Source organism: Alistipes senegalensis JC50 (genome assembly GCF_025145645.1).
In the GTDB taxonomy this organism is placed as follows: Bacteria; Bacteroidota; Bacteroidia; order Bacteroidales; family Rikenellaceae; genus Alistipes; species Alistipes senegalensis.
On the sequence record NZ_CP102252.1, the window covers coordinates 3,401,743 to 3,517,085 of the forward strand.

The following is a 115,343-nucleotide window of genomic DNA, read 5'->3' on the forward strand; positions in this document are numbered from 1 at the left end:
CGGCGATGTGGTTGGTGATGAACATGGCGATCACGGCGCGTTCGGGCATATAGAGGGTCGGGGTTTCGGCCGTGGTGCCCAGGGCGACGATGTAGTCCACGCCGCCTTCGATCACGTAGTCGATCATGCGGGCCAGCGCCTTGTAATCCACGCGGCTGTCTGCCGTGAAGGGGGTTATCATCGCGGCGCCCACGCCGGAAAGTTTGTGTCGTAGCATAGAGTTTCTGATTATCGTTGTTAGTTTCGTCTGTCGTTTTGTGTCGGAGTCCTTGACGCGGGCGTCAGAACAGTTCCTGCTGTGCGGCCTTTTCCGCCGGGCTTCCGCCTTCGATCATGGCGAAGAACTCCTCCTCGGAGATGATCTTCACGCCCAGTTTCTCGGCCTTTTTCAGCTTCGCGGGGCCCATGTTTTCGCCCGCGACGATGTAATCGACGTTGCCCGACACCGCCGCGAGGTTCTTGCCCCCGTGCATTTCGATCAGCTCCTTCATCTCGTCGCGGCTGCGCGAGAATTTCCCCGAGACCACGAATGTCTTGCCCGCCAGGCTCTCCGAAGCCAGTTCGCGTGCTTCGGCCTCGAATTGCAGCCCTGCGTCGCGCAGACGGCGGATGATCCGCAGGTTCTCGTCCTCGGCGAAATACTCGATGATGGCGTCGGCGATGCGTCCGCCCACCTCGTCGGCCTCCACCAGCTCCTCGCGCGTGGCCTTCATCACGGCGTCCAGCGACCGGAAGTGCTCGGCGAGGTATTTGGCCGTCGTTTCGCCCACGAAGCGGATGCCCAGTCCGAACAGCACGCGCTGGAACGGCACCTGCTTCGACCGTTCGATCGAACGGATGATGTTGTCGGCCGATTTCTCGCCCAGCCGGGGCAGGGGAGCCAGCTGTTCGGCGCGCAGGTCGTAGAGATCCGCCACGTCGCGCACCAGTCCGTTTTCGTAGAGCAGTTCCACGGTCTCCTCGCCCAGTCCCTCGATGTCGAGGGCTTTGCGGCGGATGAAGTGGATGATGCGGCCGATGATCTGGGGCCGGCATCCGCCCTGATTGGGGCAGTAGTGCTTGGCCTCGCCCTCGTAGCGCACCAGCGGCGTGCCGCATTCGGGGCACACGGTGATGTATTCGAACGGCCGGCTGTCGGCGGGACGCTGCGAGAGGTCTACGCCGATGATCTTCGGGATGATCTCGCCGCCCTTCTCGACGTAGACCATGTCGCCCGGGCGGATGTCCAGCTGGGCCATCTGTTCGGCGTTGTGCAGCGTGGCGCGCCGCACGGTGGTTCCGGCGAGCAGCACCGGTTCGAGGTTGGCCACGGGCGTCACGGCTCCCGTGCGCCCCACCTGGAACGACACGCTGTCGAGGCGCGTCAGGGCCTGTTCGGCCTTGAACTTATAAGCCACGGCCCATTTCGGGGCCTTGGCCGTGAATCCCAGCTGGCGCCGCACGGCGAAGTCGTTGACCTTGATCACCACGCCGTCCGTCGGGAAGGGGAGTTCGCGCCGCGCCGTGTCCCAATGTTCGATGAATGCGTCGATCTCAGCAGCGCTGCGGCAGATGCGCGCCGCATCCGAGACCTTGAAGCCCCATTCGCGGGCCTTTTCCAAACTCTCCCAGTGGGTCGTGAAAGGCAGTTCGTCGCCCGCCAGCTGGTAGAGCGTGCAGTCCAGTCCGCGCCGGGCCACCACGGCCGACGACTGCTGCTTGAGCGTTCCGGCGGCGGCGTTGCGGGGGTTGGCGAAGAGCTGTTCGCCGTTGGCCTCGCGCTCGGCGTTGAGGCGGTCGAACGAGGCGTAGGGCATCAGGATCTCGCCCCGGATTTCGAAATGGTCGGGCCATCCCTCGCCCCGCAGGCGCAGGGGCACCGTGCGCACCGTGCGCACGTTGGCCGTCACGTCGTCGCCCTGCACGCCGTCGCCGCGCGTCACGGCGCGCACGAGGCGTCCGTGCTCGTAGGTGAGCGAGATGGCCGTGCCGTCGAATTTCAGCTCGCAGACGTAGTCCGTGGGGCCGGTCTCGCGTTCGATGCGGGCGATGAATTCGTGCAGTTCGTCCAGCGAGTAGGTGTTGCCCAGCGACAGCATCGGGTAGCGGTGCCTGACGGTCTGGAACTCCGCCGTGAGGTCGCTGCCGACCCGCACCGACGGCGAATTGGGATCGGCGAATTCGGGATGCGCGCGTTCCAGCTCCTGAAGCTCGCGCATCATCGCGTCGAATTCGAAGTCCGAGATTTCGGGGGCGTTTTCGACGTAATACTTGAAGTTATGCAGTTCGAGCTGACGGCGCAGCTCCTCGATTCGTTCGCGTACCATAATATAAGAATGACGTGTGTAAAGTTACATATTTTGTCTTTAACAACGGGTAAAAACAGGGCAAAATCAAAAAAAATGCAAAAAAAAATTGCAGATGTGGCGCGATATTCAAATTTTGCTTATAATTGCAAAAAATTTCCAAGCACTTTTATGGCAAACCAGACTACTGCGAAAAAACATATCGTAACGAGTTTCCATAACCTGACTCCCGAAATTCAGGAGGCCGTCAAGGCGAAGTATCCTCTGGGCTTCACCGACGCCATGATCCGCGTTGACAAGCCCAACGGCGACTTCTTCTATGCCGTGCCCTACGACACGGACGAAATCGCCTACATGGTGAAGGTCGATGTGAAGGTTGACGACAACTCGCACGACGATGACGACAAGGACTATTACGACGACGAAATCAAGGGTGCCGACGACATCCAGGGCGGCGACGACGACGCATCGGATACGGACAGTTCCGACGACGACGTGAGCATCTGACGCTGCCTATGGTGCGTGCCCTCTCCGCCCTGTTCGTTCTGCTCTGCACGGCCTGCGGCCTTGCCGAGGACGACCGCGACGAGGACAACAAATACATCTATCTCGATTTTTACGACAAGGCGTTCGAGGCTTACTGCCTCGAAAAGTTCGACACGAACGGCGACGGACGCATTTCGCACTACGAGGCGCAGCGTGTCCGGCGCATGTCGTGCCCCGGGCGGGGCATCGCGTCGCTGACCGACATCCGGGAGTTCTTCAACCTTCGGGAACTCGACTGTTCGGGCAATGACCTTACGCGGCTGGACCTCACGGCCTGCACTTACCTCGAACGGCTCGACTGCCGGGACAATGCGCTCGTGTCGCTCGATCTCGACGGCGTGCGGGGGCTGGTGTGGATGGATTGCAGCGGCAACGATCTGCCGCGTCTCGACCTGCATTCGACGGCCTCGCTGCTGACGCTCGACTGTCGGGGGAACGCCCTCACGACGCTCGACGTGGCTTCGTGCGACGCCAACCTGAAGGCCGATGTGCGCAGCAATCCCGGTCTGACGACGGTCTACTGCCTCGTATCGCAGAACATCTCCTTCGACGGACCGACCGAACTCACCCGCCTGTAAGGCGGGTTTTGGGGCGTGGCCGGCCGTGTCCATCCGGCTCTGCGCCCGTCCCCTAAGAGGCGGGTTTTAGGGCACGAAAGAACTGTTTCCCGCTTCCCATTCGGTTCCGCGCCCGTCCGGATAGCCCTTTATCTTTCCTCTTTTCGACCCGTTTTCTTTATAATTTGTTGAAAAGTCCGCCGTGCGGTTTGGGCTTTTCGGATAATAATTTGTACCTTTGGGTGCAAAAAATGTCTTTTGCAAGTATAAATTAGATACCGGATACAATGAAAAAAGTTGACGTGATCCTCGGCCTGCAATGGGGTGACGAGGGCAAAGGGAAGGTCGTGGACGTGCTGACGCCCCGCTACGAGGTGGTGGCCCGGTTCCAGGGCGGTCCCAATGCCGGTCACACGTTGGAATTCAACGGCGAGAAGTACGTACTCCGCTCGATACCTTCGGGCATTTTCCAGGGCGGCAAGACCAACATCATCGGCAACGGGGTGGTGATCGACGCCATCCTTTTCCGTGAGGAGGCCGAGGCGCTGGCGGCCAGCGGCCACGACCTGACCCGCCAGCTCTGCATTTCGAAGAAAGCCCACCTGATCCTGCCGACGCACCGCATCCTCGACGCGGCCTACGAGGCGGCCAAGGGCAGCGCCAAGATCGGCACCACGGGCAAGGGCATCGGCCCGACCTATACGGACAAGGTGAGCCGCAACGGCATGCGTGTCGGCGATTTGCTGAGCCCCGATTTCGAGCGGATCTACGCCGCGGCCAAGGCGCGTCACGAGAAAATTCTGAAAAGCCTCGATTACCAATACGACATCACCGAACTGGAGAAGCAGTGGTTCGAGGCGGTGAAATACCTCCGCCGCTTCCACATCATCGACAGCGAATATTTCGTCAACGACTGCCTCGCGCAGGACAAGTCGATTCTGGCCGAAGGCGCCCAGGGAACGCTGCTGGACGTGGATTTCGGCTCCTATCCGTTCGTGACCTCCTCGAACACGGTCTGCGCGGGCGTCTGCACCGGACTGGGCGTCGCTCCGAACCGCATCGGCGAGGTGTACGGCATTTTCAAGGCTTACTGTACGCGCGTGGGCAGCGGGCCGTTCCCCACGGAGCTCTTCGACGAGACGGGCGAGCGGCTGTGCGACATCGGCCACGAGTTCGGAGCCGTCACGGGACGCCGCCGCCGCTGCGGATGGCTGGACATGGTGGCCCTGAAATATTCGATCATGATCAACGGCGTGACGCAGCTCATCATGATGAAGTCCGACGTGATGAACGACTTCGACACGATCAAGGTGGCCACGGCCTACGAGATCGGCGGGCGCACGACCTCGGAATTCCCCTACGAGATCGACGGGGAGCTCAAACCGGTCTACACCGAGTTCGAGGGGTGGAAATGCGACCTGCGCAAGTACGGCCGTTACGAGGAGTTCCCCGAGGCGTTCAAGCGTTACGTGGAGTTCATCGAGCGTCAGACGGGCGTCCCCGTGAAGATCATCTCGGTAGGTCCCGACCGCGGCGAAACCATTGTCCGTCCGGAGTAAGACGCCGGTTTTCGGGGCGGCAGCAGGTTGTTTCGCTGTCGTTCGGTTCCGCGGCTTTCGTCTGCATTCCGGTAGACAGCCCGTTTGCGATAACAGCGGTAACAGGAAAAGGATATCAATATATAACCACTTAACTTATATGCAACAACAAAACCTCAAAATTCTTGTTTTGGCCAAGCAGGTGCCCGACACCCGCAACGTGGGCAAGGACGCGATGACCCCCGAAGGGACGGTCAACCGCGCGGCGCTTCCGGCCATTTTCAATCCCGAGGACCTCAATGCGCTGGAAGCCGCCCTGCGGCTGAAAGACCGCGTCGAGGGTTCCACGGTCCATATTCTCACGATGGGGCCGCAGCGTGCCGCCGACATCATCCGCGACGCGATGTTCCGCGGCGCCGACGGCGGTTACCTGCTTTCGGGCCGCGAATTCGCCGGCTCGGATACGCTGGCCACCTCTTACGCCCTTTCGTGCGCCTTGAAGAAGATCGCTCCCGACGTGATCTTCGCAGGCCGTCAGGCCATCGACGGCGACACCGCGCAGGTGGGCCCGCAGGTCGCCGAGAAACTCGGCCTTCCGCAGGTGACCTACGCCGAGGAGATCGTCGAGGTCAAGGCGGGCGCGCTGGTCATCAAGCGCCGTCTGGAGCACGGCACCGAGGTCGTCGAGTGCCCGATTCCGGCCGTCGTGACGGTCAACGCTTCGGCCGCCGAGTGCCGCCCGCGCAACGCCAAGCGCGTGATGAAATACAAGGGCGCTTTGGCAGGTTCCGAGATCGCTGCGGCTCCCGAATCGCCCGCCGCACAGCGTGCCGCCGCGAAAGAGTATCTGCAAATCGTGGAGTGGGCCGCTGCCGATGTCGATCCCGATCCCGGACAACTCGGCCTCGCGGGTTCGCCCACGAAGGTCAAGAAGATCGAGAACGTGGTTTTCGCCGCCAAGGAGGCCAAAAAACTCACGGCCGCCGACGAGGATATCAATTCACTGATGGTTGAACTTATTGCGAGCCACACGCTCGGTTAATACGCTTCGGAGATGAACAATATATTCGTATATATCGAGATGGAGGGCGGCAAGGTCGCCGATGTGAGCCTCGAACTGTTGACCAAGGGCCGCGAGCTGGCCGACCGCCTCGGGGTGAAACTCGAAGCCGTCGTGCTGGGTCACGAACTGGCGGGTATCGCCGCCGAGCTGGCCAAATACGGCGCCGACACGGTGTGGACCGCCGATGACGAACTCTTCGCCCCGTTCCGCACGCTGCCCCATACGGCCGTGCTGTGCGGGCTGATCGAACAGGAGAAACCCCAGATCGCACTCTTCGGCGCTACGCCCGTGGGCCGCGACTTCGCACCCCGCGTATCGTCGGCGCTGCATAGCGGCCTGACGGCCGACTGCACGCAGCTGGAGATCGGCGACCACAAGGACCCCAAGACGGGCAAGGAGTACAAGGACCTTCTCTATCAGATCCGTCCCGCCTTCGGCGGCAACATCATCGCCACGATCGTCAACCCCGACCACCGTCCCCAGATGGCGACGGTCCGCGAGGGCGTGATGCGCAAGGAGCTCGCCGCCAAACCGGGCGCCGGCGAGGTGAAGCCGATCGACTGGAAGAAATTCGTCAAGGACACGGACCTCGTGGTGAAGATCGTCGATCGTCAGATCGAGGAGCGCAAGATCGACATCAAGGGTGCCGGCATCATCGTCGCCGGCGGCTACGGCATGGGTTCGAAGGAGAACTTCAAGCTGGTGCACGACCTGGCCGACGTGCTGGGCGGCGAAGTGGGCGCCAGCCGCGCCGCCGTCGATGCGGGCTTCACGGAGCATGCGCGCCAGGTGGGCCAGACGGGTGTCACGGTGCGTCCGAAACTCTACATCGCCTGCGGTATTTCGGGGCAGATTCAGCACACGGCCGGCATGGACCAGTCGTCGATGGTGATCTCGATCAACACCGATCCCGAGGCTCCGATCAACAAGATCGCCGACTACGCCATCACGGGCGATGTCAATGAGATTATCCCCAAGATGATCAAGTACTATAAACAAAATTCGAAGTAATGGCTAATTTCTTTTCAGATAACAAGGATTTGCAGTTCCACCTCCAGCATCCGCTGATGCGCAAGATCGTGGAGCTGAAAGAGCGCGGTTTCGCCGAGAAAGACCTCTACGACTATGCGCCGCAGGATTTCGAAGACGCTATGGACTCCTACCGCCGCGTGCTGGAGATCGCCGGCGAGGTCTGCGGCGAGGTGATCGCCCCCAACGCCGAGGGCGTGGACCACGAGGGCCCGCGCGTGGTCAACGACCATGTGGAGTATGCCTCGGGCACGGTCGAGAACATGAAGGCCGTCGTCGATGCGGGCCTGAGCGGCATGACGCTTCCCCGCAAGTACGACGGACTGAATTTCCCGCTGATCTGCTTCGTGATGGCCAACGAGATGGTCGCACGCGCCGACGCCAGCTTCGAGAACATCTGGGGATTGCAGGACTGCGCCGAGACGCTCAATGAGTTCGCCTCCGAAGAGATCAAGCAGAAGTATCTGCCGTGGGTTTCGGCAGGCGCGACGTGCGCCATGGACCTCACGGAGCCCGATGCCGGTTCGGACCTGGGCGCCGTGATGCTGAAAGCCACCTGGTCGGAGGAGAAGCAGACCTGGCTGCTGAACGGCGTGAAGCGCTTCATCACCAACGGCGACGGCGAGGTTTCGCTCGTGCTGGCGCGTACCGAAGAGGGTACGACCGACGCCCGCGGCCTTTCGATGCTGGTCTACGACAAGCGCGACGGCGGCGTGAAGGTGCGCCGCATCGAGAACAAACTCGGTATCAAGGGTTCGCCGACGTGCGAACTGGTCTTCACGAACGCCCCGGCGCAACTGGTCGGCGACCGGAAGATGGGTCTTATCAAGTACGTGATGTCGCTGATGAACGCCGCCCGTCTGGGCATCGGCGCTCAGTCGGTGGGTACGTGCGAGGCCGCTTACCGCGAGGCGCTGAAATACGCCCACGAGCGCGCCCAGTTCGGCAAGCCGATCATCCAGTTCGCCGCCGTGTCGGAGATGCTCTCGAATATGAAGGCCAAGGTGCAGGGCGCGCGTGCGCTGCTGTACGAAACCGCACGTTTCGTCGAGGTCTACAAGCAGTACGGTCATATCTCCCACGAGCGTTCGCTCGAAGCGGAGGAGCGTCAGGAGATGAAGTTCTACAACCGTCTGGCCGACGGCTTCACTCCGCTGGTGAAGCTCTTCTCGTCGGAGTATGCCAACCAGCTGGCCTACGACGCCATCCAGATCCACGGCGGTTCGGGCTTTATGAAGGACTATCCCTGCGAGCGCATCTACCGCGACGCCCGCATCATGAACATCTACGAGGGCACCTCGCAGTTGCAGGTCGTGGCGGCGATCAACGCCGTGACGAAGGGCACGTTCATGGAGCAGATCGAACGTTATGCCGCCGAGAGCTATTCGGAGGCGATGTGCCCCGTGGTCACGAAGCTCAAAGAGCTGACCGTGAAGTTCTCGGAGATGCTGGCCCGCGTCGAGGCCGGGGACAAGGAGGTCTGCGGATTCAAGGATTTCCATGCCCGCCGCCTGGTGGAGACCGCCGGACACATCATCATCACCTACCTGCTGGCCCGTCAGGCCGGTCAGGCGGAGGAGTACGTCGCTTCGGCGCGCATCTTCTGCAAGCTCGCCGAGGCGAAGATCTCGGAGGCTTATACCTACGTGATGAACTCCACGACGGAGGATATCGCGCTGTTCAAGGCCGTCGAGCAGGAGAACTGACGACTGCGGATGCGAATCCGTTTACCGGGAGGGCTTTTTTCGAAGGTCCTCCCGTTTTTTTGCAGCGCGGTTTTTGCTATATTTACGGCTGTAAACCCTTAAACCGGAAAATTATGATCAAGAAATTGCTGATGGCGGCCGTCGTTCTGGCGATGGCCGTGCCCGCCGCGGCTCAGGGATCGCGCCGCAGCGAGATTTCCGTCTCCTACGGTTTCGCGCCCGTGACGGACTGGATCGACGCATACAGCGACCTGCTGACGGGCGCCGATACGGACCCCTCGGGATGGGGCGCCGTCACCGTGGGGTACAGCTTCCGGGTGATCGGCAGCCTGCGCATCGGGGCACAGGTCGTCTATTCGTCGAACACGCAGGAGATCAAGGGCTCCGGTTCGGAGATCAAAAACCGTTACTGGACCGTGATGCCCAATGCGAAGTGGAACTGGCTCAATCTGAAGATCGTGTCGTTCTATACGCGGGTCGGTGCGGGCGCTTCGTTCGCCAAGGCCAAGGTCGGGGGACAGAGCGACAAATCCACGTTGTTCGCCTTCCAGGTGTCGCCCGTCGGCGTCGAGGTCGGGGGACGCATCGCGGCTTATGCCGAGGCGGGTATCGGCACCTCGGGCAGTCTGCTGGTCGGTGCGCGTTACCGCTTCTGATCGCCCCGAGGCATGAAAAAAGCCTGCATCCGACGGATGCAGGCTTTTTCGTTGCGGTCAGGTCTTTGCCTATGCCTGCACCGGTTCTTTTTCGGCCATCACGCAGCGCGTCGTGCCGAAGAGATTGAGATTGAGGTGCCCGGCGATGAACGCCAGCGCCTTCTGGGCCTTCACCGAGTTGCCGGCCTCGTCCAGCGGGGGAGCGAACGCCGCTACGCCCATCACGCCCGGCACGACGCCCATGATGCCGCCGCCGACGCCCGTTTTGGCGGGGAGCCCCGTCGTGAAGAGCCAGTCGCCCGTGTGCTCGTAGAACCCCACGGTCGCCATCATCGAGGCGATCTTGGGTGTGAGCTCGGGTTTGAACACCTCTTTTTTGGTCACGGGGTTCACGCCGCTGTTGGCGATCGTTGCGGCCATCGTGGCCAGCTGTTTGGCTGTCACGCCGATCGAACATTGCCGCGTGTAGATGTCCAGCGCCATGTCGGGATCGTCGTAGATGCGGTTGTAATTCTTCAACAGCCACGCGATCGACTTGTTGTTGAAATTGGTCGCCGTTTCCGACTTGTAGAGTTCGTCGATCACTTCGACCTCCGACCCTGCGAGGTCGGCGATGAACGAGGCGATGGCTTTCCACTTGCCGTTGCTGTCGCCCACGGGTTTGACCATCGAGCAGGCCGAGATGGCTCCGGCGTTGACCAGCGGCGTCGAGGGATGGTCGTTTTCCAGCAGGATGGCCATGATCGAGTTGAAGGGCAGCCCCGTTGCGTCGGCGCCGATCTTGTCGAGGACCTCCTGACCGCTGTACTGGTTCATGGCGAGGATCGCCGTCGGGACTTTCGACACCGATTCGATGCCGAATTTGTAGTCCACGTCGCCCACGGCCACCACGTCGCCGTCGGGCAGGCAGGCCGCGATGCCGAAGAGGTTCGACGGCACGTTGGCCAGATAGGGGATATAGTCGGCGTTCTTGCCGCCGGTTTCGTTCTTGCAGCGTTCGTAGGCCGTTCGAAGGGCCTCCTGAACTGCTTTTTTGTCGATTTTCTGAATCATGTCGTTCCTTATTTTGTCGATTGGTTATTGTTCGCCGCGGGCTGGTTCTGCGCCGGAGCCGCGGCTTTGGCCTGCACTTCCCAGTGGAAGGGGGCGAATTCGGCGGCGGCCTGCGGGTCTCTCCACGACGGCTTGCGCAGGGCGTAGATCACGAACGGGGCGCCTACGACGACCACGCATCCGATGACGAGCACCGAGAACCAGACGGTGTTGCTGCCCGTTGCGATCTGGCTGGGCGGCACGAAGCTCAGGACGAAGGCCAGCAATGCGCCGCAGAAGCCGAGACATCCGAGGAGCCACATCAGGCCGTTTTTCTTGCCCAGACGGAACGGACGGGGCGTGTCCTTCATCTTGTACCGCAGGACGATGGCTGCCGAGAACATCAGCATGTACATGATGAGGTAGAGTAGCACGGTGAGCTGCGAGAGAATCTGGTAGAACGACTGCACCGAGGGCATCACGACGAACAGCAGCGCCAGCAGCGTCACGACGCATCCCTGGATCAGCAGGATGTTTTTCTGCACGCCGTTTTTGTTGGTTTTCTGGAAGAACGGGGGCAGGTAGCCGGCCTTGCCCACGGCGAAGATACCCTTCGAGGGGCCTGCCACCCAGGTCAGCACGCCGGCCAGCACGCCGAACATCAGGGCGATGGCGATGATCGGTCCGGCCCACGAGATGTGGAGGTAGTGGAAATAGTTGTCGAATCCGACCAGCAGCGACTGCGTGAGGCTGATGTCCTTGGCTGGGATGATGAATCCCAGCGAGAAGGTGCCCAGCACGAAGATGCAGACCGTGACGAGCGAACCGATGATGATGGCCTTGGGGTAGTTGCGCGACGGATTCTTTACGTCCATGACGTGTATGCCCATCATCTCCATACCCGCATAGAAGAGGAAGATGCTGCTGGCCAGCACGAGGTTGTTGAATTTCGACAGGTCGGGGAAGAAGCCCTGCGACATGTCCATATGGTTATGCCCGCCGGTCGAGATGTAGATGATGCCGAGGACGATCAGCAGTCCTGCGGGAATGATCGTGCCGATCATACCGCCCCATTTGCTGATCTTTCCGACCCATCCGAGGCCCTTGAGCGCGATGAACGTGGCGAGCCAGTAGATGGCCAGCACCATGCAGAGCGTGAAGACCTTGTTCGAGGCCAGCACCGCGTCGTGCACGTCGTTCATGCCGATGAAGGCGATCGACACGGCTCCGAAGGTCAGCACCGTGGGGTACCAGATCGTCGATTCGATCCATTGGAGCCAGATGGCCAGGAATCCCGTGCGGGCTCCGTAAGCCTCGCCGACCCAGCGGAAGACGCCGCCCTGTTTGTCGGAGAACATCGCGGCCAGCTCTGCGGCGACCATGGCCGTCGGGATGAGGAACACGATTGCAGCGAACAGGTAGTAGAACGCCGACGAAAGTCCGTAGACCGCCTCGGCAGGCAGTCCGCGCAGACTCACTACGGCCGTCACGTTCATAATCGCAAGTGTCATGACACTCAGTTTGAACCCTGTGCTTGTGGTAGTTTTTTTTACATCCATAGTGAATAAATTTGGTTTTTTTGACGCTGCGGAGTGTTGCAACTACCGTGCAAAACCGCCGGACGGCGGGGTTCGGGGCTTTCGGTTGCACGATTGTCGCCCGAAATGCGTATATTTGCATGTAAAATCGTATTTCAGCCTATGCGACGCATTCTGATCTCTCTTCTGGCCCTCCTGTGCATGGCCTCGTGCGGCCGCCGCCGGAACGCTCCCGCGCAGGAGGCCGCGGCGGACTCCCGTCCGCGGGTCTTCCTGCCCGCCATCGCTCCGTCGAGCCTTTCGCCCGACGAGCGGCGCGACTACCTGCGCGTGCACTACTGGGACCGCTTCGACTTCACCGATACGCTCTTCACCGTCCGGGCCGACACGCTGCAAATGGTCGAGGCTTATGCCCGCTACATTGCGCTGATCTCCGACCGTCCGACCGACGGTTCGCCGATCGACTCGCTGATGCGCCGCGCCTCCTCCTCGCGCAAGATGCTCGACTACTTCTCGATGCTCGCCGAGCAGGTGCTCCACGACCCCAATTCGCCGCTGCGCAACGACGAGTTCTACATCCCCGTGTTGCAGGCGCAGCTGCGGAGCCCGTGGTACGACGAATACGAACGCATCGCCCCGCAGTACGATCTGGAGATGGCCATGCAGAACCGGCTGGGGCATCGGGCCAACGATTTCCGCTATACGCTCGCCTCGGGCGCCTCGGGAAACCTCTACGGGCTGCATGCCGAATACGTCCTGCTGTTCATCAACAACCCCGGCTGTCCGATGTGCCGCGAGATCCGCGAGGCGATCACCTCGTCGCCGATGCTCTCGGAGATGATCGAGCGCGGGCGGCTGAAAGTGCTGGCGATCTATCCCGACGAGGATCTCACGGAGTGGCGCGACTACCGCGACCACATCCCTGCGTCGTGGATCAACGCCTATGACAAGGGGTGTGTCATCCGCGAGAAGAGCCTCTACGACCTCCACGCCATTCCGGCGATGTATCTGCTCGACAGCCGCAAGCGCGTGCTGGTGAAGGACTCGACCGACGTGGCGCAGATCGAGGAGGTGATCGACCGCCTCGCCTGAGAGGCGTGTTTTAGAGGCGGAGGTGGGTTCATGCGCTCTTTATCCGGTTCTGCGCCGCGGCTATAAGCGCAGCCTATCCCGCCATCAGAAAAGACGATCGGAAATCCATACGGATTCCGGACGGATTTGCTATCTTTGCGTCACAAACAGAACACAATCACACACACTAAACATTCAGCGTATTATGGCAAAGAAATGGCGTTGTACCGTTTGCGGGTACATCCACGAAGGTCCCGAGGCACCCGATCAGTGCCCGATGTGCAAGGTAGGCAAGGAAAAATTCGTCGAACTGGTAGAGGCTGAGGGCGACCTCGATTTCGTGACGGTTCACAAGATCGGCGACGGCAAGGGTGCCAGCCCCGAACTGTGGGAGGGTCTCCAGAATCACTTCATGGGCGAGTGCACCGAGGTGGGCATGTACCTGGCGATGAGCCGTCAGGCCGACCGCGAGGGTTATCCCGAGATCGCCGAGGCTTACAAGCGTTACGCCTGGGAGGAGGCCGAGCACGCCTCGAAGTTCGCTGAGCTGATCGGCGAGGTCGTTTGGGACACCAAGACCAACCTCGAAAAACGCATGAACGCCGAGTGCGGCGCCTGCGAGGACAAGATGCGTCTGGCCCGTCTGGCCAAGGAGCAGAACCTCGATGCCGTGCACGACACCGTGCACGAGATGGCCAAGGACGAAGCCCGTCACGGCAAGGGTTTCGAGGGGCTCTACAAGCGTTACTTCGGCAAATAATTTCCCGATTGCGGAATATACCGGAACGGACCTCTTCGCGAGGTCCGTTCTTTTTCCGGTCCGGACCGGAAAAAGTCTGTGTTTTTTTATATCTTCGCTGCGGCTACACAACAAAACCGATTGAATCTATGAAGAAGATTTTTCTGCCGCTGCTGCTGGCGGCAGTCGTCGGGGGCGCTCCCTCCTGCTCCGACGATGATGGGGTCCCCGGCGATCCCGAAGGGACCGTTTCTCTCAATATGATGGATGAAAGCAACGGCAAAACCGTGTTGGACAATTCGGGCATCTATATCGACAAGGCTCAGAATTTCGTGACGGGCGGGAACCGCGTGCTCTTTGCGTTCGGCAAGGTCGGCGGTCTGGGGGCCGTTGCGCCCAAATCGCTGGAGACCTCGACGACGATAGCCGCCGTCGAGGCGGGACATGGTTACGTGGCCGTGCGTCCGGGGACGCTGAGGTCGTTCCCCTCCGGAAAGATGGCCATGCCCATCGGACGCCAGGATGTGAATTACCTGAAGATCTACGTGGTTTCGCCGCTTACGGCGGAGTCGAAGACCGTCGGTGCGGCGGTCCGATATGTCACGGCCATGCCCGGGACCTACAAGTTGCCCGAGTACGGGAGCACGGCGTTGCGGATCGACCATTCCAACTACGACTATCTCGATCAGGAGGTGGCGTTGTCGCTGCCGGGCGGGGATGTCGAGTGCGATCTCATCGACAACGGCTACGACATCCGCTGCGAGCAGCGCGGCGGGAAGCTCTATATCCGGCTCGGAGGCTGGTTCGCCCGCCGGTTCGAACTTTATCTACGCAGCCGGGAGAGCTATACGATGGTCTACGTCGATGTGGATGTGCCGTTGTAACGGGCCGTTCCGGACTTGAAAAACGCCGGTGCATTGCGTTGCACCGGCGTTTTTCATTTGCTGCGGAATTCTTCGCGCAGCCGGAGGAAGAGGGTAACCTTTTCGGTGAGCCATTCATAGCCTGTCTGCGCTGCGCGGGCCACCTCGTAAACGGTTTCCGCCTGCGAGCGGATGTGATCCACGGCATCCCGGATCGCCAGCAGGTAGATGACGAAGGCGAGGAGGGCGAAAAGTCCGCCCAGAATCAGCGCCGAAACGATGAACGAACCCGTCACGGACGAGAGCCATACGACCAGCGCCGTGAGCAGCAGCAGGACGGCGATGGCCGCCGTCATTGCGAAAAACAGAAGCGAGGCTATGAAACGGCCGCCGGAAGGTTTGTTTTCCATCTTCGGGCGGCGTTTATTTTCCGTCGCACTTGCAGCGCGCCTCTTCGATTTCCTGTTCGACCTTGCCGAGTTTCTCCTTCACGCGGTCGATCTCGTCGTCGATCGAATCCTTGATCTTCTGACGCAGTTCGGGGCCCGACTGGGGCGTGAACAGCATGGTGAGGGCCGATCCGATGATCATACCGCCCACGAGCGATACGATGGCGATTCCTGTGTTTTTCATAGTTGTGAGAGTTTTTGAATTCAGCAGGAAGTTTTGCAAAATTCGGGCCAAAGCCGTATCTTTGAGCATATGATCGCCGATCCCCTCATCTCCGTAGCTTTCAGCGGCCACCGCACCTACCGCGGCGATGCCGCCGGCGCTCTGCGCCGTACCCTGGAGGAGTTGTACGCGCGCGGTTTCCGGACCTTCCTGAGCGGTATGGCCGTGGGGTTCGACCTCGCGGCTGCCGAAGCGGTGCTGGAGCTGCGCGGCCGGAGACCCGATGTCCGGCTGGTCGCCGCGGTTCCCTTCCGGGGACAGGAGGCCCGCTTCCCGCAGGCCGACCGCGAACGCTTCGGGCGGGTGCTGGCCGCCGCCGATGCCGTCGAGGTGCTCTCTCCGGTCTATCACCGGGGGTGTTACGCCGTCCGCAACGATTTTCTGGTCGATCACGCCCGGGTCCTGGTGGCGTGGTACGACGGTTCGCCCGGCGGCACGCGTTACACCGTCCGCCGCGCCCTCGGCCGCGGGCTGGAGATTCTGGACCTCCATCCGGCGGCTCCCGCGCTGCCGGCTCCCGCACCGACGCTCTTCGGATGAAAAAAGGCGGACCCGACGGGTTCGGGTTTTGTAGGGAAAGAGAAGCGCAGGAAAGAGTAAATATCTTGTTTACAGGTGTTTAATTCTCTGTTCTGCATCTGTTCCGAGCAATAAAAAAGCAGAATCGGGCAGGTTTGACGGTGAGTTTTGTTACTTATCCGTTACCTGCCCGAAATGCTTTTGTTTGCATTAAGGCGTTTGTTTTCAGTTTGTTGCATCGGATTTCCGCATAACAAATAACTTGACTTAACGTTTAACCCATCCACAAAGTTCAAGTTATTATGCAACGCAGCACTTTCAAAGTCCGTTTCTATGTAAAAAGGCAGTCGGAAAAACACGGTCAGGTTCCCGTTATGGGCCGTATCACCATCAATGGCACGATGTCGCAGTTCAGCAGCAAACTCTCCGTTCGTTCCAGCCTTTGGGATGCCAAAGCCAACAAAGCCTCCGGCAGAAGTCTTGAAGCCCAGCGTCTCAATGAAAAGTTGGAGAACATCAAGACCAATATCGGCAAGCAGTACCAACGTCTCTGCGACCGTGATTCATACGTTACGGCCGAAAAGGTCCGCAACGCTTTCCTCGGTATGGGTGACGACTGCCGCCTGCTGTTGCAGACCTTCGACGAATATCTTGCAGATTTCCGCAAGCGCGTGGGCAAAGACCGCGCTTATTCCAGTTATGAGGACTACTGCAAACGCCGCCGCCGTCTGGCCTCCTTCCTCGAATACGAATATCATGTCAAGGATATTCCTTTCAAAGAATTGAAGCGGGACTTTATCGAAAAGTTCGTGGTCTACCTCTCCTCGGTACAAGGGATGCGTTCCGGGACGATCCATTCTACGCTCAAGAAATTGAAGCTGATGACCTACACGGCGTATAAGAACGGCTGGATTGCCGCCGATCCTTTCGCAGGTTTCTACGTGAGGCCGGAATACTCAGAACGCCGTTACCTTTCGGCTTCGGAGTTACAAGCCGTGATAGATGTCAGGCTCCCCAATTACCGAACGGGTATCAACCGGGATGCCTTCGTCTTCTGTGCTTTCACGGGCCTGAGCCATGCGGACGTGGTGAAACTCACCCACGCGGACATCCATACGGACGATAACGGGGAGCGCTGGATTATCGACAGGCGTCAGAAAACAGGTACGCAGTTCCGTGTCAAACTTCTTCCCGTTGCCGGAATGCTCTACGAGCGTTATAAGGATATGCACCTCTCGGGCGACCGGGTCTTCCCGCTCAAAGGTACCCATAAGACGCTGAACATGTCGCTGAGGCATGTTGCCAGACATGCCGGTCTGTCGTTCAACCCCACGATCCATATGGCGCGTCATACCTTCGCCACGACGGTCACGCTCTCGCAAGGCGTACCTCTGGAAACGGTCAGCAAGATGCTGGGGCACAAACGGATCACCACGACTCAAATCTATGCGCGCATCACTAACGACAAGATCGGCCGGGATATGGCGGCATTAAGCGAGAAACTCAGCAGCGTCTTCAAGGTCGCACGGTAATGGCCTCCTATCTTACAGCTAATTCGATTCCCGATCTTACTTCGTCAATAGCAGGGTAATTTTCGATGTAAGTTTTCCCGCCGGCAGGGAATTTATCGTCAGAGATGGAAATATGCAAGGCCATGCGAATCGCCCGAGGGGCGAGCCTTGCATATTTCCATCCCCGGCGTTTTGCTGGTCGCTACCGTCGGAAAAGGCGACATTCTGCGGCTCCTGACGATCCGGTTCTGATGTTCAGCCGCGATCGGCGGATTTCATCCCGTCCTGTGATCTGCCGTCGAAATTCCTCTGCTTTTTCAAAACGGCCGTCTTTTATTTTTCTTTTCATGGAGATAATTCAGCTCGTCGCTATAAATGTCCATGACAAAGCGCAGCATATTGTCGACCAAAGCCGTAAGCCTTGTGCTTTCATTCCCCAACAGGTGGAGGATTTCCGACACTTTGCGCTTGGTTTGCGCACTGACATAAATCGCCGAGCGGTTACGGCAATCTACCGGAGCGAAGAAGGTGCGTTCGAAATCCGGCAGTATGATCTTTTTCCGTCGGAATCCAGCAGGCTCCTTTACAGTAGTCGTTTGGGTGTCGACATTTGTTTTTTCAGCAGTTGGTGCCGATGTGTTTCCCTCGGGAGCGTCCGTATTTTCCTCTTCCGGCTCGGGAATCCTACGGACGACTTTCGAGTCCAAAGGAGCTTGTCCGGCGATCATCTGACGCATCAACTCCTCATCGACTTCGATACGGGGATGCTTCGGAAGGTTTGTTGCAGGTTTGTCAGTTTCTTTTAATGAATCCATGGTACAATGTTTTTGAGATTGAATATTCGTTATACGGTCATAAAGCTCGTGTGTTTGGTTTTATGTTTTAAACCATTCAAAATACCGTTTTCTGTTTAATACAGTTTATATCGGGATAATGAACGGAATAAGAAAACTTGCCTTTCATGCTGCAAGATACAACCGACAGAAATACCTCGATTCCGATGTCCGCTCACGACCGCTCCAGTCCGTTCGGCGGGCTTTTTTTTCGTACCGGACGGTTGTAATATTGCACCGGGAACAGCCCCAGTCCCGGAAGCCGTAGCGGAGGAGTTTTCAAACTTTCGATAGCAGTTCTCCGGCGCGGCTTTTTCCCATCGCCAGATGGGAGCGAGCTGTACCTTTGTATGCCGAAAAGTTTTTCGGCATACAAAGGTGCTCGCTCTGCGAGGCCGGGAGGCGTTCCCGAGTCACGCCACTTAAACTACCAGACTGATGACAACCACAAAAAAGAGGATCGGACGCCCGACAACGACAGATCCCAGAGTCCACAGGTATAATTTCAAACTCACCACGGAAGAGAATATCCGCTTTAAGCAGATGCTTTGTAAGGCAGGATCGGAGCATAACCGCAGCCGGTTTATCGTAAAACGCATCTTCAACGAGGAGTTCGTTGTCGTCAAACGTGACCCATCGAAGGTGCAATTCATCGCACGGCTCAACGACTTTTATTTCCAATTTCAAAAGCTCGGGAACAACTGTGCGCCCGTCAAGGCGATATAATAAATATAGCGATGGCAAGCTATTAGGTAAGTGTTCTTTGAAAATAACCTATCATCAACCGACTTATCTGAAAGGGAAACCGGACAGGGAGTGTAGCATGTCGGGGTAAACCATAAGTCAGTCAGTTATCGGACTGCGACTGAATGGGGTGATGAAAGACAGATATGAGGATAAAATCCGGATTGATTGAATGACAGCCTGAGCGGTACCTTCCGAAACTGTGACGTTAAGGTAACTATACTCGTCATATCGTGATACTCTCATTGTAGTAGTTGGACAGAGAGAGCAAGAACTTATCACGACGCAACTGTAATGAACAGTAAAGGGCGGACGTCATATCCGACAATCTGTCGCGCCATAGTTATTATATCGTAAACGGGGATTACCTAAACCGGAATGCCGTAAGGCTATTGGACGAAGGTCTATGAATATCCGGTATGGTAACGGAGCCGCCGTAGTAGTCCGCGCGGGGGAAAGCCTCGTACAAGGCGAAGGGCGGCAGCTAATATTCATTAATACGATTAACGGAAAATGCGAGAGGCATTATGAGAAGTCCCGCAAGAGTATTAAACAGTCTGACAAAGCATAGTCAAACCACGGAATACAGGTTTGAGAGGCTTTATCGTATTCTTTTCAATGAGGAAATGTATTATCTGGCTTATCAGCGAATATATGCCAAGCCGGGTAATATGACACAAGGTGCAGATGGAGAAACCATCGACCGTATAAGCCTTCCCCGCATTGAGAAACTGATTCTTTCGTTGAAAGACGAAAGCTACTCTCCCCAGCCATCGAGAAGAATGTACATCCCGAAGAAAAACGGGAAGACACGACCTCTCGGCGTACCCTCTTTCGACGACAAACTGGTGCAGGAGGTAGTACGAATGGTACTGGAAGCTATTTACGAAGGTCACTTTGAAGATACTTCGCACGGCTTCCGTCCGCATCGTAGCTGCCACACCGCATTGAATGCCGTACAGAAGACTTTTACGGGTAAGAAGTGGTTCATCGAAGGAGATATAAAAGGTTTCTTCGACAATGTCAATCATAATATTCTGATCGACATCTTAAAGGAACGTATCTCCGACGAACGATTCATACGACTTATCAGAAAATTTCTGAAAGCGGGTTACTTGGAACAATGGCAATTTCATGGAACGTACAGCGGAATGCCGCAAGGTGGAATTATCAGTCCGATATTGGCCAATATCTATTTGGACAAACTGGATAAGTACATGAAAGAATATGCTTCCAAATTCGACAAGGGAGATAGGGGAAGACAGCAACGGGAATACGAAGTTCTCACTTACCAAAAGAGGCTGGTTATGCGTGAACTCAAAACAGCGACAAATAATGTAGAAAGAAAAGTGCTCGTCAAACGGCTCAAAGAGATAGACAAAACCCGATCCGCGATGCCGTGCTTCGACCCTATGGACGGAAACTTCAAGAGGCTTAAATATGTGAGGTATGCCGACGACTTCCTCATTGGAATTATCGTAAGTAAAGAAGATGCCGTAAAGATCAAGGACGATATAAAGCGTTTCCTTGCAGACAGACTGGCATTGGAACTATCGGATGAGAAAACGCTCGTCACTCATACTGAAAAGCCTGCAAAATTCCTCGGATATGAGGTGACTGTCCGCAAGTCGAACCTGCAAAAACGGAATAAACGGGGAAGCCTGTCCCGTGTGTATGGAAACAAGGTCAGATTAAAGGTAACGACCGAAGTGATAAAGAAAAAATTGCTGGAACTCGGGGTGCTGAAATTCAGCTATCATAACGGGCACGAGCAATGGATTCCCAAGCACCGGTCGGAACTGATCAATAATGACGACCTTGAAATCCTTGACAGTTACAATGCCGAGATCAGAGGGTTTTACAACTATTACTCGATAGCTAACAACGCTTCTGAACTGAATACTTTTCACTACATCATGCAGTACAGTATGTACAAAACCTTTGCCGGGAAATACCGAACCACGGTAAGACGAATTTGCCAAAAATACAAACGCAACGGAGTCTTTACAGTCGGGTATACGGTAAAAAACGGCCAGGTAAAAGAACGTCGCTTATACAATGAAGGGTTCAAAAGAAAAAGACCTTCCTATGATCGGTCGATTGACAGATGCCCGAATCCAATGCCCGGCGTCAGCACCACAAGCCTTATAGACAGGCTGAAAGCTCAGAAATGCGAGTTATGCGGTGCTACGGACAATCTGGTTATGCACCATGTGCGTAAACTCGGAGAACTGAAAGGCAAGGAGAATTGGGAAAAACTGATGATTGCCAGACGTCGAAAGACTATGGCTGTATGCGGTAGCTGTCATCAAAAGATACATCATGGAACGTTTTAGACTGACAATATTAGTGGAGAGCCGGATACGCTGGAAGATGTACGTCCGGTTCGGAGGCGAGTATTGGGAAACCTATCTTGGAAATAAGACAAGGCGCCGGGTACTTAGCCTGCATAATCAGGTCGTAAAGGTCGTCAATTCGCACTTTTCCAACGTCGCAATCCCGCATCAGATCGCCGCATTGGAACAGCGCATGAGGGAATTGAAAGCCTTTAGTATCAAGATACTGAACCTTGCCAAACAAGCTAAGGAATGGTTGCGAATATAAGATCGCGCCCCTCGCCCAGTGGAGCGTTGTATTATAACAAGGAGAAAGTGGATAAGGACGAAGCCGAAGTGCTTTTCTGGCAGAAGATGCTCGAACCATACGATAAATGCGGACGCCTTGATATTGACGCCTGCATGGAGAGCTTCATGCCGTATCTCGAAGCCAACAGAAGGACGACCAGCACGGTTTTCCATGCTTCGCTGAATTCCTCGCCGGAAGACAAGTTGACCGACGAACAGCTCCGTGAGATCACACAAGAATACATGGAACGTATGGGTTACGGCAACCAGCCTTATATCGTCTTCAAGCATAAGGACATTGACCGGCAGCATCTCCACATCGTATCGTTGCGCGTCGATGAGAACGGACATAAGCTGTCGCATGATTTCGAAACAGAATAACGGAGAGCAACGGCAAAGAATCGGGACTGTGGCTTTTCCGCGGTTCCGTTTTTTGCGCAGCGGGACATTATAAGATCTTCGACATCAACCTGCGGCAGCATTTCTATTCGCCGGAGGTGGTCCACGACTCGCTCTGCCGCAGCAATATTCTGAAAACAAACGACGAGGAGTTGACCGTCGTAAGCCGGATGTTCGGCATACAGGCGCAGTGCCGCGACCTGCTCGAAAAATACGGACTCCGTACCGTGATACTCACCTGCGGCGCCGTCGGAAGCCATGTATTCACTCCGGACGGCATGTCGTACGTCGCCACGCCGCACGTCGAAGTGGCCGACGGTGTCGGCGCGGGGGATTCGTTCACGGCGCAGATCAGGAAGGAATATGCGGCGGTCAGTTGACCGCCGCTTGTTCTGATGAAACACCCGGAGACTTTCGTTTGCAATAACGTTCGCACTGCCCGGCGATGTCGTAGCCGAGCATCGCGCCGAGCATGAAATCCTCCTCGGCGGAGAGTTCGTTGAGCGGCTTGTGGATGAATGTCGCCACGGTCTCCAGACACATGCGGTTGCCGAAGTAAAGATTCACCTTGCTGTCGGTCACCGACTGAATCCGGTAAGCGATACCCAGCCTTTCCAGCCGCTCGGAGAGCAGAGAAGCGCAGGTGCGGCACATCGTGCAGAGCACCAGACTCCGTACACCTTTCTGGAACTCGTAAATCTGGTGCAGGAACAGCTTCATCGAATCGTAACGGCTGAACTCCTCGGCGCTCATCGTTACTCGTTTTTAATCTGTTCGCACCATGCGGCAACCCGCCGGTCGGTCTTGTCGGGCGCGCTTTCATCGACGGCAAGTCCCACGAACTTTCCGCCGCGGCAGACCAGCGAACCTGTTTCGTCATACCCTTCGGGCGCATAGGCTCCGACGAACGTGCAGCCGCTCTGCTGCAAGCCGTCGTAAATCAGCCCGACGGCATCGCAGAACGTATCGGGATAGGAACCGCTGTCGCCGCAGCCGAAAAGCGCCACCTTTTTACCGCTCAGATCCTGCGCCTTCAGCTGATCCAAAAAGCCGTACCAGTCGTCCTGCAATTCGCCTGCGCCCCACGTCGAAGAACCCAGCACGAGCAGGTCGTATTTCTGCACTTCGCCGGCCGGCGTATCGGCCACATTGTGTACATCGGCGTCCGCGACGCCCAATTGTTTGGCAATATCCGCAGCCACGGCCTCGGTCGTGCCCATCGTACTGCCGAAAAAGATACCAGTCATAATTTCGTCGTTTTTGGTTTACGGCAAAGAAACAGCATTCCCACCGGATCGTCAATACCGGATTTTAGGGGTTTTGGCGCGGCCGGATAGCATTATGATGGGATGCCGCACGAACGCAACTCATTATTAATTGGTGATGATTGCAATGCAATTTACCAAGATATGGCGATTGCCGCATATGCCGGGGCGCTATACTTTTGTCCCGTGAAAACAGAACTATGCGGCTACTCCTGAAATATTTGCTATTTATCCTGCTGCCTGCGTACACGTACGGGCAGTCCGGCCGGCCCGACGCCGGGATCACGTTCGAAGTTACCGATTCCCTGCACAATCCGCTGGCGTATGCTACGGTGGCGCTGACTCCTATGTCGGGGGGGGGAAAGGCCTACGCGACGACGACCGATGAGGAGGGCCGGGCACGTTTCACCCTGCCCGCGAATACCTACAATGCGGATATCTCATATATCGGATATGTCTCCCAACGGATGGAGGTACGGCCCGTCAGCGGCAGCGACATGCTGCGGACCGTCCGGCTCCGGACAAGCGACACGCAGATCCGCGAGGTCGTAATCACGGCGACCCAAGTGCGGGGACCGGTCTCGGGCGTGCATATCGGCCGGGACGCGATGAACCACATCCAGCCGTCGAGTTTCGGGGACCTGCTCGAACTGCTGCCCGGCGGACGGGCCTCCGACCCCTCGTTTTTCTCCTCGAACCACATTCATCTGCGCGAGATCGGCATCTCGAACAGCGATTACCAGACTACATCGCTCGGCGTTTCGTTCGTCATGGACGGAATTCCGATGTCGAACGACGCGGGCATGACATACAATTCGGGAACGACCGTCGGCAATAATATTTCATTGAACAGAGGCGTCGACATGCGCACGATGCCGACCGATGAAATAGCTTCGGTAGAGATTCAGCAGGGCATTCCGTCGGTCGAATACGGCGATCTGACCAGCGGACTGATCAAGATCAAGCGCAAGGAGGGAGGCCGCAACCTCGAAGCCCGCTTCAAAGCGGATCTGGGCAGCCAGCTGCTCTATGTCGGCAAAGGATTCGAATGGGGCGCTCCGGCCGACCTGCTGACGATGAACGTCGGCGCGACATGGCTCAACTCCCACGACGACCCGCGCAATACGCGCCAGAACTACCAGCGTGCGACCGGATCGTGGCGCATGAAGAAACGCTGGGAAAGCACCTCGGCCTACCGTTACACGTTGGGCGGATCGCTCGACTACACCGGCTCTTTCGACCGCCAAAAAAGCGACCGGGATATCGACGAAGGCCCGGCGGGCATCCCCCTCGAACGCTACAAATCGAGTTACAACAACGTCGTCGCGGCGGTGAATTTCACCGCCGAATCCAAGGGTGCGAATTTTTTCCGCAGCTTCGATTTTTCCGCTTCCGTCTCTTCCGAATTCGACCTGATCGACCGCTGGCGTTACCGAGCGAACAGCGGCAACGTCCCTATACGCACGGCAGTCGAAGAGGGCGTCTTCGATATGGAAGTGCTGCCGGTCCGCTATGAAGCGACCCTGCAGGTGGACAACAAACCGTTCTACGCCAACGCCAAGGCGGTAGCCCTGCTGGGAGCCGACACCCCGCTGAGCCGCAACACGATCCGCATCGGAGCCGAATGGAACATGTCGAAAAATTACGGCGGCGGTCTGCTTTACGACGTGACGCGCCCATTTACCGACCTGATGAGTTCCCATCCGCGGCGTTACGACGCCCTGCCGGCGCTGCACCGGCTCTCGGCGTTTCTGGAGGACAATACGACGATTACGGCCGGCGAGTGGCGGATCGAGATAATGGCCGGACTGCGTACGACGGCCATGGCCAATCTCGGAAGCCGTTACACCCTGCAGGGCAAATTCCATTTCGATCCGCGTGCCAACCTCTCGGTGACGCTTCCGGCGTTCGACATGGCAGGCGACCCGATGCGCATCACATTCGCGGGCGGCGCGGGATGGCACACCAAAACGCCTACGCTCGACCAGCTCTTCCCCGAACCGGACTACTCCTATTACACGCGGCTCAACTATTTCCCGGCGGACGACGAATCGAAACGCCGTGTCAATGTGGAAGTCTTCAAGCACGACCCCACCAATTACGACCTGAAGGCGGCGCGGAACTTCAAATGGGAGGTGCGCGGCAATGCGGAGTGGAACGGATACGGATTGTCGGTAACCTATTTCCGGGAGAATATGACCTCGGGATTCCGCACCTCGACCGACGTACTCACCCGGACCTACCGCGAATACGACACCGGACCGCTCAAGGATATGGAGTTCACCGGACCGCCGCAGCTCGAATGGCTTCCCTACAAGGACAAAACGGTATTCCAGACCGTCGGCGTCAAGACCAACGGAAGCCGCACATTCAAGCAGGGCATCGAATTCTCGCTCTCCACGCGGCGCATCCGGGCGCTGGCCACGAAACTCATCGTCTCGGGCGCCTATTTCAAAACCCGCTATGAGAACAGCGAACCCCAGTACGTCCTGACGACCGTACAGCTCGCAGAAGGGACGCCCTATCCTTACATCGGGCTTTACGATCAGGACGACAACACGTTTCACGAAGTATGCAACACCAATTTCCTGCTCGACACCCAGATTCCCAAACTGGGGCTGATTTTCTCCACGTCGTTCCAATGCCAGTGGTTTTCCGGCATGAAGGCCGAATGGTGCAATCCTGCGCCGACCAGCTACCTCGACCTGCAGTTACAGGAACATCCGTTTACGGCCGAGTCGGCAGCCGACGGTATTTTGCAGCATATGATCCACGACAACGTATCGAAAGAAGCCTATCTCTACCGTCTCACGCCTTTCAGTATGAACGTCAATCTCAAAATCTCGAAACGGCTTTACCGCGACCGGCTCAACATTGCGATTTTCGTAAACCGGCTGTTCACATACAGTCCTTCGTACAGAAACGAGACCAACGCACTGGTACGCCGCTATTCCAGCCCCTATTTCGGCATGGAACTCAACATCAAACTGTAATGCGATGATGATGAAATCTACCATACGGACTCTGTTTCTGCTCTCCGCACTGCTGTTTTCGGCCTGCGAAAAAGACGATTCGATTTTCACCGAACTGTCCATCCGGTTCGTGATGCCGGACAGCCGCCCCGTCGAAAAGCTGGAAATACGCACAGACATCTCCTACTTCGACAATATCAACTCCGGAGAGCGGGTGCCATTTCCCGCCGCCGAACAGAACAGCGCGACAATACGGCTCCGCAAAGGGGTTTACACGTTCATCGTCGAAGCCGACGCGACCTATTCGACCGGAGAAAAGAAGATTCTGCGCTGCACGGATTACAATCAGATTCCAGCAGCAATGACTTGGGTAGAGGACAGCGAATCGATCGTGTTGTTACTAAAATCGATCTGACGATGATGAAGGCCCTTTTCCTGTCGATACTGGCGCTGCTGCCCGCCGCCGCTTCCGCCCAGCGCGATACGCTCGGCGTATTGGAGCGTTCTTCCGTTTTCAGCGCGGAGGACGAACGGGCCGTAGCCGGATTTCATACGGAGTCGCCCGCTATGATGCTCTACCGCAGCGAACAGTCGCTTTCGCAGATCTCGCTCCGCATCGACCTGCGCCGTGAGCAGGAGGCGCTGCTGCAGCCGCTGGGCGACGGAGCCTTCGACGGGGGATTTTATGCCGAAAGCTACCGGCGGCTCAGCGAGCGGTCGGCAACGTGGGCAGACGCCCGGTACGTCCGCGGCAACCGCCGCAACGTCTGCTGGAACTCCACGGCCGACTACCTGCTGCTCTATCCCTGCATCACGGCGGATTCCGCCGGAGGAAACCTCTCGACCGAGGAATATGCTTTCGGCGGCGGCTATGTCCACCGGGTGGGACGCTTCGACCTTGCGATCCGGGGCGACTACCGCGCCGGACAGGAATACCGTCAGGTCGATCCGCGGCCCCACAACGTCGTGTCGGATTTCACGATCAAACTCGGCGTAGGCATGCAGTTCCCTCAGTACGTTTTGGGGCTGGACCTGCAGGGGCGGCTCTATAAACAGGATCAGGACATAGACTTTTTCTATCCGCCCGGCGCCAGCTCTTCCGAGCTGTATATGACCGGACTGGGCAGTTATTACACCCGCTATTCACTGAACAGCGAGAGTTTCAACATCGGCTATGACGGAAAGGGTTGTCTGCTGGCGGCACAGCTCATGCCGCGGCACGCGAAAGGCTGGTATGCCCGTGTCGCATTCGAAAGCCTTACGACGGAGCGGCTCAACAAATCCAACAACACGGTCCCCATAACCCGGCTCAAAACCCGTCAGGCGACCCTCTCCGCAGCCTACCGCAGCGGCCGCTGGAGCCTGCGCGCCGGAGGCGGCTATGAACTGCGCCGCAGTATCGAAATGATAGCCGACCGTACGGGACACAGCGTCATCGTCGATGAACAGGCGATGTATAAGAACCGTATCTGGCACGCCGACGCCGAAGCGACCGTCGAATGGCGGCGCGGCACGGTGAATTACATGCTCAGTCCCCGCGCGGAATGGCGGCAGTCCACGGCCACGTACGCCTATCCGGCACGGCGGATGCGGCTTGCGCAGTTCTGCGGAGCGGTACGCGGCAGCGCAGAATGGCTCCGTCCGCAGTGGCGCGTGAAAGCGACGGCAGGAATCGGCTGTTACGTCTCGCCCGACGAGGAGGTTTCGCTCAGCAACGTGCTGAACAACATTTCGGAATACCTGACTTACACGGCGGCGCGGCTGAGCGGCCGGGCCGTCGCCCCCGAGGTGTCCCTGCGGGCCGAACGCCGCCTGAGCCGGAATCTGGCCTGCTTCGCCGAGGCGGGGTGGACGCCCCGGTTTTACAGCGGAGGATTGTCCGAACACGTTCTGACGGCGACGTTCGGCATCCTGTTCTAAACGATCGAACCAATATTTGTCAAACCAATAATAAAAACCAATTATGAAAAAGCTTTTCTTAATTCTCACCACGGCCCTCTTCGCAGCGGGCTTCGCATCCTGCACCGACGATCCCGAAGAAACGGTCAATCCCGTCGTCGTATCCGAAATCTTGCGCGCGCTCGGCGGCAATGTGCTGGTAAACGTGCCCGAGGAAAATTTCGACGTGAATATTCCCGCCGATGCTGCGTCGTGGGTTCAGATCAATGAAGCCGAATCTTCGGGCAAAGCGCTGGTGCTGTCCGTCGATGAGAACGAAACGGGGACGGAACGTTCGACCGTCGTGAACGTGACGCGGAGCGGCAAGAGCACCGTTCTGGCGACCGTAACCATCAAACAGAGCGACATCACGCTGCAAGCCGGCGAATTCGTGATCGAGGAGATCTACTTCACAGGCACGGCGCTTCCCGAAACGGGAAAGCCTGACAGGTGGCTGGGCGACCAGTACATCAAGATCCGTAACAACTCCGACGAAGACCTCTATGCCGACGGCATGATGCTGATCCTTTCGAGCGGACTCAATTCGGGCATGAACAGCGAGATGATCGAAGGCAAGGACTTCCGCAAGGAGTGTTGTGCGGGCAATGCGTTCTACTGCATTCCCGGCAACGGACAGGATGTGCTGGTCAAAGCCGGCGAGTCGCTGATCGTCGTCAACAACGCCCAGAACCACACCATCGGCAACCCGAACTCGTGGGACGCCACGAAAGCCGATTTCGAGTGGTACGACGTTTCGTCGAACGAGAACTATCTGGATATCGACAACCCCGACGTGCCCAACCTCGACAAATGGTACGCTTCGACATTGACGGTCCAAGTGCTCCACAACCGCGGCTTCAACGCCGTGGCTATCGCCATGCCGCCCGTCGGCCTGACTGCAAAGCAGTTCCTCGCCGAATACCCGCTCGAAGACGCCCAGTATATCTTCCACTCCCCGAACGGCTCGGACTACACGATGCCGCTGCGCAACTGCTACCGCGTGCCTAACGAATGGGTGCTCGACGCCGTGAACACGGGCTGCCGCGACGAATACTACATCGCCCCGTGGGACGCTTCGCTCGACGCAGGTTACGCATGGTGCGGTACGGCCGACGGAGATGCCTACCGCTTCGGCAAGTCGGTGATCCGCAAGACCGGTTCCGACGGCAAACTCATCGACTCGAACAACTCGACCAACGACTTCGAGTCCAATACGAAGGCGTCGCTGATCAAGTAAGCCGGAAGAACGACCATTCTTTATGACCGATTCTGTCATCGAATGCCGCAACCTCACCCATTGTTACGGGGAGCGGCTGATATACAAAGACCTGAGTTTCGAGGTTCCGCGCGGGCGGATCCTCGGACTTTTGGGTAAAAACGGCACCGGAAAAACCACGACCATCAACATTCTGAGCGGCTATCTCCAACCGCGCGCCGGACAGTGTCTGATCTTCGGCGAGGATATCCGCACGATGCGGCCCGAAACCCGCGCCCGGATCGCCCTGCTGATCGAGGGACACGTGCAGTACGCCTTCATGACCATCGAGCAGATCGAACGGTTCTATGCGCGGTTTTATCCCCGCTGGAACCGCGACGCCTATTACGGACTGATGGAAATGCTGAAGGTGGCGCCCCGGCAGCGCATCTCGCGCATGTCGTGCGGACAGCGTTCGCAGGTGGCCTTAGGGCTGATTCTCGCCCAGAACGCCGATCTGCTCGTGCTTGACGACTTCTCGATGGGACTGGACCCCGGTTACCGCCGCCTGTTCGTAGAATACCTGCGCGACTATGCGCAGAGCGAGGAGAAGACCGTTTTCCTTACCTCGCACATCATTCAGGACATGGAAAAGCTCGTGGACGACTGTATCATCATGGATTACGGAAGCATTCTGGTACAGATGCCCGTCGGCGAACTGCTCGGCACGTTCCGGCGATACACCTTCACGCCGGGCGCCGACGTCACGATCCCCGCCGGCGACGGCCTCTACCACCCGAGCGTCGTGAACGGGCGCGCCGAACTCTATTCGTTCGACTCCCCTGCGACGGTACAGGGCGTGCTGGAGCGCGCGGGCATTGTCTGCAGCGACCTGCGCGGCGAAACGCTGAACCTCGAAGACGCTTTCATCGGACTGACCGGAAAATACTAAACCCGAATTATGATCAAAGCCATATTCTACAAAGAGTGGATCAAAATGCGCTGCTTCTATCCGCTGAGCGCATTGTTCCTCTTCGGAGCCACCGCCTATGCGCTGCTGCGCGTCCAACGGGTGATAACCTTCAAGGGTGCGGCGCACGTCTGGGAGGTGATGCTCGAAAAGGAAGTTGTCTTCATCGACATTCTCCAATACCTGCCGGCCCTGCTGGGCGTATTGCTCGCAGTGGTTCAGTTCGTCCCCGAAATGGCCCAGAAACGGCTGAAGCTGACGCTTCACCTGCCCTTTCCACAGTGGAAGATGATTCTGCTGATGTCAGGCATCGGGCTGGGAGCGCTGGCATTGCTGTTCATCGTGCAAACCGCCGTGCTGTGGGGGTACTTCCACGCCCTGCTGGCGCCCGAACTGGTCGCGCGGATTCTGCTGACGGCGCTGCCGTGGTATCTGGCCGGGCTGACGCTCTACCTGCTGACGGCATGGATCTGTCTCGAACCCACATGGAAACGGCGGCTGGCGAATCTGCTGATCGCCGTGGGCGTCTGCCGGATCTTCTTCCTCTCCGACACCCCGCAGGCCTACGACGGCATGCTGCCGTGGCTGGCGCTGCTGCTGGTATGTTCGCTGTTCTTCCCGCTGCTTTCGGTATACCGTTTCAAGCAGGGATGTCAGGATTAACCCGCAAAACGACAAATCTATGATAAAGAGTATCAAAACCGGAATAATCCTCCTTGCGGCGCTTCTGCTGGCATGGCTGCTGCCGTGGTGCTACGCGTTCGTGTTCGCATCGCCTTCGTGGTCGCCGTTCACGCTCTACAGCTGCGTGACGCACGGATTCGCATCGGTGGATTTCGACCGCGAAAACAACGTCGCCGGACGCGATCTGCAGGGCAACACCTACACCCAGCAGCAGTTCGACAGTATCCTGCCGACGTTCTATTACCGCCAACTCGCCGCCGAAGGGAGGTTTCCGTCCGAAATCGAGGGCGTGGCGGTCGAATCGCGCGACGTGGAGCGCACGAACTTCATGTTCCGCACGTCGCCCGGCGAAATCAACCGCCGCAGACCGACGGTCTATCAACTGCTGGAATCGATGCCCGACCGCATCGATTTAGAACCGGCGACGGACGTGTTCCGCATCACCGGCGAGGGAATCGAGTTCGTCGATATGGAGACCAACACCATCGACCAAAAGAAGAGCGCGGCATTCACCAAAGTCCTGCGGGACAAGGGATTTTCGTTCCCGGCCCGCGTCGTCTCCGGCAACCCCTCGACGCGCAAGCGGTACGACAACGGCTACCTGCTGGTGGACGACGCGCTGCGCGTCTACCACATGAAGCAGGTCCGCGGCCGCCCGTTCGTGCGCCGTACCGACGTTGCGGACTCGCTGCAAATCGGCCAGATTTTCGTCACGGAGTTCGCCGACCGCAAAAGTCTCGGTTTTCTGGTGGACAGCGAAAAGCGTTTCTATACGCTCGGTGCGGAGGATTACAAACTGCACGAGATTCCCGTCGGGAAATTCGGCCCCACACGGGAGAACATGATGATCATCGGCGACATGTTCTACTGGACGGTCACCATCCAAGGCGCCGAATCGAAACGCTATGTCGCCGTGAACGCCCGCGACTATTCACTGGCGGACGAATACCGCCCCGAAGAGAAACCGCAGGCATGGGCCGAGTACGCAAAATACCTGTTTCCCTTCGAACTGTCGTTCACCTCGCCGCTGGACGGCTACGTAAAGCCCCGGATTGCGGAGGTGTCGTTTCAGGCCCTCTGGCTGGGACTCGTGCTCGGCGCGTTCTATGCGCTCATCCGCCGCAGATCGCCCGGCGGACGGCTCTGGCAGACCGTCGGCGTCGTCTTGTTCGGACTCTTCCTCTTCGTCCCGCTGCTGGTATTCGGCACGGCAAAACGATGACAACAAACCCATACGCAAGAGAAGGGCGGACGTTTTCGACGTCCGCCCTTTTATCACACGCAGTTTCCCGGATCAGGTCAGGAAAATAAACAGCAGCGGAATCAGAATCCCCGCGATCAGCTCGACGCCTCCGCGGCCCCGCAATCCTTTCGGGCCGCGCATCATCACCAGCCCGGAAAGCACGATTACGATCAATCCCGCTAAAAAGACATCCGAAAAGACCGTCCACCAGCGCGACGGATTGTAATGCAGCCGGTTCAGACTGCTCAGCACGGGCCGCTTGCGGATCGACTCGTAGACGGCGTGTCCCGACGCCAGATCGACCGTCAGCGAACTGCCGCCCCGGATAAAGACTTTCAACCGGTCCGGTTCGGGAAAGTAATGTTTCAAGTAATTGCCCTCCTCGCCGACGCGCAGGAGCAGTTCCTCGGCCCGCGCACGGGTCCACTCCTGCTCGGCGCGCGGTATCTCCTGTGCGAAGACCAGCTCGGTCCGGCGCACCGAATAATCGGAATTGAAATCGCGTTTGTGGTTGAGCATGAAGCCCGAAACCGCATAAATCAGCAGTACGCCCGAAAAGAAAAAGGAGAGGTCGCGGTGAACGGGCCTGCTCCATTTCCTCACGGCGGACATAAACGACCGTGTCCCCATGACGTGCAAAACTTCTTATTTCAAAACTTCATAACTCCCGCCGTCCACATGGTAGAACGAAAGGTATTCCTTGCCTTCTTTGGCTTTGCGGTCGGCGATACAGGCACGGAAGTCGGCGATACGCTTTTCGGTGCTGCTGGCAACCGATTCGCCGCGGGCCTGATGTTCGGCGCTGCATCCGGCTTCGCCCTCGCCGTGCTGCCGGGCGATCTGGTCCTTGAGCCGCAGCTCCCACTCGGCAAGGTAAGCCTCGTCGATCCGGTCTTCGACCAGCGTGCCCGTCACCCGCACGACGTTGTTCACGCATTCGGGCTTGAAGCTGCCGATCTTCTCTCCGGCTTCAATGCGGATCACCTGCGTATCGTCGGTTCCCATTAGGAAAATCTTGCGGCCCCCGTGGCGGCAGATATGCGTGCAGACGCCCTCGACCGTCACCTTGCCGCCGGTCAACTTCTCAGCATCGGCGAGCAGGTTATCGACCTCCATGACGGAACTCTGCGTTTCTGAGGTTTGAGTCTCCGAAGCGTTCTTTTTATTCGGGTTCCCGCCGCACCCAGCAAGGAAAAATACGGCGGCTGCAAGCGCCGCACAATAAACGAAATGTCTCATAATCGGTTTGAATTTTTTCTTCGTTTTCCGCATTCGGCGCAACGGGCCGTCCCGCAGCGTCTCGGCAGATTTTAGTAATACAAAGAAACGACATTACGCCGGGAACGGCAATACCTAATTTTAGGGGTTTTCAGGAGCCGCAATACCTTTATAGATGGATAGCGGCCGCTCCGAGACCGGGGTTTCAACGCTCCGTGATCTTATAATCTTCGCCCAGCACCCGCTGCAATTCGGCCAGCTCCGGCTCCCGCCCAGTGAATTCGACCGTCGCGGCAGGAGGATCGAGAGTAACAACGGCACGGAGACCTTCGATGCCGTTCAGGGCCTTTTCGACATGCATCCGGCAGTGGTTGCACATCATTCCTTCGATACGATACTCTTTTTTCATGGCTGTTTGTTTTTTGGTTATAAATTCTGTATTTATTTTATGAACGGCTTTCGTGCCGAGCCGTTTTGTACTCAGCTGCAGGCTATTGGCCACAACGCTCACACTACTCAGGGCCATGGTGGCCCCGACGAGCATCGAATTGAGCAGAAACCTGGTCAGCGGATAGAGCACGCCAGCGGCGACAGGCACGCCGATCAGGTTGTAGATAAACGCCCAGAAAAGGTTCTGCCGAACGGTGCGCACGGTCGCGGCCGAAAGGCGGACCGCCGCGGCGATCTTCGTCAGGTCGGACGAAAGAATCGTGACCTTCTCCACGTCGATCGCAATGTCGCTCCCCTGCCCCATGGCAATGCCCAGATCGGCCTGCGCCAGCACCGCACTGTCGTTGATGCCATCCCCGACCATTGCGACACAGCGACCATGGCAGCGAATTCTTTTGTCATAAGAAAATTGCAAAAACTATCGGTACAAAAGTATGTTTTGTCGATTCATATGCTTCCCCTGACAGAAAAGGGGCAATTGAAAATCAGAATAAACCATCAGGCAATATATACTGAATGGGGCAGATTTCTTTGTGTTAACGGAAGAGTTTATTAAACAAGTGCAATACAATGAACAGAAGACATCGGGAAAATTAAAATTTTCTTCGTCTAAAAAAGTTCTTTAAACTAATTTCTTAAAATTGCACTCGCCGGTTGACCCTGCCTAATTTGCCCATCTCGAAAATTTTTCGTATCTTGCGATAGGTTATTTGAAATGCGGTATTTGAGCGCAAGAAGCTGAAAACAAACCGTTGCCTTCTCGTTACCTACTCTCCTATACAAAAATGCAACTACCATATAAATCAAGTCGTTACATTACTTTAATCCCGCACCCGCCGGGCCCGCCTTTGTCGATGGCGCGAATTTTCCTATTCGGTCGGTTCTGTCAGTTCGATCCCTTGGAGCAGCTCCTCGATGCGCCGGAGCGTGGAGGTTTTGCCGTATTCGCTCGCCGGATAGCTGATCCCGACGGTGATGAGCGACTGCCCCTGTTTCAGGTCGTAGTTCGTGAAGACGAATCCCGGATATTCCGTCCGGCGGCCTTCGCTGCGCAGCATGTCGATGCCGTTCGCCGTGAAGGGGCGCGAAGCCTTGATGATTCCGCCGTCGTAGTAGACCGAGTCGCGGTTCAGGCAGTAGTCCGAGAGATCGGCGACGTTCTCCACGTCCGCGTCGATCACGTTTTGCAGGGCGTCGATGTTGAACTCCCATTCGCCGTCGAGGACGTACATCGTGTAACGGGCGTAGGTCGAATCGGTTTCGGGCTCTGCCTCCTCTTCCACGGCGGTGTATCCGGCGGGAATCCGGATTCGCAGCCCGAGGTCCGGGCAGTCGTAGGTCTGTTCGTCGTCGAGCAGCGGCAGTTCGCCGCCTTCGTTCACCAGCTGCGTGGAGAGCACCGAGAGGTATCCGATGAGCAGGGCGGTGCAGACGGCCGCTGCGAGCATGCGCCAGAATGCGGCGTATTCACCCGCGCTGTATTTGATTTTCAGCCAGATGTATAATCCTGTGATCGCCTGCCAGGCACCCCAGAGGATAGCTCCCGTGGCGATGACGTAGCGGCCTCCGGCCTCGGTGAGGTAGTAGGAGATGAAGCTGAAAGCCAGTCCGCCGATGCACCACAGCAGACCGACGAGGATATTCTTTTTCGCTTCGGCGAGCGATGCCGCCGGCTGTCCGGCGGGTTCGGGAGTCGGGGATTCCGGCTCCGCAGGTGTTTCGGGCATCGGCTCGAACACCGGTTCCTGGGTTTGTTTCATGATGGGGTTTCGGGAAAGTGTGCGATGAGTAAAATCCCGGAAAGCGCTTGCGAAAGCTTTCCGGGATTTTATCGGATCGTTGCCGGATTATTTCCAGTTCAGAATCTTGTGGAAGTCGTACTCCTCGGGGTTCTTGACATAAGCCTTGGCGGCTTCGTAGTCTGCCGGGGTGATGGCGTTGATGATGTTCTCCACCACCGACGAGAACTTGTCCGACTTGATGTCCACCAGACGGGGCGGAATCTTGCCCGTCGTGGGGTCTTGCAGGTCCTTGAGGTAGAGCGGCGAGACGTTGCCCTCCGAATCCACGTAAACCATGCAGCCCGTCTTGCCCTCGGCGAAGAGTTTGTGCACGCCGATACCCAGCTCCGAGCAGTAGGTCAGGTCGTAGGCGATCGGGGTCTGGCAGCGGATTTCGTATCCCAGTTCCACCGGACGACTCTTGACCTTGAGGCCCAGCTCCTTGAGCTTCTTCTCGATCATCTCGTTGAAGATGTGCGCCTTCGACACCTTGCCCAGCTCGGGATGCCCGTGCTCGTCATAGGTGAAGTGGATGCCGCTCTTGCGGATCTCCTCGTCCGACAGCGCGTGGAACACGCCCTCGGAGATCACGGCGGCACCGTAGTCCATGCCCATGATCTTGCGCTTGATGATCGACGAAATCACCAGGTTGACGATCTTCTCGACGGTGATCTCCGTCTTGTCGAACATTTCGGGAATGACGATCATCGGGTAGTGGCACGCTTCGCCGATGCCGAATGCCAGGTGTCCTGCCGAGCGGCCCATGGCGGCCAGCACGAACCAGTTGCCGCTCGTGCGGGCGTCTACGTAGACGGCGCGGGCGATGACGGCGCCCTTGTCCTTGGCCGACTCGTAACCGAACGTCGGCGTTCCCTTCGGGAGCGGGAGGTCGTTGTCGATGGTCTTGGGGACGTGGATGTTGGCGATGGGGTATTTCTTGGCCTCGAGGAACTTGGCGATGCGGTTGGCCGTCGAGGCGGTATCGTCGCCGCCGACCGTGACGAGCAGCTTGATGTTGTTGTCGGTGAAGAATTTGAGGTTGAAGTTGTTCTCGAAATCCGAATCCTTGGGTTTGAACCGGCTCATTTGCAGGAACGAACCGCCCTGGTTGAAGATGCCGTCGGCCATCGGATAGTCGATGTCCACGGTGCGGGGCGAGGGGTTGAACAGGCCCGTGTAGCCTTCGTGCAGGCCGATCACGCGGTAACCTTTGCGCAGGAACGTTTTTGCGACGCTGCCTACCACGGTGTTCATGCCGGGGGCCGGTCCGCCGCCGGTCAGAATTGCGATTGCTTCTTTCATGGTGTGTTGGGTTTATTGTGTTTTGAACCTGTTATCGGTTTTTTTGACGCCCAAAAGTACGATTTATTTTTCAAACAGGCAAGCGCCTTTCGTCCGGTCCGCGAAAAAGGGGGCCTCCTTCTTGCAGGAAGCCCCCTTTCGATGCCGGTAATTATAGTTTACTCAACTACTTTTACGTTAATGGCCTGTTCGCCTTTGGCACCCGTGCCAATTTCGAACTCTACGACCTGACCTTCGTTGAGTGACTTGAAACCATCCTTAACGATTCCCGAGAAATGTACGAAAATCTCTTTGCCGTTCTCTGCCGTAATGAATCCGTAGCCTTTTTTGCCATCGAACCATTTTACCTTACCTGTCATAAAAAATAGAGAATTAAGTGTTATACGTCAGCAAAGTAAGATAAAAAACATTGGTTTACAAAACTTTTTGGCATGTTTTTTCGCCTTCGGCCGGAAAAATGCCTGCTTTGTGCGCTTGGATACTCCCGCCCGGCAAATGCAGGTAGATTTGCCTTTGCCCTCGCTTATTCGCACTTTGGCTTCGCCGAAGATACTCCGCCTCGGAAAAAATGCAAGCGAACTTGCTTTTTTCTCTCGGCTTATTCGTATCTTTAATATACCCGAGGATATTTATTTGGGCATTAACGATTTAGAAGAGAATCGTATAAAAAAGGCAATGGATAAGTAAGTTGTAAAACGGTTATTGCCGTTTGTTTTTCTTACTTTCAAACAACTCTTTTAATTCAGTGCAAATATGGTTATTCTTTTTGAATAATCAAAAAAATTGATATCCTAAAAATTCCTTATTTTTAATATGATCAAAGGATAAATTGGGAAATATAAAGAGATTAAATATAAGTACCTTCATTCTTGTCCGAATATGGTAGATAGTTCTGTTGTTCTTTAGGTAGATTCCTAATATTAAGGAATATACAGGAGTATATACTATCAAGGAATATGAGAAGTTTAATAATGGTAAACTTATAAAAAACATTGGCTCTGTCAGTATAAACAAAATGTTCCGTATTTAGTTTCCAGCTTTTATCTCAAAATGGTACAAGAAAGATCCGTTCTGCTTTTATTTCATTAACATAGTCTCAAAAATTTTCTCCATTGGTTATCAATCATTTGTCCTAATTTGGTTAGTTGTTGTTCTGGGAAAATCCAAAGAATAATTTATTTTCTTCCCGAACGACTCTTTTCACGTAATTCGGTCAGGCATCATTGCAACCGGCGCTCCATGAAGAAGCGGCGGGTGCGAAACAGCAGCAGCAGAGCGCCGGCGATCTGCGAGAAGGCCGTGACGCCGAAAGCCGTCGTGTAGCCCGCATACTCGATCAGCACGCCGCCCATGAAGATACCCAGCCCCATGCCGAGGTCCCACGACGTGAGGATCGTCGAGTTGGCCGTGCCCCGCTGGTCGTTGCGCGCCACGGAGATGAACATGTTCAGGAAGGCCGGATACATGCGGCCGTTGCCCAGTCCGATGAGCAGCGCCGAGAGGTAGTGGGCCCACTGGCCCTGCGACAGCACGAAGAGCGAGTAGCCCACGGAGCTGATGGCCGCGCCTTGCAGGGCGTTCTCCGACAGATGCCCCTCGCGCAGGGACTTCGCCCCGTAGAGCCGCGACACGAACAGACCGATGGAGAGCAGCGCGAAAAAGAGGCCCGTGCCGTTGGTGATCCCGAACACCTCCTTGCCGTAGATGGCCACATAGTTGCTCATCACGCCCCAGCAGAGGCCGAAGAGCAGGATATTGGCCGCCAGCAGCCACGCCCGCGTCAAAAAAAAGTGGTCCATGCTCAGGCGGGGCTTGCCCTCGACGGGACGCCGTGCGGGCAGGCGTACGGCGGTCGTGCAGATGAATCCGATGCCGGCCACGACCAATGAAATTCCGAAAAGCAGGCGGAAATCGCCGGCCAGCGAGTAGAGCCAGATGCCCGCCGAGGGGGCGATGGCCATAGCCAGATTGTTGCTCAGACCGTAGTAGCCGATTCCTTCGTTGCGGCGCGACGAGGGCAATGCATCGATCGCCACGGTGCTGTTGGCCACGGTGGTCGCTCCGAAAGGCAAGCCGTGGAAGGTGCGGACGACGGCGAAGAGCAGCAGCGTGGCCGCTCCCAGATAGCCGGCGAAGCAGATGAAGAAGAGGAAGAAACAATACATCAGCACCTTCTTGCGGTTGAACGTATCGACGATGAAGCCGCTGAACGGCCGGACGAGAAGGGCCGCAACCACGTAGCCCGACAGCACGATGCCGATGGTGTCCTTATCGGCCTGAAACCGCTCCGCCAGATAGATCGGCAGCAGCGGCGTGAGCAGGTAGAACGAGAAGAACAGCATGAAATTGCTGCACATCACTTTGCAATACTCCCTGTTCCACAGGCATTCTTCGTTTTTGTTTATTTTCATAATTAAAATTCCATCAAATAGCCGCAGGGCAACCCGTTCTCAATGATATTCTTTTCGGAAGATGTGAAGCATTATCGGCAATCAAGTCAGTATGACTGCGGTCCGATTGTTTCGACAGTCTGAAATGATAAAGAACGAATTACGGACATTGGCATTACAATATCAATTCATAATAAAAAATATCTATCAATCTGTTGAATTTCAATCCTATGTCCTTGAAATGAGCGACTTGATCGAATCCGAGTTTCTTCTGCAAGGCCTTACTCGCATCGTTTTCGCCTGTCACACATGTAATAATCACACGGTAATTTCTTTGTCTGCATTCTTCTATCATTCGGAGCATCAATTCCGTTCCGATGCCTTTCCCGACACATTGCGACGATAAATAAATAGACAATTCCACCACGCCCTTATACGCAGCACGTTCTTTCCATTGATGCACATAACAATAACCGATAACTTTGCCGTTCATTTCATAGGCTAAAAACGGATATAATGCGGATATGTCCGATATACGCTTTCCCATTGCATCCGCTTGCAACGGTTCTGTTTCAAATGTAATTGTAGTGTTTCGGATATAATTGTTATAGATATCCACTATATCCTGCGCATCTTGTATGCCGACATTCCTGATCATAAGTTCTCTTTGTTGGGTAGGTTTATTAAAGTATGATGCCTTTGGCCGGCATCGATAATGATTTGAATGAATTTCTTTGCAGCAGACTTTTGATATCCGTCTTTCAGCCATAATAAAGACGCGGTAAGCTCTTCCTGTACCTCTTTGATAGGAATAGCCACCAAGTCTGAAAACTGAATCGCTGCTTCACGTAATCCGATTGTGTTCCATTGGCCAGTGCGTACTAATTGCAACAAAAGATTGGAATCATTGATTTCTGATTTCGGCAAAAGCCTTACACCGTTCTTATTGGCTATTTTTTCAATGATTTTGCGTAAATATGTTCCGTTTTCCAATAATGCGAGGTCTTGTTTCCCTACCTCTGCCATCGTTATTTCTCGAAAAGCCGCAAAGGGCGACTTGGAATCCACGACCAGACATAAAGGGATACGGAACAAATCTGTCGCGGTAATCAAGGGAGATAATGATACGGTCTTATGTGTATAAGAGAATGCAAAATCGATATGGTGCTTGTGTACCATATCTGTCAATTCATATATCGAGGATGATTGGATGAGAGATAACCTCACATCAGGATATCTTTCCGAGAAACTGGCGGCACATTTCGCCAGCATAGGACAGAGACTGTAAATTACGCCGATGCGCAGTTCTCCCTTATATACCTCTTGAATATCCCGCAGCCTTTGTACCCCGGTTTTCACACTGCCTATGGCCTCCTCCGCATAAGGCAGAAACTCCTTCCCCGCTTCCGTGAGATAAACCTTTTTCCCGATTCGTTCAAACAAAGGAATACCCAGAAACTCTTCTGTTTGCCGTATGCTTTGCGACAACGTGCTTTGCGTGATGAACAGTTGTCGGGCAGCTTCAGAGAAATTCAATACGTTTGCAAGCCGTATGAAATATTTCAGGTGCGTAAGTTCCATTAGAAAAAACGATAATCGATATTAAAACTATTAATTGCGCAAATATATAAATAATACTCGGATCAACCTAACTTTGCATCCCGAAAAAATAAGGGTTACAAATTATGTCCAATAAAAGAAGTTTCAAAGAGTGGAAAAGACGATGTATATCATTCGTTTTTTCTTTGTTTATTCTTGGCATAGGAGTTTCTTTAGCGATTCGGGCCAATTTGGGCTCTTCGCCCATTACATGTCCGCCCTATGTCATAAGTATGGTCCCGTCATCGCCATTGACTGTCGGCGGATACATTTTCTGCATGCAGTTCTTTTTTGTTCTGCTTCAGTTCGCATTGCTGCGAAAAGACTTCAAGAAAATCCAGTTTCTCCAGCTTGGCGTATGTCTGTTATTCGGTTTATTTACAGACTTGGGCATGTGGCTGACAGAGCCGTTCCAATGGGGCGACACGCTATCGGGATATATAATGCGATGGATACAACTGGCTGTTTCCGGCTTGATTCTGGGCGTTGGCGTTATATGGGAAGTTCATAGCGATGTTCTGCTCATACCGGGCGAAGGACTCCCCGTTACGATAGCGAAAGTATTTCGCATCGATTTCGGAAAAGTCAAAATTATGTTTGATGTTTTTCTGGTGACGGTCGCTATAGCTTGTTGCTATCTGTTTTTCGGAAAATGGCGCTGGGATTTGGTCGGTGTCGGTACGCTGTTTTCAATGTTTTATGTCGGGATCGTCGTCCGATTCGTTACTCCGCACATGAAATGGTTGGATGATTGGCTGTCGTCCGACAGCCGGCAGCATCAAACGGCATCATCGATAAATCTTGATTCAAAATCCCCGTTAATCATTACCATATCGCGACAATTCGGAAGCGGCGGTCATGAAATCGGCGAAAAACTGGCAGCGGCACTTGGCATTTCTTTATATGACAGGAGCATCGTGGACAGGGCGGCAGATGAACTGGGATACAGTCCAAAATCTATTATTGAAAAAGAGCAAAAGACATCGGATATGGACCTTCTCGAAATGATTTTCGCTGAAGGAAGCGGTATTTTGCCCGAGATGAAATTGTCGGAGGACGACTCCATCTTTGTCACGGAAAGCCGGATAATCCGCAATCTGGCACAACGGGGAGCGTGCGTCGTCATCGGACGTTGTGCCGACTTTTTGTTCAAAGACAATCCGAATTGTTTCCGGGTGTTCATACGTTCCGATAAAGAATCTGCTTACAAGAGAGTCGTAGATCAGTATCATATTTCAGAGCAGCAAGCAGATGGGGAAATCAGTCGCATAAATCAGGAACGTGCGAACCATTATTGGCGTTATACACGAAAACGCTGGGGAGATACCGATAATTATGATTTGGTGTTGAACAGTTCCAAAGTCCATATAGACGATGCGGTCAATATAATTCGGTCGGCCATTCATTGCTGAATGAACAACTATTCTGTAAAAAACTATTTTGGGGTCAAATAGACATAAATCAATAAGATATAGAATATACACGACAGACTGATAATTTACAATATGAAAAGGAAGTACATTATAATATTGTCACCGAATATTTTATATATCCATGAACCAAACATGATTCATAATCATGTAATCAAGATTGTTTGGCAACCAGAAGGCGAATGTCTATCAAGATTATGGCAAGATAGATTTCTTTTTCACGAATAAAACATGCCGTTCGTATACCTGATTACTACGATAGGCATCTATCTAATTGGATTACAAACGGGAACTATTAGCTATTACCGACGTTATTTGGGAGATCGCTATTACGGGTTCACCTTCACAGTTACGACGACATTTTACATCGGGTAACGGTTACCTACTATCTGAAAAATGACTGTTTGTTGGGCCATATCAAGCTCTACTACGAATGAACGCCAACAACTTCTGCATCATCGCCAAATGCGAGAACAAATCACTCGACTCTTGGTGGGCCAAGTCACAGTTATCGCCATAAACTCAGATAATCAATGAAGCAATTTGTCGCCTCTCTTGAAAAAGAAGCCGAAAAACGTATAAAAAAGATTGAAAATTCGGACCTTAACATTCTGAAAAAATCGTTGGAGGCATCGCTCGTTTTGGGCGATGCCTTTCAGCGGTTGAGGGATTTTATTACAAACTACACATTCAAAAGCGATGCCGAAGAAATAGAGTTTTTTAAGGTCATCAAGCCTCGTTTGTATCATCGTTTGATTTATTATCGCAAAGTCTATAACATCGAAATGAACCGCCCGGTAGGAGTGGACTCCCAAAAGGCATATTTGATCGACGAAATCAAGGCAATCAACCGTTACAACAACAAACACTCCGATTTCACGTTTTACTATCGTTCCGGCATGACGCATTTGGATTCGTTGTATTATCTGCGCAATCGGAACGATACGGCACTTTACCTCGAATCATTCCACTACGAACGCGATCCGAAATTTTCTACTAATGCCGATTTCAAGGTGGCAAAATTACTGGCCAACGAATTGTTATCGACTTATCTGAAAGGTGAGTTGGAGGCTTTGGAATATGTAAAGACAGCTCCCATCAATCCACTTCCCTCGGTTCGGCTAACGTGGCAGGACAGCAAGACGGATTTGACAGAGCTGATCTATCTGCTCGATAGTAAACGCAGTTTCGGCAATGTTCCGCTCTCGCAGTTGGCGGCCTACATTGCCAATGTCTTCAATATCCAACTCGACACGAACCTTTCGCGCACGTTCTGCGATATGAAATTGCGCAATAATCCCACTCCGTGGATCGACAAAGCAAAACAGGCTTTACTGCAACGTATGCGGACATGGAGGCCTCGAAATAAGAATGAATGATGTAGGCTACCATCGCTTTTGAAATTCTTCGGAAAGCGCGACGATTCGCTGCCCGACAGCCGCCAGTTCTCGGGTCGTATTCTCCAATTTGTAGAGCATGGCAAGTGCTTTCCGCTCCGAGAAATGGGTGTGCAACAGCTTCACGACTTGGTTGTAATTCGTTCCCACGGCTCGGAATTGAGCGTGCAGTTGCGTCAGTTTAGCCACGTATTCCAGCGTTCCGCGGTCGGTTTTTATCACTCGGAACACGTCGCCGAAGACTCGTGCCTTGATAAAAGCCGCCTTCGACAACAGCCCCGATTGCTCGTACATCGTCAGAAATCGGGCGTGTTCTTCGGCCGAGAAGTTTACCGAGAAGCGGTAAATCGCCGGATTATCTTTCGCGGGGCGTCTCCCTCGACCTTTGCGGGTCGGTCTGTTTTTCTCCATAATCGAAATTTTTGAGGTGAGGCCCTTGCCTCGCCGGTTACTGAAAATTGCGATTCGTTCGTGGCGGAGCCGCCTGTCGAAAAGCGCCGACTTCGGAGGTGCTTTCATCCCCTTGCGGGCAAGCTGTTTTCTGATGCAAAAAACTTTTTGTGCAGCAGAAAACACAGCTTGCTATTTGCCCTTTGCAAATACGTTCCGTCCGCTCATCGGACGGACTATCGAACCGGCCACCGTAAAAACGGGCAAGGCGGCTTCCATCTACGTCGGAATCGTTACAGCGGCAAAGATACCGACCGATTCAATTCATTGCATAATATTCGATTGTGCCGCATAGAGCCACTTCGACGCCACAAGCGACAAAGGGCCGAAACAGGCATGAAGTGTTCGGTCATACGATGATTTAGTCAACCGACCGATCGAATGGCTGCTCGGATAGTTGAAATATCTCTCGACCGACTGCTTGACTGAATACATGAATACATGTACAATCGGCTGTGCGAATAAACATGCAGATGCCTGCCTGCATGCGTGTATGACCGATCAAACGATCATACAGTCATACGTTTGACTATATATTTAGCCGACTGAATAACTGTATGTATGTTTGTTTGTTCATGTAACAGCATGCTTATATGCCAGCACTCGATGTGCTGATACCCTTGTTGGGACGAACGGAAAGGAATTTTTTCTGTGCTAATTTGAAAAGTACATGGCTAACCCACAATTATTACTGTATTCGAATTGTTATTTTATTTATTTTTTAGTGTATTACTACAATTATATTACCTGTTTATTTATCTTTAAAAATCGTATCTTCGTAGAAAATCGACAGAATAACTATGGAGCGTAAACTTCTGAACCGTATTAAAGTTGTCCTTGTGGAGAAAAACAAGTCGAACAAATGGCTTGCTGAACAGTTGGGAAAAGATCCTGCGATTGTTTCGAAATGGGCGACGAATACCAATCAACCTAATATCGAAACACTCATTCGAATAGCCAAAGTGTTGGAAGTAAGAGTCGACGACCTCTTACGAACTGAATAACAGATTAATGGAAACGACCCAACTATATAAATACCTTGATGTAACTGGTGGATTGATGATGCTGTATTACAGCAATCTTCAATTCACCAATGCTACGCAGTTAAACGATCCGTTTGACTGTCATCCAGCGTTAATTAACTTTTCCAATCCACCGAAAGAAGCCTGTGGAGGATGGACTCCGGAAATAATCGAAGAGTTGAGAAGCCATCCATTTCGGAGAAACAGAGAAGAGGTATGGATATGCAGCCTCTCCAAAATACATGATTCAATCTTGATGTGGAGTTATTATAGCAAACATAAAGGCGTCTGCATCGGTCTGGATATGGAGAAAGCCCAGAAGTATCTTTCGAAAATGCTTGGAAACACGATGATAGGTTGTTCGGCAATAGAAGTGCAATATCGAGATATTGTGGAGAAACCGGATTATTTTCGAGATGCAAAAGATTTTTTCCATTATCAATTATCCACCAAAGCAAAGGCTTGGGAGCATGAACAAGAAGTGCGTCTATTTATTTTAGATCCGTGGCCAACATATATGCAATTATTACCGGGCCAAAATGATAAAAAAGGTCCGATCGATTGGAAAGAAATGCGGGCGTTTCCTAAAATTGGAGGAGAGTGTTTTGAATCGGTTTATTTGGGGATAAATATGGATGCGACGGAGAAATCGAAAATAATAAAGGTTGCCCGAAAATTAAATCCCGATATTAAGATTTACCAAATGTCCGTCGATCCCCAGGCATTTAAGTTAAATGCCGAACTGATATAACATGGAAATAAACAGAAATATTCACGACCAAATGTAGTATAAACAGACTGCAAACATTTATTATGAAAAAGACTAACAACATCATATCAGATTTATTGGTTTCGGATGTCTGCACCATTATAGAAGAAGGTCAGCGGCATGCCTTTGCAGTAGCAGGACAAGTTGCCATTCTAACTTATTGGAATGTTGGACGGCGTATTGTGGAGGAAGAACAACAAGGTAATGCTCGTGCTGACTATGGCAAGGGGCTTATCCCTGCTCTTGCGAATAGACTTACTGCTGAATACGGCTCCGGGTATGGTCGGCGCAATTTGGCATATTATCGCAAATTCTATATAGAATTCAGTGATTTGGAGATTTTGCACACGCATGTGCAAAATCTGAATTGGTCACATATCCGCCGCATTCTCTCCGTAAGCAACCCCGAAGCCCGTAAATGGTATCTCAAAGCTGCGGCGACCAATATGTGGAGTGTTAAAACCCTTGACCGCAATATTTCGACACAATATTACGAACGAAGACTTGCCGCCCAGCGTGAAAATATTACGATGTCAGAGTCTTGGAGTGAATCCGATCCGTTGGAATACATCAAGAATCCGATGGTAGCGGAGTTCATGGGGTTCCGACGAGATAATAACTATTCGGAATCCCAGTTAGAACAAGCTCTTGTAGATAATCTCGAAAGATTCATTCTCGAACTCGGACGCGGATTTGCCTTCGTGGAACGGCAAAAGCATATCGTTACTGATACTGCGGACTTCTACGTCGATCTGGTGTTTTACAATTTCAAGATGAAACGATTCGTGATTTTTGAGCTAAAAACACATAAATTGACTCATCAAGACATCGGACAATTGGATATGTATGTGCGTATTTACGACGATTTAATAAAGGGGACAGATGATGCCCCGACCATAGGAGTCTTACTTTGCACTGATACTGATAGTACAATCGCCCGATATTCGGTGCTTCATGATAGCGATCAACTATACGCAGCCAAATATATGACCTATATGCCTACCGAAGAGGAGTTGCGTCATGAGATCGAACAACAAAAGCGGTTCTTTCTGGAACAACACGAAACAGAGGTTGAATAACTCCCAATAGATTGTCATGAAATTAAACCAAGTTAAGATACGTAATTTCCGAAAATTATCGGATTGTACCATTGATTTTGATGACACTCAGACAATTTTTGTTGGCGCAAATAATAGTGGAAAAACCACAGCAATGAGTGCGTTACGCTGGTTTTTGGACGAACCGAATCGTTTTACAGCCCAAGACTTCACCGTAACTCTATGGAAGAGTATAAATGATATAGGGGATAAATGGTTAGATGTGTCCAATGATGAAGAAATACACATTGAGGATTGGTTTAATATCGTGCCATCTATGGATGTGTGGGTAAAGATAGATTCATCGGAAAAATATCGCGTAATAAACCTTTTGCCATCTCTTACTTGGAATGGTGAAAAGGTAGGGGCCAGATTGCGATTCCAACCGAAAGAAGTGAAAAATTTGTATGCGGCATATATAATGGCAAAACGAAATGTAAACGCCATTAAGGAAAAGCATGGAAATGAAAGCATTGATATATATCCCAAAAATCTGACAGATTTTATTTCTCATCGCAATAATCTACAAACTTATTTTGAACTGGTGTGTTACCTTCTTGACGAGGAACAAGATATTTCAGAATATAAAGAGTCTGTTTATGAAATTGAAAATCCGTTTAAGAAACTTATTAAAATTAACTGCATAGAGGCTCTTCGTGAATTTTCCGATCCCGATGGAAACGGAGACAATATTATTGACACTTTATCCAGACAGCTTCAAGAATATTATAAAAAGCAGGTAGATCCAAGAGAAAATATCAGGGAGAATGATTATAGTTTGCTAAAAGCTATTGATGAAACCAATAAGGTTTTTGATGAGAATTTAATGAAAAGTTTCGCCTCCATTATTGACGAGTTGGAGGAATTTAATTATCCGGGATTTCAAAATCCGAAAATAGAAATCCATAGTTATTCAAATCCGGCATCTTCAATAGGCCATGATTCTGCCGTTCAATTTATTATGCCGGGAGAAGAGGGATTACGCATCCCTGAGAAATATAATGGATTGGGTTATCGTAATCTTTTATCCATGTATTTTAAGTTGATTCAGTTTAGAGAATCGTGGTTACATTTAAGCGATCGTCGTACTGATGGCAAACAAGAAATAGAACCTATACATTTAGTGTTGATTGAAGAGCCGGAAGCTCATCTTCATGCACAAGCGCAACAAATTTTTATCCGTAAAGCGATTGACGGATTGACCAATGTGCAGTTTCTAAAAGACAATTCGCAGTTTTCTACGCAATTGATCGTTTCTACTCACTCTACGCATATTTCTAATGAGGTGAATATGTGTTGTATGAGATATTTCAAACGAATACAAAAGACTAAGGACCATATTCCTATTAGCAAGGTAATTAACATGCGTGATACCTTTGGAGAGGACAAGGAAACCGAACGTTTTGTTACAAGATACCTCCAATTAATGCACTATGATGTATTCTTTGCAGATGCCATTATACTGATAGAGGGTGCCGCGGAAAAAATACTTTTGCCGCAATTCGTACGCAAAATGGAACTGGGATCGAGATTTGTGTCGATTATAGAAATTAATGGAAGTCACGCATTTCGGTTCAAACCTCTAATAGATAGGCTTGAAGTATTGACATTGATTATCTCCGATATCGATGCCAAAGGTAAATATACGGATGAAGCAGGAAAGCCGAGGTCGAAAGCCGAACTTCCGGAAGTCGGTAAAAATCAAGAAACGAGCAACAACACATTGATTGACTGGCTTCCTCAAAGGAAAATGATTGATGAATTGCTCACGTTGGAATCTGACAAGAAAGAGAACGCCCATATACGCATTGCTTATCCATGCGGTATGAAAATAAAATATAAAGAAGATACGAAAGAAATTGATGTATATCCTTATACATTTGAAGACGCATTGATTTTCTCAAATATCGAGTTGTTTCGTCAGGAAAAATTAGGAAATATGGGAGCTGTTACGACAATAAGTAATTTATTGAAGAGCAATGCAGATTTGCTGTCATTCCATAAAAAGTTATTTGAAAAACTCGAAAACAAGAAAATTACAAAGGCGGAACTTGCTATTAATCTGCTTTTTGCTGAGCAATTTGGAAATTTAGTCGCTCCTCCATATATTCAAGAAGGATTAAGATGGTTAAAATCTAAATTGGACTGATTGTAGTTATGTGTAAAAATACAGACTCTGACGTTATAGAAATATTGGATGAATGTATAACAGAAAAAACGAAAAAAAGTTTTTTCCTGTTTGCAGGTGCTGGTTCCGGGAAAACGTATTCCTTGATCGAACTGCTAAAAAGAATACAAGCCAAATGGGAGCAAAAGTATGCAATCGAGGATAGAAAAGTCGCCGTAATTACATTTACGAATGCAGCTACCGATGAAATATGCCGACGTATGGATTTCTCGGAGCAATTTAGTGTTTCTACGATTCATAGTTTCATTTGGGCAATTATAGAACCATTCCAAAAAGATATTAAGGCTACTTATCTCTCATTTATTGATGCAGAGATTGCGGATCTTCAGCGTAAACAAGAGTCGGCCAAAAATAAAACTACTGCAACATATCAGAAAAATCAAGATAAGTTGAACATACTGAATGAAAGGCGAATGCGGAAATCTGAAATACGTAAATTTACATATAATCCCAACGGTGATAACTTTGATAGTAATTCGTTGAACCATGCCGAAATTATAAAAATAGGAACAACTCTTATTAGTACAAAAAACTCACTACAGGAAATAATCGCACAAAAGTTCCCGATCCTTCTTATTGATGAGAGTCAGGATACTAATAAAGATTTATTAGATGCTTTTTTACAGATTCAGGTGAAATATCCTAAAGTGTTTGTTATTGGTTTATTAGGCGATATCAAACAAAGAATTTATAGTGACGGAAAAACGGATATGGCCTCTTCAATACCCAAAGATTGGGCAACACCAATAAAGAGAATAAATTATAGGTGTGCAAAGCGTATTATCAGGCTTGGGAATCAAATAGGGTTGCAGATTGATTCTAATGCAGAACAGCGACCCAGAGAAAATGCCCCGGAAGGAACCGTCCGTATGTTTATTGTAAATACGGCATCAGATGTCGATAAAGAGGCGATCGAGGCGATGATATGCACAAAAATGAGTGAAGCGACCAATGACGAACAATGGAGCAGCCCCGAATCGGTGAAAATTCTTACATTGGAACATGCTATGGCGGCAAGACGCTTGGGCTTTTATGAATTTCATAACATATTCAGCAATGTAGCGAAATATAAAATGGCATATAATGAGGGTACTGTAACTACCATAAATTTTTTTACGCATATCATTTTACCGCTTGTCGATTATGTAAATAGTGGTAATAATGTTGGTGTAATGAAGCTATTGCGTGAAAATTCGCCCATTCTTGCATCGAAAAATACGGATGATTTTAACAGCCGTTTAATGCAGTGTCATATAGCACTGATGCAGTTAGTCGAGATATGTAATGCGCCATCATCAACTATAAGACAGGTTGTAGACATCTTGCTTTCGACCAATCTTATCTCCGTTGATGATATTTTGACAGCTGCATTCCATATGGAATCGGTGGATGATGTTGAAGCTGTTGATGAAGAAATAATAGCTTGGATGAAGGGCATGGAGCTACCGATATCCATGATTCGCACATATTATAAATATGTTAATCAAGAAACGAAATTTGATACGCATCAGGGTGTTAAGGGATTGGAATACGATAGAGTGATGGTTATTATAGACGATAACGAAGCAAAGGGATTTTTATTCAGTTACGATAAATTATTTGGAGCCAAACCATTATCAGAAACGGATAAAAAACATATACAGAATAAGGAAGATTCTACGTTGGAAAGAACAACTCGGCTGTTATATGTAACATGCACTCGGGCAAAAGAGTCGCTTGCATTAGTAGTATATACGGATCATCCCGATATTGTCAAACAAACATGTATTGACAAAGGTTGGTTTGATGAAGAGGATGAAATAGTACGATTATGACAAGAAAGACGGCCTGCGCGGCCGTCTTTTGTTTTGTCGGAATTTCAGTTTAGCACTCTGTCGTTTACTGTCGGCATCTTCCAGACGATAGCTGGTGTCGTCGCTCGTTCTACGATCCAGTGTCTGAATACCTCTGCATTCTCGGATTTGAGCCGAAAGGCCAGTGCCGTAATCATTTCAAGATTGTACCGTTCGACTATGTTTCCATCTCGGCAACGGGTGCGGCGGGCAACACTATCTTCGTGCAGAACTCCGCTTTTGAGAATCGCTCGGATATTCGTGCTTACGGCAGCAGTGAATACTCCGAACAAGTCGGCAATTTGAGCCTGAGTAAGCCATACTCCGTTTGTGGTAGGACGAATCGTTACCAGTCCGTTCTCGATCATTATGGGTGATGTAGTCATAGTCGGTTTCTTTTATATGTTATTTATATTTTGCGGCTCCTCGTAGAGTTCGAGCTTTCGGCTTGCGGACAGTTTCCGTAACTGCTTCGTATCCTCGTCCACCTTTCTGTCCGTTACATGGGCATAGATTTGGGTCGTCATCAGCCGTCGGTGTCCCATCATGCGGCTGACGGTCTCTATCGGCACGCCCAGCGAGAGCGTGATATGCGTTCCGAAATTATGCCTTGCTTTGTGGAATGTCAGATTCTCGATACCGTAAGCTGCTCCCAGTCGTGGCATAAGTTTTTGTAACTTATGGTAGGAGCAAATCGGCAGCAACCGTTCGTCGGTACGTTCGGTTCGGTATTTCTCTATAATTCGCAGAGGTATGTCCAGCAGCCGTACGACCGATTCCGTGCCAGTCTTCTGTCGTCGGATATGTATCCACCGCACACCCTCCTTATCTTGTGAAATATGTTTCTCCGACAGTTGTTTCAGGTCGGCATATGCCAGTCCTGTAAAGGTCGAAAAGATGAACCAGTCCCTCGCTCGTCGCAGTTCAGGGTCGGCGACCTGCTCGGCGAGCAGGCGTTTCAACTCGTCGAGTTTCAGGTGGCGGCTCCTACGCTTGGGCAGTTCGGGGTGCAGCGTAGCGTAAGGATCGCGGCGCAGCGTCCCTTGATTCACCGCCCGTGCGGTCATCTTCTTCAATCGGTAGAGGTGCTCGTGTACCGATTTCTGTTGCAGGCGGCGTTCCGTGCGCAGAAACAGGTCGAACGCATCGTAGAACTCCCGGTCGAGGCTGCGCAAGGTTATATCCTCCTGGCCGCATCTCTGCTGTACGAAGTCTCGCAGGTGGTTGTACGAGCGCACATAACACCCATAGGTCTCTTTCGTGCGGTCGATGCCGACCCGCTTGCGGAACTCCTCGTTGTGCTCCCGAAACAATGCCAGCAGGGGCAGCGGTTTCTGTCCGATGCCTTTCACGGCATTCTTCACCAGTTCGGCCGTCACGAAGCCGAGCGACAGATTGATTCGCTTGTAGTGCGCCTTGATTTCCTCTGTCAAGGTATCGATCGCTCGGTTTACCTCGCAGGCATTACGGCTGCGGCCGTCGGCACGCCCGGTCGTGGGATTCCAAATCGCAGGATCGACCGCGACTTTCGTCCCGATCTGTGCCGCTTCGGCGTCGATACTCACCTTGCACAAAAGCTGACACAAACCGTCCTTGCGGACTTTCGTGCGGTTGATATAGAAGAGCACGGCGAACGTGCTGCGGCGTACAACAGGCTGTTTGCTATTTTGAGATTTCATATCACCATGCAAATTAAATGTCATTAAATCGCTACCGTAAACCGTTCTGCAATCCGTTCGTCGAGAGCCTGCGTGTCAGCGTCGATTTTATTATCGGTCACTTGGGCGTAGATTTGGGTCGTATCGACGCGGCTGTGTCCCAACATGCGGCTGGCTGTCTCCATCGGCACGCCGTGCGAGAGCGTGATTTCCGTCGCGTAGGTATGGCGGGCCATATGAAAGGTCAGCTTACGGTCGATGCCGCAAACAGTGGCAAGAAGTTTCAGTTCCTTGTTCAACTCCGAGTTCCCGTACATAGGAAGTAACCTGCCATCGGGCATTATATCGCGATACTTATTGATGATGTGGCGAGGCAGGTCGAGCAGCGGTATCTCGAAACTTACTCCTGTTTTCTCTCGTGCGGCTTTGACCCATACTGTTCCGTTTTCGGACGTTTCGAGGTTCGCGGTAGTCAATCGGCACATATCGCCGTAGCTGATCCCCGTATAGCAGGAAAAGAGAAACAGATCGCGGACGAGGTAGAGCCTCGGCACAGAAAGCGGCGTAGTCATCAGCCGCTGCAACTCCTCGCGCGTGAGATAGCGTCGTTTGTGTTCGGGACGCGGAGGTTCGTAGCCGGCAAACGGATCGGCGGTGATAATGCCTGCGGCGATGGCTTTGTTGACCACTGTATGCAGGCGCGACATATATAGCACGATCGTGTTCGGAGCTAACTGCCGCTCCGTGCGTAGGTACAGGTCGAATTTGTCGATGAACGACCGATCCAAAGTCGAAAAAGGAATATCCGACAGCCGAAGCCGCTCTGATAGGAATCGCCCGACGTGTTCGCAGGCGCAACGATAGGTGCGAGCCGACTTGGCCGTGCGATTCACACCTACTCGTTGCTCGAAATGCTCGATGAACGAGCGGAAGTACCCGAGTAGCGTTTCCTGCCCGAAAGCCATGCCCAACAGCAGGCATTTGACCTCCTCGGCCGTTATCCGTTCACGAACGGCAGACTGCTCGCGATAGATACTGATAGCCGAAGCCCGCAGTTCGTCCAACCGACGATTGATTTCGACGGCCTCGGCGCTTTTGCCTTTGGCACGCCCCGATGTCCATAGCGAGCTTGGTGCAAGCATCTTTGCGCTGAACACGCTTTCCGAACGGCCGACAGTCAAACGACCCATGACGGGGCAACGACCCGCATTGTCCGTTTCGTTCTTTTTCAGGTAGAACGTAACCTTTACGTCTTCTTGATTCATAACTCTATTAACCGTTTACAAAATTAGTTGATATAGAGCTATTTGAAGCTATGAAAAACGAAGCGGAACATAGAATAAGATACTATGCCCTCACATCGGAAACCGTCTTTTAGCGAAACTCCGAATAAAACGACTATCTTTGTCGTAGAGTTTCGTGAGAAAAACGGTGTTCCTCGAAGTACAGAACCGTTTTCGGAGGTCGGAATCAAAGCCCCGACAGCCTCTTCCACGACCGAAAAAGGCAACGGATAAGTAACGAATCCCTCGCTCTACTCCTCGAAATCCTGCATTTCGGTCATTCGGCAAGGGACTGAGGTTCTACCCATTGCGATTCTGCATTTCAACAACTTACATTATTACGCCCCGTTCGCCCGTTTTATCCGATTTTCTTCGTATCTTTGACCTTGTCTTAGATACTCCCGCTCGGCAATGTTCAAATAAATTTGACATTGCCCTCGCTTATTCGTATCTTTGTGCTGTGAATCTCTAACAGCTTGGCGTTATGAACAGAAAACTGAAACTCGCGCTGGCGGCCCTTCTGGGATTCTCCGCGGCCTGCTCGTCGGTGAAGAACGCACCCAAGGACAAGGACGAGACCTCCGACGTGAAGGTCGAACCCGGTCCGTCCAATCCCCGCATCGTGGTCATGTACGGCGTGCGGGTTCCCGACAGCATCCGTATCAAACGTATGGAGCGCCAGCATCCCGATTCGCTGCCTCCGGTTGCCGAACAGCCCCGCGAGGAGGCTCCGACGCCCTCCGGGAAGTAGGCCATGTCGGGCCGCAGACTGGGGCTTCGCAAACGGCTGGCCCTCGATATTTTCTCCGATCTCTATGCTTCGACGGTGCGCGAACACCGTCTTGATACGCTTTTCTGGGAGTGTACGTTGCGCTGCAACCTCTCCTGCCGCCATTGCGGCAGCGACTGCCGCGTGGACCCCGGCGTCGCCGACATGCCGCTGGCCGATTTCCTGAAGGTCCTTGACGAGGAGGTGACGCCCCATGTCGATCCCGCCGACGTGTTGATCATCTTTTCGGGCGGCGAGGTGCTGGTGCGTGCGGACCTGGAGGAGGCCGGCGCCGAGGTCACGCGCCGCGGCTATCCGTGGGGGATGGTGACCAACGGCATGGCTCTGACCCCGGAGCGTTTCCGGCGCCTGCTGGATGCCGGCCTGCGGTCGGTCTCGGTGAGCCTCGACGGCTTCGAGCGCGAGCACAACTACATCCGCGGCCATGCCCGCAGTTACGACCGGGCGCTGGACGCCGTGCGGATGGTCGTGCGCGAACCGTCGCTGTCGTACGATGTGGTGACGTGCGTCACGGGAGCTATGGTCCCGCAGCTGGAGGCTTTCCGCGACATGCTGATCGCCGAGGGGGTGCGCCATTGGCGGCTCTTCTCGATCTTTCCGATGGGGCGTGCCAAGAACGACCCGACGCTGCGGATGACCGATGCGCAGTTCCGCGAGATGCTGGAGTTCATCGTACGCACCCGCCGCGAAGGGCGCATCGACGCCAGCTATGCCTGCGAGGGATTTCTGGGCGGCTACGAGGCCGAGGTCCGCGACCAGTTCTACCAGTGTGCCGCGGGCGTTTCGGTGGCTTCGATCCGCGTCGATGGAGCGATCTCGGGGTGTACGTCGATCCGCGCCAACTACCATCAGGGCAATATCTACCGGGATAAATTCTGGGACGTGTGGCAGAACCGCTTCGGGCCGTTCCGCAACCGCGAGTGGGCGCGCAAGGGCGAATGTGCCGACTGCCGGATGTTCCGCTACTGCCTGGGAGGGGGCATGCACCTGCGCGGCGACGACGGGGAGCTGCTCTATTGCCACTACAAGCGGCTGTAAATGGCGCCCCGCTTCGGCGAAAGGGCAAAATTTTTACGAATAAATTTTGACTTTTCGGATTTTCGGCTTATCTTTGTGCGCTCTTAAATGATAAGGGCACTTGTTCGGGGTGTAGCGCAGTCCGGTTAGCGCGCCAGCTTCGGGAGTTGGAGGTCGCTGGTTCGAATCCAGTCTCCCCGACAAATCGGCAGACTGCCCATGAGGTGGTCTGCTTTTTTCTTTTTTACGACCGTTGTTTCGGAGTGTAGCGCAGTCCGGTAGCGTATCTGGTTTGGGACCAGAGGGTCGCAGGTTCGAATCCTGTCACTCCGACGAACGATGTATGAAACACCCCTCCGTTTTCTGCGGAGGGGTGTTTTCGGAATGCCGTCCTCCGTTCGGGGACGGGGCCTTTGCGGCCGCTATTCCACCAGACGCACGAAACAGGCGTCGCTTATATTTGTCTCTGTCTCCCCGCCTGTACTCCAGTCGCCAGTCAGAAAGGCATTGTTTTCGAATTGGTTGAAATCGTACGTGGACACGTTTATGTCCCATGCCGAAATACCGTTCTGTTTCTGGTTGAGCCAGTAGATCGCCCCGAAATTAGTGGAGATGGTGTAGAACATCGGGCGGTAATGGACATCCGAGGAGGTATAGAGCGCTCCGCGGGTGGCATAGCGCAATACACCGAACTTGCCGCCCTCCTGTGCGCAGTTCTTGCGCCGTCCGTATCCGGAGACTCCGACCGGGAAGAACAGGTTGGCGCCTTCGCCGCCCGAATTCAGACTGCCTTTGGGGTTGTAGACGAAACAGCCGCGCATGCCCTTGTTTTTGTTGCTGTCGTTGTAGTAGGCATGGGTGTAAATCTCCTTGACATCGAAGTTGGTTTCGGTGGAGGCGTCGCCGTAGAGCACTCCGTAGGCGAACTGACAGTTCATTTGCAGCGTGTAGAAATCGTCGTATGTGGCCACGTGACAAACGCTGTTGCCGATGGTCTGATTCAGGTCGCTGAATCCGGCCGAGCCGTGCGACCGGCTCGTTATCTGCGTTTTTCCCGCGACGGCGGTCCAGGTTCCGGTCTTTCCCGAACTTGCGGGTGCGAGTTTGAATTCGGTCGTCGCATGATCCTTGAAATCGTCGAACACGTTGTTGACCGCGTCGATGGGCTGGGCGATGTTGCCGTAGCGGAAAAGCGATCCCTCCTCGCACGGCGACTTCGCTTCCGTGTTTTCGTAGCACAGATTGAAACAGTGCCACTTGGCGGTGCCTGCGATCTGGGCGGGGGCGTATCCCTGGCGCACGAAGATGCGGTGGTAGCAGGAATAGTTGTGGTAACGCACCAGGATGATCCCGAAACGGCATTGGTCTTCGGGGATCGTGCCGTCGGGCTGATAGGTGAACTGGACTTCGGAGCCGGTGGCTCCCCGTGCCGAACCGCCCAGCACACCGTTGATCTTTATCCACTCTTTGCCGACTTCGACCGTGGCGTCCCAGGGACCCTCCGATTCGAAAGGCAGGTATTGGGTCGCGGCCTCGTTCTGGCGGTGGGTGAGTACCACCTTGAACGACGCATCGTTATCGTGCCGGCGGTAGATGCCCTTGGGGTTGATGATGCGGCGGACCTGGAAAATCGTCACGGTATCCACCGCGGGCTCGTCGAGTCCTTCCAGCTGGACCGTCAGTCTTACCTTTGCGGAGCGGCGGTATGAGAAATAAGAGTTGTTGCCCGAGAATCCGGTCTTGTCCGTCAACTGCAATGCCCGGGTATAACATGGAATCTGAAGGACGGTTTTTCCTTCCGCTTCGTCGGTCGAAACGATATAGTCGCCGTCGTTCCCGCCGTCGATCGTTCCGTCTCGGGAGATGTCGTATTCGCGGTATCCGCGCGGCGATTGGCCTCTTTCGTTGTCGAGCAGCACGCTGCTGAATTGCGCCAAGTCGTCTCCGAAATCCTTCTGCTTCCAATAGAAATAGTTGTATCCTTTCCAGTAGTCCACGTCCCGGCCGATCCAGTTGATATGGGTCGCGGCCAGCGAGAGGAATCCGTTCCACGGGCCGTCCTTGATTTTGGGATTGTCGAGATCGGCATTGCTCGCCGGGCTTCCGTTCGGGTTTCCGCTCATCGTGTAGACTTCCCCGCGGTAATAGGTGAATTCCTCTCCGGCGTTGTAGGGCCTCCAGTCGTTTTCGATGATCTCGGCCTTCAGATTGCCCACGGGTTTGCCCTTGATCTTCACGGGCAGCATCATCGAGTGGTCGTAGAGGTAGGAGATGAAATAGGGGTTGGGGACATAGATGCCGGGCTCTTCGTTGTAGTCGATGTGCCAGTCCACGTCGTTGGCGTTGCCCTGAAAGCGCATCGTGAGCTTGTAGTGGAAGTTCCGTTCGGCGTTATAGTCGTCGTCGGCGTTCTTGCCGAGCATGAAGCGGTAGAAAATCCGCCCTTTTCCGGGGTTCTCCGCCGTGTTCGAGATGTAGAATCCCTCGACCTCGATGTATGTGCCGCATGGCTTATCGTCGCGGTATCCCGGTTTGCCGGGGGTGTTCCCGTCGGGGTAGGAGATCTGCGAATTGCCGCCCGAAACATCCTGCCATTTGAGTTTCCCCTTGCCCTGCATGTTCTCGTAGAAGAAAAGCGACCGGGCGTCGTTTGCATGCAGCTGCTCCCGGTCGGCCGGATCGCCGCCCAGCGGATTGTTGCCTTTGGTCAGGCGCGGCCACAGGTTGAAGTCGCTGCCCTTTCCGTATTCGATCGTATCGCCGTCGATCCAAACGTCTTCGTCGGGGTCCGCGATCCGGGTTTCATCGTTGGGGTCGAGCAGCGTGCAGGTGCGGGGGATGTTGTGAATCCGCGCCGATTTGATGTGGATGTAGATATTTTCGTAGAGGTTCGTCGTGTCGAACGATATGGTGACTTTCGATGCGAGGCGGCGAACCCACGCATGGAGCGCCGGTTTGGCCGAGTTGATCGTAATGACCGGGGCTTCGCCGCGGACTGCGCTGGGCGTCGGCTCGCCCTCCGTGAAATAGCCCGACATCTGGTCGTTGTTCTTCGTGTCGGTGTCCCAGGTCAGCGTGATCTGCCGGAAATCGGCTTCCCGGGCGATCTGCGAGGCATAGCGGGGGTCGGTCGAGAGATCGCCCGTATTGACCGCGGCATAAATCCGGTAGCGGCCGTAGGGGATACGGCATTCGAAGTCGGCGCGTTGCGTGGTCTGTTCGGTCGGGCTCTCTTTGCGCGGGATGTCGGAGATTTTCAGCTGTTCGCCGGGGTGATAGCTGCTTCCGGCGAGCGTGCCGTCCTCGCGGTACCAGGCGACGAACACATCGGTGATTTCGGCGATCGCGTCGCCTTTGAGGCTGCGGGTCTTTCCGAGCGGGACGTTCGACAGCGAATGGAAGGTCACGGCGAGCGACGCGAGGCTTTCGCCGTCGCCGAAAGGGCCCTGGTTCGCATCTGTGTCATCGCGCGTACAGGAAGCGGAGCCGAACAGTATGCCGCTCAGCAGCATGCAGAGTATCACCTTGCTTTTCATCTGATTCTGACTTCTGTTTTGGGCAATATTCCGAACCCGGGTTCGAGTTCGATCTGCTCGTAGGGAAACACCTCCACGGCGAGGTCCGGTTCGGAAGTTTTCGTGATCGAAAATTTGTAGTAATAGTTGCGCCGGATGTCGAACGGATCGCCCACGGAGTTCCCGACGGGCGGATCGTTGTAGTATTTGAATTCGACGGGGTACTCCTTGTCGCCCGTTTCCTTGAACCGCAGCCGCATTTCTGCGGCGTCGTCCGCTTTTCGGGCGGCGGTTCCGGCCACGACGTTCCGGTATTCGGGGACGTAGACGACGAACCGGTTTTCTCCGGCCGCCTGGAATGCGAGCGTTTTCAGGTCCGCGTCGTTCCTGCCGCCGACCAGGTGTATCTCTTTCGCATAGTCCGTGTCATAGCTGCCCGTGACGTAGTCCTCCTGATCGTAGACTCCGCTCGGAGCGCAGCAGCCCGCCGCGTTGTAACGGCGCAGCGTGACCGATTCGAGCGTCCAGCCCGAGGTCAGGCAGCTCACCTCGATCTTGGCCATGGCGCGGAGCAGGTGGACGGTTCCCAGATAGGTGAGCACTCCCGGCGTGAAGGTCATCTCTTCGCAGGTTTTGACCCCGTACATCGGGATCAGCCGCTCGGGGGAGAGTATGAACGGGGCGTCGTAGGCATATTGGCCGGTCGGGGCGGAACAAAGCTCCTCGATGGTCGTCCGGCCCTCTTCCGGCGTTCCGGGGTAGGACGGCCAGTTCGCAAGGGCGACGACTTTGAACTTCGCAGGAAGAGCCCGGTCGGTTTTTCCGATCACTTCGTAGATCTTCGAACGGTCGGTGTCGTCGCCGGCGGGCGTGAGCTGCACGGGCCGGAACGCGGACAGGTATTTGTCGTGCTCGTCGAAAAAGTAGAAACGGTAGTTTTCGTTTTGGAGGTCGATGCAGTTTTCGAATGCGGTTCCCGTGCCGTCGTCGTAAGCGCCCTCGGGGGTGCCTCCGGCACGGGTGCCGTTCGTTGCGCCGAGCGAGATGCGGAAGCTCACCCGAACGTCGTCCGGGTCCGTGACGGGCGCGGGAACCGCCTCTTCGCTCCCCGTGCGGCGGCACGACGCGAAGGCCGCGCTGACGATCAGGGCGAAAAAGGCGAAACTGCGTATGATTCCGTTCGACGGCATAATCGTTGATTGTCAGATATTCGTATTCTGCCAAACCAGTTTCCACGAATGGATGTTGATGCTCATGCTGACCCAATGGTGATTCTGGTCGAGCACGAATACCAGATTGTATTCATCCATCCGGTCGAGAAACTCCTGATCGTCCATATTGCGGCGGTATTCGCCCTTGACCAGCAGCGCATAGTCCACCAGCGGAAGACTCACTACGGTCTTTCCCGTGTCGTTGTCGAGCACCGTCAGCCGCATCTTGCGCTCTTCGGGCAATTTCTCCGCAGCAGCGACGGCTGCTGCTGCCGTAGCGGCGGTTTTGTCGCGTACCGTCAGCCGGGCGGTGGTCAGTTCCGCGACGACGGCGTTGACCGACGTGACGGTGCCGGAAAAGTCCGGAAGTGCCGTGCCGGCCGTCGCCGACTGCTTGTGCCAGGCATGGTAGGTTACGGGTTCGTCCGGCAGCAGTTCGTTGTCCCAGTCCATGCACCCGTTCTCGGCGGTGATCCGGAACGAAAAGCGCTTTTCGTCGAGCGGAGCTCCCGAGGTCTGCTGCAAGACGACGCGGACGTTGTTGGTGTTCTTCACGAGCGGCACGACATAGGTGTGGGTCCCCTCCGTCTCGCCGAAATTCTGATCCGGCAGATAACCGTGATACAGCCGGTCGAGGTCATCGCGCATGTGTGCCGATCCGTCGGAATCCTTTTCGCGTTTCAGCGTGCAGGTCAGTTCCTTCCCGGAGTCCGATTCCGGAATCCGGAACGAGCCTTTGTCCGTCGATCCGCACCACGCCAGCAGGTCGTAGGTTCCCGGTGCCACATCCACGGTCATGGCGTAGTCCTCCTTCGTGAGGGCTTCGCCCCGTTCCGTGCGCTGCCATGCCACCCGGCCGTCGCTGTCGAGCAGATAGAGCGTGACCGACTCGACTTCGCTGGCGAATGCGTCGGCGAATTTCAGGTTCATGTCGTAGCGGAACTTCACCCGGTAATTCACCGAACAGTCGCCTTCGCCGTCGTAAATCACGCTGTCGCAGCCCGGCAGCGCCAGACCGCCGACGGACAGCACGAGCAGTTTGAAAACCGCCGTGCGTATGTAAGACGATATGTCCATTTCTGTCACACTGTTTAGTTAGTCTTCTTCCGAACCTCGGTCCGGCGTCGTTCGAAGATCCCGGGCGGAGAGGCCGGAGGTTTTCTCCGCCCGGGAATCATGCCGGGGAGCCGCATGCGGCCCCTCCGGTTACAGGGGTACGTTCTGGTTGACGATCTTCCACGAAAGCACGTTGATCTTCGCGCCCACGTAATAGGTCTCCTTGTTGGGATCTTCGCTCGGAATGATCACTTCGTCCGGACTGAATACGCCCGTGCCCGGTTTGCTCAGGCTGTTGATGGTCACTACGTAATGGTGGTTGCGCACGACGCCGTATTTGGCCTCGGGAATGACCGTCTTGCCCTCTTCGGTGGTCTCGGCGCTGTTGTTCAGGTGCTCGATGCGGATGTTGTAGTACATCAGACCGCCGCGATAGGCGGTTGCCGGCGTGCCGGCGTTGAAGTCTTTCAGCGTCTTGTTCACATCCGTCATATCGGTGATCTCCTCCTTGTCCGGGTCGCCGCTTTCGTTCGTTATCTGTTTGTACAGGGGCGTGTCGGTCGTTTTCATTTTCACGTAGACCGTTCCGTCGCCGTTGGATGCCAGTTCGACGTACTCTTTGTCGATCTGCGTCAGGGTATTTTCGGCCGACTCGTAATAGACGTTCAAGTCCCCTTTCTTTTGGAGCACGTCGAGTACGTGGTCCAGATACTGGCTTTCTTTGTAGAGCAGGCCGTTGTAACGGATCAGATTCAGTTCGCCCGTTCCGTCCGGATCGGCCATGAGCTGCGCTTGGAGCAGGACGCTCGTGATCGCCGAAGGATTGTTGTCCGATACGATTGCGGACGAATTGGTGTTCTCGGCGCAGTAGCCGGAGGCGCCCATTGCGATGGTGGCCTGAGCCACCGGGATGTAGTTCACGTATTTGGCTTCGGCGGTTCCGTAAGCGCCGTCCGTCTTGCCGTAGTTGTACGACTCGCCCCAGTAGCTGCGGAAGAGTTCGGAGATGTTCCATTTGAATCCGAGTTTCGTGTCCGACCACGACGTTGCGTCGATTTTCTTCATCATGCGGGAATCTTTCGTCGTGGCATTCAGGCCCCAGCCCAAGAATTTGACATACAGATCGGTCGCACCGATTTCGGTTCCTTCGTTGGGATTGCCGGCGACGGTCGTTCTGAGCGTGTAGGTATCGGGATGGCCCTCCACCGGTTTCAGCTGCGTCTCGTCAACTTTTACCGTAACCTTCACGGCCAGACGCTCGACATAGATCTGCACGACCTCCTCGGGCAGCGGATCGGGCACGGGTTCGGGCTTGAAATATTTCTCTTCGACTTCCGTAACGAAGTGTCTGCCGTCTGCATGCACGTAGCTCGACGTGCTCATGATGAAGTCCTTCCCGGTGGTTTGGATGCCTCCCGACAGCTTCTCCTGCATCTCCTCCAAGGTAATCCCGGGCTCGAATCCGGTGGGGGCGTTGAGCACGGTTACCAGATACTTCGGGAAGTTTTTCTGCGTGAGTCCTTTCAGCACTATGATCGAATTGCCGAAATATTCGATGTTTTCATTGGGGGTGGGATTCTCCTCTCCATTGTTCCATGCTTTCGCCTGCGTGACGAACACGCCGTTATCGTCGTAGAAATAGAAATCGGCGTCGGTAACGTTGTGCTCGTCTTTGCTGGATTCGAAATCGGAGTCGCCCGAAGTGGCGCGCGTCAGGGAGCTGGCATCTGCGATGTTCACGTTCAGATAGGCTTCGTCCCCCAGGAAAACGGGTTTCCCGTTGTCTGCGGGATGGTCTTTGGAACAAGCGCAAAGCGCTGCGCATACGAGTGTTCCCCAAAAAATTCTGTTCATGGTTTTGTGAATTAGATTATGAAAAATTCTGTTATTCGTCGTTTCTTTTTGTCAGTTCTTCCAGCGCCTCCCCGGCTTCGCGTATGCCCGCCTTTTCGGCTTGCCGGAAATAGCCGGCGGCCGTTTCGTACTCCTCCGTGAGCATGGCGTAGGCGCCCCGCGCATAGAGGGCTTCGGGAGATTCCCCGGCTTTTTGCAGATAGCGTTCGGCGCTCTTCAGATCGCCTTTCTGCATGGCGCTGTTCGCCGCATTGAGGTTCGCCACCTCGTCGTCGGGATACATGCGCACGGCCGTTTCGAATATTTCGTTGAACGCGTCCGTGCCCGGTTCGCAGGTCTGCGCGGCGAGGTAGAATTCGTTCAGGCTCAATTTCTGCGGCTGCGTGAGCAGGATGCGTTTGATCTCCTCCGGATCGCTGAACGTGCGGATCGTGTAGGAAATCCGGTAGTCCGTATGGCGCAGGGCCGGGTAGCAGTTTTTCAGCAGGAAGTCGTATTCTTCGGGGTAGGTGCGTTTGATCTTCGCCTCCTTGGCATCGGGGTCGATGGGACTGTCGATCAGGCCGAGTATCTCTTCGCGGTGGGCGAGGTTCGACTGTTCGACGTAGCGGCGGAGCCCCGCCCAGTCCTCTGGTTCGTAGTCGGTGGCGATGATGCCTTCATCGAAGCGGTAGAGCTGCCGGATATGTTGTTTCAGAGCCGCTGTACGCCCGATGGCCAGATCGCGGTTGTGCGCCCAGGGGCTTTCCGGTGAGGCGTATCCTTTGAGCCATACCGAAGTGATCGTTACGTCGCGGTCGTTGCGCACCGAATCGATGGTCGCCTGAATCTTGCTCAGCTCGGCCGTGTTGCGGCGGTAATCGGGACGGATGACCGTTTGGTTCACCGGAAAGTCGATGAAAGCGGAACCCTCCAGCGAACGGCTTTTTATGCTTTCGGCCATCGGATGCACATAGACCGGCCGGGGAATGTAGGGTACGGGCTCCTCGAAACGCCCCAGCGCTCCCTGCTGTGCGGCGAGTATCGCATTGCAGCAGCCGTAATCCCGGCGGGAGAGTCTCAGCGCCGCGCCGTTCATCCATGCGGCGTAGGGGACGATGACCCGGTAGGCCACCTGTTCGGGCCTGTCGGCAGCCTTATAGCTCATCTCGCCGCCGCCCGAAAGCATGCTCGCGCCGTTGCGCACGTAATAGTAGTAGCGCCGCCGGCCGTAGACGCCGATGGCGGAGAGGTCGAGCGAATCCGGTCCGTTCACGAGCCGGGGCGTCAGCAGCACGGCGCGATTGCTTTCGACATCCAGCTTCGACAGGCCGATGTCCATCTTCACGGACAGATATTCGCCGTTGCGGTCCATTTTCAGATTCCCGACCGAAACTCCGTCGATTTCCTGCGCACGGAGCGACGGACTTATTCCCAACAGCAGCGACAGAAGAAAAACCGTTCGTTTCATTGCAGCGAAAGTTTAGAATACGTAAACCAGGTTGACGGCCGCCTTGGTCGGCCCCACATAGTGATGGGATTTATCCGTTTCGAGTTTTTTCCCGCAGCCTACGCAGCGGAACCGGTCGTATCGGGTGTATGCGTAGCCCACGCCGATCTCGGCTTCCAGGTTCCAGTGCCGTCCCAGTATCCAGGCATATCCGTAGGCTGCTCCGGCGCCGACGAACCAGCCCTGATAGCGGTAGTCGGAGAGTTTCGAGAGATCGGACCCCAGAAATGAGATGCCGTTTTTCAGCCCTCCGGCGTTATACTGCCCTCCGTGGGCGTGAAAACCCAGGAAATGCCCCGCAAACCGGTCGCAGAACCATAGCCGCGCCTCGGGCTGCACGATCCAGTGTTTCCAGCGCCGGTCGTGGGAGAGCGTCCAGGCGTTGAAATCGCCCGTGATGTCCAGCGTCCACCGGGGAGCAAGACCGACCTCCATGCCTACATTTATGTTCATGAACGCATCGTAAAGCACGTTGGTTTTCAGCGCCGCTTTCTGCCCTTGGGCGCTCATCGCCCAAAGAGACGCGCATAGCAAAAGGAGAATCCTGATTCTCATGTTCGTATTTTCGGTTAAATTCATCGGCGCACACGGGTTGTCGGCGGAGTGTCCGCCGACTGCCGGTCTCCGGTGCGCATGCTTGCGGATGAGATGGTATATACGGATAAAGAATCCGTTTCCTGCCGGCAGTCGGGAAGCCCTCTCGGGCAGCTCCGGCCGGGGTACGGATTCAGCACAACGCAGACTGTATGTACGAAATCTTTCCATCGGGTAATTTCACCTATGCCGCGCCGCTCTCAGGATATGCGGCATATCGAATACCGGTCTGGTATTCTGCAATTTCCCCCCCCCTCGCAGCTCCCAAAAGGGGGTTTTATACATTGTGGTTGTACAAAAAGAAAGTGTGGAGCTGATTTCGTTTATCTACAAAGAGGTTCTGACAAAACCTTGAATCGAATAAACGATGCTTTACCCCACACCTGTATAGATAAAATGCCGCAGCTGAGGAGACTTCCGGTCGGCTGGGTTGTATCTAAACAAGAAAATGAGTGCTGTTCATTGTCCCGATTCACGTTGAAACTGTCAGATTTCTTTGTAAGGACAGAGTGAAAACACTTTCTAAAAATATGTCCGTCGATTTACGACGAGACAAAATTAGGAAATAATTTTCAGATTGAACAACACTCATATGGAAATTTCATGCAAATTTCAGAAAAAACTATTTTTTCTGCAAGAATAAAAGCTATTGATTCACAATTTTATTTATACCCGTTGGTTGAATTAAAATAAAGCATCTTTAACAAGACCAATTTTACGATGGTTACAGAAGTTGATGTATTGCAGCACGGTCATAGCAGCGATTTTTGCGGCAGTACGTGTAAACAGTCCGCCTGTCTGCTTTGCATAATTGCGTACCATCATGAATTGGTCGTTAAGTTGAGAGAAAACGGTTTCGATTCGCTTCCTGAAACGCCTGTAAGCCCACGAAGGATTTCTCCAATTCTTTTGGTTCAAGCGATACGGGACTTCAAGCTTGATATGAGCCGTTTCGAAAAGGTCTTGTTGCACCTCAGCACTTAAATACCCCTTATCTCCAAGCATAAGACAGTCGTGATAATCCCACTTTGCATCATCCAGATAATGTATATCATGAACATTTGCAGCCGTTATATCATAAGAGTGAATAACACCACTTATTCCACAGATAGCGTGGAGCTTATACCCATAGTAATACATTTGTTGGGAGGCGCAAAAGCCTTTGGAAGGTGCGCTTTGCGGATTATCATTTCCCATAACGCAACGCTTGGCTCGTGCCAGCTGGCATACTTTGACAGGCTTGGAGTCTATCACAAAGACATTTTCCCCACCGTCTATGCTCTTGGCAATATCCCTGCGGATGTCTTCTGCAAGACAAGCCGTGAGTTTGCGACGGACGTTGAACTGTCTTCTGGATATAAGGTTAGGGATATGTTCGGGAGATTCAGCCAATCTCTTAAAGAGGTTGTTCTCGCTGTCATAACCGAATGCTTCGGCTGTAAGAGAAAGAGCTATAACTTCCAAATCAGAAAAGGTGGGAATAACTCCACGGCGAGATACATTGCCATGTTCATTTACACGATTTCCTGCAAATTTCTTGCAGATGTCGTTGATTTTTGTGAATTTTTCGATGAAGTTGTGCATACGACGGTTTGAACTCAATAGTTTGGATGCTATTAAGTTACTAAAAACCAGAAATATGCACAACCTTTCATTTGTCATTTTACTAACTTTTTAATTCAACCAACGGGTTTTTATTTATATCATTTTGGACGAAAAATGCGCTGAATGGGCCGGTTCGTAAAATTTGCGTGCAAAAGATAAGGTCCGGATTATTCCCTACGGACGCATGCCGCATGTTTCTCTGTTTCAAAACGGACCGGAAGCGTCCGGTCGGAAGGAACGCGGTAGGGGGATTCCATATATTATATGAAAAGATCGCATTGTGATTTCTTTTTGAATATTTTTATTTGCATTTATTTGCTTTTATAATCTTTTTGTGCTTTATTTGCATTGGTTAACCAAAATTAATCCTGAAAACAAATCGCGGCCGCCGCTGATCGGCCGTCTGTTTCGGGATAAACGGATTATCTAATAGATTAATAGGTATTGTATGAAGAAACCTCTCTTTGTTCTCTTTTGTTGTTTGTCGGCGACTCTTGTCGTTTCGGAATCGTTCGCACAGCGTTTTGTCCGCCGGTCGCTGGACCGCGCCTGCGTCCAGGCGGCGCAGCTGGATTCCGAACTTACGGATACGACGCTCTACCCGACGAGTCTGGACCGTGCGGGCGCCCTTGAGCTGAAAAGCATCCGCAGCTGGGTGAGCGGCTTTTTCCCGGGCACCCTGTGGCTCCTTTACGGCGAAACGCAGGACCCCTCGTGGCTTTGGCGCGCCCGTCGCCGCACGGCGGCCCTTGCGGGGCTTTCGTCTTACGAACGTACCCACGACCTGGGCTTCATGGTCGGCTGTCCGGTGGGTCTCGGGTTGAGGCTTACCGGCGACAAGGCTTATGAGCGGCTGTTGGTGGAAACGTCGGAGACGCTGCTGAAGCGTTTCGATCCCAAAGTGGGGCTGATTCGTTCGTGGGACAACAAGAACCGCCAGCCGGACCCCTATTTGGTGATCATCGACAACATGATGAATCTGGAAATGCTTTTCGAGGCGAGCCGGCTGACGGGCGATCCGCGGTTCCGCGATGTCGCCGTCGCCCATGCCAACACGACGCTTCGCAACCATTTCCGCGAGGACGGGAGCGCTTATCACATCGTCGTTTACGACTCCGCCACGGGCCGTGTGCGCGAGCACCGCGGCGGTCAGGGCTATTCTTCGACTTCGGCGTGGGCCCGCGGTCAGAGCTGGGGCCTCTACGGCTTTACGATGTGCTACCGCGAGACGGGCGACGCGCGTTATCTGGCCCGTGCCGTGAAGAGCGCGGAGTATATTCTCAACCACCCGAATCTCCCCAAGGACGGGGTTCCGTACTGGGATTTCGACCGTCCGGGCGAAGAGCGCGACGCCTCGGCGGGCGCCGTCATCGCCTCGGGGCTGCTCGAACTTTCGGAGTATGTCCCGCGTGAACAGTCGCGCCGTTACGTGCGCGCCGCACGCCGGATTCTGCGGAGCCTCTCTTCGGACCGCTACCTGAACGCCGCGGGCTCTGCGCACGGGTTCCTGCTCTCGCACAGCGTGGGCCACAAACCCAAGGGAAGCCAGGTAGACGTGCCGATCATCTATGCGGACTACTATTTTCTCGAAGCGCTGCTTCGCTACCGACAACTCGATTAACCTTCAAACGATGTGCTTATGAATAAATCCGATGGATGAGGGCTCCGTTCCCGTGAAACTTCGTATGTATGTGATTACATGCCAGCAAACAAATTCTAACCTATGAAAAACCAAGACAATGAAAGTATCGTATTGTGAGCGTCGCATCCAATCCGGTAGATTCCTGTGGGCCTTCGCATTGCTTGCGGGCCTGCTCATGAATCCGTTTGCCGCGGGGTCTGTGGCGAGGGCCCAAACTCCCCCCCCCAACAAAAAACAAGCCAAAAACGGGCCGTATCGGGTGATGTGACCACCCCCGACGGCAAGCCGGTTCCGGGCGCTACCGTTTCGGTGAAGAACCGACCCGATCTGGGCGGCGTTCTCACCGACACCAAGGGACATTTCCAACTCTCGGTCCCTGACAATTCCATTCTTATCGTATCATTCCTGGGGTACAATACGGAAGAGATTTCCGTCGGGCAAAGTTCCCTGCCTCTTCGTATCGTCCTGACCGATTCCGCGACGAAGATCGACGACGTTGTGGTCGTGGGCTACGGCGTTCAGCGCAAGGAGAGCGTCGTGGGCGCCATCTCGCAGGTCGATAACAAATCGCTGGTCAATTCGGGCACGGCGAATATCACCAATGCCCTGACGGGCAAGCTGTCGGGCGTGACGAGCATCCAGTCGAGCGGCCAGCCGGGCGAGAACGATGCCACGCTGCTGATCCGCGGCGTTTCGAGCTGGAACGGTTCGGCGCCTTTGGTCCTCGTGGACGGCGTGGAGCGTGATTTCGCGGATCTGGACCCGAACGAGGTCGAGACGATCTCGGTTCTGAAGGACGCTTCGGCCACGGCGGTGTTCGGCGCCAAGGGCGCCAACGGCGTGATCATCGTGACGACCAAGGTGGGCGAGACGGGGCGTCCGAAGATGGACCTCTCCGTCGAATACGGACTCGATATTCCGAGCGATCTGCCGGAGCACATCTCCTCCTACACGACGGCGCAGCTCCTCAATGTCGCCAAGAAAAACACCGGCGACTGGAGCCTTTATACCGACCGGGAATTGCAGGAGTACCGCAGCCCCTCGTCGCGGATCAATGCGCTGCGCTACCCGGATAACGACTGGTTCGACCTGCTGATGAAGAAGTGCGCCTCGACGGTCAACGCCAATTTCAACATGTCGGGCGGCACCGATCGCGTGAAGTATTTCGTGTCGTTGGGCTACATGCACGAAGGCTCCATCATCAAGCAGCTGCACGAGTACAAGAATACGACCTTTACCTACGATCGTATCAACTACCGTTCGAATCTCGATTTCAAGCCGACGAAGTCCACGTCGCTGGCCGTCAAGGTGGGCGGAACGCTGGGCATCAAGCAGAATCCCAACAATCAGAGCGTCGGTGCTCTGTTCAACACGTTCTACTCGGCTTCGCCGATGATGTATCCGGCCTATTTCCCGGGGTGGGTGCTGGACGAGATTCCCGACCCGGACTATCCCCGGGCTTCGGGGACCCGGCTCTCTTATGCCGAGGGCTCCGTCTTCTGGAAGAATCCCTATGCGACGCTCAGCGCCGCCGATTTTCAGCAGACGACGCGGAACAAACTCTTCACCGACGTTATTCTGAAACAGAATCTCGATTTCGTCACCGAGGGCCTGTCGGTCAGTGCCAAGGCGTCGCTCAGCACCTATTATTCGCGCGTGTCGCAGAAGGCCGAGCAGGTTTATCCCCAGTTCCAGATCGACTGGGACGCCTATGAGTCGGGGACGGGAAATCCGTGGACGCGGCTCAATTTCAGCTCCGATTCGCTCTACGAAGACCCGATTTACAGCGTTTCGCAGGGTGATTTGCAGAACACCTACTACTCGACCTTCTATTGGGAGGGGTCGATCAACTACGACCGCAAATTCGGCCGCCACAGCGTTTCGGCGCTCGTGCTGTTCAACCAGCGCGAAAACCTCAAGCAGACCGACTATGCCTACCGCACGCAGGGGCTCGTGGGCCGCGTCACCTACGATTTCGGCCACAAATACCTGCTGGAGGCCAACATCGGCTACACCGGTTCCGAGCAGTTCTCGCCCAAGAACCGCTACGGATTCTTCCCGTCGGTGGCCGTGGGTTACGTGCTGTCGCAGGAGCGCTTCTGGAAAGAGGCCCTGCCGTGGTGGAACAAATTCAAGCTGCGCTACTCCGACGGTCTGGTCGGCAACGACCAGACATCGAGCCGGTGGCTCTATTACAGCTCTTATACGAAGGGCGATGACGGCTATTATGCCGAGGATGCCGTGGCCAACGACGAGGCGCGGTGGGAGACGGCGCGCAAGCGCGATCTGGGCATCGAAATGGGATGGCTCGACAGCCAGCTGACGCTCAGCGTCGATCTCTTCGACGAGAAGCGGAAAGACATGCTGGTGGCGCCGGTCGTTCCCATTCTGGTGGGAACCTCTTTCAAGCAGGTGAACCACGGCGAAATGAAGAAGCACGGCATTGAAGTCGAACTGGGATTCCGGCGTACGACCCGTTACGGGCTGCGTTACAACATCGATCTGATGGCGAGCTTCAACGAAAACCGGATCACCGAGTACGAGGATGCGCCCTATATGCCCGATTATCAGAAATACGCCGGTTCCGCCTATCAGGGGCAGCGCACGGGTACCAAGCTGGTCGATGGAGGCTATTACACCTCGGTCAACGACATCCACACCTACCCGGGCTACACCGATACCTGGAACGGCAATGTCTTCCCGGGCTGCTACAAGTTTCTGGATTATAACGGCGACGGAACGATCAACAACGAGGACCTCCACTATATCGACGGCAGCACCTATCCTCCGATGATCTATTCGATCCGCGGCGGCCTGGGCTACAAGGGATTCGAGTTCAGCATCCTGTTTTACGGCAATCAGGGCAAGTATGTCAATTACAACAAGAGTTTCGAGATCGAGTTCAACAAGCTGGAGCCGCGCGTCAACAAGTCGCAGCTCGACTACTGGCGTCCGGACAACCCCGGGGCCTCCCACTCGACCATGACCCTCGGTACGTCGATGTATTCGTGGGGCGGCGGTTCTGCGGACTCGGGATACGACGTTGCGATCGAGGGACGCACCTGGCGCAAGGCCGATTTCCTGACCATCAAGGAGATCTATGCAGCCTATACCTTCGACCGGAAGCGGCTCAAGAAGAGCGTCGGGATCAACAGCCTTACCTTCTATGTGACGGCCAACAATCTGTGGACCGTGACCAACCTGATCGAGGGCAACCCGATGGCTACGAATTTCTCCCAGGGATTCTATCCGCTCATGACGACGGTCAAACTGGGCGTCAAAGTCGGTTTCTAAAACATGCAGCCATGAAAAAGATTAAATTCATTCTGATCGTTCTGCTGCTGGCCGGATTCGGGGCATGCAACTATCTCGACGTGTCGCCCGATCTGGGAATCAGCGAGGAGGACATCTTTTCGACCTATAAGAACTACTCCAATTTTCTCGATGCGGCTTATCGGCGGGAATATCCGAATCGTGAGAACAATGTCAATGCCCGCAACCTCAAACTCGCTGCGCCCTACTGGATCGACCAGTCACCCATGCGCTGGACGTTGGAAGGGTGTATCACCGACGCCTGCGTCTGCGGGCGCAAGCTGGCCCGGGCCATGCGTTCCGGGTCGATGTCGGACGAGGCGGCGAACCGTCTGACAACGGCTACGACCTATCGTCCGATCATGAAGGTCATGTTCGAGATCATCCGCATCACCAACACTTCGATCGCCAATATCGACATGTTGCAGGATGCTACGGACGTGCAGCGGAACGACCTTCTGGCCCGCGCCTATTTCGCCCGCGGCATGGCCCATTTCACGCTGTGCCGTTATTTCGGCGGAATGCCCTATATCGACACCAAACTCGGGGCCGACGACGAGTGGGACATGGCCCGTCTGTCGGGCCACGACACCTATGTCCGGTGTGCCGAGGATTTCGGAAGGGCCGCCGACTATTACCGGGCTGCGGGGCTGATGCGGCGCGATGCCCGTCCCGGCGAGGCCGGACACCTCTCCTCGCCCGATATGTGGTATGCCAACGGCTGCGCCGCGCTGGCGATGAAAGGCCGCGCCCTGCTCTATGCCGCCAGTCCGCTGCACAACGCGCTGGGGGAGGAGGATTGGCGTCTTGCCGCCGAAGCCTGCGGCGAAGCGATCGCCGCGGCCGAGGATGCCGGTTTCGAGATGCTGCCCAAGGAGCAGTGGACGGACAATTTCATGAACGTGCAGTACACCAACGAGCAGTTGTGGTGTTATTCCGTGGGCAATATAGCACTCAGCAACTCCCGTTTCTACGGGCGCTACGGGCGGGCGCAGTGCAATAACCAGAATAACGCCAGCGGAATCTGTCCGACGCAGAATTTCGTCGATCGCTTCGAGACCATATGGGGCGATCCGCTCGATACCGAGGAGGACCGCGCTGCTGCCGTCGCTCTGGGGCACTACAACGATCAGGACCCCTATGCCGACCGCGATCCGCGTTTCGACCTGACGATCCTGCACGACGGGTCGAAAGTCGGTTCGAAAAACGTCATGGTCAACATATACAGAGACACCAAGGGTACATGGCCCAAGACCAAGATCGGCAATGACAAGAATTTCGGGGCCGAGTGGGACGCCGACCCGCTGCGCGGAACCACCCGCACGGGCTACTACCTGAACAAGGGATGGAACGGCGAACGCGGCAACACGGCCTATCGCCATTCCGATCCGCTGATCCGCATGGCCGAACTCTACCTGAACTATGCCGAGGCGGTCAACGAGTATGCGGGCCCCGGCGGCACGGCGGCCGGACTGCCGCTCACGGCGTTGCAGGCCGTCAACAAGGTGCGCAGCCGGATCGGCATGCCCGATGTACAGAGCCGGTTCGCGGGCGACAGCCGGCTGTTGCGCGACCGCATCCGCAACGAGCGCATGGTGGAGCTCGCCTTCGAAGGCCACCACTATTACTTCGATTCCCGGCGCTGGAAGACGGTCGAAACGGATATGAACCGTACGCTCTACGGAATGTACGTCGAGCAGGTGTCCGTGAGCGCCGAATATCCCAAGGGGCGCCGGTACACGCGCCGGGCGCTGACCGACGATTGCCAGGGGGCCTGGAAGCCGCACATGTACTATCTGCCCATCCCCGACGCCGAATCGCAGAAGATGCGCAATTTCGTCAACAATGCCAAGTGGAACTAATGACTCTGCCAAGATCATGAAAACATGTTTGTACAGTATTCTGATACCGGCCGTCCTGTGCGCATCTCCGACATCGTCGGCCGCGGGTTTCGGCAAGACTCCCGCAGCGGCGGCGTATACGGCTGCCGGCGGGGACAGTCTCGTTTATCTGCCTCTGAACCGGGAGGTGGCTCTTTCGGCCCGCACGGGCAGCACGCGTTCGTTCGGCCGCGAGGAATTCGATAAGTATCCGAGTCTCGACTTCCGCAACCTGCTCACCGGAGTCATTCCGGGGCTTGAGGTCGTGGAGAAGAGCGGTGCGACGGGAATTTCCGCCGCATCGGACAATGCGGCGGTGAACCTGCTCGCACGCGGCAACGCCATCCGGTATATCGTTGACGATATGCCGGTCTACATCACTCAGCTGCAACTCGATCCCGAGCAGATCGAGTCGGTGACGCTGCTGACCGACATCGCCGACAAGGCGCAGTTCGGCCCCACGGCTGCCGACGGCGTGCTTTACATCCGCACCCGGCGCGGCGGACGCGGGCCGTTGTCGGTGCGGATCGGGTTCGAGCGGGGCGTGAGCGTCGTTGACCGTTTCCCCGAGTGGGTGGACGGCGTGGACTATGCCAAGATGAACAACTATGCGCGTTATAACGACGGGATGACGCCGCTGTACGGCAATGCGGCGCTGGAGGGTTACCGGATGCGCGATCCCGACCACGCCGAATATCCCAATGCCGATTTCCGTGCGGCGATGCTCAAAGACACCAAGCCTTACACGCGCGCCGGTATCGGACTTTCGGGCGGCGGCAGCGCCGTGCGCTACAACGCGCATTTCGGCTATGCGGGCGAGGGCGACATCTATCGGCTGGGCGCCGTGTCCGACTATAACCGGCTCAATGTGCATACCAACATCGACGCGTCGATCACGCGGCGGCTGAGGGCCCGTGTGAGCTTTTTCGGCGGCATGACTTTCCGGCGCTCCCCGAAATACGGCTACGGAACGTCGAACGGCGACGAGATGACCGCCGTGCTTGCGGATCTGACCACGATCCCGGCGATCGCCTTTCCCGTCCACGTGACGCCTGAGGCGCTCGACGAATCGGTCGAGATGGAGAAGAACCGGGCGATTTACGGCGTCGGCAACCAATGGAGCAACAATCCCGTTGCGGCGCTTTCGGAAAACGGCTCCTACACCACCAAGGGGCGCACCGGACTGGTCACCGCCACGGTCGATTACGATTGTTCGTCGTTCGCCAAGGGGCTGAAATCGACGACGTTCCTGGGGCTGAATCTCTACCAGATGACACGCATCGGGCAGAATCCCGATTATTACGGTTATTTGTGGGACCGTCAGATGGGCGTCGGAGCCATTTCGGCCCACAAGGGAGCCAAGGAGTCCGGCAAATCGCTGATGGACAAGTATACCTACCAGAGCCTCAATTTTTACGAGCGTCTGAGCTACGATTTCGCCCGCAACGGACATCGGCTGGGCGTCACGGCGGCCTACTATCTTTCTTCGGTGGCCCGCACGGGGCAGAGCAGTCTCGACCGCCAGCAGAATGCGATCGGAACGGTCTCCTATTCCTACGGCGGCCGCTATCTGGTCGAGGGCGTGGTCGATTACGCCGGATCGTCGCGTTTCCGCAAGGGGCATCGCTACGACGTTTTTCCCTCGGCGGGTCTGGGATGGGTCGTCTCCGAAGAGGCGTTCATGCAGGAGGCGGATTGGGTCGATTTCCTGAAAATCCGCGGCCAGATCGGTGTGCTGGGCTATGAGGATTTCGGCGCCCAGTATCTCTACGAGTGGTATTACCAGAAACAGAGCGGTCCGACCTTCGGACCTTCGAGCCTGGGAAGCAGTTCGCCGTGGCTCGGAACCGGAAACTACGTGTCGAACAAAACCACGCTGCAACGCCTGGGCAATCCCGACCTCACGTGGGAGAAACGCCGGGAGCTGAGCGTCGGCTTCGATGCCCAGCTGTTCAGCCGGCGGTTGTACGTTTCGGCGACCTATTTCCGCTCGAAGCGCGACGGCATCATCACCTCGATGACGGGCAACCTGCCGCTTTATTGGGGCCTGCGCAATGTCGCGGTGTACGAGAACCACAACGCCAGCCTGCAACAGGGCGTCGAAGCGGCGTTCCGGTTCGGCGGCCGCACGGGCGATTTCGGCTATTCGGTCGGCGCCAGCTTCGCTTTCCGCAAGTCGAAATACCTGCGCTACGATGAATCCTATACGTATGCCTACCAGGCCGTGAAGGGCACGGCGCTCGACGCTTACCGCGGTTATGTCTATCTGGGCAAGTTCGCATCGGCCGAGGAGATCGCCTCGTCGCCCGAACAGACCTTCGACGAGAAATTGCAGCCGGGGGATTTGAAATACGCCGACCTGAACAACGACGGACGCATCGACTCCAACGACCAGTGTGTCATCGGGCATACCGATCCCAGATTCATTTATGCGGTCAATCTGCACCTCAGCTACAAATGGTTCGATCTGACGGTCGTGGGCACGGGCCGTGCCGGCTATCAGGTTCCCTTCACCAACGCCTGGTTCTGGAACGGCTGGGGCGACAACAACTACTCGAAGTTCGTCAAGAAGAACTTCGGCGGCGATTATCCGCGAATTGCCTACAATAAGGTCAACAATAATTTTCAGCAGTCGGCCTACTGGCTGCGCGACGGCGGATTCTTCAAGATCCAAAACGTCGAGCTGGGATTCGACGCTCCGATTCCCGCCGGCAGCAAGACAGGCATCAAGGGGCTCCGGATTTTCCTGCGGGGCGCCAATCTGCTGACGATCTCCCGGATCAAGGATGTCGATCCGGAATCGGTCGATTCGGGCGTTTCCACGTACCCTCTGTTCCGGACCTTCACTGCGGGTATCAATCTCACCTTTTAACTGACGACGACTATGAAACGACTATTTTTGGCTTTTATCTGTTCGGCGGCCGTCTCCTGTTCGGATATTCTCGATCCGCTTCCGAACGGGCACTACACCGACGGAAACTACGAAAATTACCCGTCCGTCATCCGGGGATTCATCGACAAGGGATATTCGCTGCTGCCGACCACCTATGCGGGCAATGAATACGCCTACCTCGAATGCGCGACGGACAATGCCGTCGCCCGCGAGCGGACGCAGGTCATGCGCCGCCTGGCGACCGGCTCGCTGACGCAGGCCGACGACCCGTTCGCAGCCTGGTGGGGCCGCGACTACGAGGGCATTTATTACGCCAACCGGTTCCTGTACAACGATCTCGGTTTCAACACCCGTTTTCTGACCGACCGGGAGGCCGACGACGTTCTGCGGCGCAATCTTCAGGGCGAAGCCTATGCCCTGCGGGCCTGGTTCGAGCTGGATCTGCTGAAAAAGTTCGGCGGCAAGGCTTCCGACGGGCGCTATCTGGGCTTCCCGATCGTTACCGAACCGGTGCTCGGCGTACAGGGGCCGCTTCTCGAACGCGACACGTACGAAAAGTGTCTGAAACAGATCGTGGACGACTGCGACGCCGCGTACGGCTATCTGCCGCTGGCCAACCGCAACCACCTCGCAGAGGACGCTTCGATTCAGGGTGCGCGCGCGTGGCACCGTTTCGACGGCATCACGACCGTAGCCATGAAGGCGATGGCCTATCTCACCTGGGCCAGTCCGGCGTTCAATCCCCAGGGCGATGTTTCGCGCTGGGAGAAAGCGGCGGAATATGCCGCCGAGGTGATGAAGTTCAAGTTGGAGGTGGACGGCGCCCAAATGGGCGGGTTCGATCCCCGGGCGCGTTTCCAATGGTCCGATCCCAACAGCCCCGAAATCGTCTTTTCATCCTTCGATTACACGGGGTCCGATATCGAGAATCTGTTTTACCCCAACGGATTCCAGGGCTCGGGCGCGATCGGCATTACGCAGGAGTTGGTCGATGCCTTCCCGATGGCCAACGGCTATCCGATCGACGATCCTGCGAGCGGTTACGACGAGAACGATCCCTATGCGGGGCGCGATCCGCGCTTCTATGCGACGGTCTTCTACCACGGGGCCGAGGTGGTGCGCCCGACCAACTCCGAGGTGATGTATACGTTCGATGTCTCGGACACGGGGCGGGACGTGGCCGATGCACCCTATAATTCGCCGACGAACTATTACGTCCGCAAATTCATCTACCTGGGGTGGAACCGCGCCGACGTTCCCGTGCTGACGATGCCGCGTTCGATCTTCTTCATTCGCTGGACATCCATGTGCCTGGCTTTCGCCGAGGCGGCCAATCAGGTCGGAGGGCCGCTGGACGACCGGTGGGGCTTTTCGGCCCGGGATGCGATCGCCTATCTGCGCAGCCGTACGACCTGCGACGGAAAGCCGGGGCTGGGGGCCGTTGCCGATCCCTATCTCGACGCCTGCGCCGCCGCCGGAAAGGATGCCTTTGCGGAGCTGATCCGCAACGAGCGGCGCATCGAGCTCTGCTTCGAGGGGGAGCGTTTCTTCGACATGCGCCGCTGGGCTTCCGGAGTCGATGAATTGAACCGTCCCGTATCGCGGGCCGTCGTGTCCGAATCGGACGAAGGCGAACGGCCGGTCTATGCCTCGGAGCAGGTCGAGAACCGGAGATTCTCCTCGCTCTGGCTGCCGATTCCCAGCCGGGAGATGCGCTGTTCGCCGGGACTGGTGCAGAACGAGGGTTGGGACGCTTGGAACTAATAACATTTCGATTTATGAAAAGATTACTTGCATTGGCAATATTTGCCGTCGCTTTCCTTTCCGGAAGCTGCTACGATGATTATGTGAAGGATCACGATCATACGAGCATTTACATCGCCTATCAGTACGATCTGCGCACGTTCGTCGTGGGCGAAGGGATGAATTTCGATGTCGGCGCCGTGCTGGGAGGCGTGATCGACAACCGGCGCGATCGCCGGGTGCGTTTTTCGCTGGCCCCGGAGCTGCTGACCGACGACCTGTCGGTCTTCGAGGACGATCCCGATGTCGAGTCCTATACCGCCTTTTCCAAGATGTCCGATCCTTCGTCGGCCGGAATGAGCCAGGCTTATGTGGCTTCGGCGATCACGGCGAGCGGCATTGCGGAACTCACGCCGCTGCCCGAAACGTGCTATTCGCTGAGCGATCCGGAGACGATGACCATCCGCGCCGGGCGTTATTCGGGGACGATCACCGTGCAGGCCGATTCGCTCGCGTTTCTGGCCGATCCCCACGCTTCCGTTATGCCTTATTACGCCCTTGCCTTCCGTTTGGAGGAGGCCGATGCCGATGTCGTGCTGCGGAAGAAGTGCTTTTCGATCGTCGCCGTGCGCTATGAGAACATGATGTTCGGCAACTGGTGGTACGGCGGTGTCACGACCGTCAAGGACGATGCGACGGGCGAGACGCTCGAAAGGCGGGTGTATCCCACGACGATGACCACTGCGAATTCCGTCAACCGCGTGTGCGAACTGACGACGGCGGCTCCGCTGTCCGTGACGACTTCGCGCATGGGCGATTACGAAGGGTCGCTGCGGCTGGATTTCGACGGCGGGGAGATCACCGTCAGCGACGCTGACGGCGTTTTGCAGATCGAGCCGTTCGACGAGGGCAGCCGTTTCAACGGGGCCAGGCTGCTTCAGAACCGCAAGCTGTTTCTGAACTACCGGTTCGCCAACGGCGACGGCACGACGACCTATGTGCAGGATACGCTGACTTTCCGCAACCGCATACGCGACGGAGTGAACGAATGGCAGGATGAAAATCCGGAACACTATAAATAACGGGAGATTATGAAACGATTTTTTTTGATGAACGGTTTGCTGTTGCTGGTCACGGCGATGACCGGACTGTGTGGCTGCTCCGATGACGCGGAGGGCGAATTTCCCGATTTGGTGCCGGGTTTGGGGCCTGTCGAGGATAACGATCGGCCTGCGCAGAATTTCAAGGTGATGTCTTTCAACATTCGCGTCAATTCGGTTGACCCGAATCCGAGCCAGGGCCTTCCGACCGAGTGGGAGACGCGCAAATCGTTGGCCGTAGAGGTCATCCGCGACGAACAGCCGACGATCGTCGGCATTCAGGAGGCGTACTACAAGGGGCAATGGCTCTATCTGAAGGAGCAGCTCGCCGATTATGGCTACGAAGCGATCGGTTTGCCGATCGGCGTGTGGGAGAACCTCGAAAGTATCACGGACCGTCAGGGCAATACGCAGGTCGTGGGCATTCTGTACCGTCCCGGGGAGGTGACTCTCGAAGACTGGGGCGTATTTTCGCTGTCCGAAACTCCGGACATGCCCTGCACGACGCCTGCGCTCGGAGCCTCCTATACACGCGGTGCTACGTGGGCGATTTTCAGGCTCAACGAGAGCCAGCGCCGGATCTTCTTCGTCAACACGCACCTCGACACCGCGGCTTCGCCCGTGCCCGAGCTGGAGTGGAAAGTGATCGTCGAGCAGATGTCGCGCCATAACACCGACAATCTCTATGCTTTCGTCACGGGCGACTTCAACGAAGGGCGCACGTCGAATCTGTGCAAGACCATGTACGAGACTTTCAACGAGGCTGCCTTGATGGGCGACTGGCCGGACCGTTCCGTCAATACGTTCAACAATTATCAGGATGCCCTGACGACCAGTTATATCGACCATATCCTCTATTCGAAGAGCAACAACAGAATCCGGATCTTCGATTACCGGGTGGTCCGCAAGAAGGACGGGAATGTTTTTGTTTCGGACCATTGGCCTATCTGGGCGGAGTTCAGTTATTAGCCCTTTTTCCCGGAGGGATTTCCGGGACATGCGAAATGTTTATGACGATTGAATTATGATTTGTAAGAACCGATTCGTTCTTTTCTTCGGAATGCTGCTGTCGTTCCCGGCCTGTTCGTCCTCCGACGCCGGGAACGGCGCCGGCGAAGAAGAGTCGCAGCCGAAACCGCAGCCGAAGGAATATACGGACATAAGCGTGATTTCATTCAATATCCGGGTCGATAATGCGGCCGACGGAACCAACGTGTGGCGAAACCGCAGGGACGCGGTCGTGACGATGATCGAGCGTGAGCGGCCGATGCTGCTGGGACTTCAGGAGGCGCAGCCGCATCAGATCACCTATCTGTCGGAGCATTGCCCCGACTATGCCTGGTACGGACTGGGACGGGATACGGGAAAGGTCCCTCCTGCGACGGATTCCTATGCTGCGGAGGAGACTATGGCCGTTTTCTGGAGAACGGCGGAGCTCGAATTGCTGGACAAGGGAACGTTCTGGCTGTCGGAGACTCCCGACCAGGTGTCGAAAGGGTGGGACGCCTCGTACAGAAGAACCTGCACCTGGGCCGGGTTCCGCCATAAGAAGTCGGGACAGACCTGCTATTTTTTCAATACGCACCTCGACAACGACGGCAAGGTCGCCCGCGAGGAGTCGATCAAACTGCTCGTTTCACGGATGAAGACGATCAATTCCAAACGCCGGGTTTCGTTCCTCACGGCCGATTTCAATTCCAACGTGACGGATGCCTGCTTCGCTCCGCTGCACGTCTACATGCGGGACGCGCGGGCGAACGCCGCCGTTTCGGACGATTATCCGAGCTGGAACGGTTACGGCGCTTCGACCGGCAGACTGGACCATGTCTTCTTCTCCGGCGACAACTGCACGGCCCGCGAATTCCGAACGCTTCGGGGCGATTACGGCGTGCCCTATATTTCGGACCACTATCCGGTCGCTGCCTGCTTCCGATGTTCGAACGATTGATATGAATTCGGTATGAAACTATTGCGATTATTGATATTTGTGTTGTCGGCGTTCTTTTGCGCAGTCTCGGCTGCGGGCGCCGAACGGCCGGTCGTGTGGAACATGGACCGGCTGGAGCGGGTCCGGGAGACGCTTCCCGGAAACCGCCTTTGCCGTCGGGCCCTTTCGGACCTCCGCCGGCGGTGCGATTCGCTGCTCCCCGTTCCCAACCCCCATGTGATGATGAAACGCGCCGTTCCCGCGAGCGGGGACAGGCACGACTATATGTCGCTGTCCCGCTACTATTGGCCCGATCCCGGTTCCGCCGACGGTTTTCCCTACGTGCGCCGGGACGGAGAGACCAATCCCGATGTCGATCTTTACGACCGGAACCGCATTACGGAGCTTGCTGACAATGTCTGCGCCCTGACGGTCGGGTTTTATCTGATGGATGATCTCCGCTATGGCGCCAAGGCCGGAGAGATGATACGGACCTGGTTTCTGGACGAGGCGACTTCGATGAACCCCGGACTGGACTATTCGCAGATGATTCCCGGCAAGAACGGCGGAAAAGGGCGTCCGTCGGGTATTATCGACATGTACCGCATGATCGACGTGCTCGATGCCGTTATCGTGCTTCGGGACAAGGAGGTGCTTTCGGACGGCGAGATGGAGCGTCTGCGCAGCTGGTTTTCGCGGCTGGTCGATTGGATGCTCACGGCTCCCAATGCCTTGAAGATCGCGGAGGGCCGGAACAACCTCGGCGTGGCTTACGATGTCCAGCTGATCCGCTATGCGATGTTTTCCGGACGGACGGAACTGGCGCGCCGGACGTTGGCGCAGTTCCCCGAACGGCGGCTGGCCGTTCAGATCGAGCCCGACGGACGGATGCCGCAGGAGTTGAAGCGGACCAAGGCGATGAGCTATTCGATTTACAACATCGTGCATATGCTCGATGCCTGTGCGATGGCCCGCGCTCTGGGAGAGGACCTCTATGAAGCGGAGGGGCGGGCCGTGGAGCGTGCGCTGCGGTTTCTCGTTCCGTTTCTGAAAGATCCCGACTCGTTCCCCTACAAGCAGATCAACGAACGCCGGCTGGCTTTGGACGACATTGCCCGCCAGTTGCTGCGTGCGGATGCCTATGCCGGAAACAAAGAGTTCCGGCGGCTTTACGACCGTTACGGAGCAGAGCCGGAAGATCCGATTTTTATATTGTTTCACCTCATAAACTGATCGTTCCGGTATGAAAATCTCCCGTCATGGGCTGTTGCCCCTTATGCTGTCGTCGTTCGGTCTTTTCGGATGTTCCGACGATGCGCCTCCGCGCCCGAACATAGTCTTTATCTTGATGGACGACGCCGGTTACGGCGACTTCGGTTGTTACGGACAGCAGAAGATCGAGACTCCGAATATCGATTCATTGAGCGCACACGGCATCCGTTTCACACAGATGTACACTTCGGCTCCTCTCTCCTCTCCGGCCCGTTGCGGGTTGTTGACGGGGCGTCACAGCGGCCACGCCGACATCCGCGCCAACGACGAGATGGAGTGGCGCGGTGACGTTTGGAGCCACGAGGCCATGTTGCGCGATTCGACGCTCGAGGGCCAGGCTCCGATGCAGGCCGGAACTCCGACATTGGGCACAGTGTTGCGGGATGCCGGTTATTCCACGGGTATGATCGGCAAGTGGGGCGTCGGGGGTCCTGCGACCGAAAGCACACCGGGTAAGATGGGTTTCGACACCTACTTCGGATGTATTTGCCAGCGGCAGGCATACACCTATTACCCGCCGTTCCTTTGGCAGAACGACCGGCGGTTCTATCTCAGCAACCGGCTCGTGGCTCCGGGAACTCCGCTCGACGAGGGCGCCGACCCGTTCGACCCTCACAGTTACGACAAGTACACGCAGACGGAGTACAGCCCCGATCTGATGTACGACCGGGTGTTGTCGTTCGTGCGTGAGAACCGGGATCGTCCCTTCTTCCTGATGTGGACCACGCCGCTTCCGCACAGCCCGATGCAGGCTCCCGACGCCGACGTGCGTTATTACGTCGATAAGTTCGGCGACGAGAGTCCGATCGAGGGCCGGGGATATTATCCCTCCCGTTGGCCCCACGCTACTTATGCGGCAATGATCACTTATTTCGACCGTCAGATCGGGGGGCTGGTGGCGGAGCTCGACCGGTTGGGCATCCTCGACAACACGCTTATCGTTATCACCAGCGACAACGGTCCGGCCTCGAATTCCTGTTCATCGAGCGAGTGGTTCGACAGCGCACGGCCTTTCCGTTGCGGCAAGGGGTGGGGTAAGTCGTCGCTCCGCGAAGGGGGCATCCGCATCCCCTTCATCGTGGCTTGGGGCGACAGACTGCATCCGGGCGTCTGCGACCGGATCGGTTATTTTCCCGACGTTATGCCTACGCTTTGCGATCTTGCCGGCGTCCGCACGCCTCGGACCGACGGCATTTCGTTCCGGCCGCTTCTCGACGGCCGCGGGGATACGTTGCGGCAGCACGAGTACCTTTATTGGGAGTTTCCCGGAAGCAACGGATGGGTGGCTGTACGTTGGGGCGATTGGAAAGGCTTGCTCCGCCGGGTCAAGGCCGGCAACGGGCAGATGGAGCTTTTCAACCTGGCCGACGACCCGCGCGAGACACACGACGTGGCTGCCGAACATCCTGAGATCGTGGAGCGCATGTGGTCGTATGTCTTCTCGTCGCACGAGGAGCCCGAGAATCCCAAATTCCGCATGCGGATCGAAAAAGCGAAGAGCGATGAGAACGAATGATGCGATGAAAGGCTGCACTCCGTTGCCGTCTCCTTCGGCCGTCCTGCGCGATCCGGCAGTCGATCTGCTGCGGTTCATCGGGATCTCGATGATTTTTCTGGCCCATATCGGGCCTCCCGCGGCTCTGTTTCAGCTGCGTTCGTTCGACGTGCCCCTGATGATCTTCGTTTCGGGGCTCTCTTACTCCGGGCGGCAGGTCGTCGGCTATGCGTCGTTCGTCCGCAAACGGCTCGGGCGGCTGCTGATCCCGCTTTACCTCTTTCTGACCGTTTATTTTCTGGTCATGTGGCTGCTCTCCGAATGCGGAGTCGTGGAGTGGTTCGCCGCGCGCAAAGTCGTGGGCACGTATCTGCTGCGGTTGAAGCCGAGCATCAACTATGTCTGGATTTTCCGCGTCTTTCTGATCGTCATGCTGCTGACTCCGCCGCTGCTGCGTTTGGAGCGGGCCGTGCGCGACGACCGGGGATTCATCGCTCTGCTGGCGGCCTTGTTCGGCTTGCAGGCTCTGCTGACGGGGTGGCTCAAACCGTTGCATCTCGGATTTCTGGTCGATGACTGGCTGCTCTACGCCGTGGGTTATTCCATTCCGTTCCTGGCGGGCGTCCGCATGCGGTATGCCGACCGGCGCCGGAGCCTGTGGTTCTGCGGGATCTTCCTGGCGGCGATGGTCTGCGCGGCGGCGGTCATGGCGGATTCGACGGGAACGTGGTTGCGGATGCAGCCCTACAAATATCCCCCGCGGGTCTATTTCCTGCTGTGGGGAACGACCGTGAGCCTGCTGCTGTGGAGCCTGCGGAAATACTGGAGCCCTCTGCTCGCGTGCCGTCCGGCGCTGTTCATCGGGCGGAACACCATCTGGCTCTATCTGTGGCACATTCCCTTCGCCCGGCTGATCAAGACTTCGATGACCGATGTCTGGTGGGGATTCCGGTTCCTGCTCATTTATGCGATAGCCCTGACGCTCTGTCTGATCCAGTCCCGCATCGTCGGGATGTGCGAAAAACGTTACGGTTCGAAATTCCTGAAATACCTGAAAGACTGATTCCATGAAACGATTTCGATTTCTGATGCTGATCTGCATCCTCTTCGCGGCCGGATGTTCATCCTCCCGGGAAACCTCCGGAGCCGCCGACCGGGCCTCGTGGCTCTCTTCGATGATCCGTATCGCCGATCCCGTCCTGCGCCATGCGGCGGCGGGGACCTTGAAGGAGGCGATGCCCTACGAGTCGCCGGATTCGCTCGGAAAACGCCGGGATTTCGCCTGTCTGGAGGCGCTCGGGCGCACGCTTTGCGGCATCGCACCGTGGCTCGAACTGGACGGGGAGTCCGATCCCCGGCAGGCGGAATACCGTCTTTTGGCCCGTCGTGCGCTCTCCCGGGCCGTCGATCCTTCGGATGCCGGTTACCTGACTTTCGACCGCGGGCGCCAGCCTTTGGTCGATGCGGCCTACCTGGCCGAGGGCGTGCTCCGTGCGAAGAGGCAGTTGTGGACCGAACTCGATGCCGCGGCGCGGGCGAATCTGACCGACGCCCTGAAGCGGACGCGCACGATCCGTCCCGGAGAGACCAACTGGCTGCTCTTCGCGTCGATGGTCGAAGCTGCGCTTCTCGAACTCACCGGGTCGTGCGACACGGCGCGCATGCGCTACGGTACGGACCGTTTTCTGAACGACTTTTACAAGGGGGACGGGATGTACGGCGACGGAAAGTTCTTCCACATGGACTATTACAACAGCTACGTCATCCATCCGATGCTGTTGGACGTGCTGACGGTCATGGAGCGGCACGGGCTGGCCGACTGCTGTACGCTGGCGACCGAACGCCGCCGCCATACCCGTTATGCGGCCATTCTGGAACGCATGGTGGCTCCCGACGGGAGTTATCCGGTGCTGGGACGTTCGATCACGGCCTGCCGTTTCGGCGTGTTCCATGCGCTCGGGCAGTCGGCCCTGTTGCACTCGCTTCCGGACGAGGTTTCTCCTCCCCAGGTGCGGTGCGCCATGACAGCCGTTCTGCGGCGGCAGCTCGAATGTCCGGACAATTTCGACAGCGAGGGATGGCTGCGCGTGGGCTTCGTCGGCGGACGGCAGGGCGGTATGGCCGAACGTTACGTCAATACGGGGAGCCTGTACCATTGCCTGACGTTTTTCCTGCCGCTGGGACTTCCGGCTTCCGATCCGTTTTGGAGCGGGGCTCCCGTTCCGTGGACCAACCTCAAGGCGTGGAGCGGCGAGCCTTTGCCGGGCGACCATGCCTTGAAGGATGCGTGATGCGGCGGACCGCCGCTTATGAAACGTTCGCCGCCTGCATTTGCAGACGGCGAACGTTCGTTTTGGATTCGGAATAGTCACGCGATCTTCGTTCAACGGACTTCGGCGGATTCCTGCCGTTCGGGTTCCGGGACCGCCGTGCTGTCGGCCGCAGTCGCCGCCGGGGTTTCCGTCCCGGCCGGCTCGTCTGCATCCGCCGGGGTATCCCCGTCCGCCGTATCGCCGCCGATTTCGACGGTCTCGCCGTCGAGCCCCAGCGCAAGGGTGTAGCGGTCGCGGCCCGCATAGGCCGTCAGGGCTGTCGAATCCATCGGCTGGAGCCGGAATGCCGGGGCCTGCACGCCGTGCGTGGAGAGCATGTACTCTCCGAGGGCCTTGTCGCGCATCGCCATCATCCGCCGCAGCAGGCCGAGGGCGTCTTCGCGGTAGAGGGCGAGGGCCTTGGCGTTGGGCGACATGCCCTGCGGGGAGATGCCGCGCAGGGCGAGCAGCGAATCGGCGAACGCCCCGACGGCCGGGGTGCGGATGTCGATCTGCTGGAGTTTTTCGTATTCGAGCATCGAGAGCCGGGGGCGCCGTCCGGTCGAGTCGGCCGCCGCGAGGCTGTTATGATAGGCCAGGCGCAGGAGGTTGACGCTCTGCGCCGGCAGGGCGCGGTCGAGGTTGATGCGCTGGGTCAGCGCGATCTGCATTTCGGGTTTCTCCTTGAGCATCTGCGCGATCTGGTCGAACGACGCATACTGTTCCGACGTGAAGGCGTACTGCGCCGGATCGAGGGCGATGTATTCGAGGTCCTTGCCGCCGCCCGAGAGGAACGAGAACGGCGCCGTCACCACTTTGAGCAGTACGTTGCCGATGGCTTTCAGCACGATCTTGCGGTAGGAGAACTCCGGCGAATCGAGGTTGCCGCCCACCGGAAGGTCCATCTTCACGTGCCCCTTCTTGTCCCGCAGCACGTAGAGCCCCAGTTTGAGCGGGATATTCATTTCGGGTTTCAGCTCCTTGCGCTTCTTGTCCACCTTGGGTTCGAACGCATCGAGGTGGTTCGTGCCGTCGAGATAGCGGTTGCGGATGACGTTCTGGCTGCGGAACGTGAGGTTGCCGTCCGTGACGGGGTAGGCCGTGAAGTGCTCGCAGTAGGGCGAGAAGTCCCGCAGATTGAGGTTCGAAAGCCAGAGCGTGATGCTTTGGTTGTTCAGGTCGTCGAGCGTTCCCTCCCAGCGGAGTTTCGCCGATCCGGTGCGCTGCATCCGCGCATCGACTTGCAGGCTGTTGCGCTTCGAGGGGTCGAAATCGCGGCTGCGCATCCGAATATCGCTCACGACGTATTCGAAGGGTTTTTCCATCGTCAGGTCGCGGAACGAGATCCGGCCCCCGGCGATTTCCAGATCGGCGATCTGCAACACCGGAGCCGTTCCCGAAGTGGCTTCCGCAGCCGTTTCGGCGGGTTGTTCCGGGGTTTCGGGCGCCGGCTTCATCAGCGCCGAGATGTTGTCGCCCTCGGGCGTCAGCTCGGCGTTCAGGGAGAATCCTCCGGCGTAGAACCGTTCGAACCGGAACCGCATCCGCCCCAGGTCGCCTTCGGCGAGTTTCACACCCAGCGTGTCGAGCCCGGCCACGGGCTGCCGCTGCGGGTCCGTCAGGACGAAATCCGCCAGCGAGGCCGTGCCTTCGGTGCGCAGGGCCAGCAGGTGTTCGGTGTTGCCCCGCAGCCGGATGTCGGCCCAGAGGCGCCCTCCGACATCCCCGATGTCGAGCCATTGGCGGAAGTAGGGGAGCATGCTCCCGAGCGTCAGGGCGTCGAGTTTCAGCCCGATGTCGAACTCCGAGGTGTCGATGTCGTAGGCGACGCTCGTGGCCAGCGAACCGCCTTCGGCGAAGTTCAGCACGGCGCCCACGTCGGTCTTTTCGCCTCCGAAATAGACGCCCGGGATTTGCAGGTTGATGTCGTTGAGCCCCCACACGGCGTCGAGTTCCAGATCCTTGTAGAAGAGATGCCCGTTGCGGACGGCGATGTTGTAGATGCCTATCTCCCACGGTTCGGAGGGTTCCGCCGGTTCGGCTGCGGCCGTGGAGTCCGGTGCGAAGTGCTCGAGGATGTCGTCGAAACTGAACGCGCTGCCCCGCTGGTAGACTTTCACGTCGAGGCCCGCGAAGGTGATGTGCTTCACCGTGACGCGGTTCGACAGCAGCGGCAGGATGCGCATGCGCATGTCGAAACTGTCGAGCGCGAAGAAGGTCGTCGAGTCGCCGCTTCCGCCGATTTTCAGTCCCTCGACGCGCAGGCGTCCCGTGAAGATGTTCATGCGCAGGCGTTCCATGCGTATCGAGCGGCCCAGCAGTTCGCGGTCGTGCTTTTCGATGTAGTTTTTCGCTACGGGCGACGCGGCGATGGCGATGCCCAGCACCAGGACGATCAGGACGGCGAGGATGATCAGGAGTGTCTTATAGATCTTCTTCATGGCAGTTCAGGTTTTCGAGAATGTGGCCGAAATCCTCGCCGTGGGCAGGCATGTAGACCGAGAATCCCAGTTCGCGGGCCGCATCGACGTTCTTCTGTCCGTCGTCGATGAAGAGCGTCTCTTCGGGACGCATGCCGCTCGCGGCGATCATCTTGCGGAAGATCGCCTCCGAGGGTTTTAGTTCGCGGAGTTCGCAGGAGAGGTACACGGCGTCGAAATAGGCGTCCATGCTCTTGCCGTCGGCCGTGAACATCCGCCGGATGTACTCCATCGACGCCGGGTTGTTGTTCGAGAGCACGTAGGTCCGGAATCCCCGTCGGCGCAGACGGTCGATCTGGCGGAGCTTCTCCACGGGAATCTCCGTGAGGAAGGCGCCGTAGGCCCGTGCTATCTCGTCATCGGTGACTTTCGGAGTGCCCGAGAGGCGGCGCATTTCGTCGCAGGCTTCGTGGAACGTGATGTCGCCGTGTTCGAGGCGTCCGATCATCTCGGCGGGGTAGCAGGGGTTGATGAGCTCCGCCACGGCGTCCATGCCGAGGCTGCGGAACGCCGCCGTGCAGCGGTCGAAATCCAGCCCCACGAGCACACCCCCGAGATCGAAAACGACATTCTTGATCTTTTCCATAATTACGTAATTTTCGGGGGCAAAAGTACCTCTAATTTGAGATAAAAACAAGGACTGACGGCCGGCGTATCCGGAGCGTTCGGGTTGCGAATCGTAGTCCGGGAGTCCGCTCCGCTTGTTTTCGCGCGCCGGAGCGGGCCGTATTTCGGCAGAAAGGCGGATTCGGCTTACAGTTTATAATAAAAAAAATGCGCGGAGGGTAGTCGCGTAAATCGTTGACGGATATTGTTTTGTGCGGACGTCCGGCCGGTCCTTGCGCCTCGGCGGCTTGAAAAAATGCCTTTTTGGGATACATTTTTTTACATTTATTCATATATTTGTCCCCAAGCGTTACTGCCGTATGATCTCCCATTCCTTAGAAAAACTCTTCAATGCGCATTTCCGGAGCGCCGCGTATGTGGCGGAGGAGATCGTGCATTCGAAATCCGTGGCGGAAGATATCGTGCAGGAGGTCTTCGTGCGGCTGGCGCGGGTGGATTTTTCGAAGATCGACTCCCCTGTGAAATACCTCTACCGCTGCGTGCGGAATGCGGCGCTGGACTATGCCGGCACGCATACGCTGCGCCGCTGGGAGGAGCTGAACGGCAGCGAACTCATCGCCGACGAGGTCAATTTCGACCTCAGCCGCGACGATGTCGAACGGGCCAACCGGCTGCACCGTCTCTATCAGGCGATCGAGCGCCTGCCGGAACAGTCCCGCCGGGTGGTCAAGCTGATATGCCTGAATAACTATTCCTATGCGGACGCCGCTTCCGAACTGGGTGTTTCGCTCGCTACCATCAAGACGCACATGTATCGTTCCATCAAGTCGTTGCGTAAGATGATGGCCCTCTTTTTCTTTTGAATCCCTGTTTTTTCGGGCTGTTTTTTCATTTTTTTGCGAAAAACTGTAAGGAGTTTTTCCGGTGCTCCCGTCTTTATTATAAAGGCCGGGCTTTATGGACAACGATCAGATCGACAAATTGCTGCATTCCTATATTTCGGGAACGATCACGCCGCAGGAATCGAGGCAGCTCGAAGCCTGGGGCGACGAGTCCGAGGAGAACCGTCAGATTCTCGACCTGATCGAGGGCCATTCGGACCTCGGCGGCGAATTGTCGCGGATGTACCGTTACGACAAGGAAAAGGTGTGGCGCAGGGTCTGCGAGGAGGACCGACGTTATATGCGGCGCAGCCGGCTGTTGCGTTCGCTGCGGATCGGTGCTGCGGCCGCCGTGCTGGCCAGCATGCTGGTCAGCGGCGCCCTGCTTTATCAGGCCGGGGAGCGTCTGGACCCTAATCGCAACCGGCTGCTAACGACCGTCGAACCGGGGGTGCGCCGCGCCGTGCTCGAACTCTCGTCGGGGGAGCAGGTTCTTCTGGCCGATTCGGTCCGCACGGAACTCAGCGAACGGAACGTCCGGATCGAGATCAACGGCGACGAGATCGCCTACACCGCATCCGAAAAATCCGGAAAACAGGCCGAGGAGGCTTACAATACGATCCGCGTGCCGCTGGGCGGCGAATACTCGCTGACGCTCGGCGACGGTACGCGCGCCTGGCTCAACGCCGGGTCGAGCATCACCTATCCCCTGCATTTCGGCTCCCGGCGCTGCGTCGCGGTCACCGGCGAGGTCTTTTTCGAAGTGGCTCCCGACAGCCGGCATCCCTTCGTCGTGTCGGTCTCGGGAGTCGAATTGACCGTTTTGGGAACTTCGTTCAATGTCATGGCCTACGACGATGAACCCTCTGTCGAGACGACGCTGGTCACGGGATCGCTGCGGGTGGCTGCCGAGGGGGAGGAGACCCTGCTGTCGCCGGGGCTTCAGGCCGGGTTCGACAAGTCCGGCGGCGGGCTGACCGTCCGGAAAGCCGATGTCGAAGCCTGTACGATGTGGCGGCGGGGATTGCTGGTCTTTTACGATGAGCCGCTGCGGTCGATCTGCCGGAAGTTGGAGCGATGGTACGGGGTGGAGATCGACACCTCTTCGCCGACGTTGGACGACGTGCTCTATACGGGTATGATCAAACGCCATGCGACGCTCAATACGATTGCCGACCTGATGAATCTGACCAACGACGTGGTTTTCACGGAGGACGGCGGCGTGATCCGGGTGGTGCGGAAATCGGAATGACGCTGTGATGCGTCGGGGACTGTCCCCGTGAAGCAGGAAACCCTTTGTTTCAGTTAAAATAATTTGCGTATGAAGAAACTTGACTTATTTGCGCCTCTTCTCCGAGGGGGCCGGAGTGCCGTCGTACTGCTTTTGCTGGCGGTCGCGGTCTTTGCGGTCCAGTCCGTGAGGGCGGACGGGCCGGCTCAGCCGAAGAAACGGATGTCGATCGCTCTGACCGGAGCGACGCTCGACGATGTGCTTCGACACATCAAACGGGAAACGGGTTATCTGCTGCTCTACAATAGCAATTCGATCAAATCCGTCAAGGGGATTACGCTGCACCGGCAGAACGCTCCCGTCGAGGAGATCCTGCGCGAGGCGCTCCACGGCACCGGGCTGGATTTCTCCATCAGCGAGGATACGATCATCATCCGCGTCCGCGAAGCGGACAAGGCGTCGAAGTCCGACGCGCAGGGAACGGCCGCTCCGGCCCCCCCCCAGCGGGTTACGCTGACCGGGCGGGTGACGAACCGCGCCACGAAGGCCCCGATTCCCGGGGCGATGGTCCATATCAAGGGTACGACCGTCGGCACGACGACCGATCCCGACGGCTATTATTCGCTTCGCTTCCCGAACCGTCCCGGGACGGTCGTGACGGTGAGTTTCCTCGGCATGGAGAGCCGCGAGATAGCCTACAACAACCAGACGGAACTGGACGTGCAGCTGCTCGACAAGGTGGAGAGCATCGACGACGTGGTCGTTACGGGTTATGCGCAGGTCCGCAAGGAGAGCTTCACGGGCAACACCACGCGGATCACCCAGAAGGAGATCGTCGAGGTTTCGCCCAAGCGGATGATCGACGCCATCCAGGTGTTCGACCCCTCGTTCCGGCTGGCCGAGAACATCTCGATGGGTTCGAACCCCAACGCGCTGCCTGAGTTCTACATCCGCGGTCAGAACAGCATCACCACCGAGCTGAACACCTCGGCCGACATTTCGCGTCAGAACCTCACGAACAACTCCAACCTGCCGATCTTCATCCTCGACGGCTTCGAGGTGGACGTGGAGAAGATCTACGACATGGACCCCATGCGCGTACACTCGATCACGCTGCTGAAAGACGCCGCCGCGACGGTGCTTTACGGATCGCGCGCCGCCAACGGCGTGGTGGTCATCGAGTCGCGCGCCCCGGAGGCCGGCAAACTGCGCGTCTCCTACAACCTGACCGGAAGCGTCGAGATGCCCGACCTCTCGGCCTACAACCTGATGAACGCCCGCGAGAAATTGCAGGCCGAACTCGATGCGGGGCTCTATTCTTTCGACGCCACCGATTTCAACGAGAACACCTACAATAAGAACGAGACCTATTACAAGAAACTCAACGAGGTGAACCGCGGCGTGGACACCTACTGGCTTTCGAAGAACCTCCGGACCGCGGTGAACCACCAGCACAGCATCTATATCGACGGCGGTGAGAACGACGTTCGCTGGGGGATCGAGCTGAAATACGCCGGCAACAAGGGCGTCATGCGCGATTCGAAGCGCGACACCTACGGCGCGGGGCTTTTCCTCGACTACCGCATCGGCAAATTCCAGCTGATGAACCGCGCCTCCTACGACGCCAACCGTTCGACCGACTCGCCCTATTCCTTCTCGCAGTTCTCCCACATGCTACCCTACAACGTGCCGATCGACGAGACCACGGGCAACTACCTCCAGAACCTGCGTTTCGGCTATTCGGCGCTCAACCCGCTCTACGAGCGTGAATACCTGAACAATTTCAGCCGCAGCAACTACCGGACGTTGCAGGACAACTTCGCAATCAACTTCTACGCCACGCCGCACTTCACCGCCAAGGCTTGGATCACCCTGAGCCAGCGCTCCTACGAGTCGCGGGTCTTCGTCGATCCGCTGTCGGCCTCGAACAGCGCCTTCGCAACGCCTCAGGAGCTGGGTTCGCTGACCGTGAACGGTTCGGACACGTTCTCCTACGACGCCAACCTGCTCTTCATGTACAACCGGAATTTCAACAAGCATTTCCTGAACTTCTCGCTGGGCGGAAACGCCGTCGAGACCAGCTATACGGTCGATAACATCAAGTATATCGGTTTCTCGACCGGGGCGCTCAACTCGCCGAACGACGCCGCGCAGGTCGAGGGCAAACCCACCGAATCGAAGAACAAGACCCGTCTGGTCGGCATGTTCCTCTCGGGCAACTACACCTACGACGACATCTACCTGCTGGACCTCTCGGTGCGTCTGGACGGCTCCTCGGAGTTCGGTTCCGACAACCGCGTGGCTCCTTTCTGGGCCGTGGGCGCCGGTATCAACTTCCACAACTACAAGTTCCTGAAGGGCAACAAGACCCTCAGCCGCCTGAAACTCCGCGGAACGATCGGTACGGTCGGCAAGGTGGGGTACGCCGCCTATTCGGCCCGTTCGACCTATACGACCTCCTCGACATCGGACTGGTATTCGACGGGCGCCGGACACGTCCTCTATTATATGGGCAACCCCGATCTGGGCTGGGAGAAAACCCGCGTGGCGGATGTCGGCATCGAACTCGGCTTCTTCAAGGACCGCCTGACCTTCAAGGCCAGCTACTACGACAAAAAGACCATCGACCAGATCACCGACGTGACGATTCCCTCGTCGTCGGGATTCACCAGCTATAAGGACAATCTGGGCGAGGTGAGCAACCGGGGCTTCGAACTGGACCTGCGTTACAATTTCTACCGTTCGAAGAATCTGGAACTGACCGCCTTCGGGAAGATGGCGCACAACAAGAACAAGATCGTCAAGATCAACGATGCGCTGAAAGCCTACAACGAGCTGGTACAGAAGCAGTACGACGACTACGACGACAACTCCTCGCAGACCAAGTACGCCCAGACCTACACGCAGTACGTCGAGGGTGGTTCGATCTACGCCATTTACGGCATGAAGTCGCTCGGCATCAACCCGGCCAACGGCCGCGAGGTCTACCAGCGTCCCGACGGTACGATCACCTACGACTGGAATGCCGCCGACCAGGTCGAGATCGGCAACCGGGAGCCGTGGGCGCAGGGTTCCTTCGGTCTGAACGCCCGCTGGAAGAATATCTCGCTTTTCGCCTCGTTCCTTTACGAATTCGGCGGACAGCGCTACAACTCGACGCTGGTCAGCCAGGTCGAGAATGCGAACCTTGAACGCTACAACGTCGATAAGCGCGTGTCCACGGACCGCTGGAAGAAACCCGGCGATGTCGCTCCGCTGAAAGACATCAAGGACCGTTCGCTGGTCACCCGTCCCACGTCGCGCTTCATTCAGGACTACAACACGCTGCAATTCAATTCGCTCTCGATCAGCTACGATTTCCCCGCCAAACTCGTGAAGCGCTGGGGGCTCGGCATGCTGCGCCTGACGGCCAATATGGAGGACCTGGGTTATTTCAGCTCCGTGCTTCAGGAACGCGGTCTGGACTATCCCTACTCCCGCACGGTTAACTTTACGCTCAATCTCACTTTCTAAATTCGTCCCTGTATGAAAACATTCGCAAAAATATTCGTTTCGTGCACGCTCCTGCTTTCGTCCGCATCCTGCGGCGAGTGGCTCGACGTCATGCCCCAGGGAATGACCACCGAGGAGAACCTTTTCAGCGACTATTCGGGCTACCGTTCGGCCCTGAACGGCATCTATCAGCAGATGGCCTCCCCGTCGCTCTACGGACGCGAACTCTCCTGGGGATTCGTGAGCGCCCTTTCGCAGTATTACGATTTCGGTTCGATGGATGCTTCGCAGATCTACGCCTATACCGAGAAGATGGACTACGAGAACAAGGAGGTGCTCGACTTTCTGGAATCCATCTGGCAGACCGCCTATAATACGATCGCCAACTGCAACGCGCTGATCAGCCATGTCGAGAAGGCCGATCCGGACCTCTTCCCCTATGCTGAGAGCGGCGAGCGGGAGATGATCTACGGCGAAGCGCTGGCAGCCCGCGCCCTGCTGCACTTCGAGCTGCTGCGGCTCTTCGCTGCGGCCCCCGTCGTGGATCTCACGGCCAAGGCGATTCCCTATTCGACGACCTATCCCGACAAGGTTCCGTCGCGCTATACGACCGAGGAGGTGCTCGAAAAGATCATCGCCGATTTCGAGGCGGCGCTTCCGCTGCTGGCCGTCAACGACTTGAATCTGGATGCACTCAAGACGGCCTCCATGCGTTTCGTGTCGAACGATTCGCGCGGTCTGTTCTTCGGCTTCCGCGGCACGCGGCTCCACTACTGGGCCGTCAAGGCGTTGCTGGCCCGCGTCTACATGTACGCCTGCGATTACGAGAAGGCTTTGGCCGCGGCCACCGAGGTCTACGACGCTTGTTCATCGTGGTTCCCGCTGACCGATTATTCGACGGCCAGCAAGGTTCAGGGTGCCGTGAAACTGTACGACGACATCATCTTTGCCGCCTACGACCAGTACCTGACGAAGAATTACAACGATGTGATGCTCTCGAACCAGAACAATTTCATTCTGGCGCTGCGCAATCCCATGAAGCGCTTCACGGCCACCGAGCAGAAGTACGACGTGCGTTATAAATACTGCGTCAACCAGCCCGACGCCGAGGAGCAGGAGGATGTCTACACGTCGTGCAAGTACGTGAAATATACCGGTACCACCGGTTCCGACTACGATTCCGGCGATACGCAGGGGGCGCTCGTTCCGGTCATCCGCATGTCGGAGGTCATTCTGATCATGGCCGAATGCAAGGCCCGCGGAACAGCCGAGGGTACGGTCGCTGATGCGGTTTCCGACCTGAGCACGCTGGTTTACAAGAAACGGGTCCGTACGGGTTCGGTCTCGGCCTCCGATTTCGACACGTTCATGTCGAAACTCGAACTCGAAGTCTGGAAGGAGAACATCGGCGAAGGACAGTATTTCTTCTACCTGAAGCGGATCAACAGTCCCACGCTCGTCAGCACCACGCAGACGATCCAGATGGCGGACAAATACGTATTCCCCATTCCCGACAGTGAAACGACCTTAAAATAATTGCGATCATGAAAAAACTGATATATCTGCTTGCCGTCGCGGCCCTCGGCGCCGGGGCATGCTCCGAACAGGGGCTTCCGACTTATGGAGGCGACCGTTACGTCTATTTCGTCCAGAAGTCCGACGAGATCGTGCGCTTCTCGTTCAAGACGACGCCCGGGAAGGACGAGCGCACGATCCGCCTTGCGGTGGAGACCGTGAGCCGCACTCCCGACGAAACGCTCGGTTACAAATTGGAGATCGACCCGGAGAAAACCACCGCTCCGGCCGGGTCCTACGATCTCGATCCCAATCCGGTCATCCCGGCCGGATCGTTCTCCGGCGAAACCTACGTCCGGGTCCGCAAGACCGACATCATGGACGAGAAGGAGGTGGACATCGCCGTCCGCATCGTCGAGGGCGGCGCCTACCGGCCCGGCCCCACGTCCAACAGTCTGCGTATCATCCGCGTTTCGAACATCATCTCCCAGCCCGACTGGTGGAACGACGATTTCGCCGCCGCCTTCCTGGGCGATTATTCGGACGAGAAATACGAGGAGTTCATCAAGGCCACCGGCGTGAGCGATCTCTCCGACATGGACAACAGCGAGATTTCCGCCCTCTGCCGCCAGTTCGTCTACTACCTGCGCGAGCTGCGCGACAACGGCAACGAGGTGCTGGAAAAGGACGGCCGTCCGATGCTCGACGGAATCAATATCAACGCTTAATCCGATGCGAATATGAAGTCATTTGGCATATATCTCGCCGCACTGTTCGCAGGTGCGGCCCTGGCAACCGGTTGCTACGAGGACAAGGGAAATTACGATTACACCACGACCGGCGACGACATAGTCGTCTACCGTCTGGATACGATGAAGTCGGTCCGCCTGAGCTGGAGCTACGACGAGGAGATCGTCATCGAGCCCGGTTACAGGATCGTTCACGACCGGGTGTCGGAAGGCAGCCTGCGTTACGAATGGAACATCGACGGGGAGACGGTCTCCACGGATCGCATCCTGTCGATCGACCCGCTGTCGGTCGGACGGCATTCGGGCAGCTTTACGGTCCTCGATGCCGACCGTCAGATCCGTTACAGTACGATTTTCACCCTGACGGTCACCTCCTCGTTCGCCGAGGGGTGGTTCATTCTCTCCGACGACGGCGGCAAATCGCTGCTGAGCTACGTCAATCTCGTCGATGCCTCGACGCCGGGCGAACTGGTCCGCGACGTTTACGGCGAGGTGAACGAAGGGGAGCTCGGTTCGGACCCGCGGAAGGTCCGGCTGGTGGCTTACGACGGCCTGAACGTCGCCTATGAATGGGAGGTCCTGCAAGGCAGCGGAAGCGTCAGCCTCGATCAGGCCACGCTGACCAAGACGATCGACATCGACACCGAATTCGTCGGCGGACAGGCTCCCGAAGGCTTCGTTCCGGTCGATGGATTCCAGCGGGACGGAGGTTCGATCGTCCTGTCGGAGGACGGCAAGGTCTACCAGCGCGATTTCAGTTTCTACAACGATTATCCGGTCGCCCATTCGGGCAAATACGGCACGACGCCCGTCTATTTCGACGGCGGCATGGAGATCGCGTTGATGAACGGTTTCGACCACTTCACCAACAAGTCCTACGGCCATATTCCCTATGCGCTGCTCTACGACCGGCTGAACAACCGCCTGCTGAGCGTCTACGGTTTCAATGTCCGGGGAAACACCTCCAGCAAGTTCGGCGTGTTCCGCGCGTTGAAAGTGCCCGACGCAGCGTCCGTGAAGCCCGGGGATACCGATCCGGAGTCGGGACTCGTGTTCCCCGATGTCGCCGACCTGGGGGACTATACGGTTCAGGCCATGGGAGCCCGCGTCACCTATGCTACGGTCGGCGTTGCCACCACCTCGACCAATTACCTGCTGCTTCGTTCGAAAACGGACGGTAAATATTACCTGCTGTCGTTCGATTACAAGATGAACAGCGAATCGTCGGTTAGCTTTGTGCTGAATAGTTTCCGGGCTTTCCCCGAAACACAGGGCTTCGGACCCGAAAGTCTGTTCGAGGTATTGATCGGCGGCAGCGAGTACATCTTCTATACGGCAGGGTCGAACAATGAGACGCTTTACGCATACGATATTCTGAGCGGGGCCTCGGCTCCGGTCTATACGGCTTCGTCGCAGATCACGGCCCTGCGTCCGGGGGTGGTGTCGGTTCCGTCGTCGTTCGCGGCCTATGCCAAGACGAATTACTTGGACCGCATGCTTCTCGGCACGACATCGGGAACGCTGGCGCTGCTCGACATCTCGGAGGCGAAGATCGCGGAGGGCGCCGCTCCCGAACTCGCTTCGTTCTCCGGGCTGGGCAAAGTCGTGGATATGGATTTCTATGTGGCGAAAAATCCCTATTGCTACTTCGGGTTCTGATTTTTGAACTATTAATTTATGTTGAAGAAAACCGTTTTATCATTGTTTTGCTGCGGTCTGCTGGCCGGGACGCTCGGTGCGTTCCCGGCGGCGGCCGCTTCGAAGAAAAAGAAAAAGGCGAAATCCGAACAACCGGCTCCCGCGCCGAAAAAGACGAGCGAATACGAGAAGCTCTTCAAGGAGAAGCACGAGACGGCCGACGGCATGATCCGCCTGCACAAGGTCAAGGGTAAACTCTATTTCGAGTTCCCGGTGGCACTGCTCGGGCGCGACATGCTGCTCGGATCGACCGTCAGCGAGATTTCGGACAACGGCGACGCCGTCATCGGTTCCAAACCGACCGATCCGCTGTGGATACAGTTCACCCGCACGGGCGACAAGGTGCAGGTCCGCAAGCTGGTCCGCGACAACGTGACCGATGCGGCGAGCCCCAATATCGCCCGGTCGCTGGCGAACAACAACATCGGCGCGATCATCAAGTCGTACGACATTGCGGCGTGGAGTCCCGACAGTTGCGCGGTCGTTTTCAATGCGACGGACCTCTTCCTGAGCGACAACAAGGCTCTGACGCCGTTCGACCCCTACGGAGAGAACCTCTACTACGGGAGGGTGACCCGCTCGGCGAGCTACCAGTCCGACAAGTCGTTCCTCGGGGAGATCCGCGCCTTCGAGGACAACGTCGTGATCCGCAGCCACCTGAGCTACACCTACACGCTCAAAGCCGGAAGCAAGGAGATCGCCTCCGACGTGCCTTTCACGGCCGTCATGACGCGTTCGCTCGTGCTGCTGCCCGAAACGCCTTACGAGCCGCGCTTCGTCGATAGCCGCATGTCGGTTTTCCCCACCGGGAAGATTCTTTTCAGCGAGCGGGAGCAGCAGGCCAAGCTGCTCTGCTACGCCAACCGCTGGCGCGTCGAGCCGTCGGACGAGGCGGCCTACCGCCGCGGGGAGCTCGTCCGGCCCAAGAAACCGATCGTCTTCTACATCGACCCCGATTTCCCCGAGAGCTGGCGCAAGCCCATTTTCGAAGCCGTCGAGCAGTGGAACGAGCCGTTCGAACGCATCGGATTCAAACAGGCCGTCGAGGCCCGCGAGTTTCCGAAGGACGACCCGGAGTTCGACCCCGACAACATCAAATATTCGTGCATCCGCTATGCGCCCATCGGCATCTCCAACGCTATGGGGCCCTCGTGGGTCGATCCGCGCAGCGGCGAGATCGTCAACGCCTCGGTCTACGTGTTCCACGACATCGTCAAGCTGGTGAACAACTGGCGCTTCATCCAGACGGCCCAGGCCGACAAGTCGGTGCGCAGCGTGAAACTGCCCCGCGAGGTGATGGACGACGCCCTGCGCTACGTGGTGACCCACGAGGTCGGGCATTGCCTGGGATTCATGCACAACATGAGCGCTTCGGCCGTCATTCCGGTCGATTCGCTGCGCTCGCCGTCGTTTACGCAGAAATACGGTACGACCACCTCGATCATGGACTATGCGCGCTTCAACTACGTGGCCCAGCCGGGCGACATGGAGCGGGGCGTGCGGATGACGCCTCCCCGTTTCGGCGTCTACGACTACTACGCTGTCAAATGGCTCTATACGCCGGTCTTCGACGCCGCATCGCCCGAGGAGGTCTACAAGATCACGTCGCGGTGGATCACCGAGGCCGCCGCCGATCCCGTGCTCCGCTACGGCAAGCAGCAGGGCGCCGTGCTCGATCCCCGCTCGCAGACCGAGGACCTCGGCGACGACGCCGTGAAGGCGTCGGAGTACGGCATCCGTAACCTGCGCTACATCCTCGCCAATCTGAACGACTGGGTGAAGGACGAGGACCGCGACTACTCCTACCGGACCGACATTTACAAGGGCATCGTCAGCCAGTATATCCGTTACATCGGCCACGTGTTCGCCAACGTGGGCGGCATTTATCTCAACGAGAAGCACGTGGGCGATCCGGTCGATGCCTACAAGAGCGTTCCCAAGGAGCGCCAGCGCGCCGCCGTGCTGTTCCTGCTCGGCCAGCTGGCCGACCTGGACTGGATGGATGACGAGGGCCTGATGCGCAACATTCAGTTCATGGGTTCCCCCAAGGCTTACATGCAGATCGCCATCATCCGCGCCGTGGTCATGAGCGCCGTGAAGGTCGAGAACTCCGCGCAGCTCTCCGACGATCCCTACACCGTCGAGGCTTGCATGAAGGACATCTACGATTTCGTCTGGAAACCCACCGTGCAGGGCAAGAACCCCACCGAGGAGCAGATGATGATCCAGCGCGAATACCTGCTGACCATCTGCAAGGCCGCCGGGCTGAAATACGCCGGTACGGGCGCCGTGCCGAAAGCCTTCGCCGGCGGGCTGGACGAGGAGATCGGGTTCGATCCCTACGCCATCGCCGTTCCGGAGTGCCTGCGGGGGTATCAGTCCATGACCGACAACCTCTGCTATTGCGGTTCGGAGCACGTGCATTCGCACGCCGGGGCTGATCCGGGGCCGGTTTCGGGCTACAATCCGCCGCGCATCCTCTACGTCGTCAAGCAGTCGCTCGAAGCCGAGAACTACGCCAACCTGCTGCGCGTGCAACGGCTGCTCAAAAGCCGCGTGAACAGCGGTTCGCAGAAGACGCGGATGCACTATGCGCTGATGCTGCACAATATCGAGAAAACCCTGAAATAAGCGAGACGGCGATGAGAAGATTTTTACCGACAGTCCTGCTGACCCTTCTTTCCGTGCTGCTGGCCGGGGGCCTGACGCTGCTTCCCGGAACTGCTTCGGCGGCCCGCGGCAAAAAGAAGTCCGCGTCCGGGACGACGGAGGCGCCCAAACCGCTCTCCGCCTATGAAAAGCTCTTCAAGGACAAGCGTGTGACCACGGTCCGGGGTTTCATGACCCTCCACATGTTCGAGGGCAACAAACTCTACGTCGAACTGCCCGATTCGCTGCTGGGGCGCGAGATGCTGCTCGGCACGACCATCGAGGAGAGCTCCGACCCCGGCGAGGGCTTCGCCGGACAGCAGCCCCGCGATCCGCTCCACGTGGTCTTCACCCGCAGCGATTCGCTCATCTGCCTGCGGCGCGTGCATTCCGACGTGCTGGTCGAGGGCGACAGCCTGATGGCGCGGGCCGTGCGGCGCAGCAACATCGACCCGGTGATCGCCTCGTTCCCCGTGAAATGCAAGGCGCCCGACGGTTCGTCGGTTTTCGAGGCCACGTCGTTCTTCGTGAACGGCGCTCCGGCGATGCGGCCGCACGATCCCTACGGCATCAACAGTTTCGGCGGATTCCTCTCCACGACGGTCAACTACGTGGCGGGATGTTCGCTGCTGAGCGGCGTGGAGGCTTTCGCCGACAACGTGTCGGTGCTCAGCTCGCTTTCGTTCACGCTGACGACCCGTTTCGGCGGTTACCTCATCAACAAGGACACGCCTTACACGGCCCTTGCGCGCCGTTCGCTGATGTTGCTGCCGCGCGAAGTGATGATGCCGCGGCTGTGCGACTCCCGCATCGGCACGGTTCCCGTGGCCTTCGTGAAGTTCAGCGACCGGGAGCAGGAGGCCAAGGCGGTCTACTATGCCTGCCGCTGGAACCTCAAACCCTCCGATCCCGCGGCGTTCGCGGCCGGGAAGCTCACGACGCCCGAACGTCCGATCGTGTTCTACGTCGATGACACGTTCCCGGCAGGGTGGTATGATGCGATCCGGCGGGGCCTGCTCAGCTGGAACGCGGCTTTCGAGAAGATCGGCTACCGCGATGCGGTGCAGGTGCGGCCCTATCCGCGCGACGATGCGTCGTTCGATCCCAACGACATCAAGTTCTCGTGCGTCAAGTACGCCAACACGATGGGGGAGAGCCTTTCGAGTTCCGCGCGCATAGATCCCCGCAGCGGCGAGATTCTCAGCGCGACGATCTGCATCCCGCACAACGTGACCTCGCGGATACGCACCGACCTCTTCGTGCAGCTGGGCGCCGCCGATCCCGACGCGCGCCGGGTGAAGATGTCCCCGGAGCTGTTCGGAAAGGCGCTGGCGGCCGACGTGGCGCGCCATACCGGAGCCTGTCTGGGCCTTGCGGTCAACTATGCCGGTTCGTATTGCGTGCCGGTGGATTCGCTGCGTTCGCCCTCCTTCACGCAGCGCTACGGGATTTCGGCTTCGATCATGGACGAGCTGCCCTACAATCTGGTCGCACAGCCGGGCGACAAGGAGCGCGGCGTGGCCCTGATGCAGCAGGGGCCGGGCGTCTACGACGAGTATGTCGTCGATTGGCTCTACCGGCCCGTTCCGGGTGCCGCGACGCCCGAGGACGAGGTGGCGGAACTCGACCGCCGCATCGCCGCGCGCCGCAGCGATCCGATGTGCCTCTATACGCCTCCTCCCGTGGCCGTGGCGCTCGATCCCCGGTCGATGCCCTACAACCTGGGCGACGATCCGGTCCGGGCCGCAGCCTACGAGTTCGCCAATTACGCCTATGTGATGAAGCATGCCGACGAGTGGATCGGGGAGGAGGATGCCGACTATACGTTCCGGTCGCTCGTGCAGGCCAGCGTGATGAATCAGCTCTATTATGCGTTCGTCAGCGTTTCGGCCAACCTCGGGGGTGTCTATCTGAACGAAAAGTACGAGGGCGACGCGCTGCCGACCTATCTCTCCGTTCCCCGCGACCTGCAACGCCGGGCGCTGCGATTCATGCTCGAACGGCTCGAAGACATGTCGTGGCTCGACAACGAGCGGCTCAACAAGGATGTGGTCGAGGTGGTGTCGCTGGGCGAATATTGCCGCGACATGCTCAGCGACGTGATCTTCAAGAGCCTTTCGACGCTCGACCTGAGCGCCTCCAAATCGGACGACCCCTATACGCAGGACGATGCGATGGACGATCTCTACCGCTATATCCTGCGGGATGTCGCCGTGGGACGGGAGTCCACCGAGGCCAATATCGCCATGCAGCACCTGCTGCTGATCAACGTCATCCGCAATGCAGGCGTGGTGACGCAGACCCGCAGGTCCGCCGCATCGGCTTCCGCGTTCGCCGGAGAGACGCTGCCCGATGCCGCGGCGCTCTCCCGCCTGGCGAAGATGGCCCGGGTGTTTCCGGAGATGACTTCGGACCCGGTGTCGGGCGTGCTGCCGATGCGGAGCGTCGCTTTCCTGGTCCGTCCGGCGGTGGATTACAAGCGTTACGGGATGTTGCTCGACATGAAGAAGCTCTACCGGAACGCCCTCGGCACCTCTGCGTCGGAGCGCATGAAGAACCACTATCGCTACATGCTTCTGGCGATCGACCGGGCGCTCAAAGTGGACTGACGCACGGAGTAATCGTAAAAAACAATGCGGCTTTTCGGCCGCATTGTTTTTTTGCGTATGGCTACGCCTGGAATCTCATCGTAAACTTCCGGATCGGCCTCAGCACCCACATCGGCAGCGCTTTGCAGAGGGGAATCCATGCGCGGTTCCACCAGTCGGGAACGATGCACCGGCGGCCCCGCCACAAGGCCCGCAGTCCGCGCCGTGCGCACGAGTCGGCGGAGATGAGCACCCCGATGCGTCGGCCGATGCGCTGCCAGCGGGGCGTCAGCCCGTAGAGGTCCGTGGCGACGCCTGCCGGACATACCGCCGTGACGCGGATGCCGTGCTCCTGCACCTCTTTCGAGAACGCCACCGAGAACGACCGCAGATAGGCTTTCGACGCGCTGTACAGCGACAGCCCCGGGAAAGGCATCCACAGCGAGTAGGAGGACATGTTGAGGATATACCCCCGGCAGCCTCTGCGCACCATGTCGGCGGCCGCCAGACGGCACAGCTGGGTGTTCGTGAGGGCGTGCAGGAGGATGATCCGTTCGATGCGCTCGGGCGGCGTCTGCAAGATGTCGCGGAACGAGAAAATCCCCGCGTTGTTGATGAGTACGTCGATCTCGACCCCTTCGTGCCGCACGGCCTCCCAAAGCTCCTCGGCGGCCTCCGTGCGGGCCAGGTCGATCTCGACGATGCGCACGTCGCAGCGGTTCGCGGCGGCGCGTATCTCGGCGGCGGCGGCTTCCAGCGGTTCGCGGCGGTTGCCCGCCAGCACGAGGTCGTAGCCCAGCGCCGCCAGCCGCAGGGCATAGCAGCGGCCGATGCCCGACCCGGCGCCCGTGACCAGCGCCCGGGCGCTTCCCGGTGTGATTGCTCCGCGTTTCATCAGGGCAGCCGTTTCAGTTCTTCGACGATCTTCCGCGGCAGGTCGGGGCAATCCTTGCAGCACTTCATGTCCACGGAGTACATCCGCGCGATGCAGTAGTTGCGGTGGTCGCAGGCGCTGCGCGTCGCGGCGTCGCCCGCGCGGAGCTTGTCAACGAACGACGGGTCGTTCACCAGCGCCCGGGCCATCTGCACCAGCTCGAATCCGGCGTCCAGCGCCCGGTCGATGCCCTCGCGGCTGACGAGTCCCCCGACGTAGATCAGCGGACCTTTCAGCTCGGCCCGGAACTTCTTGGCGTCCTCCAGAAAGTAGCACTCCTCGAAGGGGAACTGCTTGATCATAAAGGGTCCGCACCAGCGGATGAAGTAGCGCAGCCACAGCGGCGAGTAGTAGCTCATGGTGTAGATCGGAATCAGCCCCCGCATGACGGCCATCGGGGCCTTCGACACGAACCCGCCCGAGAGGACGATGCCGTCCACGCCGAAGGATTCGATTGCCCGTGCGATCTCGATGCTTTCGGGGATTTCGATGCCCCCTTTGAATCCGTCGTACATGTTGTGTTTCACGGTGATGGCCATGCCGCATGCGCGGGCCGCCTCGACGGCCTCCCCGAGACACATCCGCATGAACCGCATGCGGTTCTCCAGCGATCCGCCGTACTCGTCGCGGCGGTGGTTGGTGTAGGGCGAGAGGAACTGCGAGATGAGGTATCCGTGCCCGGCGTGCACCTCCACGGAGTCGAATCCCGCGTCGTGCGCCGTGCGCACCGCCGTGCCGAAATCCCGTGCGACCTGTTCGATCTCGCGTTTTTTCATGCCCCGCACGGGCGTATAGGCATAGAGGTTGAATCCCGACGAGGCACCGATGGGCATCTGTCCGGCGGTCGTCCAGTGGGTCATGTTGCCGCAGTGGCCGATCTGGATGGCGGCGGCAGCCCCTTCGCGGTGAACGGCGTCGGTGATGTCGCGCAGCCCCGGGACGATCTCGGGGCGCAGCCACAGCTGCTTATTGAACGACAGTCCGCTGCGGCACACCGCGGCATAGGCCAGCGTGGTCATGCCGATGCCGCCGCGGGCCACGGAGACGTGATAATCTTTGAGTTGCTGCGTGGGACCGAAGTCCTTGCCCATCGACTCGAAAGCCGCCGAACGGATCGTGCGGTTGCGCAGCGTGACGGGGCCTAATTTGTAAGGGGTGAAGAGAGAGGAATTCATAATTCACAATTCATAATTCGTAATTGGCGGGCGGGGCCTTCTATCTAATAGATGAAAGGGATGATGCGTTTTCGGCGGAGTTTCGTGAACTCCTCGCCGAACTCCTGCTCGTAGCGGCGGCGGAGCGACGCTGCGCGGGGTGCGAGGTTGGCGAAGGTCCACCATGCGAACACCGCACCCGCCCACGACCACGAGGCGATGGCAAAGCCCGTCCATTCCATCAGTTCGCCGAAATAGTTGGCCGATGAAACGTAGCGGAACATTCCGCCGCGGGGGATGTAGTGGCGCGTGTCGCCGGGCTTCCGCAGGTTGCGGATGATGTGGTCCGAGTGGAGGTTGACGGCCATGCCGGCCAGGAACAGCGCCCCGCCGACGTAGATGTAGGGCTGTGAGAACCAGTCGGCGTAATAGTCCGCAGGCGAGACGTAGAAGATCCATCCGCCCTGCATCAGGGCGTTGAGCGTGTTGAAGACCATGCCCATCAGCACGATTCCGAGGGGCATTTTCCCCTTTCCGCGGATCAGCAGCGGGAAGATGAAGACCCGCTGGAGGTAGTGCGCCTGGAAGAGACAGAACAGCGCCAGCGGTCCGGCCTGCCACATCCGTTCGGACGAGGCCCACAGCACGCACATCAGGATGAAGACCGGGGATTCCATCACCACCCAGCCGATTTTGTTCGGCACGGGAGGTCCGTATCGGCGGTCGAAGAGGTAGCCGTAGCCGGCTTCGAAGAAGTGGAGTGCGGCGAAGACCACGCCGGCCAGCAGGGCCATGACGGTCAGGAAGATCGAAAAGGTTTCTGTCATAATCGCATGCGTCGGGTAAAAACGCGTTAAAGATACGGATTTTTTTGCTTCCGGCAAGTTTTCGGATGCGCGGATATTGTCCAGTTTGGCATCGGGATATGGCAGGGCGCAAGAAAACGGCCCCGCTTCATTTTCCAAAGCGGGGCCGTTTGCCGGAGATTTCCGGCATTCGATTAATGCGTGTAGACCTTGCCTTTCTGATGCTCCTTGTTCTCGTACTTGATGCGCGAGGGGGTGGGGTACTGGAGTTTCTCGAACTCGGCGACGGCGTTGCGGATGTCGCCCAGCAGCATGTCGGCCATGTCGCGCGACATGCCCTGGCGCACGACGATGCGCATGACGATCAGGTTGTCGATGTTCTTGGGCATGGTGTAGGCCGGAACCATCCAGCCGCTCTGCTGCAACGATGCCTGGAGGTCGAAGAGCGTCCATTTGGCCTTCTTGTCGTACTCGGGGTCCATCATCCAGATGAACAGCGGGTTGACGACCTCCTTGGCGTAGTTCCTGAAGCACGGCATCTTGCCGATCTGCGTGTGGCAGTACCGGGCGATGTCCATCGAGTTCTGCTGAACCTCCTTGTAGCCCTCGAATCCCAGACGGATGAAGTTGTAGTACTGGCCGAGAATCTGCGCCGCCGGGCGCGAGAAGTTCAGACCTACCTGCGTGATGTTGGCGCCGAGGTAGTTGACCGAGAACGACATCTCGTCGGGCAGGTATTTCTTGTCCTTCCATACGACCCATCCCAGGCCCGGGTATACCAGTCCGTATTTGTGGCCCGACGTGGAGATCGACAGCACCCATTTGAGGCGGAAGTCCCACTTCTTTTCGGGACGGAGGAACGGCAGGATGAAACCTCCCGACGCCGCGTCCACGTGGATCGGAATTTCATAGCCGGTCTTCCGGTTGTAGGCGTCGAGGGCCTTGTCCAGCCCTTCGATGTCGTCGTCCAGACCCGTCCACGTCACGCCGGCGATGGGCACGATGCAGATGGTGTTCTCGTCGCAGACCTTCAGGGCCTCTTCGATGTCGAGCGTGGGCTTGTCGAGGGTCAGGGGCACGGTGCGCATCTCGATCTGCCACAGCTGGCAGAACTTCTCCCATACGACCTGGAATCCGGTGCTCATCACGAGGTTCGGTTTGTCGAAGGGTTTGCCGGCGGCCTTGCGGCGGTTGCGCCAGCGGAGCCATGCGGCCACGCCGCCCAGCATGCAGGCTTCCGACGAGCCGATGCCCAGCGCTCCGGTCTTCCACTCGGCCTTTTCGGGCGTGTTCCACAGGTTTGCGACGATGTTCAGGCAGCGTCCGCACATCACCGCTACGCGGGGATACTCCGTTTCGTCGATGTAGTTGATGTTGATGGCCTCGTTCATCAGACGGGTGGCGTAGTCGTCCATGTAGGTCGTCACGAAGGTTGCCAGGTTCAGCCGCGGCTGGGTCTGGGGATAGGTCTCGTCCTTGACCAGCTGATAGGCTATTTCGGGTGCGGTCTTCTCCTTGGGGATGAATTCCGTCGGGGCCGGCGAACGCATCTCTTTCGATCCGAAAATGTCTGTCAGGGTGTCCTCGGGTGTGTGTTTTTGCTGATTCATAATGCGAAAATTTTGTTTTTGGTATACATCGTCCGAATCTTGCATGAACTATGCCATAAATTTCGTACTTTTACCCCTGCGTAACTATTCCATGCCATGAAAAAACTCGTAGTCTTTACCGGCGCCGGAGTCAGCGCCGAAAGCGGTCTTGCGACGTTCCGCGATTCCGACGGGACGTGGGGGAATTACAAGATCGAGGAGGTTTGTATTCCCGAGGCTCTGGATTTCAACCGTCGGGGCGTGATCCGTTTCTACAACGACCGGCGGCGCGAGATGCTCGCCGCCGAACCCAATCCCGCACACCTGGCTATCGCCGCTTTGGAGCGCGATTTCGACGTGCAGGTCATCACCCAGAATGTCGATAACCTGCACGAACGGGCCGGTTCGACGCACATACTCCACCTTCACGGCGAGCTCACCAAACTGCGTTCGTCGGACGATCCGTCGCTCGTCGTGCCGTTCGGCGGCATCGAGCAGGGGTTCGACGACACGGCTCCCGACGGCTCGCTGCTGCGTCCGCACATCGTCTTCTTCGGCGAGCCCGTCCCCGAGTTCGGGCGCGCTTCGGCGCTTGCCGCCGAGGCCGATATTTTCGTGGTGATAGGCACGTCGCTGGCGGTCTATCCCGCTGCGTCGCTGGTGCGGTGCGTGCGTCCCGAAATTCCGGTCTATGTGGTCGATCCGGGCCGCCCGGCGATCCGGGGCATCCGCAATCCGCTGGAGGTGATCCGCAAATGCGCCGGCGAGGGCGTTCCGGAGTTGGCCGATCGCCTGCGCGAAATCTATGCGGAACATCCCGTGCACGCGTAAGGCGTTTCTCCCTTCCGCATATGAAAATCCCGCCCCTCGGTGCCGAGAGGCGGGATTTTCGTCCGATGGCGGGACGGCGGACTATTCCGGCTTCCCGGCCCTGTCCTTGAAATAGATCTCCAGCAGCTCCTTGGCCGCGATGAACGACGATATGCGGTCTTCCAGCACGCGTTTTTCGTACTCTCCGATGCGCCCTTCGACGGCCGGATCGCGGTAGAAACTCTCCCGCAGCGCTTCATGGATCGTTTCGTACATCCAGTATTTGTTCTGCCGGTTGCGGTTGTGCTGGAAATAGCCGTTTTTCTCGATGTGGTCGAGATACTCCTCGACGCCTTTCCAAACCTCCTCCAGACCCGTCCTGGCCACCGCCGACGAGGTGTAGACCTTGGGGCGCCAGCCCGATTCGGGCACCGGGAACAGCCTCAGCGCGCTTTGGAACTGCGTCTGCGCCAGCTCCGCTTTGTGGATGTTCTCGCCGTCGGCCTTGGTGATGACCATCAGGTCGGCCATCTCCATGATGCCGCGCTTGATGCCCTGCAATTCGTCCCCCGCGCCCGAGATCTGCAACAGCATGAAGAGGTCCACCATCGAATGCACGGCGGTCTCCGACTGCCCGACGCCCACCGTCTCGATGAAGATGACATCGAATCCGGCGGCCTCGCACAGCACGATCGTTTCGCGCGTCTTGCGGGCCACGCCGCCCAGCGATCCCGCCGAAGGGGAGGGGCGCACGAAGACCGAAGGGTTGTTGCAGATGCTCTCCATGCGGGTCTTGTCGCCGAGTATCGAACCGCCGCTGCGCTCCGACGAGGGGTCGATGGCCAGCACCGCGAGCTTGTGGCGCAGCGATACGACCATGTTGCCGATGGCCTCGATGAACGTGGACTTGCCGGCTCCCGGGACGCCCGTGATGCCGATGCGGACCGAATGCCCGGCGTGGGGCAGACACGCTTCGATGATCTCCTGCGCCTGCGCATAGTGCGCCGGATTGGACGATTCGACCAGCGTGATGGCCTGCGAGAGGGTGGTGATGTTGCCCGCGAGGATGCCCGCGACGTACTCTTCGGTCGAAAGCGCACGCTTCTTGCGCCGCTTGAAATAAGGACTTATTATCGGTTGGTCCTCAACGCCTTCCGTGACATTGAGTGCCGTATCGTGATGCGTGTCCGCATACTCTTTTTCGTAGTGGTCTATCTTGGTGAATGACATGGGTCGTTACCTGGTTGTTTGTTCGATCAGTTTTTCGTTGAATTGCAGCGAGTTGCCCATCCATACCGCGCGGTTTTTGGCGTCGGTGAGCACCCCGAACGGCACGTAGGTCACACCGAAGGCGGTGAACGCCTTTTCCGTGCCGAGGGCCGCGCCGATCCGCTTCGAGAGATAGGGCCTGAGCAGCGGCGTGACTTTCGCGGCGTCCTCCTTCGTGACGACGATCACGCGCAGTTTGGCCCCTGTTTTGTCGGTGATCTCTTTCAGGCGTTTGAGCGAGGCGATGCAGGCGGGGTTCGAGGAGTGGAAAAACTCGATGTAGGTCGCGGGTGCGGCCTCCGGCTGGTTGTCGTCGAGCCATTTCGAGATTTTGAGCTCGGGGACGCGGTCGCCGAGCACGATATTCTGGGCTGCGGCGCCGCCCGCAGCCGCGACAGCCGCGAACGACAGGATAAGGAGCACTTTCTTCATAGAGAACCTTGTTTTTGTACACGAATAAAAGTGTCGTTACGACACCAAAGATAACGATTATTTGCCAGATGGAACAATTTTTCAGGAACAAGTTATGAAAATAGGACTCGATACGGCCCCGGTCACGCTCCGGGGCAATTACTTTCAGCACCTGGCCGGGGTGTTGGAAAATTACGCTCCGGAACATGAATATGTCGTTGACGCAAAGCGCTATGGGCACCTCGACCTGTACCACGGCTTCAGATCCTCGCTGCCGCTCTCCGTACACCTGGGGCGCATTCCGGCGGTGATGACCGTCCCCAACCTCGATTTCCTGCGTTATCCGCACCTCTACACCTTTTCCGAGCGGCTCATCGCCCTGCGCCTCTACCGCCGGGCGCTGCGGCAGGCGCGGCGGGTCATCACGGTCAGCACGCCGGCCCGCGAGGAGCTGTCGCAGCGCCTGCGCATCGACCCCGCGAAGATCGAGGTCATGATGCCGCTCGCAGCCCGCGTGCCGCAGGAACCGCCGCTTCAAGCGGAACTTGAACACACGCGGCGCAAATACGATCTCCCTGAGATGTTTATTCTGATGATAGGAGCCGTCGAGCCGCGCCATAACCACCAAGTGGTGCTGGATGCGCTCGCGCTGTTGGATTCGCGTGTCGGGGTGGTCGTCTGCGGCCGCCGCACGGTCTATTCGGATTTTCTGCTCGACTATGCTCGCGAGCGGCATTTGGCCACGCGCGTGGATTTCATCTACGAGCTGACCTCCGCGGACCTTCCGGCGTTGTTCCGCATGGCGCGGGTCTTCGCCTACCTGCCCGACGCCTGCTCCGAGGCGTCGATCGTGCCGGTGGTCGAGGCGTTGCGCGCCGAGCTTCCGATGGTGCTGAGCGACACGCGGCTCAACCGCGAGGCCGCCGGCCATGCCGCCGCCTACGTGAACCCCGAGGTCCCGGGCGAGGTCGTCGCGGCGCTGGAGAACGCCCTCTGCGACGAGTCGTGGCGGCAGACGATGCGCCGGCGCGAACGCCGGCGCGCGGAACTTTTTTCGGAATACGCTGTGGCGGAACGCCTTATGCAGATTTATACGTCGCTCTGACCGGCTGCGGGAAGTTCGATGCCTCTGATGCGGCCCGTCATCAGCCACTCCAGGTCGATCTGCGGATAGCAGACGTGGATGCGGCGGGCCAGCTCGGGGGAGAGGGGCGCCAGGCCCGTCAGCACGTCGTAGAGCGCTTCGCTGTCGGGAAGGCCGATCCGCCGGGCGAAACTCCCGGTGTAGAGCCCCGATGCGCGGATTGCGAACCGGAGGCGTTCGTGGTCGAAACGGTTGTTGTCGCTGCGGCGGCGGTGGTCTTGCTGTTTCATGGTGGTGTGGATTTTGGGGACCTCTGTGCCGCGCCCGTAAAAATACGAACGCGGACTACTGTTTGCTTACCCAACGGACGGCTCTGGAAAAACCTTTGTAGCAGTAAGCGCATATAGCCCGCGCCGTAACGACGTAGGAATCATATCCCGTGCCATACGGCGCAGGCTGCACCGCAAGCAGGATATGCACTTGACTGCTAAGATAAATTTTCCAGATTTTTCCGTTGAGTCAAGACAACCCGCTGTTGCGGATTGCAGGACAAAGATAGCAAAAAATGCGCTTGTTCCAAAACCGAATTGCATATGGCTTTGCAAAACCTTCCGACTGATAAAAGGGTCGTTACGACCCCAAAGATAGGAAAAATGCGTTTGTTCCAAAACCGAATTGCATATGGCTCTGAATCTTCCGAATGATAAAAGGGTCGTCACGACCCTTTGTACGCCGAAACTGCGCGGTTTTTCCTTTCCGGCGGCGGTTTTTCCGGAGCCGCCCGGACCCGAAATCGTCTTTTCGGACACATCCCGCGAATTTCGAAGCCAAACTATTGCCAAAAAAAGTCCGCCGAATTTTGGCGGTTCTGAAAGATTCGTCTATCTTTGTGTTCGCAAAATAACAAAGGACGAAACAACACATAAATATTCACTAACTTAAATTTAATTGTTGCTATGAAAGTTTCTCATATCGAGCATCTTGGCATCGCCGTGAAGAGTCTCGACGAGGCGATTCCCTATTGGGAAAACGTATTGGGACTGAAGTGTTACGCCATCGAGGAGGTGGCCGATCAGAAGGTCCGCACGGCGTTCTTCATGCTGGGGCAGACCAAGATCGAACTGCTGGAGCCCACGTCGGAGGAGTCCACGATCGCCAAGTTCATCGAAAACCGCGGTATCGGCATTCACCACATGGCGCTGGCCTGCGAGAACATCGAGGAGCAGCTCGCCGACGCCGAGGCCAAGGGCATCCGCCTGATCGACAAGACCCCCCGCAAGGGCGCCGAGGGCTTGACCATCGCCTTCCTGCACCCCAAATCGACCCAGGGCATTCTGACGGAGCTTTGCGAAAACAAAAACAAATAAAGATATGAGCCAGATTCAGGATAAGATCAACCAACTGATCGAGAACCGCGAGACGGCCCGCATGGGCGGCGGACAGAAGGCGATCGACAAACAGCACGACAAGGGCAAGTACACGGCCCGCGAACGCATCCAGATGCTCCTCGACGAAGGTTCGTTCGAGGAGTTCGACATGTTCGTGACCCACCGCTGCTACGACTTCGGCATGGAGAAGAAGCACACCTTCGGCGACGGCGTGGTGACGGGGTACGGAACGATTGCCGGCCGTCTGGTGTACGTCTTCGCACAGGATTTCACCGTGACGGCCGGTTCGCTGTCGCTGTCGATGTCCGACAAGATCTGCAAGGTCATGGACATGGCCATGCGCAACGGCGCTCCGTGCATCGGCATGAACGACTCGGGCGGCGCACGCATCCAGGAGGGTGTCAACGCCCTGGCCGGATATGCCAACATCTTCCAGCGCAACGTGATGTCGTCGGGCGTCATTCCGCAGATTTCGGCCATCTTCGGCCCCTGCGCCGGCGGTGCGGTCTACTCGCCCGCGCTGACCGACTTCATCATCATGAAGAAGGAGACTTCGAACATGTTCCTCACGGGCCCGAAGGTCGTCAAGACCGTGACGGGAGAGGACGTGACGCAGGAGCAGCTCGGAGGAGCCACGATGCACACCACCAAGTCGGGCGTGGCGCAGTTCGCCGTAGACACCGAGGAGGAGGGTATCGAGCTGATCAAGAAACTGATCTCCTACATGCCGCAGAACAACATGGAGGACGCCCCGCTGGCCGTCTGCACGGACAAGATCACCCGTCTGGAGGATTCGCTCAACGACATCATCCCCGACAGCGCCAACAAACCCTACGACATGGCCGAGGTAATCCGTGCCATCGTTGACAACGGCGAATATCTGGAGTCGGCCGCAGGCTATGCCAAGAACATCATCACCTGCTTCGCCCGCTTCAACGGACAGTCGGTGGGCATCATCGCCAACCAGCCCAAGTTCATGGCCGGCGTACTGGACATCAACGCCAGCCGCAAGGCCGCGCGCTTCGTGCGGTTCTGCGACGCCTTCAACATCCCGATCGTGACGCTCGTGGACGTGCCGGGCTTCCTGCCGGGCACCACGCAGGAGTACGGCGGCGTGATCACCCACGGCGCGAAACTGCTGTTCGCCTACTGCGAAGCCACGGTGCCGAAGATCACCGTCACGCTGCGCAAGGCTTACGGAGGCGCCTATATCGTGATGTCGTCGAAGCACATCCGCGGCGACATCAACTACGCATGGCCGACGGCCGAGATCGCCGTGATGG

At 56.6% G+C, this 115,343-nt stretch carries 93 protein-coding genes, 2 tRNA genes and 2 pseudogenes (2 of these 97 only partly in view); 60 read left to right on the forward strand and 37 right to left on the reverse strand.

Annotated elements, in window-relative coordinates; genetic code table 11:
* Positions 1-217, reverse strand: the beginning of a protein-coding gene (gene dapA / locus NQ519_RS13585; RefSeq protein WP_026076487.1) for a 4-hydroxy-tetrahydrodipicolinate synthase. 674 nt of this gene lie to the left of the window's left edge; only the first 217 of its 891 coding nucleotides appear in the window; the start codon lies at positions 215-217; the stop codon falls past the left edge of the window.
* 64 nt (positions 218-281) lie between these two features.
* Positions 282-2,306, reverse strand: coding sequence for an NAD-dependent DNA ligase LigA (gene ligA / locus NQ519_RS13590; protein ID WP_019150611.1), 2,025 nt, complete (start codon positions 2,304-2,306; stop codon positions 282-284).
* A 150-nt stretch (positions 2,307-2,456) separates the two neighbouring features.
* On the opposite strand from ligA, the gene NQ519_RS13595 reads away from it, so the two are divergent.
* The 7 genes from NQ519_RS13595 to NQ519_RS13625 all read left to right on the forward strand — a co-directional run bounded on the left by NQ519_RS13595 (position 2,457) and on the right by NQ519_RS13625 (position 9,380).
* A complete protein-coding gene (locus NQ519_RS13595; RefSeq protein WP_019150610.1) occupies positions 2,457-2,792 on the forward strand; it encodes a hypothetical protein in 336 nt (111 codons plus the stop codon).
* Positions 2,793-2,800: 8 nt separating this feature from the next.
* Positions 2,801-3,409 (forward strand): leucine-rich repeat domain-containing protein, encoded by a 609-nt coding sequence (locus NQ519_RS13600; RefSeq protein ID WP_019150609.1) that lies wholly within the window; start codon positions 2,801-2,803, stop codon positions 3,407-3,409.
* Between the two features lie 266 nt (positions 3,410-3,675).
* Positions 3,676-4,947, forward strand: a complete 1,272-nt coding sequence (locus NQ519_RS13605) for an adenylosuccinate synthase (protein ID WP_019150608.1) — start codon at positions 3,676-3,678, stop codon at positions 4,945-4,947.
* A 139-nt stretch (positions 4,948-5,086) separates the two neighbouring features.
* Positions 5,087-5,968: an electron transfer flavoprotein subunit beta/FixA family protein gene (locus NQ519_RS13610; RefSeq protein WP_173390127.1), complete on the forward strand. Its 882-nt coding sequence runs from the start codon at positions 5,087-5,089 to the stop codon at positions 5,966-5,968.
* A 12-nt stretch (positions 5,969-5,980) separates the two neighbouring features.
* Positions 5,981-7,000 carry an electron transfer flavoprotein subunit alpha/FixB family protein gene (locus tag NQ519_RS13615; RefSeq protein ID WP_019150606.1) on the forward strand — a complete coding sequence of 340 codons (1,020 nt, stop codon included), beginning with the start codon at positions 5,981-5,983 and terminating at the stop codon, positions 6,998-7,000.
* Positions 7,000-8,724, forward strand: a complete 1,725-nt coding sequence (locus NQ519_RS13620) for an acyl-CoA dehydrogenase family protein (RefSeq protein WP_026076486.1) — start codon at positions 7,000-7,002, stop codon at positions 8,722-8,724. Before NQ519_RS13615 ends, NQ519_RS13620 begins: the two co-directional genes overlap by 1 nt.
* Positions 8,725-8,837: 113 nt before the next feature.
* Complete coding sequence (locus NQ519_RS13625; protein WP_019150604.1) at positions 8,838-9,380, forward strand: outer membrane beta-barrel protein; 543 nt, start codon at positions 8,838-8,840, stop codon at positions 9,378-9,380.
* Positions 9,381-9,449: 69 nt separating this feature from the next.
* On the opposite strand, the gene glsA is transcribed toward NQ519_RS13625, so the two are convergent.
* Complete coding sequence (gene glsA, locus NQ519_RS13630) at positions 9,450-10,433, reverse strand: glutaminase A (RefSeq protein WP_019150603.1); 984 nt, start codon at positions 10,431-10,433, stop codon at positions 9,450-9,452.
* Between the two features lie 8 nt (positions 10,434-10,441).
* Positions 10,442-11,971: a putative glutamine/gamma-aminobutyrate antiporter GadC gene (gene gadC, locus NQ519_RS13635; protein ID WP_026076485.1), complete on the reverse strand. Its 1,530-nt coding sequence runs from the start codon at positions 11,969-11,971 to the stop codon at positions 10,442-10,444.
* A 141-nt stretch (positions 11,972-12,112) separates the two neighbouring features.
* Between gadC and NQ519_RS13640 the strand changes: the two genes are divergently transcribed.
* The 3 genes from NQ519_RS13640 (at position 12,113) to NQ519_RS13650 (ending at position 14,644) form a co-directional block, all read left to right on the forward strand.
* Positions 12,113-13,042 carry a DUF5106 domain-containing protein gene (locus NQ519_RS13640; protein WP_019150601.1) on the forward strand — a complete coding sequence of 310 codons (930 nt, stop codon included), beginning with the start codon at positions 12,113-12,115 and terminating at the stop codon, positions 13,040-13,042.
* Between the two features lie 184 nt (positions 13,043-13,226).
* Positions 13,227-13,781: an NADH peroxidase gene (locus tag NQ519_RS13645; protein ID WP_010260269.1), complete on the forward strand. Its 555-nt coding sequence runs from the start codon at positions 13,227-13,229 to the stop codon at positions 13,779-13,781.
* 128 nt (positions 13,782-13,909) lie between these two features.
* Complete coding sequence (locus tag NQ519_RS13650) at positions 13,910-14,644, forward strand: DUF5036 family protein (protein ID WP_019150599.1); 735 nt, start codon at positions 13,910-13,912, stop codon at positions 14,642-14,644.
* A 53-nt stretch (positions 14,645-14,697) separates the two neighbouring features.
* Here the strand turns inward: NQ519_RS13650 and NQ519_RS13655 are convergent, their stop codons facing one another.
* Positions 14,698-15,033 carry a hypothetical protein gene (locus NQ519_RS13655; protein WP_019150598.1) on the reverse strand — a complete coding sequence of 112 codons (336 nt, stop codon included), beginning with the start codon at positions 15,031-15,033 and terminating at the stop codon, positions 14,698-14,700.
* 13 nt (positions 15,034-15,046) lie between these two features.
* On the reverse strand, positions 15,047-15,256 hold the full coding sequence (locus NQ519_RS13660; protein ID WP_019150597.1) for a YtxH domain-containing protein: 210 nt from the start codon (positions 15,254-15,256) through the stop codon (positions 15,047-15,049).
* 69 nt (positions 15,257-15,325) lie between these two features.
* Here NQ519_RS13660 and NQ519_RS13665 point away from each other — a divergent pair, with 69 nt between their 5' ends.
* Both NQ519_RS13665 and NQ519_RS13670 read left to right on the forward strand, forming a co-directional pair.
* Positions 15,326-15,835: an SLOG family protein gene (locus tag NQ519_RS13665; protein WP_019150596.1), complete on the forward strand. Its 510-nt coding sequence runs from the start codon at positions 15,326-15,328 to the stop codon at positions 15,833-15,835.
* A gap of 281 nt (positions 15,836-16,116) precedes the next feature.
* Positions 16,117-17,346: a site-specific integrase gene (locus NQ519_RS13670; protein ID WP_227901094.1), complete on the forward strand. Its 1,230-nt coding sequence runs from the start codon at positions 16,117-16,119 to the stop codon at positions 17,344-17,346.
* A 296-nt stretch (positions 17,347-17,642) separates the two neighbouring features.
* Here NQ519_RS13670 and NQ519_RS13675 read toward each other — a convergent pair whose 3' ends face one another.
* Complete coding sequence (locus NQ519_RS13675) at positions 17,643-18,140, reverse strand: DUF3408 domain-containing protein (RefSeq protein WP_014774946.1); 498 nt, start codon at positions 18,138-18,140, stop codon at positions 17,643-17,645.
* 456 nt (positions 18,141-18,596) lie between these two features.
* Here NQ519_RS13675 and NQ519_RS13680 point away from each other — a divergent pair, with 456 nt between their 5' ends.
* The 5 genes and pseudogenes from NQ519_RS13680 to NQ519_RS13700 all read left to right on the forward strand — a co-directional run.
* Complete coding sequence (locus NQ519_RS13680) at positions 18,597-18,884, forward strand: plasmid mobilization protein (protein ID WP_019150594.1); 288 nt, start codon at positions 18,597-18,599, stop codon at positions 18,882-18,884.
* A 545-nt stretch (positions 18,885-19,429) separates the two neighbouring features.
* A complete protein-coding gene (locus tag NQ519_RS13685; protein WP_026076484.1) occupies positions 19,430-21,238 on the forward strand; it encodes a reverse transcriptase/maturase family protein in 1,809 nt (602 codons plus the stop codon).
* 37 nt (positions 21,239-21,275) lie between these two features.
* Positions 21,276-21,506 carry a plasmid mobilization protein gene (locus NQ519_RS13690; protein ID WP_227901152.1) on the forward strand — a complete coding sequence of 77 codons (231 nt, stop codon included), beginning with the start codon at positions 21,276-21,278 and terminating at the stop codon, positions 21,504-21,506.
* A complete protein-coding gene (locus NQ519_RS13695; RefSeq protein ID WP_044118622.1) occupies positions 21,491-21,907 on the forward strand; it encodes a relaxase/mobilization nuclease domain-containing protein in 417 nt (138 codons plus the stop codon). The genes NQ519_RS13690 and NQ519_RS13695 overlap by 16 nt, the downstream gene beginning before the upstream one ends.
* Positions 21,908-21,969: 62 nt before the next feature.
* Positions 21,970-22,272: pseudogene (locus NQ519_RS13700) on the forward strand (PfkB family carbohydrate kinase); the annotation flags it as partial.
* Between the two features lie 25 nt (positions 22,273-22,297).
* On the opposite strand, the gene NQ519_RS13705 reads toward NQ519_RS13700, so the two are convergent.
* A complete protein-coding gene (locus NQ519_RS13705) occupies positions 22,298-22,678 on the reverse strand; it encodes a DUF2023 family protein (protein WP_009597722.1) in 381 nt (126 codons plus the stop codon).
* 2 nt (positions 22,679-22,680) lie between these two features.
* Positions 22,681-23,172, reverse strand: coding sequence for a flavodoxin (locus NQ519_RS13710; RefSeq protein WP_009597720.1), 492 nt, complete (start codon positions 23,170-23,172; stop codon positions 22,681-22,683).
* 218 nt (positions 23,173-23,390) lie between these two features.
* Between NQ519_RS13710 and NQ519_RS13715 the strand changes: the two genes are divergently transcribed.
* From NQ519_RS13715 to NQ519_RS13745, 7 genes are read left to right on the forward strand one after another with little or no spacing between them, the layout of a single operon-like run.
* The gene (locus NQ519_RS13715) at positions 23,391-26,183 is read left to right on the forward strand and encodes a TonB-dependent receptor (RefSeq protein ID WP_227901093.1); all 2,793 of its coding nucleotides are present in this window, start codon (positions 23,391-23,393) and stop codon (positions 26,181-26,183) included.
* Between the two features lie 10 nt (positions 26,184-26,193).
* On the forward strand, positions 26,194-26,577 hold the full coding sequence (locus tag NQ519_RS13720; RefSeq protein ID WP_227901092.1) for a hypothetical protein: 384 nt from the start codon (positions 26,194-26,196) through the stop codon (positions 26,575-26,577).
* Positions 26,578-26,579: 2 nt separating this feature from the next.
* Entirely contained in the window at positions 26,580-28,082 is a 1,503-nt protein-coding gene (locus NQ519_RS13725; RefSeq protein ID WP_019150588.1) for a DUF6850 family outer membrane beta-barrel protein, read from the forward strand.
* Between the two features lie 43 nt (positions 28,083-28,125).
* Positions 28,126-29,337 carry a DUF4876 domain-containing protein gene (locus tag NQ519_RS13730; RefSeq protein ID WP_019150587.1) on the forward strand — a complete coding sequence of 404 codons (1,212 nt, stop codon included), beginning with the start codon at positions 28,126-28,128 and terminating at the stop codon, positions 29,335-29,337.
* Positions 29,338-29,359: 22 nt separating this feature from the next.
* A complete protein-coding gene (locus NQ519_RS13735; protein ID WP_009597708.1) occupies positions 29,360-30,247 on the forward strand; it encodes an ABC transporter ATP-binding protein in 888 nt (295 codons plus the stop codon).
* Positions 30,248-30,256: 9 nt separating this feature from the next.
* Positions 30,257-30,928, forward strand: coding sequence for a hypothetical protein (locus NQ519_RS13740; protein ID WP_014776532.1), 672 nt, complete (start codon positions 30,257-30,259; stop codon positions 30,926-30,928).
* A gap of 19 nt (positions 30,929-30,947) precedes the next feature.
* Positions 30,948-32,171, forward strand: coding sequence for a DUF4857 domain-containing protein (locus NQ519_RS13745; protein ID WP_015547715.1), 1,224 nt, complete (start codon positions 30,948-30,950; stop codon positions 32,169-32,171).
* Between the two features lie 72 nt (positions 32,172-32,243).
* Here NQ519_RS13745 and NQ519_RS13750 read toward each other — a convergent pair whose 3' ends face one another.
* From NQ519_RS13750 to NQ519_RS13790, 9 genes and pseudogenes are all read right to left on the reverse strand, one after another.
* Positions 32,244-32,804, reverse strand: coding sequence for a PepSY-associated TM helix domain-containing protein (locus NQ519_RS13750; protein WP_015547716.1), 561 nt, complete (start codon positions 32,802-32,804; stop codon positions 32,244-32,246).
* A 33-nt stretch (positions 32,805-32,837) separates the two neighbouring features.
* Positions 32,838-33,464 carry an OB-fold nucleic acid binding domain-containing protein gene (locus NQ519_RS13755; protein WP_019150586.1) on the reverse strand — a complete coding sequence of 209 codons (627 nt, stop codon included), beginning with the start codon at positions 33,462-33,464 and terminating at the stop codon, positions 32,838-32,840.
* Positions 33,465-33,615: 151 nt separating this feature from the next.
* Positions 33,616-34,266: pseudogene (locus NQ519_RS13760) on the reverse strand (heavy-metal-associated domain-containing protein); the annotation flags it as partial.
* 463 nt (positions 34,267-34,729) lie between these two features.
* Positions 34,730-35,620 carry a hypothetical protein gene (locus NQ519_RS13765; RefSeq protein WP_019150584.1) on the reverse strand — a complete coding sequence of 297 codons (891 nt, stop codon included), beginning with the start codon at positions 35,618-35,620 and terminating at the stop codon, positions 34,730-34,732.
* Positions 35,621-35,707: 87 nt separating this feature from the next.
* On the reverse strand, positions 35,708-36,943 hold the full coding sequence (locus tag NQ519_RS13770; protein ID WP_019150583.1) for a 6-phosphofructokinase: 1,236 nt from the start codon (positions 36,941-36,943) through the stop codon (positions 35,708-35,710).
* Between the two features lie 158 nt (positions 36,944-37,101).
* Positions 37,102-37,302 carry a cold-shock protein gene (locus tag NQ519_RS13775; RefSeq protein ID WP_019150582.1) on the reverse strand — a complete coding sequence of 67 codons (201 nt, stop codon included), beginning with the start codon at positions 37,300-37,302 and terminating at the stop codon, positions 37,102-37,104.
* Between the two features lie 861 nt (positions 37,303-38,163).
* Positions 38,164-39,354, reverse strand: coding sequence for an MFS transporter (locus NQ519_RS13780; RefSeq protein ID WP_019150580.1), 1,191 nt, complete (start codon positions 39,352-39,354; stop codon positions 38,164-38,166).
* Positions 39,355-39,508: 154 nt separating this feature from the next.
* Entirely contained in the window at positions 39,509-39,991 is a 483-nt protein-coding gene (locus NQ519_RS13785) for a GNAT family N-acetyltransferase (protein WP_019150579.1), read from the reverse strand.
* On the reverse strand, positions 39,988-40,914 hold the full coding sequence (locus tag NQ519_RS13790; RefSeq protein ID WP_019150578.1) for a LysR family transcriptional regulator: 927 nt from the start codon (positions 40,912-40,914) through the stop codon (positions 39,988-39,990). The genes NQ519_RS13785 and NQ519_RS13790 overlap by 4 nt, the downstream gene beginning before the upstream one ends.
* A gap of 104 nt (positions 40,915-41,018) precedes the next feature.
* Here NQ519_RS13790 and NQ519_RS13795 point away from each other — a divergent pair, with 104 nt between their 5' ends.
* Complete coding sequence (locus NQ519_RS13795) at positions 41,019-42,344, forward strand: cytidylate kinase family protein (RefSeq protein WP_026076483.1); 1,326 nt, start codon at positions 41,019-41,021, stop codon at positions 42,342-42,344.
* Positions 42,345-42,895: 551 nt separating this feature from the next.
* On the forward strand, positions 42,896-43,741 hold the full coding sequence (locus NQ519_RS13800; RefSeq protein WP_019150576.1) for an RteC domain-containing protein: 846 nt from the start codon (positions 42,896-42,898) through the stop codon (positions 43,739-43,741).
* A gap of 6 nt (positions 43,742-43,747) precedes the next feature.
* On the opposite strand, the gene mobA is transcribed toward NQ519_RS13800, so the two are convergent.
* On the reverse strand, positions 43,748-44,170 hold the full coding sequence (gene mobA, locus NQ519_RS13805) for a conjugal transfer protein MobA (protein WP_026076482.1): 423 nt from the start codon (positions 44,168-44,170) through the stop codon (positions 43,748-43,750).
* An 839-nt stretch (positions 44,171-45,009) separates the two neighbouring features.
* On the opposite strand from mobA, the gene NQ519_RS13810 reads away from it, so the two are divergent.
* From NQ519_RS13810 to NQ519_RS13830, 5 genes are all read left to right on the forward strand, one after another.
* Complete coding sequence (locus tag NQ519_RS13810) at positions 45,010-45,213, forward strand: helix-turn-helix transcriptional regulator (RefSeq protein WP_019150574.1); 204 nt, start codon at positions 45,010-45,012, stop codon at positions 45,211-45,213.
* 7 nt (positions 45,214-45,220) lie between these two features.
* Positions 45,221-45,982 (forward strand): DUF2971 domain-containing protein, encoded by a 762-nt coding sequence (locus NQ519_RS13815; RefSeq protein ID WP_026076481.1) that lies wholly within the window; start codon positions 45,221-45,223, stop codon positions 45,980-45,982.
* A gap of 62 nt (positions 45,983-46,044) precedes the next feature.
* The gene (locus NQ519_RS13820) at positions 46,045-47,079 is read left to right on the forward strand and encodes a PDDEXK nuclease domain-containing protein (RefSeq protein ID WP_019150572.1); all 1,035 of its coding nucleotides are present in this window, start codon (positions 46,045-46,047) and stop codon (positions 47,077-47,079) included.
* 16 nt (positions 47,080-47,095) lie between these two features.
* Positions 47,096-49,246, forward strand: coding sequence for an ATP-dependent endonuclease (locus NQ519_RS13825; protein WP_026076480.1), 2,151 nt, complete (start codon positions 47,096-47,098; stop codon positions 49,244-49,246).
* An 8-nt stretch (positions 49,247-49,254) separates the two neighbouring features.
* Complete coding sequence (locus NQ519_RS13830; protein ID WP_019150570.1) at positions 49,255-51,099, forward strand: UvrD-helicase domain-containing protein; 1,845 nt, start codon at positions 49,255-49,257, stop codon at positions 51,097-51,099.
* 416 nt (positions 51,100-51,515) lie between these two features.
* Here the strand turns inward: NQ519_RS13830 and NQ519_RS13835 are convergent, their stop codons facing one another.
* Together NQ519_RS13835 and NQ519_RS13840 are read right to left on the reverse strand one after the other, a co-directional pair.
* Positions 51,516-52,796, reverse strand: a complete 1,281-nt coding sequence (locus NQ519_RS13835) for a site-specific integrase (protein WP_019150569.1) — start codon at positions 52,794-52,796, stop codon at positions 51,516-51,518.
* Positions 52,797-52,819: 23 nt separating this feature from the next.
* Positions 52,820-54,040, reverse strand: a complete 1,221-nt coding sequence (locus tag NQ519_RS13840; RefSeq protein WP_019150568.1) for a site-specific integrase — start codon at positions 54,038-54,040, stop codon at positions 52,820-52,822.
* 502 nt (positions 54,041-54,542) lie between these two features.
* Here NQ519_RS13840 and NQ519_RS13845 point away from each other — a divergent pair.
* The 4 genes from NQ519_RS13845 to NQ519_RS13860 all read left to right on the forward strand — a co-directional run bounded on the left by NQ519_RS13845 (position 54,543) and on the right by NQ519_RS13860 (position 56,198).
* Entirely contained in the window at positions 54,543-54,809 is a 267-nt protein-coding gene (locus NQ519_RS13845; protein ID WP_019150567.1) for a hypothetical protein, read from the forward strand.
* 3 nt (positions 54,810-54,812) lie between these two features.
* Complete coding sequence (locus tag NQ519_RS13850; protein ID WP_019150566.1) at positions 54,813-55,886, forward strand: TIGR04133 family radical SAM/SPASM protein; 1,074 nt, start codon at positions 54,813-54,815, stop codon at positions 55,884-55,886.
* Between the two features lie 105 nt (positions 55,887-55,991).
* A tRNA-Pro gene (locus NQ519_RS13855) sits at positions 55,992-56,066 on the forward strand.
* A gap of 58 nt (positions 56,067-56,124) precedes the next feature.
* A tRNA-Pro gene (locus tag NQ519_RS13860) sits at positions 56,125-56,198 on the forward strand.
* Between the two features lie 89 nt (positions 56,199-56,287).
* Here the strand turns inward: NQ519_RS13860 and NQ519_RS13865 are convergent.
* The 7 genes from NQ519_RS13865 to NQ519_RS13895 form a co-directional block, all read right to left on the reverse strand.
* Positions 56,288-59,401 (reverse strand): DUF4906 domain-containing protein, encoded by a 3,114-nt coding sequence (locus tag NQ519_RS13865; RefSeq protein ID WP_019150565.1) that lies wholly within the window; start codon positions 59,399-59,401, stop codon positions 56,288-56,290.
* On the reverse strand, positions 59,398-60,570 hold the full coding sequence (locus tag NQ519_RS13870) for a hypothetical protein (RefSeq protein ID WP_019150564.1): 1,173 nt from the start codon (positions 60,568-60,570) through the stop codon (positions 59,398-59,400). The genes NQ519_RS13865 and NQ519_RS13870 overlap by 4 nt, the downstream gene beginning before the upstream one ends.
* A 12-nt stretch (positions 60,571-60,582) precedes the next feature.
* Complete coding sequence (locus NQ519_RS13875) at positions 60,583-61,668, reverse strand: FimB/Mfa2 family fimbrial subunit (RefSeq protein ID WP_019150563.1); 1,086 nt, start codon at positions 61,666-61,668, stop codon at positions 60,583-60,585.
* 129 nt (positions 61,669-61,797) lie between these two features.
* Positions 61,798-63,501, reverse strand: a complete 1,704-nt coding sequence (locus tag NQ519_RS13880) for an Mfa1 family fimbria major subunit (protein ID WP_019150562.1) — start codon at positions 63,499-63,501, stop codon at positions 61,798-61,800.
* A 31-nt stretch (positions 63,502-63,532) separates the two neighbouring features.
* Entirely contained in the window at positions 63,533-64,951 is a 1,419-nt protein-coding gene (locus NQ519_RS13885; RefSeq protein ID WP_019150561.1) for a DUF3868 domain-containing protein, read from the reverse strand.
* 12 nt (positions 64,952-64,963) lie between these two features.
* Positions 64,964-65,545 carry a DUF3575 domain-containing protein gene (locus tag NQ519_RS13890; RefSeq protein WP_044118723.1) on the reverse strand — a complete coding sequence of 194 codons (582 nt, stop codon included), beginning with the start codon at positions 65,543-65,545 and terminating at the stop codon, positions 64,964-64,966.
* 723 nt (positions 65,546-66,268) lie between these two features.
* Positions 66,269-67,246 carry an IS982 family transposase gene (locus NQ519_RS13895; RefSeq protein ID WP_009598283.1) on the reverse strand — a complete coding sequence of 326 codons (978 nt, stop codon included), beginning with the start codon at positions 67,244-67,246 and terminating at the stop codon, positions 66,269-66,271.
* 391 nt (positions 67,247-67,637) lie between these two features.
* On the opposite strand from NQ519_RS13895, the gene NQ519_RS13900 reads away from it, so the two are divergent.
* The 12 genes from NQ519_RS13900 to NQ519_RS13955 all read left to right on the forward strand — a co-directional run bounded on the left by NQ519_RS13900 (position 67,638) and on the right by NQ519_RS13955 (position 86,744).
* The gene (locus NQ519_RS13900; RefSeq protein WP_026076478.1) at positions 67,638-68,810 is read left to right on the forward strand and encodes a glycoside hydrolase family 88 protein; all 1,173 of its coding nucleotides are present in this window, start codon (positions 67,638-67,640) and stop codon (positions 68,808-68,810) included.
* A 165-nt stretch (positions 68,811-68,975) separates the two neighbouring features.
* Positions 68,976-72,125, forward strand: a complete 3,150-nt coding sequence (locus tag NQ519_RS13905; protein WP_227901090.1) for a SusC/RagA family TonB-linked outer membrane protein — start codon at positions 68,976-68,978, stop codon at positions 72,123-72,125.
* Between the two features lie 11 nt (positions 72,126-72,136).
* Entirely contained in the window at positions 72,137-74,005 is a 1,869-nt protein-coding gene (locus tag NQ519_RS13910; protein WP_019150557.1) for a RagB/SusD family nutrient uptake outer membrane protein, read from the forward strand.
* Positions 74,006-74,021: 16 nt separating this feature from the next.
* The gene (locus NQ519_RS13915) at positions 74,022-76,895 is read left to right on the forward strand and encodes a SusC/RagA family TonB-linked outer membrane protein (RefSeq protein ID WP_147513169.1); all 2,874 of its coding nucleotides are present in this window, start codon (positions 74,022-74,024) and stop codon (positions 76,893-76,895) included.
* A gap of 12 nt (positions 76,896-76,907) precedes the next feature.
* Entirely contained in the window at positions 76,908-78,680 is a 1,773-nt protein-coding gene (locus NQ519_RS13920; RefSeq protein ID WP_026076477.1) for a RagB/SusD family nutrient uptake outer membrane protein, read from the forward strand.
* A gap of 14 nt (positions 78,681-78,694) precedes the next feature.
* The gene (locus NQ519_RS13925) at positions 78,695-79,741 is read left to right on the forward strand and encodes a DUF1735 domain-containing protein (protein WP_026076476.1); all 1,047 of its coding nucleotides are present in this window, start codon (positions 78,695-78,697) and stop codon (positions 79,739-79,741) included.
* A 9-nt stretch (positions 79,742-79,750) separates the two neighbouring features.
* Positions 79,751-80,728 carry an endonuclease/exonuclease/phosphatase family protein gene (locus NQ519_RS13930; RefSeq protein ID WP_083870994.1) on the forward strand — a complete coding sequence of 326 codons (978 nt, stop codon included), beginning with the start codon at positions 79,751-79,753 and terminating at the stop codon, positions 80,726-80,728.
* 55 nt (positions 80,729-80,783) lie between these two features.
* On the forward strand, positions 80,784-81,707 hold the full coding sequence (locus tag NQ519_RS13935; protein ID WP_026076475.1) for an endonuclease/exonuclease/phosphatase family protein: 924 nt from the start codon (positions 80,784-80,786) through the stop codon (positions 81,705-81,707).
* 39 nt (positions 81,708-81,746) lie between these two features.
* A complete protein-coding gene (locus NQ519_RS13940) occupies positions 81,747-82,919 on the forward strand; it encodes an alginate lyase family protein (RefSeq protein WP_257005753.1) in 1,173 nt (390 codons plus the stop codon).
* 10 nt (positions 82,920-82,929) lie between these two features.
* Positions 82,930-84,474, forward strand: coding sequence for an arylsulfatase (locus tag NQ519_RS13945; RefSeq protein WP_052308425.1), 1,545 nt, complete (start codon positions 82,930-82,932; stop codon positions 84,472-84,474).
* Complete coding sequence (locus NQ519_RS13950) at positions 84,461-85,516, forward strand: acyltransferase family protein (RefSeq protein ID WP_044118620.1); 1,056 nt, start codon at positions 84,461-84,463, stop codon at positions 85,514-85,516. The genes NQ519_RS13945 and NQ519_RS13950 overlap by 14 nt, the downstream gene beginning before the upstream one ends.
* A gap of 4 nt (positions 85,517-85,520) precedes the next feature.
* On the forward strand, positions 85,521-86,744 hold the full coding sequence (locus NQ519_RS13955; RefSeq protein WP_026076474.1) for a DUF2264 domain-containing protein: 1,224 nt from the start codon (positions 85,521-85,523) through the stop codon (positions 86,742-86,744).
* A gap of 92 nt (positions 86,745-86,836) precedes the next feature.
* Here NQ519_RS13955 and NQ519_RS13960 read toward each other — a convergent pair whose 3' ends face one another.
* Together NQ519_RS13960 and NQ519_RS13965 are read right to left on the reverse strand one after the other, a co-directional pair.
* Entirely contained in the window at positions 86,837-89,206 is a 2,370-nt protein-coding gene (locus tag NQ519_RS13960; protein WP_019150547.1) for a DUF748 domain-containing protein, read from the reverse strand.
* The gene (locus tag NQ519_RS13965) at positions 89,190-89,831 is read right to left on the reverse strand and encodes an HAD family hydrolase (protein WP_019150546.1); all 642 of its coding nucleotides are present in this window, start codon (positions 89,829-89,831) and stop codon (positions 89,190-89,192) included. Before NQ519_RS13965 ends, NQ519_RS13960 begins: the two co-directional genes overlap by 17 nt.
* Before the next feature lie 340 nt (positions 89,832-90,171).
* On the opposite strand from NQ519_RS13965, the gene NQ519_RS13970 reads away from it, so the two are divergent.
* The 8 genes from NQ519_RS13970 (at position 90,172) to NQ519_RS14005 (ending at position 104,636) form a co-directional block, all read left to right on the forward strand.
* On the forward strand, positions 90,172-90,675 hold the full coding sequence (locus NQ519_RS13970; protein WP_019150545.1) for a sigma-70 family RNA polymerase sigma factor: 504 nt from the start codon (positions 90,172-90,174) through the stop codon (positions 90,673-90,675).
* 94 nt (positions 90,676-90,769) lie between these two features.
* The gene (locus tag NQ519_RS13975) at positions 90,770-91,945 is read left to right on the forward strand and encodes a FecR family protein (protein WP_019150544.1); all 1,176 of its coding nucleotides are present in this window, start codon (positions 90,770-90,772) and stop codon (positions 91,943-91,945) included.
* A 69-nt stretch (positions 91,946-92,014) separates the two neighbouring features.
* Positions 92,015-95,437, forward strand: a complete 3,423-nt coding sequence (locus NQ519_RS13980; RefSeq protein ID WP_227901089.1) for a SusC/RagA family TonB-linked outer membrane protein — start codon at positions 92,015-92,017, stop codon at positions 95,435-95,437.
* A 12-nt stretch (positions 95,438-95,449) separates the two neighbouring features.
* The gene (locus tag NQ519_RS13985) at positions 95,450-96,952 is read left to right on the forward strand and encodes a RagB/SusD family nutrient uptake outer membrane protein (RefSeq protein WP_019150541.1); all 1,503 of its coding nucleotides are present in this window, start codon (positions 95,450-95,452) and stop codon (positions 96,950-96,952) included.
* Between the two features lie 8 nt (positions 96,953-96,960).
* Positions 96,961-97,659: a DUF4843 domain-containing protein gene (locus NQ519_RS13990; RefSeq protein WP_019150540.1), complete on the forward strand. Its 699-nt coding sequence runs from the start codon at positions 96,961-96,963 to the stop codon at positions 97,657-97,659.
* A 12-nt stretch (positions 97,660-97,671) separates the two neighbouring features.
* Entirely contained in the window at positions 97,672-99,339 is a 1,668-nt protein-coding gene (locus NQ519_RS13995; RefSeq protein WP_019150539.1) for a PKD-like family lipoprotein, read from the forward strand.
* 18 nt (positions 99,340-99,357) lie between these two features.
* Positions 99,358-102,009, forward strand: coding sequence for a zinc-dependent metalloprotease (locus NQ519_RS14000; RefSeq protein ID WP_044118619.1), 2,652 nt, complete (start codon positions 99,358-99,360; stop codon positions 102,007-102,009).
* 11 nt (positions 102,010-102,020) lie between these two features.
* Positions 102,021-104,636, forward strand: coding sequence for a zinc-dependent metalloprotease (locus NQ519_RS14005; protein ID WP_227901088.1), 2,616 nt, complete (start codon positions 102,021-102,023; stop codon positions 104,634-104,636).
* A 61-nt stretch (positions 104,637-104,697) separates the two neighbouring features.
* On the opposite strand, the gene NQ519_RS14010 is transcribed toward NQ519_RS14005, so the two are convergent.
* The 4 genes from NQ519_RS14010 to NQ519_RS14025 form a co-directional block, all read right to left on the reverse strand.
* On the reverse strand, positions 104,698-105,510 hold the full coding sequence (locus tag NQ519_RS14010) for an SDR family NAD(P)-dependent oxidoreductase (protein WP_019150536.1): 813 nt from the start codon (positions 105,508-105,510) through the stop codon (positions 104,698-104,700).
* Positions 105,510-106,724, reverse strand: coding sequence for an NADH:flavin oxidoreductase (locus tag NQ519_RS14015; RefSeq protein WP_019150535.1), 1,215 nt, complete (start codon positions 106,722-106,724; stop codon positions 105,510-105,512). The genes NQ519_RS14010 and NQ519_RS14015 overlap by 1 nt, the downstream gene beginning before the upstream one ends.
* Before the next feature lie 44 nt (positions 106,725-106,768).
* Positions 106,769-107,530, reverse strand: a complete 762-nt coding sequence (locus NQ519_RS14020; protein ID WP_019150534.1) for a DUF1295 domain-containing protein — start codon at positions 107,528-107,530, stop codon at positions 106,769-106,771.
* A gap of 173 nt (positions 107,531-107,703) precedes the next feature.
* Positions 107,704-109,119 carry a glutamate decarboxylase gene (locus tag NQ519_RS14025; RefSeq protein WP_019150533.1) on the reverse strand — a complete coding sequence of 472 codons (1,416 nt, stop codon included), beginning with the start codon at positions 109,117-109,119 and terminating at the stop codon, positions 107,704-107,706.
* A gap of 96 nt (positions 109,120-109,215) precedes the next feature.
* Between NQ519_RS14025 and NQ519_RS14030 the strand changes: the two genes are divergently transcribed.
* A complete protein-coding gene (locus NQ519_RS14030; RefSeq protein ID WP_019150532.1) occupies positions 109,216-109,929 on the forward strand; it encodes an SIR2 family NAD-dependent protein deacylase in 714 nt (237 codons plus the stop codon).
* An 81-nt stretch (positions 109,930-110,010) separates the two neighbouring features.
* Here the strand turns inward: NQ519_RS14030 and meaB are convergent, their stop codons facing one another.
* Both meaB and NQ519_RS14040 read right to left on the reverse strand, forming a co-directional pair.
* Positions 110,011-111,138 carry a methylmalonyl Co-A mutase-associated GTPase MeaB gene (gene meaB / locus NQ519_RS14035; RefSeq protein ID WP_019150531.1) on the reverse strand — a complete coding sequence of 376 codons (1,128 nt, stop codon included), beginning with the start codon at positions 111,136-111,138 and terminating at the stop codon, positions 110,011-110,013.
* Positions 111,139-111,144: 6 nt separating this feature from the next.
* On the reverse strand, positions 111,145-111,609 hold the full coding sequence (locus NQ519_RS14040) for a hypothetical protein (protein ID WP_019150530.1): 465 nt from the start codon (positions 111,607-111,609) through the stop codon (positions 111,145-111,147).
* A gap of 94 nt (positions 111,610-111,703) precedes the next feature.
* Here NQ519_RS14040 and NQ519_RS14045 point away from each other — a divergent pair, with 94 nt between their 5' ends.
* A complete protein-coding gene (locus NQ519_RS14045) occupies positions 111,704-112,693 on the forward strand; it encodes a glycosyltransferase (protein WP_019150529.1) in 990 nt (329 codons plus the stop codon).
* Here the strand turns inward: NQ519_RS14045 and NQ519_RS14050 are convergent.
* Positions 112,678-112,962: a hypothetical protein gene (locus NQ519_RS14050; protein WP_019150528.1), complete on the reverse strand. Its 285-nt coding sequence runs from the start codon at positions 112,960-112,962 to the stop codon at positions 112,678-112,680. The two genes, NQ519_RS14045 and NQ519_RS14050, sit on opposite strands and share 16 nt — an antisense overlap.
* Before the next feature lie 391 nt (positions 112,963-113,353).
* On the opposite strand from NQ519_RS14050, the gene NQ519_RS14055 reads away from it, so the two are divergent.
* The 3 genes in view from NQ519_RS14055 to NQ519_RS14065 are tightly spaced (at most 14 nt apart) and all read left to right on the forward strand, a layout consistent with a single transcriptional unit that may run on beyond the window.
* Entirely contained in the window at positions 113,354-113,614 is a 261-nt protein-coding gene (locus tag NQ519_RS14055; protein WP_147513168.1) for a hypothetical protein, read from the forward strand.
* A 14-nt stretch (positions 113,615-113,628) separates the two neighbouring features.
* The gene (gene mce / locus NQ519_RS14060; RefSeq protein ID WP_019150527.1) at positions 113,629-114,039 is read left to right on the forward strand and encodes a methylmalonyl-CoA epimerase; all 411 of its coding nucleotides are present in this window, start codon (positions 113,629-113,631) and stop codon (positions 114,037-114,039) included.
* A 4-nt stretch (positions 114,040-114,043) separates the two neighbouring features.
* Positions 114,044-115,343, forward strand: the 5' portion of a protein-coding gene (locus NQ519_RS14065) for an acyl-CoA carboxylase subunit beta (protein WP_019150526.1). It continues 266 nt past the right edge of the window; 1,300 of the gene's 1,566 nt are visible here — the first part of the coding sequence; the start codon lies at positions 114,044-114,046; its stop codon lies beyond the right edge, outside the window.

Coding starts and splice junctions, on each gene's coding strand:
- NQ519_RS13755 (WP_019150586.1), bottom strand. CDS start 33,464: ATGCGGAAAACGAAGAAAAAATTCAAACCGATTATGAGACATTTCGTT.
- NQ519_RS13795 (WP_026076483.1), top strand. CDS start 41,019: ATGTCCAATAAAAGAAGTTTCAAAGAGTGGAAAAGACGATGTATATCA.
- NQ519_RS13735 (WP_009597708.1), top strand. CDS start 29,360: ATGACCGATTCTGTCATCGAATGCCGCAACCTCACCCATTGTTACGGG.
- NQ519_RS13965 (WP_019150546.1), bottom strand. CDS start 89,831: ATGGAAAAGATCAAGAATGTCGTTTTCGATCTCGGGGGTGTGCTCGTG.
- NQ519_RS13810 (WP_019150574.1), top strand. CDS start 45,010: ATGGAGCGTAAACTTCTGAACCGTATTAAAGTTGTCCTTGTGGAGAAA.
- NQ519_RS13960 (WP_019150547.1), bottom strand. CDS start 89,206: ATGAAGAAGATCTATAAGACACTCCTGATCATCCTCGCCGTCCTGATC.
- ligA (WP_019150611.1), bottom strand. CDS start 2,306: ATGGTACGCGAACGAATCGAGGAGCTGCGCCGTCAGCTCGAACTGCAT.
- NQ519_RS13715 (WP_227901093.1), top strand. CDS start 23,391: ATGCGGCTACTCCTGAAATATTTGCTATTTATCCTGCTGCCTGCGTAC.
- NQ519_RS13790 (WP_019150578.1), bottom strand. CDS start 40,914: ATGGAACTTACGCACCTGAAATATTTCATACGGCTTGCAAACGTATTG.
- meaB (WP_019150531.1), bottom strand. CDS start 111,138: ATGTCATTCACCAAGATAGACCACTACGAAAAAGAGTATGCGGACACG.
- NQ519_RS13825 (WP_026076480.1), top strand. CDS start 47,096: ATGAAATTAAACCAAGTTAAGATACGTAATTTCCGAAAATTATCGGAT.
- NQ519_RS13985 (WP_019150541.1), top strand. CDS start 95,450: ATGAAAACATTCGCAAAAATATTCGTTTCGTGCACGCTCCTGCTTTCG.
- NQ519_RS13935 (WP_026076475.1), top strand. CDS start 80,784: ATGATTTGTAAGAACCGATTCGTTCTTTTCTTCGGAATGCTGCTGTCG.
- NQ519_RS14000 (WP_044118619.1), top strand. CDS start 99,358: ATGTTGAAGAAAACCGTTTTATCATTGTTTTGCTGCGGTCTGCTGGCC.
- NQ519_RS13685 (WP_026076484.1), top strand. CDS start 19,430: ATGAGAAGTCCCGCAAGAGTATTAAACAGTCTGACAAAGCATAGTCAA.
- NQ519_RS13600 (WP_019150609.1), top strand. CDS start 2,801: ATGGTGCGTGCCCTCTCCGCCCTGTTCGTTCTGCTCTGCACGGCCTGC.
- NQ519_RS13725 (WP_019150588.1), top strand. CDS start 26,580: ATGATGAAGGCCCTTTTCCTGTCGATACTGGCGCTGCTGCCCGCCGCC.
- NQ519_RS13655 (WP_019150598.1), bottom strand. CDS start 15,033: ATGGAAAACAAACCTTCCGGCGGCCGTTTCATAGCCTCGCTTCTGTTT.
- NQ519_RS13995 (WP_019150539.1), top strand. CDS start 97,672: ATGAAGTCATTTGGCATATATCTCGCCGCACTGTTCGCAGGTGCGGCC.
- NQ519_RS13615 (WP_019150606.1), top strand. CDS start 5,981: ATGAACAATATATTCGTATATATCGAGATGGAGGGCGGCAAGGTCGCC.
- NQ519_RS13820 (WP_019150572.1), top strand. CDS start 46,045: ATGAAAAAGACTAACAACATCATATCAGATTTATTGGTTTCGGATGTC.
- NQ519_RS13695 (WP_044118622.1), top strand. CDS start 21,491: ATGGTTGCGAATATAAGATCGCGCCCCTCGCCCAGTGGAGCGTTGTAT.
- NQ519_RS13675 (WP_014774946.1), bottom strand. CDS start 18,140: ATGGATTCATTAAAAGAAACTGACAAACCTGCAACAAACCTTCCGAAG.
- NQ519_RS13650 (WP_019150599.1), top strand. CDS start 13,910: ATGAAGAAGATTTTTCTGCCGCTGCTGCTGGCGGCAGTCGTCGGGGGC.
- NQ519_RS13605 (WP_019150608.1), top strand. CDS start 3,676: ATGAAAAAAGTTGACGTGATCCTCGGCCTGCAATGGGGTGACGAGGGC.
- NQ519_RS13850 (WP_019150566.1), top strand. CDS start 54,813: ATGTCGGGCCGCAGACTGGGGCTTCGCAAACGGCTGGCCCTCGATATT.
- NQ519_RS13815 (WP_026076481.1), top strand. CDS start 45,221: ATGGAAACGACCCAACTATATAAATACCTTGATGTAACTGGTGGATTG.
- glsA (WP_019150603.1), bottom strand. CDS start 10,433: ATGATTCAGAAAATCGACAAAAAAGCAGTTCAGGAGGCCCTTCGAACG.
- NQ519_RS13910 (WP_019150557.1), top strand. CDS start 72,137: ATGAAAAAGATTAAATTCATTCTGATCGTTCTGCTGCTGGCCGGATTC.
- NQ519_RS13620 (WP_026076486.1), top strand. CDS start 7,000: ATGGCTAATTTCTTTTCAGATAACAAGGATTTGCAGTTCCACCTCCAG.
- NQ519_RS13885 (WP_019150561.1), bottom strand. CDS start 64,951: ATGAAACGAACGGTTTTTCTTCTGTCGCTGCTGTTGGGAATAAGTCCG.
- NQ519_RS13645 (WP_010260269.1), top strand. CDS start 13,227: ATGGCAAAGAAATGGCGTTGTACCGTTTGCGGGTACATCCACGAAGGT.
- NQ519_RS13660 (WP_019150597.1), bottom strand. CDS start 15,256: ATGAAAAACACAGGAATCGCCATCGTATCGCTCGTGGGCGGTATGATC.
- NQ519_RS14015 (WP_019150535.1), bottom strand. CDS start 106,724: ATGAATTCCTCTCTCTTCACCCCTTACAAATTAGGCCCCGTCACGCTG.
- NQ519_RS13595 (WP_019150610.1), top strand. CDS start 2,457: ATGGCAAACCAGACTACTGCGAAAAAACATATCGTAACGAGTTTCCAT.
- NQ519_RS13710 (WP_009597720.1), bottom strand. CDS start 23,172: ATGACTGGTATCTTTTTCGGCAGTACGATGGGCACGACCGAGGCCGTG.
- gadC (WP_026076485.1), bottom strand. CDS start 11,971: ATGGATGTAAAAAAAACTACCACAAGCACAGGGTTCAAACTGAGTGTC.
- mobA (WP_026076482.1), bottom strand. CDS start 44,170: ATGGAGAAAAACAGACCGACCCGCAAAGGTCGAGGGAGACGCCCCGCG.
- NQ519_RS13610 (WP_173390127.1), top strand. CDS start 5,087: ATGCAACAACAAAACCTCAAAATTCTTGTTTTGGCCAAGCAGGTGCCC.
- NQ519_RS13915 (WP_147513169.1), top strand. CDS start 74,022: ATGAAAACATGTTTGTACAGTATTCTGATACCGGCCGTCCTGTGCGCA.
- NQ519_RS13835 (WP_019150569.1), bottom strand. CDS start 52,796: ATGAAATCTCAAAATAGCAAACAGCCTGTTGTACGCCGCAGCACGTTC.
- NQ519_RS14010 (WP_019150536.1), bottom strand. CDS start 105,510: ATGAAACGCGGAGCAATCACACCGGGAAGCGCCCGGGCGCTGGTCACG.
- NQ519_RS13740 (WP_014776532.1), top strand. CDS start 30,257: ATGATCAAAGCCATATTCTACAAAGAGTGGATCAAAATGCGCTGCTTC.
- NQ519_RS13780 (WP_019150580.1), bottom strand. CDS start 39,354: ATGAAAATAAACAAAAACGAAGAATGCCTGTGGAACAGGGAGTATTGC.
- NQ519_RS13880 (WP_019150562.1), bottom strand. CDS start 63,501: ATGAACAGAATTTTTTGGGGAACACTCGTATGCGCAGCGCTTTGCGCT.
- NQ519_RS13840 (WP_019150568.1), bottom strand. CDS start 54,040: ATGAATCAAGAAGACGTAAAGGTTACGTTCTACCTGAAAAAGAACGAA.
- NQ519_RS13770 (WP_019150583.1), bottom strand. CDS start 36,943: ATGAAAGAAGCAATCGCAATTCTGACCGGCGGCGGACCGGCCCCCGGC.
- NQ519_RS13920 (WP_026076477.1), top strand. CDS start 76,908: ATGAAACGACTATTTTTGGCTTTTATCTGTTCGGCGGCCGTCTCCTGT.
- NQ519_RS13925 (WP_026076476.1), top strand. CDS start 78,695: ATGAAAAGATTACTTGCATTGGCAATATTTGCCGTCGCTTTCCTTTCC.
- NQ519_RS13865 (WP_019150565.1), bottom strand. CDS start 59,401: ATGAAAAGCAAGGTGATACTCTGCATGCTGCTGAGCGGCATACTGTTC.
- NQ519_RS14030 (WP_019150532.1), top strand. CDS start 109,216: ATGAAAAAACTCGTAGTCTTTACCGGCGCCGGAGTCAGCGCCGAAAGC.
- NQ519_RS14055 (WP_147513168.1), top strand. CDS start 113,354: ATGGCTCTGAATCTTCCGAATGATAAAAGGGTCGTCACGACCCTTTGT.
- NQ519_RS13955 (WP_026076474.1), top strand. CDS start 85,521: ATGAAACGATTTCGATTTCTGATGCTGATCTGCATCCTCTTCGCGGCC.
- NQ519_RS13845 (WP_019150567.1), top strand. CDS start 54,543: ATGAACAGAAAACTGAAACTCGCGCTGGCGGCCCTTCTGGGATTCTCC.
- NQ519_RS13705 (WP_009597722.1), bottom strand. CDS start 22,678: ATGAGCGCCGAGGAGTTCAGCCGTTACGATTCGATGAAGCTGTTCCTG.
- NQ519_RS13980 (WP_227901089.1), top strand. CDS start 92,015: ATGAAGAAACTTGACTTATTTGCGCCTCTTCTCCGAGGGGGCCGGAGT.
- NQ519_RS13875 (WP_019150563.1), bottom strand. CDS start 61,668: ATGGACATATCGTCTTACATACGCACGGCGGTTTTCAAACTGCTCGTG.
- NQ519_RS14045 (WP_019150529.1), top strand. CDS start 111,704: ATGAAAATAGGACTCGATACGGCCCCGGTCACGCTCCGGGGCAATTAC.
- NQ519_RS13870 (WP_019150564.1), bottom strand. CDS start 60,570: ATGCCGTCGAACGGAATCATACGCAGTTTCGCCTTTTTCGCCCTGATC.
- NQ519_RS13975 (WP_019150544.1), top strand. CDS start 90,770: ATGGACAACGATCAGATCGACAAATTGCTGCATTCCTATATTTCGGGA.
- NQ519_RS13690 (WP_227901152.1), top strand. CDS start 21,276: ATGTACGTCCGGTTCGGAGGCGAGTATTGGGAAACCTATCTTGGAAAT.
- NQ519_RS13720 (WP_227901092.1), top strand. CDS start 26,194: ATGAAATCTACCATACGGACTCTGTTTCTGCTCTCCGCACTGCTGTTT.
- NQ519_RS13750 (WP_015547716.1), bottom strand. CDS start 32,804: ATGTCCGCCGTGAGGAAATGGAGCAGGCCCGTTCACCGCGACCTCTCC.
- NQ519_RS13945 (WP_052308425.1), top strand. CDS start 82,930: ATGAAAATCTCCCGTCATGGGCTGTTGCCCCTTATGCTGTCGTCGTTC.
- NQ519_RS13830 (WP_019150570.1), top strand. CDS start 49,255: ATGTGTAAAAATACAGACTCTGACGTTATAGAAATATTGGATGAATGT.
- NQ519_RS13890 (WP_044118723.1), bottom strand. CDS start 65,545: ATGAGAATCAGGATTCTCCTTTTGCTATGCGCGTCTCTTTGGGCGATG.
- NQ519_RS13775 (WP_019150582.1), bottom strand. CDS start 37,302: ATGACAGGTAAGGTAAAATGGTTCGATGGCAAAAAAGGCTACGGATTC.
- NQ519_RS13970 (WP_019150545.1), top strand. CDS start 90,172: ATGATCTCCCATTCCTTAGAAAAACTCTTCAATGCGCATTTCCGGAGC.
- NQ519_RS13670 (WP_227901094.1), top strand. CDS start 16,117: ATGCAACGCAGCACTTTCAAAGTCCGTTTCTATGTAAAAAGGCAGTCG.
- NQ519_RS13785 (WP_019150579.1), bottom strand. CDS start 39,991: ATGATCAGGAATGTCGGCATACAAGATGCGCAGGATATAGTGGATATC.
- NQ519_RS13625 (WP_019150604.1), top strand. CDS start 8,838: ATGATCAAGAAATTGCTGATGGCGGCCGTCGTTCTGGCGATGGCCGTG.
- NQ519_RS13930 (WP_083870994.1), top strand. CDS start 79,751: ATGAAACGATTTTTTTTGATGAACGGTTTGCTGTTGCTGGTCACGGCG.
- NQ519_RS13895 (WP_009598283.1), bottom strand. CDS start 67,246: ATGACAAATGAAAGGTTGTGCATATTTCTGGTTTTTAGTAACTTAATA.
- NQ519_RS14050 (WP_019150528.1), bottom strand. CDS start 112,962: ATGAAACAGCAAGACCACCGCCGCCGCAGCGACAACAACCGTTTCGAC.
- NQ519_RS13665 (WP_019150596.1), top strand. CDS start 15,326: ATGATCGCCGATCCCCTCATCTCCGTAGCTTTCAGCGGCCACCGCACC.
- NQ519_RS13900 (WP_026076478.1), top strand. CDS start 67,638: ATGAAGAAACCTCTCTTTGTTCTCTTTTGTTGTTTGTCGGCGACTCTT.
- NQ519_RS13745 (WP_015547715.1), top strand. CDS start 30,948: ATGATAAAGAGTATCAAAACCGGAATAATCCTCCTTGCGGCGCTTCTG.
- NQ519_RS13730 (WP_019150587.1), top strand. CDS start 28,126: ATGAAAAAGCTTTTCTTAATTCTCACCACGGCCCTCTTCGCAGCGGGC.
- NQ519_RS13990 (WP_019150540.1), top strand. CDS start 96,961: ATGAAAAAACTGATATATCTGCTTGCCGTCGCGGCCCTCGGCGCCGGG.
- NQ519_RS14025 (WP_019150533.1), bottom strand. CDS start 109,119: ATGAATCAGCAAAAACACACACCCGAGGACACCCTGACAGACATTTTC.
- NQ519_RS14040 (WP_019150530.1), bottom strand. CDS start 111,609: ATGAAGAAAGTGCTCCTTATCCTGTCGTTCGCGGCTGTCGCGGCTGCG.
- NQ519_RS13950 (WP_044118620.1), top strand. CDS start 84,461: ATGAGAACGAATGATGCGATGAAAGGCTGCACTCCGTTGCCGTCTCCT.
- NQ519_RS14005 (WP_227901088.1), top strand. CDS start 102,021: ATGAGAAGATTTTTACCGACAGTCCTGCTGACCCTTCTTTCCGTGCTG.
- NQ519_RS13765 (WP_019150584.1), bottom strand. CDS start 35,620: ATGAAACAAACCCAGGAACCGGTGTTCGAGCCGATGCCCGAAACACCT.
- NQ519_RS14020 (WP_019150534.1), bottom strand. CDS start 107,530: ATGACAGAAACCTTTTCGATCTTCCTGACCGTCATGGCCCTGCTGGCC.
- mce (WP_019150527.1), top strand. CDS start 113,629: ATGAAAGTTTCTCATATCGAGCATCTTGGCATCGCCGTGAAGAGTCTC.
- NQ519_RS13640 (WP_019150601.1), top strand. CDS start 12,113: ATGCGACGCATTCTGATCTCTCTTCTGGCCCTCCTGTGCATGGCCTCG.
- NQ519_RS13800 (WP_019150576.1), top strand. CDS start 42,896: ATGAAGCAATTTGTCGCCTCTCTTGAAAAAGAAGCCGAAAAACGTATA.
- NQ519_RS13680 (WP_019150594.1), top strand. CDS start 18,597: ATGACAACCACAAAAAAGAGGATCGGACGCCCGACAACGACAGATCCC.